Raw genomic sequence first — 115,343 nt, forward strand, 5'->3', positions numbered from 1 at the left:
TGATTGGGCTTGGCGGCGCAATCACCGGTCCGCCCGCATCGTCTGCAACTTGGAAAGGCGCCGGGTAGTCACCTTGCTGTCGGATCGTGAGCCCGCGACCGCCCAAGCCTGGCTCGCTGCTCATCCCACGATCGCAATAGTCGCCCGTGACCGTGGTGGTGGATACGTCGAAGCCTCGGTCAAGGCCCTGCCGCACGCAGCACAAGTCGCCGACCGTTGGCATCTGATGGAGAATGCCAGTCGGGCCTTCCGTACGCATCCGGCGTAGGCCGCAGGCCGGTTGGATCATTCCCGTTGCCAACGCGTGAGCAGCTTGGGGTTTTCTTTGTAGAACCTGACGAGCTCGATCAGGTTTTCGATGCCAAAGTCGGTGAACGCCTCAACACCATCTTCGCCGACGCCATAGACCCAGATCCCAGATCAGGCCGTCCTCGATCTCCATTTCGATGGCAATGTCGCGCAGCCAGTCTTCGTCTTCACCGAGGTCCTTTGCGACCTGGGTGATGGCGGTGACGTGATGAACCTTGTTGACGTGCGTGGTCAATCGACAAACCCGACGATCGATTTGCTCGACCGCATCGCCAAAACGCGGGACGTTCGGTTGTCGGAATTCTTTGTTCGGCCTGCCCAACGTGCGAACGTTCAAGTCATGGTCAAGCTCATCAAACACTGAGCCGTTCCCACCAGACGGCTCGGCGGCGTTGGCCGATCAACCGTGGCCAAGGAATCGATGCATTCCGCCGGTCCACGGCGAACACGTTGACCGCAAAGAGATCTTCGACCTCTACGCCGCGCCCCTTATCCCAAGAAGTCGGGGGATACTTGAAAAAGGCCTGTGAAACTTATCGGAAAGCTTCGCCGGCCTATCCCGGAAGAGCCCAGCCGCCTGGAACGTTACGATTACAAGTACGGTCGCAATGGCACTGTCAAATCTCCTTGTTCCCATCGACGTGCATCGCCCCTGGCGCAAGGTCAACCTCGGCGAATAGCAAGCCACGGAAGGCGACGACTGCGTCTACATCCATTACCCCGAGCCGAGATCATCCGCATCGTCAGGCCACCTTACCGAACAATTCCGCAGGCGACCTGTAACAGGCATTCCACCTGCCGAAGCTAGGCGGATCTTGCGACACCTCGAGTTTCCACTGCTCCGCCGAACACGAATGCTTGCTCAACATGGTCGAGAATCAGGTCGGCGTCCGGTGGGCCCGGTACCTGGATCTCAAGATGATATATCCCAAGCGAATGTGCCGCGAAATCAACATCTGGCAACGATACCGAAATGCCGTCCGCGTCCGCATTAAATCGATGCCCACACTAGAAAAGCGCCCGCGCCAACATCGGCCGCGCCTGTCCCAAAACTCCCAAAGAGTCATAGATCATTGTGCTTTTGCTTTCTAATGCTGAGAGACGACGAAATCGGAGGGCGCCTCGTTCTAGTCGCCACGGCGTTGGGCCTAAATGATGATAGCTCTTCGCGCAATCATGGCCTTTAATTGGGTTTCAGCAGCTCAATCGATAGGGCGTTCCAGTTAGGTGGTATCTGCCCAAGAATATTGCGAACGAAGAAGTCCAGAAGCTTGAGCTCGCTATAATTGCCGGGCACTCCGTGATCTGCGCTGGGTACCACAAGCATGTCGAAGTATTTTCCTGCCTTGATGAGCCGATCAGCCATCTGGAAGGTAGAGGACGGATCGACATTACGGTCCATTTCGCCGACAATGAGCATCAACTTACCCTGTAGTCTGTGGGCGTTGTCGATGGCGGAGGACAGCGAATACTCAATGCCAACCGGCCAACCCATCCACAGTTCATTCCACCATATCTTGTCCATCCGGTTGTCGTAACAGCCGCTGTTAGCCACCGCCACCTTGTAAAAATCAGAATGGAAGAGCAGCGCGCTCACCGCGTTCTGCCCGCCGGCGGACCCACCAAAAATGCCGACGTTCGAGATGTCGTACCACGAATACTTCGCGCTCGCCGCCTTATGCCATAGGATTCGATCGGGAAAGCCGGCGTCCTTTAAATTCTTCCAGGCAATGTCGTGGAACGCGCGCGAACGATTGTTCGTACCCATTCCATCGATCTGAACGACGATAAACCCCATTTGGGTGAGCGGCTCAACCAAGGCCGAGAACGACTTGGGAACGAAAGAACCCGTTGGGCCGGCATAGATGTTTTCCACCACCGGGTATCTCTTGTTTCGATCGAAGTTGAGGGGCTTGTGAATGACCCCCCATATATCGGTCTCGCCGTCCCGGCCCTTGGCATGGAAGCTGAGGGGCGGCTGCCAGCCGGCGGCGATGAGTTCGGAGATATCGGCGCTCTCGACCTGCATCAGCTCGGCATTATCACTGGCGCGATACAGCACCAAGCGCGGCGGGACATCGATGCGTGACCACAAGTCGACATAGTAGCGGCCGTTAGGTGAAAACTCAATGTGATGGTTGGCCGGTTCAGGAGTGAGCGCGGTCAGTCCGTTCCCATCGAAGTCGACACGGTAAGCATGGACAAAATAGGGATCCTCCCCTTTGTCCTTCCCGCTCGCACCAAACCAAATCTGGCGCTTGACCGGATCGACGTAGTAGACCGCGCGAACCACCCAATCTCCTCTAGTGATCTGGTTTTTGAGCTCGCCGGTTCGGCCATCGAAGAGGTACAGATGCTCGTATCCATCGCGCTCGGACGCCCAGATGATCTCCTTTCCGTCCTCAACGTCGTAGCGGAAGATCTTTCCAGTATTCCGCTGGTCCATCACTAGACGCTGGTAGTCGATGAAGGTAATGCTGCGCTCATCAATCAGAGAGCGCACCTTACCCGTATCAGCTTCCACCTCGAGAAGGCGATAGAGTTGGTGCCCGCGCTGATTATACTCGAAGGTGAACCCGCGACCGTCCTTCCACCACTCGATCGGCGAAAGGTCGTAGGGATTTGGAAAGGAAGCATTGTCGATCTCAATCTTGCGCTGCCTGATGATGTCAAACAGCACCGGCTGGAGCAGTGGCAAGACATCACCCGGCTTCTGATACGTCATCGTCGAATATCTAGGTTGAAGCTCGTCCGTCGGAGATGATTCGATGTAATGGATCTGACGTTTGTGGCCTGGACGGATGCGGTAAGCCGCGAGGTGACGCGAATCTGGAGACCATCTTAGCGTCGAGAAAGCATAGTAGTTGCCTTCAGATCCGTCCCAGGTCAAAGGGATGTCCTGCAAGCCGTCCTCGCTGCGCAGGAAGATATTGTATTTTGTAGTATAGGCCAACCATTTGCCGTCAGGCGATATGCTTGTGTTCTCCGGATCGTTCTCCGCGGGTGGCGTGGGGTCATAGCCCATCTGTTGATAGACGTCCGGGTGCATGGCGTTGGCTGTGCAGCCATAGCTTACGAGGTCGCACCTCCACCGGGTATTGTCGATATTGAAGGTGATCATGCGAGCATCGTCGGCCAGCTCGAAACGGGCGAACGGCAGATTGTCGGCCTTATAGTTCTTGAGGCTTGCCCTGGCCAGCGCCGCCGCGAGGCGGGTATGATCAAAAGCCGGCTGCTTTCCGCCCGTTGCAGCATCGACCCGCATGAACTGGTGCTTGCCTTGAGTCGTCCGTCGGTAGACGAACGCTTCGCCCCCTGCGAGCCAGAACGGAACGTCGGGCATATTGACAGTGAGCTGGTTATATTGAGCGCCGATCGTGAGCGCTCGCTCGTAATCGGACGGCACCAGCAGCGGCTTTGCAATGTTGTCGGCCGGAGCCTGCGCGGCAGCCAATCCCTGCTGACCCAGCAGCGCAAGCATGAAAGCGCCAAGCTTGTACATGATCGATCACTTGTCCTTGTTGTGTGGAGATAACGGAGGCTGGGGTTGACCTCACGAAATTGGCGCAGCTGCGTTCAGTGTCGCCTCCAAAGCCCAGCACTGGCCCTTGCGCACAAAGCGTCCTAAACGTTGCACGCAAGTCTTGCGCCAGAATCAGGCTCCGATCTCCCGGACATCTGAGTGGGCGACTGGGCGGCACGGTCTAAAGCTGTGATCACCGCTCTGGCTCCCGGCCAGGGATGCAGGGGTATGAACGATGTCGCCATAGATAGATGGGCCGTAGGGGTCACTGAAGATGTCCGGCCATAGCCGCCACCGCCGTGCACGCCAATATAATTCCCGGTCCAGCTCCAGTGTCGGATGAAACCTTCACCACTGGATCGAGAATCCGCCGAATTAGCGCCACCGCAAACGGCAAGCGTAACTGCTGCCGCGCCCCGTATAAGAACTCCAGGTCGCATATCACCTCACGAACAACATATGTGCGCGCCATCCGCAACGACGCTCGATGTCTTAGCCTCGCTTCTACGCCCGTGGTGGTAAGCAGAATCCATGGCGGCGAAGCGATGCGCATTCCCGACGTTCCGATAGCTATGTCGCTTACGTGACAAGGCTAGCGATTATTGAGGCAAGCCGTATGTCTGACTTCGAACACACCAGAACGTCCTGCCGTAGCGGCCGGTCAGCTTTGCGGGCTGCAGTGTCGGTCTTCGTCGGCCGATGATGCAATCAAGGGCCGAGGAAGAACGTGTGGGCGAAGCGACTAAGACGGGCACCCAACAATCGCCCTAGCTGACTTCAGCACGATACATGACCCGGAGGTGACCGCTGAGGACCGGCCCCTCACGCTGAGACAAGTGTGCGAGCTGATCTTTGCCAACGCGGTCTCGGTGGCAACGCTCAAAGCCGAGAACGTGAGAGGCAATCTCGACCTGTTCAAGGTCGGCAGGCAGTACTTCACAACGCCCCGAAACATTGCGGCGATGATGGAGAAGTGCCGCCTCCCGTCTAAAGCGGGGAGCCACGTCGACCCGAAAGACAGCCGGAGGGACCGCGTTCCTGCACGCGGCACAGGTTGGCCTTCATCTGAAGCGTGCAGGGCGCAAACAGCGAACCGGCGGGACCTAAAAGGTCGAAGGCGTTCTCCTCCGATACTTGCGCGGTAGCGTTGAACTGTGATCTAATCGCAACCCAGCGATCTATGGGGGGACCGGTGGGCGATGAAGGGGCGGCGCTGGAGTTTGGCGGCAGCTTTTGGGGTGTCTTTGCTGTTCACACCTGCAGCTCTTGCAGCCAAGGGGGATGCCAATCCAGTTGACCCAAGGCTTGCGTTCTTTCGCGAGTATATCCGTGAGATTACGGAGTTGCATCAACTGCGCGAACAGGCGGCAAAGGAGCTGGCAGAATCGGCGAGCGCCGATCAAAAGCTTGCAACGATGGTTCGTGTCGGTACTCGATACAAATTTCAAACGTCTATCAACATGAGAATGATCCAAGGCATAGAGTTGGCCGCACCCTGCCAGTCCTTCGCCGATGGTCTTCGCGACGTGAACCAACTTCGATGGTCAAAACATGCAGAGTTGGTCGACGCCGCCAAAGAGCTTCTGAGCGGATCGAAGCCCGGCGTGGATTACGGAACGATAACTGCTCGTGTGCCCGAGATCAGCGCAGAGCTAGAGCAGGTTGATCGGACGACCTTCACGATAGCCCCGGCGACCTTTCTTTGCCTGGTCGACCCGACGAAGGTCAATGCTGAAGGAAAAGTAGATCGCCTCATCGTGGACCGGAGCGAACGCCGGTCACTCGTCAAACTCTTGAACGACTCGTTCGGGGCGTTGCTCAATGTAAACGACGACGCTGACTCGTTCGTCTCTGCCGCCAAAGTCTTGAGGCATGGACTGGAAGGCCCACAGTGGAAGGCGAGCGATGATCGATAGGCGGAGCCGAAGAAAGCGGGGGCGTTTTAAGTGAAAGCAAACGTATTTTTTACTTTGTGCATTTTGATTGGCGGTATCGTTTGGTACGTATCGGATCACGGTAAGCCCTCGTTCAGCAAGGGTGATATCAGCTCAATACGAGAGGACATCCGCACTCAATTCGGCAAGCGAGACGGTGTCCGCGTTACAGATGTCAGCTTGGTGCAGGAAAGCGAGCGCAGGCTACAAGGCTTCGTGAAGCTTCAAATCGATCAAGTCGGAGAGGTAACAAAGGACTGCTCAGCCGCCATGTCGATGGAGGACGGGCGGACTATTTGGGGCTGTCGCTAGGCAAGTCGTTATGGCTCATCTTAGATACCTAGTAAGCCTTGCATGTATACTTCTGAGCGCGCGGGCGTCGGCGCAGTCGGCTTTTGATGCTGCGGAGCAGCGCTTGGCGGATTGCGCATCTCACGCTGATCTGCATCCGCCCTATTCTGACAAGAACGACATAATGGCGGCTTGTCGCAAGGAAGCCGACGCCTACGTCAGTGCCTGCGCTGAGCGGCGTGACAAGCTAGAGTGTGGTTTCGCGGCGTATACCTTAGCGCAGTCGTCGTGGAGGCGAGATCCAATAGACGTGGAGTTCGTTAATTGCCTAAAGCAAAGAGGGCCGGCTGAAGCGTTCCCGATGGAATTGCTAACGTTGTGCCGCTCGGAACGATACGCTTTCGAGGCAAACTGCCGGAAGCGCAAAGCGACTGAGGAATGTCAGAGGGATTCGGCGGACCTGGCCAGCAGTGTGTGCAAGCTTCGCGGCTCCACGCTCTGCGGTGGGCGTTGACGGGTCAGGTCGGCCCGCAATGGAAACAGAACTACGAGCGTGGCTCATTGATACGCTCGATTTTATGATAGAGCAGCTCAATCAAGCCAAACAGCCGAGTGAGCAAGCGATTGCTGTCGACGCGGTCCAAGGGCTCTTGCCTTACCTTCGGGCGAGGCTGAAGGAAGACGCTGTCATGGCTACGCATTTTGCGCTAGCGCTCGGCGATTGGGTTGAGCCCGGTCATTCCAAGCGAGTTTGGCGGGAGCTGGCCAATAAGCCAGCAGATATTTTTGTCGGAGAGGTCGACGACATCATTGAACAGCTAACCGCCTTACGGGATGTCGTTCGAGCTGTTCGATGATTTACCTCACCCCCCTCCTCGCTCTCTTGCTGATCGCGCCCAGCGGTCCCGCGTTCTCTGCCGACCTGATCGGGCAGGCCAGCATCATCGACGGCGACACGCTTGAGATACACGGCACCCGTATTCGGTTGTGGGGCATCGATGCACCTGAAAGCGCGCAGCTCTGCCGTGGTGATGACAGCTTGCCTTATCGGTGCGTAGCGAAGGCAGCGAACGACCTTGACGCCTTCATAGCGCGGCGGCCGGTTAGTTGCGAACCGGTCGACCGTGATGTCTATGGGCGTACAGTCACTCACAACGGATCAAGTCAGACAGTTGAGAGAAGCGGAAGAGAATATGATGGACTGAGGGGCGACGGAGCAAGGTTAGGTGCGCGATGCAAGCGAGTAATTGCTTTGAGTTAGTATTTTGCGGCTCATGGGAGCGCAACGAATGGTAAGCTGGCAAGCGTTTTGGTCCGGGCTTCTGGGAACGACTATTCCGGGGTTGATCGTCACGCTACTCGTCATGCGCATCACTAGCGGCTTCAATCGGTCGTTGGAGCGCTTCAAGGTTGAGCTTCAGCGCGACTCAGTCCGTTTCTCCAAATGGCATGAAAAGCGCGTGGAAGCGTGTGTGGCCGTATATGTGGCGTTTTCGGACTTTCTCGATTTTCTCCGTGCAGAGCTGTACATAGACGGTCGACCTCCGATGAGCCTCGATCCACTGCACAATTTCAGCCGTGAGCTGCAGAAGCAGATGATTTTTCTCGAAGATGGGCTCGCAGAAAAGGTTTTGCAGTACCAGGGTGAGCTACTTGCGTTCCGCAACGATGTCGTCTCACGTCGACAGGCAGGCACGGATTTCACTCAGACAAAGCTGGACCATGAGATTCCAGCCTACCTGCCACGTTTGCGCAGAGATATCAATCTAACCCTCGACCCGACCTATGATCCGAATGGGAGCGAGGCGAAAACCCTCCTTCGCTTCTTAGAAAGCGGCCAAAGACCGTTCGGGGTGAATGCCCGTGGTGTGAGAACCGACATGTCTGAAACGGCCAAGACGAATGCGATCCATCAGAAAGGTTTCGTGAGTTGGCTCGTGCGTGGACTTGCTAAGAAGGCAAGAACGTAAGCATTCTTCAATGCAAAAAGACAGCCCTCCGCTAGACAGCGGAGATCAATTCTCATGTGGGAGATTCGCGATGGCTCGACGGAGCATGACTTCGATGCACCGAGCGCAGATCAGCTCGTGCCGGCCGGTTCCGCTAATATTTGGACGTGCAAAGGGAGTTGTTACCGCGTTGTCACCGCAACGATGACGCGATACAACATGCAAGCCAGCCGGCCTTGTCTCCTCACGGCCTGTTGGTTCGGTGATGGCGTGGCAGTGTTGCTACTCGCGCCTTCTTCGCTCCGGCTCCGAAAGATCGGCCCGCGCCATATTCCCGACGGCGTTTCAGGCGGGAGAATCGTCGGGCGCGGCACGCTTTTGTGCAAATGAGACCAAACCGTCGAACCCTTCGGCCATTTGCCTGTTCGTCAATTCGCGGTCGAAGAGCCCGTGCGCTTCAAACAGACCCAATCCCCAACAGATCACCTGTTCGATTCGGTGCAGGCAGACCGGCGCGAAGGCGCTTACTTCCGGATCGAGGGGCGATAGAGAGCCATGGGCGAGGCGCGACCGCATCACGTAAGCTTCCGCCAGCTCGCTTTCCAGTTCTTCAAACGACTTGGTGTCGGCTGGGCCATACCGGATCGCCGCACCGCGCTGGCTGACCGTCTTTTTGATGTCTTCATGCTCGGAGGTTAGCACCAACCGCTCGAGCGCCGTTACCGCCTTGATGATTTGTGCGGCAGGGGACTCCTCGCGAACCGCATCACCGAACCACGCAGCTGAGTCCAACAAGCGTGATCCAAGCGTCCGCTTGATCGCTGGGTTGACGACCGTTTCCAGTGCTTTGTTGGCGGCGCGAAGTAAGACCGCCATATCCTCGCCTTCGAGAAACTTTACCCAATCATCCCCGAAACCCACCGCCGAAGTCGATGCGCTGGAGCATGAGATATAGAGGCCGTTTTTCGGATCGACTGACATATGCGCCCGGCGGTCAGTTTCGAGGCGCGGTCCACCGATACCCATTCGGCTCGTGTGATACGACCCGAACAGAATATGCACGAGATTGACCGCCCCGGTCACCGCCATCCGGGCACGCTCGAGCGAGGTGCCGCCGTCGCAATTCAGTATGTTGACCTCGCCGACCCAGGTGAAGCCGTCATAGTAATGCCTCGCGATGGCAAGCAATCGCTCATTCGACCCCTTTTCCGAATCCTTTTCGCCGCGCCGTGCGAGGTCTTCGTAATGGGGAGCCATTAGTTCGTTGAAGCGTTCTAGCGTGTAGAACGTAACAGGGCCGATAGCGAAGCTGGGAGGCTCCTTGGTGCGCATTAGTCGACAGGGGAAATAATGTGTTCGGTTCATCCGGGCTTTTTTGGCTTCTTTAACTGCCGAAGAGAGAGCACGTTCCGCCTGCTGTTCATCGAGCGGTCGACGCTCGACCACAAAGCGCTGGACCAGGATCTTGCCGAGCGCCTTGTGCACCGGCGCGATTTCGATGGTGCCCATGGCGTCGCTGTATTTTATCGCTTGTTCGGCCAGCCGCCAAACCCGCTGATCGGCCGCGCGCCCGCACATCAGCGATCCCTTACCTTCCGGATGAGGTAGGTCGCCCCACATGTCCTGTTTCGGAAGGTCCTGCAAACTGACCGCGGCCGAGAACGTCTTTTGAATCCGCTCGCATTCGGCGAACACAAACTCGATATCGGTCACCCATCCGGCATTTCGATTCGTTGCCATGAGACAATTAGATACGAAAAACACGCTCTTATGGCAATTTCGCAAAGCGGACGTCCGTCTCGCCACTGCCGATCTGTCCACCGGCGATGATGCGATCGTTGATACGTATGACGATCACATCGCCTGCTGCCGCGCGAGCCAATCGGGCTTGCGATCGCCCGCGGCCAGGCGCGGCTTTGGTCTAAAGGCCGGCGGGAGGTACCGCAGCCACTGCTCAAGATCAGCGCGCAGGATACGAACGTGGCGGCCGCATTTTTTCGCTGGTAGCTCGCCGGCCTGCATGGCGCGATACAGGTAGGTCCGACCGACGTTCGCGGCCGCGCAGGCGTCCCGGATCGAAAGCGCGAGGGGCTGTTGCTGTGGTGAATCGTCCATGAGATGCATTGCTCCGCCCGACCGAAACCGGGATTGGTCGTGATGGCAATGAACTTCTGGACGACATCGAGATACCGGGAAACGACGGCGGTCGGCAAGTGCCATTTGGCACCCGCTATCCGAGATCACGTCGATCTGGTCTTCACGAGGAAGTGCTCCGGATCTTCGAGATCAGTAATCTAGCTAAGCGTCTTTTTCGTCCGCTTCAGTGGACTTGTGGTCAGTCAGTGCTTCCGCGATGATCGAATTGGTCAACTTGGTCTTTTGCTTTGCTCGCTCAACGAAGCGCTCGTAATCGACCGGAAAATCGCGCACAAATGTGATCTCACATGGTGTCACGGTCTTCGATTTCCATATGGTTCGTCCTTCACTGCTCTGTGGCAGCATCTCGGCCATCGAAGAATGCGCGAGCGTGAGGTTTTCCATCCGAACGAAGTTGACGCACAGGAAGTCCATCTTGTCCGGAACGGCGCGCTCGAGCGGCCAATCGACAACGAAGCCGATTGGGTCCGCATTGGCGGGACTAGAGAATATTTTGTCGAGTTTAACTAGGTCCCGTGCGAGGCTCCCAAAGCCGTCTATACCCACAGCGGGTTCTGGAGCGCCAGCGAGTTTCAATAGCCGCTGAGTTGCCTCGAGAGCCTCTTGCATGCTCTCGTATTCAAGCTGACGAGCAGCATCGGGCAATCTCATGGGAAACGTCACTTCGTGCAGGCGCTCCGGCTTGAGGGTCATCTCAGCGCCGCGGCATAGCGCTATGAGCATCCGAAAGAAATTCCGCCAGTCGTCAATCTTCAGACGTGCCGCGCTGATAGCCTGCTCGTCCGTCGTGAATTGAATCCTGTTGCCGGCTATCAATAGTCGGAACAGTGGATTCTGGACCAACATCTTCAGGTGTTCTTTCGGCAAGCTCGCCAGAGGAGGGAACAGTATATCCGCTAAAAATGTTGCCGGAGGTGACAGCGGCGTCTCCTTGACGGTCACGATGCATGTGTCCGCCGTCGCGGGTTGCACGCGCATGACTGACTTTGCGAAGTTCGGCTCGTTCAGTGACAGCTTGATGCCGAATCGCGTTTCGAACGCTTGACCGGCCGTGACCTCGAGTTCTCTTAAACCCAACAGTCCATCGATCAAACCATCCATGCTTTCGACTTTGAACGTCGTCGTTGCTTGGAATCGTCCTGGCTCAAAGCCGAGCTCTTGAGTTTGCTTGCGCTTCCTATCGATGTATGCGTCAAGATCCGAACCGCAGAAGTCGAAGATGGCTTGCCTGAGTGCCGCTCCGGTCGGTTTGATTTTCCGACCTGACGTCGACGCTTTGAACGAGATGTATTTTTTGTTAATTTGGTGAGACTTCGTGCCCTCGGCTTGCTCCTTCCGAAGGCGTTTGAGAATCGCAGCCAAGTTGGCATCCAGAACGTGGACTAGATGCGCGGATACGAATTCTAGCTTCTCGTTGACTTTGAAGACGTACACGAAAGCCGGCTTCGGCTCCTTGGCCAGTCGCTCAGCGGCGGACAGCCGCATGCGAAATCGATCGTTGCTCGCCCACATCGTCTTGACCTGAACATGGGCCGATAGCGGCGCACGGCGCGTATCAAGAGTCTCGCGGCCGATGGGTGCCTGCTGCTCGAATTCAACGATGTAGTCCCAGCCTGTCCTGTCGTGGTCGATCGAGGGATTACGGACGAGTTTTGTGTCGCTGCATATCTCAGCAAAGCGCGCTTCGCCCTTTTTGCCGAGTTCGTCCGCATTCAGTGGCAAATCGATTTTCTCCCGTTGTGGCCCAAACCGTAGGGGTGGGACAGGCGCTAGGGCATACGGCGGATCAGTAAAAAATTGTTATACATTTCAATGGGATGTTGATGAAGCTGGCGGAAGGGTGGTATTCGACCCAGTACGCTCGCGCGTCGAGCGGCTTCGCGTCTCGTCGAATTGAGCACCTGGGAGAGGCGCTGACTCCAATATCAATTCTCACCTTCCACGCTGCGGGACAGTTCGCGATTAATGCGATCCTTGACCCGACGGACCGCAAGAAGCTGCAATCTGGTTCGGGTCCTGCCGCTGATCGTCTTACCACCAATCTTGAAACTGTAGCGCCATTCGCCTGGCAACGCTTCATGAATGCTGAACTGTACGCCTCTGTGCTGCATAAATTTCTGTTTACCCCGATCGCACACGTTGTCTTTTTCGGCGCCTCGTCGGTTCAGCGCAGATTGATCTATGATTCCTCAATCATGAGAACCTTAACGTAACAAGAGAACCGCCGATCCAATAGGACCGGCGGCCAAGTCAAGGGAGGAAACGCCCGTTAGGGCAGCGGTAGCGAGGCTACCGCAACGTACCGCCAATCGCTTGGCGGATCTCGAATAAGAAGTTCGCGACCAGGCCAGAGGATGATCCGCCAATGCGTCGAATGGAGGCGAGGCGGTGAGCGACGCATTAATGGCTCAGATAGTTCAATTGAGAGGGCACGAAAAGAAAAAGTTGCGTACGCACCGTACCAATTGACCTCTTTCGCGCTTTCTCGTTACCTCTTCAAGAGGTCAGAGCTGTTTCGCGCCACGTTGTGCCGAGCCAAATTCATTTAGTTTGCAGCTTGCAATACGCTCATGCGGATTAGGCTGCCACGTGCGCGATGAAGTCTCTGATCTCCACGCTGGGAAACTCTCTGCCAATTGCAAGAAATTCATAAACAACACGTGACCTTGTTGAGTAAGTACTGATTCCGGGTGGAACTGTACGCCATAGGTTGGGTGATACCGATGTGCCAAAGCCATGATCTCACCTTCATCTGAACGGGCTGTCACCATGAGATGCGGCGGGTCTGATTGATCGAGTTTGACCGCGAGAGAATGGTAGCGTCCAACAGAAAGTGGAGACGGGAGTTCCTTGAACAAGCCTCGACCGTCATGCGTTATGTGCGAGGACCGGCCGTGCATGGGACGACGTGCACGCGCCACGCGTCCGCCGAAGACGCTGCCAATACACTGATGCCCGAGACAGATGCCAAGAATTGGGACACGACCCGAAAGCTTGCTGACGACGGCAGTGGATATACCGGCTTCCATTGGCGTACAGGGACCGGGAGAGATGATGATTGCATGCGGCTTGAGCGCAACGAGGTCGGTAAAGCTGACCGCGTCATTCCGCACCACTGCCGTCTCCGCACCAAGCTTGCGGAAATAGCGAGCTATGTTGAACACGAACGAGTCGTAATTGTCGATAATGAAGATCAAAATGCACCAGATACCTCGGAACCAAAAGCGTCAAAGAGCCGCTGTGCCTTGGCAAGCGTCTCCTCATACTCGGCCTCGGGGTTCGACATCGCCGTTATTCCCCCGCCTGCATGAAACCTAGCAAGGTCGTCGTCGATCGTCACCGTGCGGATCGCAATGTTCGTGTCCATGTGTCCATTGAATCCGATGAAGCCGATCGCTCCGCAATAGACCTCTCGCGCCACTTTCTCGACGTCCGCAATGATTTCCATTGATCGCACCTTTGGAACACCGGTCACGGAGCCGCCCGGAAAGCAGGCGCGAAGCAGACTGACTGCGTCTTGATCTGCAGCAAGTGCGCCTCCGACGATCGAGACGAGGTGGTGTACCGAAGCATAGGATTCGAGGTTACATAGTGCCGTAACCTCGACCGAATTGTCTGTACACACGCGTGACAGGTCGTTGCGCAGCAGGTCGACGATCATAATGTTCTCGGCACGATCCTTTTCGGAGGCAAGAAGGATTTCGGCGCGGCGCCGATCTTCCTCGGAATCAGCGGAGCGCGCGATTGTACCCTTGATGGGGCGCGTTTCGACCTGTCGTCCGTCAAGTTTCAGAAATCGCTCCGGAGAGCTCGATGCAATCGTCAGCTTGTCGTAGCGCAAGAGGGCTGCAAAGGGCGCCGGGTTCAGTGACCGGAGCTGGCAATAGAAGGTGAGCGGATCGAACAGGGGCGACACCCTGGCACTGAAGCATTGCGCGATGTTCGCCTGGAATATCTCCCCAGCCAGAATCAACTCCACGACGCGCTGGACCGTCGCCATGAAGCCTTCACGGCTAAAGTTGGAATGCCATGCGCCTGCCGTGCTCGGGATTACAATCCGCGGCAACTTTGGCCTGGCAAGCAATGCTGCAAACTCGTCGGCGCGACGACGCGCTCGCTCGGTTCGTCGAGCGGGGTCCTGCTCCGGCCATCCGGTCGAGACGATCCAGCACCTGTGGTCCCGGTGATCGAAGCTGACTACCACGTCATAGAAATGTAGAATCGATTGAGGTAATCGGAGACCAGGAATTGACGGGGCCGGCAGCCGCTCCAGTGTCTGGTTCAGATCGTAAGCAAGGAAGCCGGCAGCGCCGCCCTGGAACGGCGGGAGATCGGAACGATGCGCTTCTCGGTATCTGGCGAGGAGGTCGCGAAGAACCGCCCATGGATCGCCCGCAAGCGCCTCTGCATTCCAACTTGCCTGTCCATCGGCGACCAAATAGGTGCCGAACGGTTCGCAGGTCAGATATGAGTAACGCCCGAGCAGCTCATGCCCTGCCGCGCTATCGAGAAAGGTAAGCTGCGGCCGCTGTGCAAGGCATCGCAGCGCCTTGACAGGCTCAATCCACCGTAACTCGCGGACGTGCATAGGGCTATCGGTTGCCGACGACCAGCAGGCTGCGAAGCCGGTTCTGATCGTGGTCCTGTCGCGAGCAAGGGTTATTTCCGTCCGACACGTACAAAGCCTCGAGGCTGATCATCAAGCTAGCCGCGGCCATCTGGTTGGCTGCGTCGAGCAACTTGGTTTAACCCTGCCGTCCCAGCGAAATGTACATCTGTTGATAGCTCGTAGTCAGTGGCAAACCGCAGCTCGCGAAGTGGCCGGACGGACCGGATCGCTTCTCGATACAAATCGTGCGTTTTGTACGCAGCGAGTTCCGTCTCGCTGTCGAACTCACCGTACACCACGACGTCGATCTCATTGCCGAGCTGATCGCTCTTGCGGTTGCGTGCAATCTCGAGCCGGCGTGCATATGGGATTGAGGTGAGAACCGATAGACCTTCGATGATTTGGTCGATGCGGGCCTTATCTTTGGCTGTGAAGAAGACAATGTGACGGATCATGGTGGCCGCAAACGTGACGCCGCAACTTGGGCTGCGTTCTTATATCGGGATCAAGCCCAACGCAATGCTGGTAAGGCGTGGGCAGCAGGAGGAGTGTTCGACGCTTCGTGCGACGCCCCCGGCCTTTGCAGCAGAAGCTTGCAGAATTTCTACTTGAGCTGGATGTCGGAGTTGCCCGTTGCCCCAATGGCCTGAATGTGGCGCACGAACAGGAATGGTGATCGGAAGCGTCGTCAGCCGCTGGTATTCGCTATCGCGAATACCATTGTGTAATTCGCAAGCTGTCGTCGATCTTTGTTCGCAAGCAGCCGCGGCATCGCACAGGTCGCCTAAAGGACGTCCTGTAAGGCAATGCGACGCACGGCTGGCCGCGACCGTCCGGATCATGGCGCCGAAAAGCGTGGCGGGCACTCCCGTCGCTCGGCAGTACATGATCGACGATAGTGCCGCGCTATCTTCGCCGGCGGCTTGCTTCTGACCTGCAAAATTCCCTAAGCCGAACCACCACGCAATGCTGGGCCGGAACGGGATCGGGTCCGCAACCTTGCTCGAGCAAAATGGAGCAGCAAGTGCCCTGTGCACAGACTTCAGGATGGGCGATCCATGCAGGTTACAGTGATGAAGGGAAAAATCCATCGCCCTCGGTGACCCAGGCCGATCTTGATATCGATAGATCGTACGCTGCTGGATGCGGCCGGTTTCCTGATCAACGAACGCGTCGAAATCTACAATATCGAAACGACAGGACGGTTCGCCATCTATGTGATTGAGACCCCGGATGGGTCGGGCACCATCGGTCTAAATGGTGCTGCCGCGCGACTAGCAATGACCGGGGACATCCTTGCATACGCCTCTTTTGACGTGGCGGAAGCCAATGCATTCAAGCCGCGGGTTGTGCTGGTTGATCGGGAAAATCGGATCTCACCTACCTGAAAGGGAAAGCGCCTCGTTATGTCAACGACAGCAAACCAAGCGACCTCAGCCACGAAACGTACAGCTGTCGTTCGAAGCGTACCGTTCTGTATCTAGTGGGATACATCCTGCCGGATATGAATGTCTTCGTCCGATCCGGACAGTATTTGCGGGCCGATAACAATCTTGACCTGTCAAAACCCATGAGACGCAACTCAGAGGGGCGCGATGGCATGCGCGGCAAACTTCTATGGTTCAACGGTATGCGGGGCAGGCCCTTTTTTTGCCAGGGGCGCTGTGGCTGCTAACGTGATGAGTATCTTGCATAAGTGCTGCCGCTGTTCGGCGTTAGGTGAGTGGAAAATTGGTGGTAAGGGCGCTGAGCAGGCGTTGCTCGATCGCCGTGCGCCGATCGTAGGCTGCCGATTGTCCCAAGTGTAAGGCGGTCTCCTCGACTGGCACGCCTTTTGTGAATTCCACGGACACGAATGTCGCGGAGGGTGACGTGCGCACAATGCTGGATACTCTGGTCGAGGAGACAAGAGGTCAAGCTCGATGAGCCAGCAGCGGATTGTGGTGGCCGGTACGGGCACCGGCATCGGAAAGACGGTTTTCTGCGCCGGGCTCGTCAATCTCCTCGGCGCGAATTTTTGGAAACCGATCCAGGTCGGCCTTGAAGGAGAGACCGACACCGAGCGCGTCGCTCGGCTTGGCAGTCTGCCATCCGATCGCATCGTGCCCGAGCGTTACCGACTGCAAACGGCCATTTCGCCCCACTGTTCCGCGGAGATTGCCGAGGTTCGCATCAACACGGATTCGCTCGACGTGCCGGACACCGCAGGACAGCCGCTCGTGATCGAGGGGGCCGGCGGACTGATGGAGCCGCTAAATTGCGGCACGCTTTACATTGACGTCTTCGAGAGATGGCGGCTTCCCGTCGTGCTGTGCGCGAGCTCTGCTCCGGGGACAGTCAATTATTCACTGCTTTCCATAGACGCGCTCCGAAGACGTCAGATCGACATTCTCGGAATCGCCTTCGTTGGCGAAAGGAATTCGGATGCTGTGAGGGCAATTTGCGAGATCGGCCGGGTGCGGTGGTTGGGGCGACTGCCCTGGATTGCTCCTTTGTCGGCAGACACGCTGCAGGCCGCGTTCAAGGCCTCCTTCCGCCGCGATGATTTCAAGCCATGAGGCTAAAGAAGAAATCGTCGACTTGGCTCCGTTCACGCAACACGCGCTTCAAGGACGAGAGCGCAAGCGCCTAGCGAATAGCGGGCTCAGGTGCTTTCGGTAAGGCACGACCAGGCTTGCGTCTCAGTCCGAGGAACGAGCGCCTTCGCCGCCGAGTTGCGCCACGAGCCAATCTGCAAAGGCTCGTACTGCCGATCTCTGTCGGCTGGCGCGCGGGTAGATCAGGCGGTGACCAACGTAGCGGATATCGTTAGCGCGTCCTGCCAGCGGAGCGACCAATCGTCCGCTCGCGAGTTCGCGCTCGGCCAGGAGGGTTGATTCCAGCGCTACGCCCAATCCCTCCGCAGCCGTCGCAATCGCAAGAAAGCTCCGGTCGAATCTCATGCCGTGAAGCGCAGGTGCTTCCAACCCGTTCGCGGTGAACCATTGGTGCCATTGCACCCGCTTCACGTCGGAGCGGATCAGCGTCTGATCGAGGAGATCGGCAGCCTTTCGTATCGATTTTGCGAGGGCGGGGGAGCAGAGCGGCGTGACCGTCTCCTCCGGCAGAGGAATAATTTCGACACCTTCCGCGCGCGGCGGACCGTAGACGATATCGATATCGAAATCATCGTTGCTGAAGCGCGCATAGTCCGTGCTTGCGGCCAGCCGAACCTCGAGCTTCGGGTAAGCAGCGAGAAACTGTGCGAGACGGGGCGCCAGCCATTGCGCGGCAAAGCTGGGGGCGGAATGGACGCGCACCAATTGTGGTCCGCGCGCGGCAACTTCCTCAAGCCCACGGCGGAGCTGATCGAATGCCGCTCCCGTGTGACGCATCAGGTTCTCGCCCGCCGGCGTGAGCCGCACGGATCGTGCGCTGCGCTCGAACAAAACGGTCCGAAGCGTGCCCTCCAGCTTGCGGATTGCGTGACTGACGGCGCTTGGCGTCAGGTGAAGCTCATTCGCTGCATCGCGAAACGAACCGGTGCGGGCGGCCGCTTCAAACGCACGAATTGCCGATATAGGGACATTTGATAGCATCTCATAAGTGAACCAGATTCATCGATCCGTGACAACTGCGCGCTTGTCCGTTGATGCTCGGCGGGTCATTTCTAAGCGCCAAGGAAGAACAATTTGCGGGAGGAATAGATGCTGCTCAGCGGTAAGACGGCCATCATTTCGGGCGCGGCCTCGCCGCGGGGGATCGGGCTTGCGACCGCCCGGCGGTTCGCCGCCGAGGGCGCTCGGGTCGCCATTCTGGATATCGACGCTGGCGCTGCGGCGGATGCTGCGGCATCGCTTGGAAGCTCCCACATCGGGCTAGGGTGCGACGTCGCCGACAAATCGTCCTGCGAGCAGGCGGTCGCCCGCGTGATCGAATTCTTTGGCGGCATCGATGTTTTGATCAACAATGCCGGCATCACCCAGCCAGTGAAGTTCCTGGAGATTTCGGCGGCCGATTGGGATCGCATTCAGGACGTCAATCTCAAGGGCATCCTGTTCCTCTCCCAGGCCGTGATCCCGCATATGCGCGCACGGAAGTCCGGATCGATTGCATGCATGTCGTCGGTCTCGGCCCAGCGCGGCGGTGGAATTTTTGGCGGCCCGCACTACTCGGCTGCGAAAGCCGGCGTGCTTGGTCTCGCCAAGGCGATGGCCCGTGAGTTCGGCCCGGACGGCATCCGCGTCAACTGTGTCACGCCGGGCCTGATCGGCACCGATATCACCGCGGGCAAGCTGACCGACGAGATGACGGCGAAGATCCTGGAAGGCATTCCGCTCAATCGTCTCGGCACGGCGGAAGACGTCGCGGGCATCTACACCTTCCTGGCCTCGGATCTCTCCGCCTACGTGACCGGTGCGGTGATCGACGTCAACGGCGGCATGCTCATCCACTGAGCCAGCAAGACAAGGGCCAGATCGATGGAAACCTCGACCAACGCGCTTACGAATACGCCCAAGCTGGCGGACCGCGCCTACAATATTCGCCGCAATGCGCTACGCATGGGTGAAGTCCAGGGCCAGGGCTATATCGCACAGGCGCTCGACATCTCCGACGTTCTCGCCGCGGCCTATTTCCATGCGATGCGCTACCGGCCGGAGGATTCGTCCTGGGAGGGACGCGACCGCTTCCTTCTCTCAAACGGGCATTATGCCATCGCGCTCTACGCGGCCTTGATCGAGGCGGGGATCGTCCCCGAGGAAGAACTCGAAACCTATGGCAGCGACGAGAGCCGCCTGCCGATGTCGGGCATGGCCTCCTACACACCCGGAATGGAAATGTCGGGCGGTTCGCTCGGGCTTGGGCTCAGCATCGCCGTCGGCATGGGCCTGGGGCTCAAGCGCAAAAAATCCGAGGCGCGGGTGTATACGTTGTTCTCTGATGGCGAGCTTGACGAAGGTTCGGTCTGGGAGGCCATCCAGTCGGCCGCCCACTACAAGCTCGACAATCTGATCGGCATCGTCGACGTCAACAATCAGCAGGCGGACGGTCCTTCGACCCAGGTCATGGCGTTTGAGCCGCTGGTCGACAAGCTTCAGGCCTTCGGCTGGTTCGTGCAGCGCATCAACGGCAACGATCTTGATGCCGTGGTTGCCGCCTTCGACGCCGCCAAGTCCCATCCCGAGCTCAAGCCGCGGATGATCGTCGCCGACACGCTGATGGGGAAGGGTGTTCCTTTCCTCGAGCAGCGCGAGAAGAGCCATTTCATCCGCGTCGAGCAGCACGAATGGCAGCTCGCGCTCGCCGCGCTGGAAGCCGGGAGGCAGGCATGAAGACCGTCAGATCAGCACCGCAGCCGGGCAAGCCGCGCCTGACCACCTCCGCCATGATCGCCTCGATCGCGGCCGAGGGACAGAAGACGAAGCCGGCGCCCTTTGGACACGCGCTCGTCGAGCTCGCACGCAGCCGCCCTGATGTGGTCGGCATGACGGCCGATCTCGGCAAATACACCGATCTGCACATCTTCGCGAAGGAGTTTCCGGACCGTTATTACCAGATGGGCATGGCCGAGCAACTTCTGTTCGGAGCCGCCTCCGGCCTTGCCGCCGAAGGCTTCATGCCATTCGCGACAACCTACGCAGTGTTCGCATCGCGGCGGGCTTACGACTTCATACACCAGACGATCGCGGAGGAAGACCGCAACGTGAAGATCGTCTGCGCGTTGCCCGGCCTGACCTCGGGCTACGGCCCGAGCCACCAGGCCGCGGAGGACCTCGCGCTGTTTCGTGCGATGCCGAACATGACGGTCATCGATCCCTGCGATGCCCACGAGATCGAGCAGTTGGTGCCTGCCATCGCGGCGCATCACGGGCCGGTCTACATGCGTCTGCTGCGCGGCCAGGTGCCGGTCGTGCTGGACGAGTATGACTACAAATTCGAGCTCGGCAAGGCCAAGCTGGTCCGTGACGGGAAGGACGCCTTGGTCATCTCGTCTGGCATCATGACCATGCGTGCGCTCGAGGCCGCGCAAACCTTGAAGGACGACAGCATCGATATTGCGGTGCTGCACGTTCCAACCATCAAGCCGCTCGATACTGAGACGATCTTGCGTGAAGCCGGCAAGTCGGGCCGCCTGGTCGTCGTTGCCGAGAACCATACAACGATTGGCGGTCTCGGCGAGGCCGTTGCCGCCCTTCTGATGCGTTCAGGCGTCCATCCGCCTTTCCGCCAGATCGCATTGCCCGACGAATTTCTTGACGCCGGGGCACTTCCGACCCTGCACGCCCGCTACGGGATTTCGACTGCAGAGGTCGCGCGGCAGATCAAGCAGTGGCTTTAGGGTACCGGCGCTAAGCGCCCATCGAGCCAAGCCCTCGTGAGGAGCTACGCCCGTCGCATGTTGCGGCGGCGAGCGATTGCTCCTGCCTAAATGCCGGTGATCGAGAGCCGGCAAGCGAAAACCCGCAAAGCTGCACGCCGGCGTGCGCTGATGCAGCGGGCAGCAACGTCAATAAAGGACCAGGAGGAAAACATGACTGCATCGAAGCCCGGAAGCATCAGCCGCCGTTCGCTGTTGATGGCGGCCACAACTGTACCTCTCTGCGGGATTCTGACCCGTCCGGTGTCCGCGGCCGAGTTCGTCTACAAGTTCGCGACCGGACAGGATCCGACGCATCCGGTGAATATCCGAGCCCAGGAGGCGATCGACCGCATTCGCGAAGCGACCAGCGGCCGCCTGGAGATCAGGCTGTTTCCGGCCAACCAGCTCGGCTCCGACACCGAGCTTTTGACCCAGGTTCGCAGCGGCGGCGTCGAGTTCTTCAACCAATCGTCCTCAATTCTTGCCACCCTGGTCCCAAGTGCGGGCATCGTGAACACCGGCTTCGCATTCGCCGACTATGACAGCGTTTGGAAGGCGATGGATGGCGATCTCGGCACCTACATCCGGGTGCAGATCGCCAAGACGCCGATCATGGCGGTGTCGAAGGCCTGGGACAATGGCTTTCGTCAGGTGACCTCGTCCGGCCGCGAGGTGCGAACGCCGGATGATCTGAAGAACTTCCAGATCCGCGTTCCACCCGCACCATTGCTGACTTCGCTTTTCAAAGCACTTGGAGCCGGGCCGACTCCGATCAACTTCAACGAGGTCTATTCCGCGCTGCAGACCAAGGTCGTCGACGGGCAGGAGAATCCGTTGCCGATCATCGCGACCGCGCGTCTCTATGAAGTGCAAAGCACGTGCAGCCTGACCGGGCATGTCTGGGACGGTTACTGGATCCTGGGCAACAAGCGCGCCTTTGAGCGCCTGCCCAAGGACCTGCAGGAGATCGTGACGCGCGAGCTCGATCGCTCCGCGGTCGATCAGCGGGCCGACATCGCAAAGCTCAGCCAGTCCCTGCGCGCCGATCTGTCGACCAAAGGGCTCAAGTTCATCGACGTCGATCGTGCCGCTTTCCGCCAGGCGCTCTCCAAGACCAGCTTTTACGCCGACTGGAAAGGCAAGTTTGGCGAGGAGGCATGGTCTCACCTTGAAAAAGCTGCGGGCCAACTATCATGACCAGCGTGATTCATACACCGCATGTCGACGGCAGGTTGACACCCGGCACGTCTCAGGCGACCTCGCGCAGATGGGTGGTGAGGGCCAACACTTTACTTGGCTACGTGGTTGCGATCCCGGCAGCATTGCTCGTGGTGGCCGAGATTGCCGTCCTGTCCGCGGGCATCGTGGGCAGATACGTGTTCCGCTCGCCGATCGTCTGGTCCGACGAGCTCGCCGGCATTCTCTTCCTCTGGCTCGCCATGCTCGGATCCGTGATTGCGTTCCAGCGCGGCGAGCATATGCGGATGACCGCCATCGTTGGTGTTCTCAGTGCGGAGGCTCGCGCGTTCCTGGACGTCGTGGCAGCAGCGGCGTCGCTGGCATTCCTCGTGCTCGTCGTTTGGCCGGCCTATGAATTCGCCGCCGACGAGGCGTTCGTCACGACGCCGGCACTCGAGATCGTCAACAGCTGGCGCGCGGCAGCGCTGCCGATCGGGATCGGGCTGATGCTGATCGCAGCCGTCCTCCGGCTCATTCGCATCTCGAGCCTGCGCAGCTTGCTGGCTTCCCTGGCAATCGTCGCCGGCATCATCGCGACGTTCGTTCTGCTTGCTCCGGTCTTGCAACCACTTGGCAATCTGAATCTACTGATCTTCTTCGTTTTCGTGGTCGGGGCGATGGTCTTTGCGGCCGTGCCGATCGCGTTCGCATTCGGCCTCGCCACGGTCGGCTATCTTGCCCTGACAACCAGCACGCCCGATGTAGTGATGATCGGACGGATGGATGAGGGCATGAGCCACCTGATCCTGCTTGCCGTGCCTCTCTTCGTCTTTCTCGGTCTTCTGATCGAGATGACGGGCATGGCGCGCGCCATGGTCAGCTTCCTGGCAAGCCTTCTGGGCCACGTGCGCGGCGGGCTGCACTACGTGCTGGTCGGGGCAATGTATCTGGTCTCGGGTATTTCCGGGTCCAAGGCGGCGGACATGGCTGCGGTGGCTCCGGTGTTGTTTCCCGAGATGCGGCAGCGGGGGGCCAAGCCCGGCGATCTCGTTGCGCTTCTGGCGGCAACCGGCGCGCAGACCGAGACGATTCCCCCGTCGCTGGTTCTGATCACGATCGGCTCGGTGACCGGCGTGTCGATCTCGGCGCTGTTCACCGGCGGGTTGCTCCCGGGTGTCGTGCTCGCGGTCATGCTCGCAGCCGTGGTGTGGTGGCGATACCGCCGCGAGGACTTGTCCCACATCAATCGGGCGACGGGGCGGGAGATCGGCCGCGCCTTCGTCATCGCGATACCGGCGATCGCCTTGCCATTTGTGATCCGGACCGCCGTCGTCGAGGGCGTTGCGACGGCAACGGAGGTCTCGACCATCGGCATCCTGTACTCGGCCTGCGCGGGCTTGTTCATCTACCGCCAGTTCGACTGGCGCCGCATCTATCCGATGCTGGTCGAGACGGCCTCGCTGTCGGGGGCGATCCTGCTCATCATCGGCGCGGCGACGGGCATGGCCTGGGCGCTGACACAGTCGGGATTTTCTGCCTCTCTTGCAAAGTTCATGACCAGCCTTCCCGGCGGAGTACCCGTCTTCCTGGCCGTGACCATCGTGACCTTCGTGGTCCTGGGCAGCGTGCTGGAAGGGATCCCGGCCATCGTCCTGTTCGGCCCGCTCCTGTTCCCGATCGCACGGCAGGTCGGAGTGCACGACGTCCACTACGCGATGGTGGTCGTTCTCGCCATGGGCATCGGCCTGTTCGCGCCGCCGTTCGGCGTTGGCTACTACGCGGCCTGCGCCATCAGCCGCATCAACCCGGACGAGGGCATGAAGCCGATCGTCGGCTACATGATCGCGCTCTTGATCGGCACACTGATCGTCGCAGCCGTGCCCTGGTTGTCGATCGGATTCCTCTGAGTCTCGGCGGGGTGCCTCGCGGGACAAGACCGCGAGGCATCTGGTCAGGCGAATTTCGGCAGATGCAGCGGCAGCCCTCGCAAGCCATATCGATCTCCTCGACCTGGCCCTTGCCGACTTCGGTGACACGCAGCTTTTTGCCGTCGAGGGTAAAGGCACAATTCGTCGGCTGCGGCGCGTCCAGGATAGACGATCGGCCACCTCACCCTGCCGGTCTAGCACCGTCACGCTCTTCTGGTTATAGACCGTACAATAAAGCCGACCGAAAGCCGACCGTCCGTGCCAAAGGCCATGCCATCCGGCCCTTTGGAGTCGGGATTGGAATCAGGCTGCAGGACGTTGCCGAAGACCACCCGTTTCGGCGAGGCTTCGCCGAGCGCGTCGTATCGGTAGATCTCGCCGGTGAAGGACGCGTTGGCATAGAGGTGATTGTCGGGACCGAAAGCAATGCCGTTGGTGAAGCGGATCTTGCGATCAAGCACGCGTACGACCTTCATGGCCGCCGGATCGATCTCATACACACGGCCGTCCCAATCAAGGTCCATATAGCCGTCGACGAAAGCCTGGCCGTTGATGAAGTCCTCCGCGGCCATGCCAGAGTCGGTCATGTCGAGCAGTCCGTTCGGGCCGAAGCAGAGATCGTTTGGAAACAGGAAGCGGTCCGCACCTTCGCCCTGCATGCGCCGGATCTCGTTTCCACCTTCGTCGATGCAAATCAGCGCCCGGAGGCCTGCTTCCACGATCCAGATCCGGCCGTGGCCCTCGGTCGTCAGTCCGTTCGGACGACCGCCCGTCGTCCGGATCACCCTGCGATTACCGCAAGGGTCAAGCCGCGTAATGTAAAGGGTCGACGCGGACATCTCCGTGACATACATCGATCCATCCGGCAGGCACACCGGACCCTCGGTCGCAGTCGACTCGTCAATTGCTCGCGCGCAGTGCCAGCGCACAGTTAGAGATCGCCGAGCATAAAGATCCGCCCGCTCCCGGCGATCAAGACAGTGCCGACGTACGGGCGTTCGCATTTGTCGCCATTACCAGGTCAGGCGGCCTAAAGCTTCGACAAGGTGCCAAAGCGCGACCTCACCGGTTGGTGCTGGGTCGGCAAACCTCGTTAGGAGAGCGGTCGCGGGCGCGGTGCCATTTCCGAGTCGAGGATCAGTCGTCCATCGAGTCGGCCGTCCAGACGCTTCACGTATTCGGAAGCCTCTTCCATATGCGCCTTCATGAGCGCACGCACGCGCTCGCTGTCTCTCGCGCGAGCGGCTTTCGCGATCTCACCGTGAAACTTGACGTTGGCGCACCCGAATTTCGCGTGTTCTTCCGGCGGGGTCTGCGTGCTGAAGACGACCAGACGGCGGAGCATCTCGTTGATCAACTCGCACGCGAAGCGGAGAAAGGGATTGGGGTTCGCTGCAGCCAGGATGTCGTGAAAATCCAGATCTGCCTGACGTTGCCGAACGAGACGAGATGGTTCGTGAGACGTCGGTTGACAGGTTTCGATGTTGTGTTCCAGAGCATCGAGTTGTTCGTCGGAGAGAAACGGAACCGAGCCGGCGGCCAATTCCGGCTCCAGCAATCGCCGCGCTGCATAGATGTCCTCCATGCTGACCTCTTTGAAGAACAGGTAGTTCTGCAGCAGTTGAAACGTGCGCTCGAGCGGGACCTCGATGATCGTTGCGCCGCCGGTAGGGCCGGTGCTGACCGTGATTAAACCTTGGACCTCAAGCGATTTTAGCGCCTCGCGGATGGTGCTCTTGCTGACCGAAAACAGCCGCTGAAGCTCCTTCTCCATCGGAAGCTTGGCGCCCGGGCGAAGATTTTTCTGTGTGATCAACTGCTTGATCTCTTCGGTAACGAGATCGGCCCGCTTTTGAATTTTCAGCCGCCCGGGCTGCTTCGGCATTTTTTCCAGTTCTATCGCCATCTGAATTCTCCAGATCGATCAATGGGTTCCTTGGCGGTTCCCGGCGGCTCAAGCGCGGGCCCGGCGAAAAAGAACCGACTCGTCGATTGACACTTCTCCCATAACGGGCATATTCATGCAAATCCTGTTTATCATGATAAATAGAATGAACCGGCCAGCGAGCGGGAAACGAGCGTGGTGATCGGGCAAAATATTCCTGAAATCTGGGCAGCGATTCACACGCCTTTCGACAACTCCGGGGCCATCGACGAGGCCGGGGTTCGCCGGAATGTCGGCCACTACATCGCAGCTGGCCTCGCGGGCGTGTTCTGCAATGGACTGATCGGCGAGGTCTGGTCGCTCACGTTGCAGGAGAGGAAGCGCGTTATCGAAGTGATCGCCGATGAGGCCGGAGGCCGTCTCGGAATCTCGGTGGTGATCTCGGGTCCTTCGGTTGAGGAGACCGTCGAGCTTGGCGAGCACGCGCGTCGGCTTGGCGTCAGTCACGCCGTGCTGATGGTCCCGACCTCCGGCCCGCGATCCCCCGCGCAGCAGTTCGCGTATCTGCACCACATCTGCACACGTCTGGAGATGCCGATCGTCATCTTCAACGCCCGAACCGCTGCAGGCAGCCCATTGGATCCTGCCGTTTTCACGCAGCTCTGTTCGCTGCCCAACCTCAAGCTGCTGAAGACCACCGGCACTACAGCTGAGAACGCTGCGCTTCGCCAAGCCGCGCGCAATGGCGTGCTCGTCTCCGATCCTCTGGAAGAGAACTTCTTCGGCAACATGCAGCGCGAAGGCCAGTCGATCCTGTATGCTGACCCCGAGCCCTACCTGTACCAACGCGGGGACTTTCGTCCGATCGCGAACTACGTGGCGCTGCTGGCGTCCGGGCAAACGGAAGAGGCGGCGCGCATTTGCGCGTCACTCGCACCACAACGGGTCGTCTTCAACAAGTGGATCATGGACCCGCTGAAGAGCGGTCATATGCCGAACGCGGCGGTCAAGCACTGGTGCGATCTGATTGGCATTGCCGGTGGCGCCGTGCGCTCGCCCGTCACGCCTCTGTCCGCCGCCGAGCGGAGAGAACTGGAAGCAGACCTCGTCGCATGTGAGGCGCCAGGCCTGCTCTCTGCCGCCGAACGAACCTCGTCGTAACTTGCCGATCATCCAGGGAGAGGAAAATGACCTTGAAGCCCTTCGACCGTCGCTCGTTCCTTCAGATGCTGGCCGCTGCCGGCTCCGCACCATTCGTTCTCGCTATTGCGGCTGCGCACGCGGAAACGCCCCTTACGGTCGGGATCCTCTATTCCGGTTCAAAACAGGATTATGGCTTCAACCAGTCTCATGCGCAGGCCGCAGCCGCGCTGAAGAAGCTACCCGGCATCAAGGTGGTCGAAGAGGAGCGCGTTCCCGAAACAATCGCCGCCCAGCGCAGCATGGAAGGGATGATCCGCCAGGATGGCGCGCAGCTCATCCTGGCGACGTCCTTCGGCTACTTCAAGCCTCACGTTCTGGAGATGGCGGCCAAATATCCGGATGTCACCTTTGCTCACACCGGCGGCGTCTGGACCGCGGGCATGCCCGAAAACATCGGCACGTTCTACGCCTACATTTTCGAGGCGCAGTACATTTCGGGAATCATCGCGGGCCACATGACAAAGAGCAAGAAGCTCGGCCTCGTCGCTGCGAAGCCGACGCCCAATCTTCTGCGAAGCATCAACGCGTTCGCGATCGGCGCCCGTTCGGTCGATCCGGCCATTCAGGTGCAGGTCATCTTCACGGGCGATTGGGTGCTTCCGGTGCGCGAAGCAGAGGCGACCAATACGCTCGTCGATCAGGGCGCCGACGTCATCGCGGCCCAGGTGGACAGCCCGAAGGTGGTGATCGAGACGGCCGAGAAGCGCGGCGTCATGTCGTGCGGCTACCATTCGAGCCAGGCGGATGTCGCTCCCAACGGCTATCTCACGGGAGCCGAATGGAACTGGATCACGCCGTATCTTGTGTATGTCGGCAGCGTCCGGGGCGGCAAAAAGCCCGAGCACTATCTGCGTGCCGGCATCTCCGACCATTTCGTCAAGAACAGTCCTTTCGGAAAGCTCGTCACGCCCGAGGCCCGCGCGGCGGCCGAGAAGGCAAGAGCAGACCTTATCGGCGGCACGCTCGTGGTCTACAGCGGCCCGCTCAAGGACAACAAGGGTAACGTCGTCATCCCTGCCGGCGTCATGCAGAGCAGCAACGACCGCGCGCTCGACGGTATCAACTACCTCGTTGAAGGCATCATCGGCCAAGTCTAGGAGGCGACCTTGTCTTCGATCTTGGGAATCGAGTCCGCGCCGTCGAACCCGCCGGGAACCGCAGCCCAGCTCAGCGTGGCCTTGCCCGTCCTGGCGGTGCTGCTTGCATCGGCGGTCTTTGCGGCCTTCGTCGCTTTATACGGGCAAAACCCTTTCACGGTGTTCGGCCTGATCGTTCAAGGCGGCTTCGGCAGCAGCTTCGCCTGGCAGGATACCTTGTCGCGGGCCGCACCGTTGATCTTGGTAGGCTTGGCCGTTGCCATACCCGCACAGGCAGGCCTGGTGATCATCGGCGGCGAGGGCGCTCTCGTGCTCGGAGGACTTGCAGGGGCCATCGTGACGTTGCCGTTTGCGGGAGCGCACGCACTTCCGATGCAAGTCATCATGTTGGTCGCCGGCGCTCTGGCAGGAGGACTCTGGTTCGGTCTGGCCAGTGTGCTCCGGCAATACCGGGGTGTGAATGAAACGATCTCGAGCCTGCTCCTGTCCTACATTGGGATCGCGATCTTTCACCATCTGACGGAAGGCCTGCTCCGGGATCCGGCGAGCCTCGATAAGCCGTCGACCCATCCGATCGATCCGTCCTACATGTTGCCCATGCTGCCGGGCGTTGGCGTTCATGCCGGGCTTGCGGTCAGCCTGGCGCTGGCCATCATCGCCCACGTCGTGCTGCGCTACACACGATGGGGTTTTGCGCTGCGCGTGGTCGGCGGTAGCGCCAGGGTCGCGAGGATGGTCGGCCTGGCCGTGAATCGCTGGGTCATCGGTGCGACGTTTGTGGCGGGCGGAATGGCGGGAGTTGCCGGCGCGATCGAGGTGGCGGCCGTGCAGGGGACGGCCAACTCCTCACTCATCGTTGGCTATGGCTACAGCGGAATCCTTGTCGCGTTCCTGGCGCGCCACCAGCCGCTCGCGATTGTCGCTGTCGCATTCTTGATCGGCGGCATGCAGGCAAGCGCCAGCCTGCTGCAACGGCGCCTCGAACTTCCTGATGCAACGATGCTGGTGTTTCAAGGCTTGATCTTCGTCTGCGTCCTCGTCGCGGATGCAATTGCACAACAATTGCGAGAAAAGGCACGGAGGTAAGCATGGATCCCACGGCAATCGGTTGGCTCGCACTGCCACTCGCGATCTTGGGCGGAGCGATCCGTGTTTCGACCCCCTTCATCTTCGTCAGCATCGGTGAGCTCATCACCGAAAAATCGGGGCGCATCAATCTGGGTCTCGAGGGCACGCTCATGCTGGGCGCGATGGCGGGATACGGGATCTCGTATCTCTCCGGCTCGCCCTGGCTCGGCGTGCTCGCAGCGGGACTGGCCGGAACCGCCTTCGGGGCGCTGCACGGTCTGCTCTGCAGTGTGAAGCGCGTCAATGATACGGCGACCGGCATCAGCCTCATCGTGCTCGGCACAGGCCTGGCGTTCTTCTTCGGCAAACCCTTGATCGAACCCAAGGCGCCAGCGCTTCCTTCGATAGCTCTCGGATTCTGGTCGAGCGTGCCGCAGGTGCGAGCAGGGTTGGACGTGAACGCGCTGTTCTTTGTCGGAATTGCGTTGGCGTTCGCGGTCTATGTCTTCCTGAACAGGACCGGCTGGGGACTGATGCTGCGCACCGTCGGAGACAGCGAGGATGCGGCGCGCGCGCTTGGTTTCCCGGTATTGCGGGTGCGCATCCTGGCGACGATGACCGGCGGCTTTCTCGCCGGCGTCGGCGGCAGCTTCCTGTCGCTTTCATATCCCGGGAGCTGGAGCGAAGGCCTGTCCAGCGGGCAGGGCATCATGGCGGTGGCGCTCGTCATCTTTGCGCGTTGGCGTTCCATCAACGCCCTCGGCGCATCACTTCTGTTCGGCGGTGCAGGCGCCCTCGGGCCGGCGCTGCAGGGTGTTGGCGTCACCGGCTATTATTACCTGTTCAACGCGGCTCCCTACATCCTGACGCTGGCGATTATGGTGGCCTCGACGTCGCGCGCGGCTCCGTTCGCCGATGCGCCCGGCGAACTCAAGCTGCACCGATGAGAAACGCTGTGACCGGAATACGTCCTTGAGGATCATCCGATGACCGCTCCGCAAGTCGAACTCAAGAACATGACGAAGCGTTTCGGAGCGAATCTCGCTCTGAACAACGTGTCGCTGCTGATCCGGTCGGGCACCGTCCATGCGCTGCTCGGGGAGAATGGCGCCGGAAAGAGCACATTGGTCAAATGCCTCGTGGGTTTCTACCATCCGGATAATGGCCATATCCAGGTCAACGGGCGCGAGCACAGGCTGAACTCGCCGAAGGATGCCGATGCGCTCGGCATCGGTATGGTGTATCAGCATTTCACGCTGGTCCCGTCCATGACGGTCGCGCAGAATCTCGTTGTCAGCGGCGCGAGACTGCCAGCCTACGTCAACTGGCAAAGCGAGCTGAAGCGGCTGGCCGAAGTCACCAAGAAGCTTCCGTTCCACGTCCCGCTCGACGTGCGAGTCTCGCAGCTCTCTGCGGGCGAGAAGCAGAAAGCCGAGATCGTCAAGCAGCTCTATCTCGGGCGCAAGCTTCTCATCCTGGACGAGCCGACGTCCGTACTCACGCCGGCGGAAGCCGATGAGGTGCTCGGCTATGTTCGCAGCCTGACGCGGGCGGGCGAGCTTAGCGCCGTTCTGATCAGCCACAAGTTTCACGAAGTACGCCGATACGCCGACGACGTCACGGTGCTGCGGCGTGGCGCGTCAGTCCGAACCGGAGCGGTCGCGGATCTGTCGGACGATGCCCTGGCCGAAGCAATGATCGGAGAACCCGTCAGCAAGGCCGTGCAGCACGCGTTGAAGTTGCCGCCGAAGAGCAAAATTGTCCTTTCCATCAAGCAGGTCTCCGTGAACGGCGACAACGGACTGCCGGCCGTGAAGGATCTCTCACTGGAGGTTCGCGAAGGTGAAATTGTGGGAATTGCCGGGGTGTCCGGGAACGGACAGTTGGAATTGGTCGAGACCTTGATGGGTCAGCGCGATCGCAGCGGTACCATCGCCGTATCCGGCGCCGCCTTCAACGGTGCGCGAAAGGAAATTGGCCGCCTCGGCGTCTACGGGTTGCCGCAGGAGCCGCTCAAGAACGCCTGCATTGATCGGATGTCGCTGGCGGAGAACCTTGCCCTGCGCAACTTCGATCGGGCGCCGCTCTGTCGAGGTATCGCGATGAACTACCGCGCGCTCGCGGAGCAGGCCGAGAAGCTCGTAAAGCAATTTCGTGTCAAAGCCCCGGGCTTGACGGCGAGCATGAGCGCGCTCTCCGGAGGCAACGTGCAACGAGCGGTTCTTGCGCGAGAACTTACCCAAAACGTCCGATTGCTGATCGCGTCCAATCCAACCTTCGGCCTCGATTTCGTCGCCTGCGAAGAGACATACCGCCGGATCGTCGAGGTGCGGAACGGCGGTGCCGCGGTGCTGCTGATCTCTGAAGACCTCGACGAATTGCTCGGCCTGGTCGACAGGATCCTCGTCATGAGCGGGGGGCGCATTGTCCATGAGGTTGCGGCCGATGGCGCCGACAAGCGCGTGATCGGAAAATACATGGCGGGCATGAAAGCGGCCTGACTTAAGGCGCGTATCGGATCGGAACTTACAGGGAGACTGCTCGTGGTCACGCAGATAAATCATTTCATCAATGGCAAGCGGGTGCCAGGCGGTACGGAGCGAAGGGTGGCTGTCTTCAACCCGGCAACGGGCGAGCAGACGGGTTCGGTCGCGGCCGCCAACGCGACCGTTGTGCCGGACGCCGTGGCTGCGGCCAGCCGGGCAGCGCAGGGCTGGGCGGATACGACGCCCTTGCGACGGGCGCGCGTGTTGTATCGCTTTCTGCGGATCCTTGAAGACCGCGCAGGACAGCTCGCCGAAGTGGATCGTATCGGAGCACGGTAAGGTACATTCCGACGCTTTCGGGGAAGTTCAGCGCGGGATGGAGGTGGTCGAGTTTGCGACAGCTGCCCCGCAGTTGCTCAAGGGCGAGCTCACCGAGAATGTCGGGACCCGCGTCGACAGCTATTCCACGCGCCAGCCGCTCGGGGTGGTCGCCGGAATCACGCCTTTCAATTTTCCGGTCATGGTCCCGATGTGGATGTTTCCGGTCGCACTCGCCTGCGGAAACACCTTCATCCTGAAGCCGTCGGAACGTGACCCGTCCGCCTCGCTGGTCATGGCGGAATGGCTGAAGGAAGCCGGCCTGCCGGATGGCGTCTTCAACGTGGTGCAGGGTGATAAGGAGGCCGTCGACGCGTTGCTGCATCATCCGGACGTCTCGGCGATCAGCTTCGTGGGGTCCACGCCCATCGCGCAGTACATCTATTCGACCGGGAAGCGTTGCCAGGCGCTCGGCGGCGCCAAGAACCACATGATCGTGATGCCCGATGCCGACATGGATCAGGCGGTCGACGCGCTGATGGGCGCCGCTTACGGCTCCGCCGGCGAACGTTGCATGGCGATTTCTGTTGCCGTACCGGTCGGCGAGAAGACCGCGGATAGGCTCATCGCCGCCCTGGAGCCGAAGGTTCGAGGCCTGAAGGTCGGGCCGGGTACCGATCCCGAAGCCGAGATGGGTCCTCTTGTCACCAAGCAGCATCTGGAGAAGGTTCGCAGCTACATCGATGCGGGCATCGCGGACGGGGCGAAGCTGCTCGTGGACGGACGCAAGTTCAGGATGCAGGGCTACGAGGGCGGCTTCTTCCTGGGGCGGGACCCTGTTCGATCACGTCACCCCGAGCATGAAGATCTACAAGGAGGAGATCTTCGGGCCCGTGCTGTCGGTCGTGCGAGCGCCGGATTATGCGACTGCCGCGCGGCTGATCAATGAGCACGAATTCGGCAACGGAACATCGATCTTCACCCGTGATGGCGATGCTGCGCGTGAATTCGCCCATCAGATCAAGGTCGGCATGGTCGGCATCAACGTTCCAATTCCGGCGCCGATGGCCTTTCACTCCTTCGGAGGATGGAAGGCATCGATCTTCGGCGATCACCACATGCACGGACCGGAAGGTGTTCGCTTCAATACACGAATGAAGACGGTCACCAGCCGCTGGCCAACTGGAATACGAGCCGGGGCCGAATTCGTCATGCCGACCATGGCGTGACGGCGCCCGGATACCGGCGTTTGTCTGTTCTCCCAAACTGCGAGGGCCCTCGGCCCTCGTTTTTTTATAGGCCATTCCACTGGCCGCAGCCTTAAGAGAAATGCTCGATGATGCCGCAGACAGTTGTGCAAGCCCAGTGCAGGCCCGACCTCGATTTTTCTCGAGATTTCTGACATCAAATCCATTCTGGAACGATCGAGCGACCCGGCGTCGTCGCCGAGCCGGGCTCGACCCCTTAAGCCCGCGTCAATTGGCTGTTGAGCGGATGCGAAGTCGGCTTTCTCAGGGGCCACATCCGTGGAAGCGGCAGCCGAGGATCAAGTCTCGGCACGCCCTCCGCGGGCGATCTCGGTGACCGACGAGCGCTGGGTTCAAAACCGTTCGCCCGGAATGTATTGGTCAAGCACAGCACCGGGAGAGACAGCACCAAGCCGAGACCGCTGAACATGGCGACCGAGATGACGGCGTCGATGCCGGCGACCGACAAACTCGATCCGCTCGGTCAGAGCCTTGCCTTTTCAGGGGTGCTTCGTGGCGCCGGAAAGATCCCAGCCAGATTCGCCCGGGCGAGGGTGATGAAAGAAAACGTTGATGATGTCGGTGTAGCTCGTACCGCAAGCGCCTCTTTGCGCGGCAAGAATGGTCTCGGCCCCCACCAAGTTTTCGTCTGATCCAGAGGTATGGACGTTGCGAGCGCGGCCATTTGGGGGCGGGCGGTGTCGCCCAGGTGCTCGGTAGTCGTCCCCGGGCAAGGAAAGCCAAGCTCGCATCGAGATGAAGTTGCCACGGGCAGTTTGGGGTCCAAGCCTTGAGGGTGTGCGTCGTTGCCAGATGCGTCAGAGCGCGCCCAAGTCAACTACCAGCTTCGGCAATTGATGCAATTGACGGACACATGGCAATCAGCATCAACGGCCGCGACATCAAGGACTACGGACGCAATATATGAAAAGCTTTGGTGCGATGCCGTGTCGGGAGTGCACGTCAATGGCAGCGGTGGAGTGAAGGGTGGTCAAAGCTAGCGCGACGACAAAGTCGCGGGCTGGAAAGCCGACGCTTTCCGCTCCAGACGATGATCCTTATCTGTGGCTGGAACAGATCGAGGGCGCGCGGGCGCTGAAATTTGTCGAACGGCAGAATGGCAAGACGCTGCAGGCATTTGGGGGCGTGGCATTCGAGCGAGATCGCGACGCGCTGACCTCGATTTATGATCGCCCGGACAATATCCCCTCCATCAGCCGGCGCGGCGGCCATCTCTACAATCTCTGGAAGGACGCCAACAATCCACGCGGCCTCTTGCGACGAACCACCTTGGAAGAATTTCGCACGCCGAAGCCGTCATGGGACGTTCTGCTCGACGTCGATCAGCTCGCGGTCAGCGAAGGCGAAGACTGGCTTTTGAAGGCGACGGTCTCGCTGGCCGGGAATCATAGCAGGACGATTGTGAGCCTGTCGCGCGGCGGCGCTGATGCCGCCACCTTGCGCGAGTTCGACTACGACGCGAAGACCTTTGTCCGCGATGGCTTCATCTTGCCCGAGGCCAAGAGCGCGGTTGAATGGCTCGATCCCGATACGCTTTTGCTCTCGAGCTCTTATGGGCAGGGCATGGCGACGACCTCCGGCTATGCACGTACAGTGAGGCTATGGCGGCGCGGTACGCAGGCGGATCAAGCGCCAGTGATCTTTGACATCGTGCCCGATCATGTCGAAGCCGGCTGCAATGTCGACCAGGCCGTCGTGCCGCCACGGATGTGGTTCGTCGATCATGTGGATACCTTCAACGTTGCCATCTGGCTCGGCGATGTATCCGGCGTTACGACGAAGATCGATCTGCCAAGCAACATCCGGATCCACCCCCATAGCGACTGGCTTGCCATCATACCGCGCGAATCCTGGTCTGTGGCGGGGCAGACCTATGCCGCGGATACGGTGCTCGTCATCTCTTTGGCCGCTTTCCTTGAAGGCAACCGTCGGTTCGAGGTTCTTTTCGAACCAGGCCCACGCCGCGCGCTGCAGGGGCTGTTTTGGAGTGCCGGCAAGCTTGTGCTTTCCATTCTAAACGAACTGCGGCCATTCTTCGAGATCTGCTCGCCATCCAATGAAGGCTGGAGCCGCGCGCAACTGCGCGGGCTTCCCGACATAGGGGTCGTCCACGTCTGGCCCCTTGATAGCGATCCATCCGAAAGCAATGGCGACCTGCTCGTCGACAGCCAGGATCCGCTCACGCCAGCTTCGCTGATGCTCATCGAGAATAACGTCGGCAGTCCGACCGTGCTCAAGCAGGCGCCGATGACCTTTACCCCGGATGGGCTTGTGGTCACGCAACACGAGGCCATTTCGATCGATGGCGAGCGCATTCCCTATGTCCAAACCGGTCCGGCCGGCGAGAGCGGCGATGCGCCGGTCCATATGAGCGGCTATGGCGGCTTTGGGATTTCGATGAGGCCGTTTTACAATTCAGCGCTTGGCAAGCTTTGGCTGGAGCGCGGCGGCACCACGGTCCAGGCCAATCTACGCGGCGGCGGCGAGTTCGGCACCCGCTGGCACGATGCCGGCCGACTTGCCGGCAAGAAATTGTCGCATGACGACTTCGCGGCCGTTGCCGCCGATCTCGTGCGTCGTGGCGTCACGGCGCCGAAGCGGATCGCAGCCCAGGGCGGATCGAACGGCGGTATCCTCATCACCAATATGCTGACGCGCTATCCGGAACGCTTTGGCGCGCTGTTCTGTACGATCCCGCTGATCGACATGCGCCGCTACACCAAGCTTCTGGCAGGCGCAAGCTGGATTGCAGAATATGGGGACCCGGATAAGCTCGAGCACTGGGAATGGCTCAAGACCTATTCCGCGTATCATGCCGCCACGCACGGCCGAAAATACCCGCCGATCCTGATCGCTACTACGCGGCGCGATGATCGTGTTCATCCCGGACACGCGCGCAAGATGGCCGCGAAGCTCCAGGCGATGGGCTACGAGGCCTATTTCTACGAGCCGGCGGCGGGCGGCCATGGTTACGGTCGGGACAACAGGGAGCGGGCCGGCTTCGAGGTGCTGGGCTTTCGCTTCCTGAAGAGCAAGATCGGCTGGCTTGACGGCGAGGCTTTAGGCGGGGCCCGGCGCTTGTGATCCCACAAACTCCAGCGCGATTGTTGCATGAGATTTGAGCGGTAGGAGATTGCAAAGACGCTCGGTTTGACCAGCCCTTTCTGAGCCCCGCGCTATCCTGCGGCATTGGGGGCAGCCTTTCCATTTCTAACGTTTCAATGTTCGCGTGGAAAATATGATTGCGCAGCCGCCAATTTCGAGGCGGCAATCGCAACAACGCGATCATGGCGCGCTGGCTTGTCTGAGCCAGGCGCCCGTTCGCCACACACGAAGGAGACGAGATGAAGCAGCGGGATGTGGCCGAAGTCAATCTTCACGACCTACAGGTATCGGATCCGCTGATTGGGAAATGCCAGCAATTGGTGAGGGACGTGGCGATTCCCCATCAATGGGACGCGCTGAACGACCGCAATCCCGAAGCGACCCCGAGCCACGCGGTAGAAAACTTCCGTATTGCCGCCGGACGTGCGAAGGGGGAGTTCTACGGCACGGTTTTCCAGGACAGTGATGTCGCAAAATGGCTAGAGGCGGTTGCTTGGTCGCTGTGCCAGACACCCAATCCGGACCTGGAGAAGGCCGCCGATGAGCTGGTTGAATTGATTGCGGCATCCCAATGCGGCGACGGCTATCTCAACACTTATTTCATGCTAGAGGCGCCTCAGGAGCGCTGGAGCAACCTAGCGGAGTGTCACGAGCTTTACTGTGCCGGCCACTTGATTGAGGCCGGCGTCGCTTTCTTTCTGGCTACCGGCAAACGACGCCTGCTGGACGTCGTTTGCAGACTTGCTGACCACCTCTGCACAGTTTTCGGCGCGGAGCGCGATCAGCTCCACGGCTATGATGGCCATCCAGAAATTGAACTTGCATTGACGCGCCTCTACGAAGTGACACAGGAGCAGCGATATCTGACGCTAGCCAATTATTTCGTGGAGCAACGCGGGACAGAGCCGCACTTCTATGACATTGAATACGAGAAACGCCAGCAATCATGCCACGTCAGTTCAAATGGCGCGCCCTGGACGGTGAAGAATAAAGCCTATAGCCAGGCGCACCTGCCAATCTCGGAACAGCGGACCGCAACCGGTCATGCCGTTCGGTTTGTATACCTCATGACTGGGCTCGCTCATCTCGCGCGTCTTCGTCAGAACGAGCAGCAACGCCAGGCTTGCCTGCGGCTATGGCAAAACATGGTGCAGCGCCAGATCTATATCACCGGGGGGATCGGCTCGCAAAGCTTCGGCGAAGCGTTCAGCAGCGATTACGATCTGCCGAACGATACTGCGTACGCGGAAAGTTGCGCGTCGATTGGCCTGATGATGTTCGCACGCCGTATGCTGGAGATGGAAGTGGACAGTCGCTATGCCGACGTGATGGAGCGCGCGTTGTACAATACGGTCCTGGGCAGTATCGCTTTCGATGGGCGTCACTATTTCTATGTTAACCCGCTCGAAGTTCATCCCCAAACGCTCAGCTCCAATGGCATCTACCATCATGTCAGGCCGGTGCGGCAACGCTGGTTTGGCTGCGCGTGCTGTCCGCCGAACATTGCGCGCCTTTTCACATCAATTGGCCATTACATCTATACGCCATGCTCCGACGCGCTCTATATCAATCTCTACATTGGCAATAGCGTGACGGTATCGGTGGGCGGGCATACGCTGCGGTTGCTCATGAGCGGCAACTATCCTTGGAAGGACGAGGTGGAAATCGCCGTGGAATCTGCACAGCCGGTCGCCCACACGCTCGCGCTGCGCTTGCCGGAATGGTGCAGCGCGCCGGAGGCGACCCTAAACGGCGAACCTGTCCATTGCGAGTCGCGCAAGGGCTATTTGCATATTCGCCGCACGTGGCGGCAGGGAGATCGGGTCAAACTATCGCTGCTGATGCAAGTGCGCCGCGTATACGGTCATCCGCAACTTCGCAATTTGGCCGGGAAGGTGGCTATCCAGCGCGGTCCTTTGATATATTGTCTGGAAGAAATCGACAATGGGACCGAGTTACACAACCTTTGGCTTCCTGCGGAAAGCCGGTTTTCGCTTATCGAAGGTACTGGTCCCTTTAGCGACAAGATTTTGCTGCAGGCTGATGGGGCGCGGTTGCAACACACGCGCTTTGAAGAAGGGGCCCTTTATCAGTACGACAAAGTGCCTGGACAGCTGCAACCACAGCGGCTGACATTCATTCCGTGGTTCAGCTGGGCCAACCGCGGCGAAGGCGAAATGCGGATTTGGATCAATGAGCGTTGACGCGAACGCCTGAGTGGTGCGTCAAGTTTGGCCGTGATGATGCCGTGTCATCCAGCCTTCCGGCGATCGCCAGCTGATTGAGACGGCGCAGCCAGAAAAGTCGGCGCATGGCTGGCCGAAGGTCGAGACCCTGACGACACGCTTGCGCCTGCCAACTCCACGCATCACTCGCACATGGGCGCAGGCGCGGATATGACGCGGGTTACCCTCGGGAAGGGCCGGGTGCGGGAAAGCCGCCCGCCCGGATCTGTGACCGCAAAGCCGAATGGCCGAGCTACTCGACCACGATCGCATCTACCGGACAAGCACCTGCGCGCGACCGTCGAGCGGCTGTTTGAACAGGCATTCGCGCAGATTGAAGCGACGCCACCACCGACATCGCAGCTCATCCAGGGTCATCCGTTGATCCGCACCTCCGAGGATGCGGCGATCTCTTCAGCCGCGCTGTGCGGCGCAATGCCGCCAATCGGGGCAATTGTCGCGATGGTGGCATATGATCGGCATCCGGCGATGGTGACGACTACTGGATCTAGTAGGTTTGCTGTTCCCCAGCATGAGCTAGTGAGCAGAGCCGTTTTCAGACACGCCTCGCGCACCAAAAGTGCGCGCCGGGACAGGAGAAACTTGATGCAGTTGACCGCGATGCGCCGCACCTCTCTTGCGCTGATCCTGTTTGCCTGTGGGGTGATGGGGAGCGCGCGGGCCGACGATCCGCCGCCGCGTGCCCAGGTCACGACGCCGGCCGGCCAGAAGGGCGGCGCTGGCCAAGCGCCGAGTACGCCGTCGGCGGCCGAGCAGCATCGCCTGCCGCCGGACTGCAGCACCAAGCAAAGGCTTGATCTCCCTGGGCGGACGCTCTCTTTCATCGCGACGGCCGGCTCCATCCGCCTGTTCGACGACAAGGGGGAGCCGGAGGCCGACATCGTCTATACCTCCTATCAGCTTGACGGCACCGATCGCGGCACGCGCCCGGTCACGTTCTTCTTCAACGGCGGACCGGGCTCATCGTCGGCCTGGCTGCAGCTCGGCAATGCCGGACCGTGGCGGCTGCCGATCAATGCTGACGAGGTCACGCCATCGACTTTTCCGGAGGCGAGGCCAAACGCGGAGACTTGGCTCGATTTCACCGATTTGGTGTTTCTCGACCCCGTAGGCACCGGCTATAGCCGTTTCGTGAGGACCGGCGATGATGTGCGCAAGCGGCTCTATTCCGTTGAGGGCGACGTCAACGCGCTCGCGCTGGTGGTCCGCCGCTGGCTCGAAAAGCATGACCGGCTATTGTCGCCGAAATACATCGCGGGTGAAAGCTATGGCGGCATTCGTGGACCAAAGCTTGTCCACCAGTTGCAGATGCGGCAGGGCATAGGCGTCAAGGGCCTGATCATGGTCTCGCCGCTGTTCGACTACAGCCAGCACGGTGGCACGAGCCTGCTGCAATACGTTGCAAGGCTGCCAAGCTATGTCGCGACCCTGCGTGAAGCCGAGGGTCCGGTAAAGCGAGCCGATCTCGCCGACGTGGAAGCTTACGCACGCGGCGAGTTTCTGGTCGACCTCATCAAAGGCCAGGCAGACAAGGAAGCGACCACGCGTCTGGCCGACAAGATCGCGGCGCTGACCGGCATCGACCAGGCGGTGAGTCGCAGGCTCGCGGGCCGCATCGACCGTGCCGAGTTTCGCCGTGAGTTCGATCGTAAGAACGGCAAGTTAATCGGTAATTATGACTCCTCGGTGCGTGGCCTCGATCCCTATCCAGACTCCGATTTCAGCCTTTCCAGCGATCCCTCGGCCGATAGGCTGCTGGCGCCTCTGACCAGCGCCACTGTCGATCTCCTTACGCGCAAGCTAAACTGGCGGCCGGACGGCTCCTATGAGCTAATCAACCACACGGTCGGGCAGGCTTGGGATTTCGGCCGCAGGCCTCCGGAGTCGCTGTCGGAGCTGCGCCAGATTCTCGCAACGGACGCGAAGATGAAATTGCTAGTCGGTCACGGCCTGTTTGACCTCGTCACGCCTTATCTCGGATCCCAGATCGCGCTCGACCAATTGCCGCCATTTGTCTCAGCACCGCGCGTCAAACTTGTAGTCTTTCCGGGGGGCCACATGTTCTATTCACGCGACGCCTCGCGCCAAGCTTTTCGTGCAGAGGTCGAAGCGATGATGAATTAACGCGAACGCCGAACTCGTACCGATCTCAAAATTGAAAGCCGTCGTCGATCGACGATGAAAGCGCGAGCTATCGCTGAAATTGGCGACGGCGGGAATCGGGAAGGCGGCATATCTTGGGGTGCTTGACGCCTCCATTTCTCCACCGAGCGATATGCTCCAAAGATAGCATCATCCGCACAGAAATCTTGCGCAATGGGACGCGTGCTCTGTTGGCCCAGGCGATCGAGGCCGAGGTCGCAGACGTTCTCGGCAAGCATGCCGATTTGAAGACCTCGTTCGGCCACCAGCGCGTCGTGCGCCACGGTCACCCGCCGGAGCGCGAGGTGATGACCGGTATGGGCCCGGTCGCCGTCCGCTAGCCGCATGTACGCGATCGCGATCTGAAGCGGCGCGGGCTCGGCATGCCGCCGCAGCGCTCCATCACCGATGGCGCGCTCGGGTTCTGGAAGGCCGCCGTGAGGTCTGGCCGAAAACGCGCGCGCAGCGCTGCTGGGTGCACAGGACCGGGGCAGATCGTAACGACACTCCTGCCGGAGCATATTGATAGGTCTGAAGCTAACACTTTACACGATAGCGCATCGTGCAACGACGTTGCGAGATTTGACGGCCGGATGGTCGCTCGGCACCATCCGATTCTTGCGACAGAGTTTTTGCTGAATATACGGCGCCGCCGACTTTGCCGCGAAACTTCAGATTTCCGCGACATTCAAGCGCCCGGCGCTGGAGGGCGCTTCATGGTCAAAAGCTCCGTCACATCATGCCGATCATTTGTGGATGAGATCGCAACTGTCAGGAATTTATCGTCCGGGTATGTTTGGGCTCGCGTGCGGCATACAACGCCCAGGTGTTTGAGTTTAAAGCTCTGCGCTTGCGACGGCGTCGGCGTTTCCACCGTAGTTCGCTCCCCGCTAGGTCTTAGTTGGGAAGCTCTGCACGAGCTTGCTCCTGCCGGGTCCGAAGCATACCGGCGGTCCTCGCCCGCCTGAAACGCCCTTGCGCACTTCTCGAACCGCCGAATACCTACTTCACGGAAATTGCGAGCGGAGGAAGTTTGTCGGAGCGCCTGCGTCCAGGATTTGAACCTATGTTGGGACCTTTTCGAGCTGGCGACAAATAGCGCACGAACGGCGGCTTTGGCGGACTATCGGGAACTAACGTTGCGAGTTAGGCTGCTCTCCAATAAGAAAAAAGGGCCTGCGACATAGTGGGTTTCGCGATGTAGCGGACCCCTGACTCGAACCTCCGACGCCTCACAGCGGCTCAGGGGCTCCGACATGTTGGGTCGCAGGCGCGCCGCGCCGCAGCATTCCTTCTTGCAAACTGACCGTCTCCACCTCGCGCCTTTTGACGATCAGGGCTATTCTTTGCTCACTTGATCGTGGTTTAGGCGAACCGCATGAAGCTTGGCTTCGTTGGCGGTTTCCCGCGAGAGATTAGGCGCGCAGCATTCGTTGGTGATCAAATGACGCATGGTGGCCAAAAGGGTTTCGGCATGACCAAGCACGGCCGATCGGGGCACGCGACCCGATCGCTCCGTTTCCGTTTCCTGCAGAAGCTCGAGGCACAGAAGAACGATCGCAAGGATCGCTCCCGGATCAAGGATCCGAAACGGTGCATCGACGAACTATTCCATTCCCGGAAGCCAACGCGAAGCTGACGGGCTAATCGTCAACTGACCATGCCGAGGACGCGCAACAACAAGGCTAGCTCCTTGAACTAGGAGTGGACCCCGACAGCCCCGCCTCGATACGCCGCCTATCCCAGTCCGTCATCACCCAGTTTCCCTGATAGCTCCCTTGGCTGTGGTAGGCCTCTCAATCGAACTTGTAGGAAGCCTGAAAGAACGTACCCCAGCGCTCCATGCTGTACTTCGCAAAACCGGTCGGTACGCAGCCGCTGCTGCTGCAGGCAGACTCGCCACCCCTTTTGGTCCACATGGCCCAATAGCGGCCACCGACGCCGACGCTGATGTTCTTGGTGATGAAGTAGGACAAGACACCTTCAACCTGAACGCCGCCACCATTGCCGTGTTGTTCAGCGAAGGTGGTCTCATCACGCAAGAGATGATGGTCACGCCCCCTGAAATCGCTCCAAGGCAGGTAAGCGACATCCGCGCTCAAACGCCAACGCTCGGTGAGCATGGTTTCGGCGCTTAGGCCGATACGAGGTGCATTCCATTGAGTATCCTGGCTGCCAATGACTTGATCAGGGGCCGCCGGGCATCGATACATGGGGTTGGCAATCTGCATGCACCCGATCGTGTCGGAGCTCTGGGCGTAATAGGTCCAACCCAGGAATCCTCCGACCTTGTAGGTGGCGCCGCGCAGGAAATCGTAACCTAGGTCCGCCGTGTAGTACGTGAACCTTCCGTTTGCTTGGCCTGATACGTTGTTGATGTAGGACAGTCGTTCCTCAATGCCCCAATCTTCATTGTTTATTTTTGCCTTGTTGAAGCGCCCGGTGCCAATATTGCTCTTCAAGAAGGCTCCCCAGGGACTGTCAAGACGGCCGAATAACTCCCCGGAAAATCCGTCAAGTCCGTGATACGTGAGCCTCGAGATGAGAATGCTGGGGTCTGCTAGGCTCTCATAGGGCACTGCGCTGTGGTCCCATTGGAATCTTCCGCGGCTGAGCCAGAGCCGCGAGCCGCCTTCGAACGACCAACCGGGCGTGTAAGCAATCGGCGGCACACTGGCGGGTGCGTTCGCGTACAGCGGCGCGTCGCCCCATTGCGCCGTCCAAGGGTCGGCGCCAAAATGGTAGTTCAACCCGATCTTTCCGATGTGATAGTTGCTAGACAGGCTGGTTGTGTTCGCCGGCAGAATTGCAAACGGTGGAAACTGCACGGTCGGAGGGGTCTCGACCCTCGGGCCGCCGAAATGCAGGTAGTCATACTCAGCTTTGACGGACCATGCAGGCGTAAGCGCCTGCTCGACGCCCAGCCCGACGATGCCACCGACACGACCATAAGCAAAATCGGTTTTCTCCTGTAGCGACCACCGGCCAAACTCATGGTTATTGACGACGTCGCCTTGATTGTTCTGCCAAGCGACGCCTCCCTTGATGTAGGCCAGGGTGTGGCCCTGCGGGCCAAAAGCGTAGCCGACCCGACCGGTACCGCTGGCAAAGATGTTGGGACTTGCCTTGCAGTTCGCGCTCACAACAAAGCCGGAGGCAGCGAGGCAGGTATTCGTGCCGTCGGAGACAGCACCGCTGGCATCCAATTCGAGGCCAAACACCCAGCTATTCTTCTGCCAATTGTAGCCGATCTGCCCACCTGCCAGGAACACAGGGGTATCGACGGCGTCGCCATAGATTGACGAGCCGTAGGAATTACTGAAGGACGTTCGGCCATAGCCACCGCCGAGGTGCCATCCAATATATCCTCCGGACCAGCCCCACACAGTCGGTGGCAGTTGCACTGCTGGCTCAAGGTCCGCCGAATTGGCCGCACCGCATGCGACGAGCGCAATTGTTGTGGCTCCCCAAAAAAGAAGTCCAGATCGCATCAAATACTCTGCTGCGTTTTTCCATCCACAACCGAGCGCCTTCGCGCTGGCATCGGTGATGGTGCCGCGAATGAAGCAAGCGGCATGCCGCTTAAAAGAGGCTCTCCAGGTGCCAGGTACGCGTCAAATTTGCGACATTGGGGTTCAACCCGACAATCGCGCTGTTAGCGTTCGACAGTAATGTTGCGAAACGCGAAGCCGCCATTCTCGCTGTAACACGAGAAGGCGACTCCGTTGGTCTGAACAGAATCGCGAATTGGCTGTCGAGGCTCACGTGAAGCGTTCGAAGCCCAGTGGACATTATCAATACGAGCCGTGCCGGCCTGGACGCTGGATCCTTCTATCTGCCGAGGGAAGACACTTGGTTCGCTGCGCCATTGGAATCCGCCTCGTGCGAAAACATTTGACGAGCGATCATTCGGGCAACGCGGCACGCAGAGGAGACGCTCGTCATCAGCCTCGGCTGGCTTGTCATGATTACCCACGCGACTGGGTCGAACTCGACCGCCAGTTGATGGCGCAATGGATGGGTAAGCTCGGCTTCGAGCTGGAGATCGTGGCCGACTACGTCTTCAGCGAGGTCAAGAAGGCCGAACGGGCTTTTGCCGACGAAACCACCTTGCCGACGCTCGCTCCCGGCTCCGGATCGACGATAACGGCCTACTTATGATGGAGTGGACGCCCCCGCCGGACGGCATCGATGTGCCAAAGTGGGGGTGTTGAGCACCACTTAAGGGAGGCGTCCGTGTCAGAAGTTATCACAATCGGTCTGGATATCGCCAAGCACGTTTTTCACGTTCACGGAGCGGATGAACGGGGTCGAGCGATGTTCTGCAAACGGATCAGCCGAGGAAAGCTGCTGGATTTCTTCGCAGCCCAGCCGAGTTGCACGGTAGCTCTGGAGGCATGTGGCGGAGCCCATCACTGGGCCCGTCAACTCGCCCAGCTTGGCCATGAAGTTCGGCTGATCCCTCCCGCCTACGTAAAGCCGTTTGTGAAGCGGCAAAAGAATGACGCGATCGATGCCGAGGCGATCTGCGAAGCAGCGCAGCGGCCGAGCATGCGGTTCGTGGCCGTGAAGAGCGAACAGCAACAGGCGGCGGGTCTGCTGTTTCGAACCCGTGATCTGTTGGTGCGGCAGCGAACCCAGCTCATCAACGCGATCCGGGGACACCTCACTGAATATGGCTGGATCGCACCGAAAGGCCCGTCGCATGTGGCGATGCTTGCCGACCTGATCGACGAAGACGCGATGGCCAGCTCGCTTCCTGAAGCTGCCCACCCCATGTTCCGATTGATGTTGGACCTGCTCGCTGGCCTCAACAGCAAGATCGCAGATCTCGACCAGGAGATCGCGCGACGCGCTCGCGAGGACGCGGTATCGCGCAGGCTGATGACCGTTCCTGGCATCGGCCCAATCTCTGCCACTGCGATCGCCGCCCTAGCACCGCCAGCCGCGACCTTTACCAAGGGCCGTGACTTTGCCGCCTGGTTGGGCCTCACGCCCCTTCAAAGATCGACGGGTGGCAAACAGAAGCTTGGCGCGACATCCAAAATGGGTGAACGCACGCTCAGGCGCCTACTCATCATCGGCAGTAGCGCCGTCGTGCGACAGGCGAGCAAACGCGGCGCGCCAAAGGGGTCTTGGCTCGAACAGATGCTGGCTCGCAAACCGCGCATGCTGGTAACCGTCGCGCTCGCGAACAAGATGGCGCGGATCGTCTGGGCGCTGCTTATAAAGCAGGAGAACTACAGGGCTCCGGTCGCAGCCAAGGCGTGAGCCTGGCGGGCCTGAGGTCGTCGCAGGTGTAGTCGGTCGAAGGAGGGTATGGCGCAACAGTCGGTGAGACGGGGCCGGAAGAACCAGATGTACCCATCGTGCCCAGAGCACGCACTTATGATTTGGTTCCGGTCCGCGAACTCCCATACGGGCCCGCAGCTCCATCGCTGCATCAGAGGCCGGACAGATGGCAGCATCCGACCACGTGCCAATCTTCTTCAAAAACCGCTTGCATCTGGCGGGGCGTCCACAGATGGGCCTATGCCAGAGATGACCGAACCTTTGGCCGCAGCGGTCCCCGATGGTGGCTTATCGCTTCGAAGACAGCCGCTCCGGCGAATGCGCGGTCCGCCATCTCAATGGTTATCGAAGCATCCCGCAAGTGGATGGCTATGCCGCCTATAACAAGTTGGCGCGCCCCGATCGCGGCAATGATGGCATCACATTGGCTGGCTGCAGGTCACACAGCAGACGCAAGTTCTACGAGCTGCATGTTGCAGGGAGCTCGAAAGCGACAACGACGACTGTCGAGCGGATGGCAAGGCTCTGGCAGATCGAGAAGACCGTGCGCGGGCAAAGCCCCGACGCTCGCGTTGCCCCGCGTCAGCAAGCCTCCGCGGCGGTCGTCGCAGATCTCTTCGACCTCTGGCAGCAGACCTTGCGGCGGACCTCCGGCAAATCAAAACTGGCCGAGGCGATCCGCTATGTCGCCTCGCGCCGTGCCATCTTCGAATGCTTCCTCACCGGCGGCCGCATTGAGCTCGACTCCAACAGTGTCGAGCGCGCCATCAGCCGACAAACAATTGCGAGAAAGAATAGCCTCTTCGCGGGCAGCGACGGCGGCGGACGAACCTGGGCAACCATCGCTACGCTGCTGCAGACAGCGAAAAATGAACAACGTCGATCCATTCGCCTGGCCCCGCCTAACACTTCAGCGTATCGCCAACGGCTGGCCGAGCAGCGAAATCGACGCGCTTATGCCATGGGACCGCGCCGCCTGACGGCCTCAGCTTGCTTTGAATTACCCACATCTGCCGCCTCAAGGCCGACACCGCTTTTGTCATCGAGGTTGTCAGCATCTTGTAAGCTAAGCCCCGCAATCTACCGTAATCAAAGACCCGCTGTGGCGGTTCTCAACGGGAGACGAGGCATGGATTCTATCGATCGAGCTTTGGCTGCACGCACTGTGCCAACAATCAACGAAGAGGGAGAAATCCGGCGTTCGAGTACGGAAGCTACCCCACCAGCCGATCCAACGGACTCTCGCCAGCAGCCAAGCGCGCTGAGAATGGTCGAATCATCCAACGGGGGGGACAATTCGCTGGGCAGTATGTCCGGGGAATTCCGCGCAGTGCTGGCCGGGGTACAGGAACGTCTCCCGTATTCTCGCATGAATCGCCCCTATCGTGAGTCCGCGTTGCGTGACGGTCCTCGCTTTGTGCGCAACCCGTCGCCGGGCCGCGCTGGAGACAGCTCTGAGGGGATTCTCGACCGCAACGCCGTTTTAGACTCCTCGGGCGGTTTTGCCTCAGAGGCTGATATTAACGATTATCGGCAGTGGTGTGCTGAGCGGTTGGCCAGCAGTAGCCTGGGAGCCAATCCACTGGCCTTGTCCGTTGCTTCGGCGGAGCGGTCGCCGCTTGCGTTGCCTAACGATGCTCGCCTTGTGCCGCATGGTGGGGCCCGTGAACCGACCACCCCCCCGGGTCAGCAAACCGTTTCATCGCCTTCCATCGCGCCTGTGCGTCATCACCAGGCCCAGGCCTTGGAGCGTCGAATCGACTCCGTCGACACTTTCGAGAACTACATCGAGAGCCAAGACGACACTAGCGATAGCTTGAATTTCACTGCTTCAGAGGAGAACCTGCGTCGCCAGCGCACCCTCCTCGAGTTGGCTCGACTGGAGCCCTCCCGTGACAGGGTACGCAGCGACGACTCAACGCTGCGCGAATTCGCCCACGCATTCGCGCTTCAGCGCGGCCAGCGAGCTGGGCCGTCTGTCGCGGGTCCGGCCCGCGAGCCCGGCTTTCAGAATCAGGAAGCCGCCGGGCCCTCGTCTTCCGCCGAGCCTTCACGCCATCGCCAGCGACTGGATCGCGCAGCAACAGGACCAATCAATAACTCCGGGCCACCGGATTTCGGGCCTGCTGTCGGCCCGAACTGGGTCCATCGTGATCAACCGGCCCCCGATCTTCTGATTCTTCAGTTAGATCAGCAGGGCTTACTGCCGAGTTCGAGCGAGCCGCAGACGAGCATCGACATCTTTAGCGTGCCCTATACAGTTGTGCGGGGTCCGGGAGGACCTCGGGACATTCGCCTCTTCCGCAACCGGTACGTTCCGCCGCCGCAATCTCGTATCGCCACGCCGTGAGCAGCCCGCGTGCGGGTTCCAATGATCGCGCGCAGTTATTGATCGGGATAGGGGGGAGCCTAGCAGCTCCGCCCCTCGCTGCGCGCCCCGCGTGATGCCCGGGCGGTCGACACAGTGCGTAGCTCACCGGACTTCGCTTAGAGGCGATTGTGGTCGCGGCTGCGAAGCCGGTAGCGGCAAAAAAAGCGCGCGCTGATAGCTTCCCGCGTCGACGGATGTGTTCTGCGGCATACCGGCCGCTGCATATCGTCTGGCAGGCTCGGTGATTTCGGGCTGTCGTGGATGTGGCCCGAGCCGGAGCGCCTCGTCTTCAGAGGGCGAGATAGACTGAACACCGGACGAGCCAATCCCGTCCGGATCTCGTTGATTCGGTCCTCCACTTCCCTTGAAGACTTAATTGAACCCGTCGCATCGGCGATGAGGCCCCCATTGCCGGAGGAGGCCGATGTCAGGTGTACGGTTAGCCAGGTCACAGAAGCCTCCTTCGTCGCCTTTCTCCCGCAGGTGTGAAGCCCATGCTTTCATAGAATGCGACCAACCTCTCCGCGCCGGGGTGGCCGGCCAGGGGAAGAGACACCTCGATCATGGGCCATCCCCGCGCTCGCGCCTCGCGGTCCACGGCGGCCAGAAGCCATCTCCCATGTTGAGCCGAGCGATAGCGCGGATCGACCCAAAGCTCCTGCAGAACGCCATAATGGCCTGAAGCCCTGACCGCGAAGACCTGGGAGACGACGGCAATGCCGATCACTTCGGCTGCGGGCACATTCTCCATTATCAAGGCGAAGCCAAGGCGCGAATCCATGGCCATTTGCCCAGCAACGCCGACCGCGACCTGTAGCTCGAATTGCGGCCCCGGTCCGCCGAGCTCGGTGAGAAGTGCCTGCACACACTTAGCAATAGTGTCCCGATCCTGGAATCTTGCCCTGCGAACACGATGCGCGGAATCGGCTACTATTTTCTCGCCCGCTTCATTATCTGCGCCATGGATCACCAGGGCATGATCCGGGTCGCCTGTTACGGCCTCGGCAATTTCACGGATCGGCTCGCGCGCCATGAGGAGGATCTCGTCGAACTCCGCATTGGGATCGGACAACGCCACGATGGCGCCGCCGCAACCGATGCTCAGGTTTCCTGGTCCCGGCGAGAGAATAATGCGGTCGTGAGGGATTTTGCGAATTTCCTCCACGGTGCAGCGTTATCAAAGACAATGGCTTCTTTACCATTTACCTCGCCAACCATCTGGGCGATGTTGAACGTAAAGGAGTCGAAGTTGTCGATCAGGATCACCGATTGCTCAAAGCTTGTCTCGCTTGCTGCCATCTTCATGCCCTGCTGCGGACGGTCGCGTTTGATCAGCCCACATTCGTCAAGCTGCAGGTGGCATGTTTCCGTCGTTTAAATCGCCTGCTAATTTTGGTAGTTGACTGAACGTATGTTGCTGCATCTCACTACGATGACGAGAAGTGGTCCGAGGACAATCATGGTGGCACATGTCCGTGAGATAAAGGAGTGATGTTAAATTGATCCAGGGAAGTCTGACGACGGCTGGCTCGGCCCTCCCATTTTAGATCCACGACATCCATTTAAAGCGCAAAAATATCCCTCAAGCTCGACGACCGCTCGCTGCTCCCACTCCTCAGCCTGCGTCAGCAACGAGATTCGTTGAACCGGACGGAATGTCGCGGCCTGACGGCACAGCGACGCTATTGCTCGGTAGCGACGCACGTTTTCCATAACAGCCAGTCCGGTCACGTTCGAATCTCCTCTTTCCATGCCGGCTGGAAGTTGTGCCAGAACGATTGTCGATTGGTTAGCGACCAGATCGGTAATCCTGCATGGTTGGTAAATCCTTACAACACGTCCTGTCGAACAGTAGCCAGCGGGATGGCGATGGCAAAAATCAGACCAACGACAAGGACCCACGATGAGACGCTTCTTGTTTCTCTGCTCAAGATTGCGAGAATACGCAGCGGTGTTCGGTCGAAGAACCACGTGCGGCGATTGGCCTTCATGATGTCCGCCGGGAAGCTGCATGTCTTGCGCTGCCATCCCAGGGGTCACGTGCTTGTCGGACACGGAAGGTGAGGCGAAGCTCGGGCCGTTCCCAACCAAATCGAGGACAATCCGCATGCTTCATCCAGCCCGGCCCGCATGCACCGCGCTCGGAGCTGTGTTCGCGTTCTGGCCGCAGACACCTACAGAGCAAGGTTCGCGGCTTCAGCCGGATAAAAGCCCTTGCCGCATTTAGAGTTCGCGGAGCTTCTGAGTGAGGCACAACCGTGCCGGCAGTTCCAATGCGACCAGCCCGTTCGCTTTAGATGATGGCAAAGACAAGCAGGCTCGAGCAAAGTGGCGCGAGGCTCGTCACGGTCAGTGAAGGCTACCGGAGACAGGGTTTGATCGCGCATGCCCCCCGATTGCCGCCGGGGAAGAGAGACCGACAGCTCGCTGCCTTCTTACGCCTTGCAGCTAGATTATTAATCGATCTTGGTCACATCTATCCCACTCCTTCAAGGAGGAGGCAATGACATCTTTTCCGCGTCATGAGGGCATACTTCGTCGAGGTACAGCGCGGCGAAGAGCGAAGCGAGTTTCGAGGATTCCCTAAAAAGATATACGTCGCCCGGGCGTCTGGCGTGAATGTGTCGCCGTCGCGATGGGCGTCGGGTCAGCTTGTCGCACGATGGATCCGCGCCAAACCCACTGATCACTCATCGCTTCTGTCATTTCAAACTGCTTGTGGCTTTTCGGTGCCTGCCGGCAGGCTGTGTTGTCTGATCAACCGGAGCGACCGGCTGCGTACGGACTTTGCCGCTTGGGATCTCCGGCAGCATTTCGGCGGTCGCGTGGTCCGGCGTGTCGTCCTTCCAGCGTACTGAGCCGAATGGCCTCTCCAGCATGCGGCGGACGCGGACCGGCGCGGGACCGATGTGGAAGTGAATTGCTCGCTGCTCCAGTGCACGCTCGGACCGGGTCGGACGGTTGCGCAAGCGCAGGTAGTCGAACCAGGTCGGGCAGTGGTAGCGCTCGGTCCACAATTCCGGATCGGCAATGTCGCGCGCGATCGAGCAGCCATAGGCACCGTTGCGCTGGCGCGACAATTGCACCTCCTGCATGACATTATGAAATGCCCGCGCATTTTCCTGTGCAACCCTATATTCAATCTCGACCACGAGAGGCCCGCTGCGTCCGGTCAAGGCGAGCCGTACCTCGGGATCGGCGAGCAGCTCGGCCTCCTCACCCCGCGCACCGACGCGGGGCATGGGCAGCCAACGGCCGATGAGTGGTGAGGCGACCATCAGGGCGGCCGAAAGCAGCAGCGCAGTTTCAACCCCGGCCGCGTCGGTCAGATGGCCCCAACCCCAGCTGCCGACGGCAACTCCGCCTGAGCCCGCCGCCTGATAGGCCGCGAGCGAACGCCCGGCCACCCATCGCGGCGCGGACAACTGCACGCCAATGCTGAACACCGTCCACGCCATCATCCACACGGCGCCGGCCAGGACCAGCGCCATCGCCGTCAACACCGGTTGGCGGCTGAGCGCGACCGCGGCGATCGCCCCGCCCATTGACAGCGCGCAGGCGCGGATCGCGGCCTCGCCGCTCATCCGCTTGCGCAGTTCGGTGATACTCAACGCACCGACCACCGCACCCAGGCCAAAGGCGCCGAGCATGATGCCGTAGGTCTGGGCGTCGCCATGCAAAAGATCGCGCGCCACCAGCGGCATTAGTGCAACGATCGGGCCGCCGATGAGGCCCGTCACCAGGGTCCGAATGAGCACAATTTTGATCGATGGTGAATTGGTGATGTAACGTACGCCTAACACCATGGCGCGGCTCAGTCGCTCAGGCGGTAGGCGCGAGGGTACACTGATGCGCTTCCAAAGGAATAACGCGACCATCAGCGGCAGATAGAGCAAGGTGTTGAGCGCGAATGCGGCGACTGCGCCCGCGGTCGCCACCACGACTCCGCCGATCGCCGGACCCACGCTGCGCGCGATATTGTAGCTGATGCCGTTCAGCGCGACGGCTGCAGGCAGCAGCGCTTCTGAGGGCACCTGTTCGCTGACCGACGATTGCCAGGCGGGTCCCATCAGCGCCATGCCGCTGCCGACCACGAAGCAGAGCGCAAGCAAGAGGTTCGGTGTGACCAAGCCAAGCCAGGCGATCACCGTCAGTCCGGTTGCGCCGGCGAACGCAATACCAAGCGAGATCAGCGCCACGATGCGACGGTCAAACATATCAGCGATCGCGCCGGCTGGCATCGAGATCAGCATCACCGGCAGTAGCAGCGCCGTCTGCACCAGCGCGACCTTGTCAGCCGAGGACGTCATCTGCGTCATCGCCCAGGCCGCACCAACACCTTGAATCAAGATACCGAGGTTGGAGAGCAGGCTCGCAAGCCAGATGCGTCGGAAGGCCGCGTGCCGCAGCGGAGCCGCGATGCCGTCGGCGCCCCCTGTCTGGACTTTAACTGGATCGGTCATGTCGGAGCGGTACGATCTACCATGATTCGATTCCGAGACGGATCACAAGGATGTTCCCGGCGCGATACAGCGTCCAAGCGCGGTCGCGAAACGCGATGCGTTGATCGCTTTTGATGCAGGCGATGATCATGCTGCTTCCATCCGATGCAGCTCATGGCAGCGTCGCGAAGTAACCAGCGACGTGATAGCTGCGCTTCTTCGACGGCATAGGATGCTCGAATATGCCAGCCAATTTTGCAAGGCTGGCCAGCTGGAGGAGGGGCCAGCGGTTGACCGTTGCGATTTCGACTATCCTGCCAGCACAGGGGCGCTCCCAAGCCTGGCGAACTGACCCTCGCGGGAAACGGCGGCAGTTGCCGCAAATCTGAAAGCATCTGCAGGTGCAAGCTACTATTCGAACTGAACTGCCGAATGGCACGTTCACCACCGGCAGGACGCGGTTCCGACACGGCAAAAAGTCAGATTGGTGCAGGCCGCGTTCTGCTAACACAATAACAGCGGCCACAAAGAGTACAGGAGTCCACGCGTTTCGACTACTCCAAAAACCACTCTCATTGTGAAGCGGCTCGCTTCCCGGCGCGTTTCCTCTCAGGAAGGCGAAGGCTCCTCGATGAGAGTTCTCATACCATAGGTAGCATACCGCTTAATCATGCTAAAAAAGTGCAATCTTCCCAGAGAGCGAGCAGGAATAGTGCTCTGAAGCAGCGCATAGTTGATTTTGCGGTCGAGTACGCTTGTGGATGGCGTGGATTTGTCGGCAAGTCTGTGCGTCGATCAACGTGACTTGCAAGTCGCAGGCGGATTGGCCAGCACCGGACATTCGATGGTACGCTCTCTCGCCGATGAACGAACTGCGGAAGGTCGTGCTGATTCCGCTCGATGTCGCCCACCATTCCGGAATGATCTCGCCCACCGTTCCGATTTGATGTCGCCCACCATTCCGAGATGATCTCGCCCACCATTCCGGGATGATGTCGCCCGGGGTGACGAGGCCTCTTCTGGCTCCGATACGGTCCCGCCTTTCCGGCTTTGCGAAGGGGGACCTGGATGCCGACGGAGAGGTTTGCGATGCGCCATGTGCGCGATGTGATCAGATTGAAGTCGGCCGGGACGCCGACCCGCGAGATTGCGCGGCGGGTCGGCACGGCTCCTTCGACGGTGCGGTTGACGATCCGCCGGTTCGAGGCGGCGGGGCTGACCTGGCCGTTGCCAGACGACGTCACCGACACGGTGCTGGAGGCCCGGCTGTTCGCCAGCGCCGGAGCCGGTCCCGGCACCCGGCGGGGCCATCGGCGGCAGGCGGAGCCGGACTGGGCGGCGGTGCATCGCGAGCTCAAGCGCAAGCACGTGACGCTGTCGATTGTGTGGGAGGAGTACATCGCGGGCGAACCCGGCGGGTATCGCTATTCGCGGTTCTGCGAGCTCTACCGGGCCTGGGAAGGCCGGCTGTCGGTGACGATGCGCCAGTCGCATGCGGCCGGCGACAAGCTGTTCGTCGACTATGCCGGCGACGGCGTGCCGGTGGTGATCGACCGGTTCACCGGCGAACGGCGCACTGCGCAGATCTTCGTCGCGGTGCTCGGCGCATCGAGCTTCACCTACGCGCAGGCGACCTGGACGCAGGGGCTCGCCGATTGGATCAGCGGCCACGTCGGCGCCTTCGAGGCGATCGGCGGCGTGCCGGCACTGCTGGTGCCGGACAACACCAAAGTCGCTGTGATCAAGGCTTGCCTCTACGATCCCAGGATCAATCGCAATTATGCCGACATGGCGGCGCATTACGGCACCGCCATTCTGCCGGCCAGGCCGCGACGGCCGCGGGACAAGGCCAAAGTCGAGCAGGCGGTCCTGATGGTCGAACGCTGGCTGCTCGGACGGCTGCGCCACCGCACCTTCCACAGCCTCGCCGAGGTCAACGCGGCGATCGCCGAGTTGATGATCCGGCTCAACGAGGAGCGACCAATTAGGCGGCTCGGTGTCACCCGCCGCAACTGGAGGAGATCGACCGGCCGGCGCTGAAGGCCCTGCTGCAGATCCCTTACGTGTTCGCCGAGTGGCGGATCTGCCGGGTTAGCATCGACTATCACGTCGAGGTCGAGGCGCATTACTACAGCGTCCCGCATCGCTCGTCCGCACCGAGGTCGAGGTGCGCTTCACCGCCCGCACCGTCGAGATATTCCACAAGGGTGAGCGGATTGCCGCGCATCAGCGCATGAGCGGCAACCACAAACATACGACCGTGCCGGAACACATGGCCTCCAGTCATCGGCGCTGCGCGGCTGGACCATCGAGCGCATCGTCGGCAGGCGGCATCGACACGCGCGTTGTCGTAGCTCCTGGCCAGCGACAGGATACCGAGGCAGGTGCGAAAGCCTTGCTCGGGATGCGGCCGGGCCGCGATGACGGCCTGGAAAAACGCCGCGGCAGAGGGACCGATCTTCTCGCCGGCAGCGATCAATCCTCCCGGCGTCCATTTGCCGTAGCGGCGGTGGGCGCTCGGCATATGATCGGCGATGGTGGTATGGCCACGCCGGTTGGGCGCGCGGGCGTGGCTGGCGATCCTCTGTCCCTTGTGGAAGACCTCGATGGTCTTGTCGGCGATACGGACATCGACGAGTTCACGGATCAGCCGATAAGGGGGTGGAATACCAATGGCCGTCGATCTCGACATGATAGTCGGGCGCGACGCGGCAACGCTTCCAGCGCGCAAAGACGTAGGGCTGGTCCGGCAGTTCTCCCAGCTTGGGACGATCGATCTCGGCGAACAGCTCGGTCCGGCTGGAGCCAAAACCGCGCATCTGGCGGGCGTTGAGTTCGACGACGAGGCCGCGGATGGCCGCATTGAGCTCCGCCAGGGAAAAGAAGCGCTGGTTGCGCAGGCGGGCCAGGATCCAGCGCTGCGCGATCTGGACGGCGACCTCAACCTTGGCCTTGTCCTTTGGCCGCCTCGGCCTCGCCGCCAGGATCGCGGTGCCGTAATGACCGGCCATCTCGGCATAGGTTCGGTTGATCCCGGGATCGTAGCGATCGGGGTTGGTCACGGCGGCCTTGAGATTATCGCAGACCACGAACTTCGGCACGCCGCCGAGATACCTGAACAGGTTGGCATGCACGCCGATCCAGTCGGACAGGCTCTCGCTTGGGCAGGCCTCGGCGTAGGTGTAGTTCGAGGCCCCCATCGCCGCGACGAACAGCTTCATGGCGCGCACTTCGCCGGTGATGGGATCGAAGATGTCGATGGTGTCGCCAGCGAAATCGACGAACACCTTCTCCCCACCGATGTGGGTCTGACGCATGCTCGGCTGCGCCCGCTGCTTCCATGCCTCGAAAGTCGTGCAAAACCAGGTATAGCCAAAGCCGTCCGGATTGGCGGCGCGATACTCTTCCCACAACAGCAGGCGTGTCACGCTGCGCCGGCGTAGCTCCTTCTCCACATAAACCCAGTCGGGGGACGGTCGTCGGTCGCTTTGCGAGGCAGCCTTTGGCGCCGGGAACAGCAGCAGCTCCAGGCCCTCGTCATCCATGCCTCCGGCAGCGGCCAGCTCAGCCCGGCAAGGCGGGCGCGACGCACGTAGCCATGCACGACACCATTGCTCACTCCCAACGTCCGCGCGATGACGCGCTCGGTCAGGCCCTGATGCCTCAAACGTAGAACTTCTCGGATCCGGCGCATCGACAATCTCTGGGTAGGCATCAGGCTTCCTCATTGGTTGAATGAGAAACCCGTAGCCCGGTTGAGTTGTCGGCCGAAGCGTCCGGCACCGCCAAAAGGTGCTCACGATCGCCTGAAATCGCTGCTCACGATCCTCTGAAATCGTTGCTCACGATGCGCTGAAATCCGTGCTCACGATCCCGCGAAACGCGCAGCGTAATCGCGGCTGACGTCTTCTTGAGAACACGAGGATCGGTACGATCGGCGTCAGCAAATCGAAGAGGAGCCGCGCTATGAAGCAGTACGTTGGTCTGGACATCTCGATGGAAGAAACCAGCATTTGCGTTTTGGACCAGGCCGGAGGCGTGACATTCGAAGGTTGTGCGCCGACCAATCCGGAGGCGATCGCTAAGCTCCTACGGCGTCATGCCGGCAGTGCTGAGCGGATCGTTTTTGAAACGGGCTCGCTATCCAATTGGCTCTGGCATCAACTCAGGGCACTGGGCTTTCCGGTGATTTGCCTTGATGCGCGTCACGCCAACGCGGCGCTATCGATGCGCATCAACAAGTCGGATCAGAACGATGCCAAGGGGTTGGCTGAAATGGCCCGCATGGGATGGTACCGGGAAGCTGCCGTGAAGGGGGCGGAGAGCAGGAAAACCCGTTCGATGCTGGCGGCTCGAACCAAGCTGGTAAATCTGGGGCGAGATATTGACAACCAAATGCGCGGTCTGTGCAAGGGGTTGGGAATAGTGCTCGGCAAGGCCGGCTCGACCAACCTGGCTCGCAAAGTCGATGCCGTGCTTGCTGAAGCGCCGGATTTGCAAGATATTTTCGCACCGCTGCTCCTTGCCCAATCCTGTTTGACTGAGCAAATTGAGAAGTTCGATCGACAACTCATGGCATTGGCAAAAGGCGACCAAACTGTTCGGCGAATGATGACCGTTCCCGGTATCGGTCCCCTGACTGCCCTGTCCTTCGTCGTTACCATCGACGACCCCACTCGCTTCAAACATTCCGCCGACGTGGGCGCCTATCTCGGCCTGACACCAAGACGTTATCAATCCGGTGAGATGGATCGTACTGGCCGCATCTCCAAGCGTGGCAACCACCAGATGCGGACTTATTTGTTCGAGGCCGCGAACGTCCTGCTGACCGTTGTCAGGCGAGGTTCTGCGCTCAAGCGCTGGGACAGCAAGCTGGCCAAACGCATCGGCGCAAAGAGGGCCAAGGTGGCCGTCGCTCGCAAAATGGCTGTGATCCTCCATGCCATCTGGACCGATGGCACCGAATTCCAGGCAGAGATGCGCACCGCATGAACAAGTCTTAAACCAACCCAGATCCGCCTCCGGCGGAACAAGCGTCCCTGCCGGGACGAAGGTGTGGGCAATCTCGAAGTCGTCCCTGCGGGCTTCCATGCACCGCGCTCTTCACATCGAGATGCCACACCTCTTGAACGCCATCATGCGGCGCTCCTGCATCGAGACGACCGCGGAAAGAACCATGAACCCGGCAGTGGATCACTTTTGTTTGTCGGGGTTGACACTGTGCCCGCGATTAAAGAACGGACAACTACTTGTCCCATCTCGCCGACTACGCATATCGCAGTTTCCCTCTGCGAGACGTCCAGCCCAACGTATTGCTTCATCATAGATGCTCCGAATCGTTTGATTGCGAGAGCTCGACAATAGCGAGAGTACCTCCCTCCCGAACGTCGACCGCAATTACGTCATCGTTTGCAAATTTGAGCAGTTCCGGATGGCGTTTGACATATCGGGGGACAGCCACCATCATGACCCCTTGCTCGGAGCAGGGCCCCCCGCTTCAAAAGTGAGCTGTTCTGTAATCGAATCTGGACCGACGGCAAATGATGGAGCGGGCTGATTATTCTGCCCTGCCTGGATGTCCTGGCGAAGCTCCTGTTCCAGTCGGAGAAGCCCCTCTGGATCGGCTGGAGAAGGCATGGATTGATCATCCGGATGTTCGAGCACTCGCCGAAGCTCGGCTGGAGACATCTGCTTTGGGTCGAACGCGACGTGCTCTTCCGACGCCCATTTGGGGCTGTGCTGGAAGTCCAGGGGGAGATACATTGATAGATTGGGCAGTGGACCCCGCTCGTGAGCCCACTGATCTGCCGGGCCTGAGTTAGATGCCACTCCCGACGGCGCCGGTTCATCATCGAGTAGTTGCCGAAGCTCCTCCGGTTCAAAAGCGAGCTGTTCTGTATCGAAATCTGGACCGACGGCAAATGATGGAGCGGGCTGATTATTCTGCCCTGCCTGGATGTCCTGGCGAAGCTCCTGTTCCAGTCGGAGAAGCCCCTCTGGATCGGCTGGAGAAGGCATAGATTGATCATCCAGATGTTCGAGCACTCGCCGAAGCTCCGCTGGAGACATCTGCTCTGGGTCGAACGCGACGTGCTCTTCCGACGCCCATTTGGGGCTGTGCTGGAAGTCCAGGGGGAGATACATTGATAGATTAGGCAGTGGCCCCCGCTCGTGAGCCCACTGATCTGTCGGGCCTGAGTTAGATGCCACTCCCGACGGCGCCGGTTCATCATCCAGTAGTTGCCGAAGCTCCTCCGGTTCAAAAGCGAGCTGCCCTGAATCGAAATCTGGACCGACGGCAAATGATGGAGCGGGCTGATTATTCTGCCCTGCCTGGATGTCCTGGCGAAGCTCCTGTTCCAGTCGGAGAAGCCCCTCTGGATCGGCTGGAGAAGGCATAGATTGATCATCCAGATGTTCGAGCACTCGCCGAAGCTTCCCCGGAGACATCTGCTCTGGATCGAACGCGACGTGCTCTTGGACGAAAACCGACGGGGCGGGTTGATCATCCCGTGGTCTTGGAATCTGCTCGGGCCGCCTGCCAGCTTCCTGCCACGCGCTGTGCTGCGCAGCGGCGTTGCCGACGCCTTTCGGCTCCATCCGTACCGCCTTCTCGGAATTGACGCGGGCGACCTTCTGGGGGGGAGGATTGGACTTAGTGTTGCCGCGTCCTATCGGCGCGCCCGTCGACCAGAAGGTCCGGAGATGGTTTAATGCGCGAAAGAAGTTTACGCGACTAGCTGTTCCGGTGAACTCGAACACGTCACCGGCATCGCTCAGCGACTCACTCTTGAGCCGAGCAGCAATGCTCGGCTTGTCTTTTGCGAAGAGCCAACGGCTAAAGCTACGAAGAGGGCCTACATACTGCTCCACCGTGGTGGCGGCCATCCCAGCCTCGATGAGGGCCTCCTCAAGACTCGAGATAACGGGAACATCCTCGGCATAAAGAGGCGGCGTGCCGCGTCCTATCGGCGCGCCCGTCGACCAGAAGGTCCGGAGATGGTTTAATGCGAGAAAGAAGTTTACGCGACTAGCTGTTCCGGTGAACTCGAACACGTCACCGGCATCGCTCAGCGACTCACTCTTGAGCCGAGCAACAATGCTCGGCTTGTCTTTTGCGAAGAGCCAACGGCTAAAGCTACGAAGAGAGCCTACATACGGCTTCACCGTGGTGGCGGCCATCCCAGCCTCGATGAGGGCCTCCTCAAGACTCGAGATAACGGGAACATCCTCGGCATAAAGAGGCGGCGTGTCGCGTCCTATCGGCGCGCCCGTCGACCAGAAGGTCCGGAGATGGTTTAATGCGCGAAAGAAGTTTACGCGACTACCTGTTCCGGTGAACTCGATCACGTCACCGTCATCGCTCAGCGACTTACTCTTGAGCCGAGCAGCAATGCTCGGCTTGTCTTTTGCGAAGAGCCAACGGCTAAAGCTACGAAGAGAGCCTACATACGGCTTCACCGTGGTGGCGGCCATCCCAGCCTCGATGAGAGACTCCTCAAGACTCGAGATAACGGGAACATCCTCGGCATAAAGAGGCGGCGTCTCGCGCCCCGGGTGGATGACGGGCGTGGTTACGCCCGTCGACCGAAATTTCCGGAGATGATTTAACGCCTTAAGGAGTTTATTATTTTTACCCTCTGCGGTGAACTCGCGTACGTCACCGTCATCGCTCAGCGCCTCACTGTCGAGCCGAGCGACAATGCTCGCTCTGTTGTTTGCGAAGAGCCAACGGCTGAAGTTAAGAAGAGAACTTGCATACTGCCTCGCCGGGGTGGCGGTCATGCCGCCCTTGATGAGGGCCGCCTCAAGGCTCAAGATAACGGGACCATCCTCCGAATAAAGAGGCCGCTTGTCCCGCTTTTCCGTTATCACAATTCCCGTTGAGTGAGCCGACTGCAGCGCCAAGGCTGACGGCATTGCTCCACCACCTCCACTTGAATTCGCGATCTCGCCTAGCTGCCGCTCAAGCGGAACGCCTTGCGGATTGTTTCGGATCCTCGGCTTCTTTACCGGTCTCAACTCAGCTGTGCCATGCTCATCGTTGATTACGACCTCCTCGCTTGACAGGAGGTTGCTCCTGGCAAGTGCATCCATCAGCTCATCGCGGGACTGCTGGCCGTCGCTAGACACATTGGGGCGCAGGCTACCGCGCGACCCCCAATCGGGCATCGCCCAATCGGCCAGGCGCGCCGCTGCCATTTGCTGCTCAAAGGCTTCTTGCTCCGCCCGGTCTGCCTGCTGATCATCCATCAGTGCGTGCTGCACCTCTGAGGAGGCCGCTACATTGGAGGGGTCAAAATTGTGCGGGTCCACGCTAGCCTCTCGTCTACAGATCAACTGAGAAGCCTACCCGGGCAAGCTTTCGAGAAGCTGACGAGGCACTCGCCCGTGAAGCCACGCAGCTCCCAAATCACGAAATCGGGATACGGGGAGTCTCGCGACTCCGCCCCTCCCACACCACCGGACACACGGTCCGTATCCGGCGGTTCGGTGGATCATGCGGGCTGCTGCGCCGCGAGGAAGCCAAGCTGAGTGCGTTGAGGAACGCGATTGGCAGTAACCGGCATGAGGCCCCCACCTAGCCACCCCTCGGCTTGCGCGCGATACAGCCTGGCATGAGCTGATCGGTGGAGGTGGAACGATGGCAAATGCCATGCTTGATGCCAGGCAGGAAGATGACTCCTATCGTCGCGTCGAGGTGATCACTGGGGAGCGCCGACGGCGTCGGTGGACGGGCGAGGAGAAGGCCCGGATCGTGGCGGAGAGCTTTGGGGAGAGTGCGAACATCTCCGAGGTTGCGCGGCGCAATGGCGTTTCGCGGGGGCTGCTTACGGTGTGGCGACGCCAAGTTGCGGCGGCGGTGGCGGGCAAGGTTCATCACAGTGATTATGACTCTTTGGCGGTGGCTGGATAGGCGCGGCCGAGTTTGGTGCGGGCTTTTTCTGTTGTGAACATCCATTTGATGCGGGCTCGGGTTTTATTCCGCCTCTTTTGCCATGCTGCGATCTCGTTTCGGAGCCTTTTGGGATCTGCGATGCGGCGGCCGAGACACTGGCGCTGTAGCACGCTGATCTCGCATTCGACCATGTTGAGCCAACTGGCGTGTTTCGGGGTGAAGTGGAATTCGAGGCGGCGCAGGATGCGCCGGGCCTCGGCGGGCGCGAAGGCCTCATACAGCGCCCCAGGCTTATGGATCGACAAATTGTCCTGCACGACACGGATGCAGGCGGCGTCGGGATAATGGACGTCGACGAGATCACGCATGCAGTGGGCGTAGTCCACGGCGGCGCGGCGGTCGGTGACCTTGACGTTGCGCCAGCCCCGATGTGGATCGAAGGTGACGAAGAGATTGGCGGTGCCGTTGCGGCGATACTCGTAATCGTAGCGCTCGCGCTGTCCCGGTTGGGCCGGGACCGGCTGGCGCACCTCGCCGATCAGCTGGATGGGGGTCTCGTCGAAGCAGACCAGCGGCCGGGCGGGATTCTGCGTCTCGGCGTAGAGGTCGAGCACGTCCTCCATGCGGGCAACGTATTCGCCGTCGACATGGGGAATGCACCACATGTCCCTGCGCCACGGCTTGAGGTCGTTCTCGGCCAGCCGGCGACGCACGGTCTCGCCCGACAGGCTGTTGTGATCGGTGAGCTTGACCATCGTGTCGGCCAGCAGCGTCAGCGTCCAGCGTTTGCAGCCAGCGGGCGGCTTGGCGCATGCGGTCGCCACCAGCAGGGCTTCCTCCTTGCCGGTCAGCTTGCGCTCAGCGCCCGGACGCGGCTCCTCGCTCAGGGCCCGCTCCAGATTGCCTTCCACGAAGCGGCGCCTGGTCCGGCCGACGGTGGAGAGGCTGACACTCACGGTCCGGGCAATCTCCTCGTCGCGGCAGCCTCCATCGGCCGCCAGCAAAATCTGCGCCCGCTTAAGCTTGCGGGCGGCGTGCTTGCCGCCGCCGAGCATCGCCGTCAGTTCGTCGCGCTCGGCTTGGCTCAATTCGACCCGATAACGTACATTCATGCTTTGCCTCCTTGTCGGAGGCCGGGACGAATCCAACGATGAGTCAAAAATCAGGCGCGCGCTTCACCGAGAAGCAGGGTTATTACCTGGCCTTCATCCATACCTACGCCCATATGTTCGGACGTCCCCCCGCCGAAGCCGACATCCAGCGCCACTTCCGCGTCAGCCCGCCTTCGGTCCATCAGATGATCGTCACCCTCGAACGAAACGGCTTCATCCGACGTCAACCCGGCGTCCCCAGAAGCATCGAAATCCTCGTGCCACCGGAAAGCTTGCCGATCCTCGAATGGCTCGGTATCAAAACGTCAAAATCACTGTGATGAACCAACGCATGAAACCTCGCCTGCCACCACCCCCATGGTCTGCGTCGTTATCTTCTGTTCCGGCATGAGCGGATACAGGTCAAGCCGGCCGCTGAATACAACAGCGATCCGGCCGCCGTCATCCATGATTTCGATCCCTTTCCAATGACGAGTGGGTGCTGCAAATCGTTGGCCGGTGAGCGGAGATCCTTTCGGGTTTCCGCTCCCCGTCGCCGCCATTTGTCGCTATGCTGTCGGTTGCGCCGTGGTGGTGGTGGTGGTGGAAGGCGCGGGTGCCGGTTGGGAGTGAGCCTACAAGCTTTGGCAGGCGACCAACTCAACGAGTTAAGGTATTCTGGGGAAACTCGGTCTCGCGGATCACCGCGCCAAGCCGGGACACCAACGAGATCAAGGAGATCACTGATGGCCCACAAGAAACTGGTCAATCAGAGCGGGTTGTTGCTTGCAGTGTTACTCATCACGCGTGTTGGCTCGGAGCCCAACCAGCCCGTGACGATGCGCGGCAGCAGCTGGGATACGTGCTAAACACACATGACACGCTGGCCTTCAGAGGAGTGGACGGCCTGAACGTGGTGGGCTCGAATACGTAACCGCGGTCCTCGGCGCTACGACCACCGACTCTCTACGGCCTGAACGCCGCCGGCAGTTTGATAGAAGCTCCCGTCGGCGACTAACGCGTCCCGGAAATCCGACGCTTTGTCGTGCTTGGACATCGTCACCTTAGACAGTGCGTTTAAGCCTGTCGTCAGGCATAGGCACACGCGAATCCCTTTAAAGCGATCGTCAACCACGACTGTTGCAAGGCCCAGAGAAGCCGGAAACGGACCGGCGCTTCCGCACATGATGCTCCGGTCCCTATCCAATTCTGAACCGATGATGACGCCGACCATGCTGCCCAGTTCTCAACAGGCCCGAGATGTGGCCTATCAGCTTCACGCCTATACCAACGCGCGGTCGCACCAACGGGCCGGGCCGCTCATAATTGAACGCGGCGAGGGCCCCTACGTCTTCGACACGGCAGGAAAACGCTACCTCGATGCGATGGCCGGTCTCTGGAGTGCGGGTCTTGGCTTCAGCGAAAAGCGGCTTATCGAAGCTGTGCATCGCCAGATGCAAATCCTGCCATTCTATCATACCTTCGCATCACGATCGAATGGGCCTTCCATCACGCTTGCCGAGAAGCTGGTGAAGATGTCTCCGGTGCCAATGAGTAAGGTGTTCTTCACAAATTTCCGGCTCGGAAGCGAACGATACGGTGTTGAAGCTGATCGCCTATCGATCGAATGCAGCGGGCCAACCTCAGCGTAAGAAGGTCATCAGCCGGCTGCGCGGCTATCACGGCGTCACGATCGGTGCGGCAAGCCTGACCGGATTTTCAGACAACCACCGCTCTTTCGATCTGCCGCTCCCCAACATTATGCACACGGGCTCCCCCCATTTCTACAAAGACAGCCGTGCGGGCGAATCGGAGGAGGCCTTTGCAACGCGTCGGGCCGAGGAGCTCGAGTCGCTGATTCAGCGCGAAGGTGCCGATACCATTGCAGCATTCTTCGGTGAGCCTGTAATGGGCGCGGGCGGCGTCATCGTTCCGCCGCCGACTTACTGGGACAAAATTCAAAGGGTACTAAAAACGCATAGCATCCTTTTGGTCGCTGATGAGGTGATTTGCGGCTTTGGCCGGACCGGAAAAATGTTCGGTTGCGAAACCTACAACATCGCGCCCGATGTAATCGTGGTGTCGAAGCAGCTCACGTCCAGTTATTTTCCGTTATCTGCGATCATAATGAATGACTACATGTTCGAACCAATCGCGGACGAGAGCAATAAAGTTGGACTGCTGGCTCATGGCTTCACGGGCGGTGGTCACCCGGTCGGAGCCGCCGTAGCGCTCGAAAACCTCAAACTCATCGAGGAGCGGGGTCTGATTGCGAACGTTGGCCGCATCGGGGCCTACATGCAGGAACGGCTGCGCACGCTCGTTGACCATCCACTCGTTGGGGAGGTCCGTGGCGTTGGCCTTATTGCGGCAATCGAGCTGGTGCTGGACAAGAAACGGAAAGTCGCCGCTACTACACCGGGCGATGTTGGCAGCATTGCGAGCCGGTTGCTGCACGAGCGAGGGATCATCGTGCGGAATGTAGACGATGCATTGTCGATATGCCCACCTCTGATCGTCAACAAGGATCAAATCGACGAGCTCATCGACGGGATCACGGGCATGCTCCACGATCTTAAGGCGACTGTAGTTAATTGTCGCGAGCCTCACTAGCGTTCACTCAAATCCGCTTAGTGCGCCGCAAGTCCGATTGTCTGGACATCCATCGTTGTCCGTGAACAAGCCTCCAAGCACTTGATTGGGAGTCTGTTTTCCGGTTGCGGCGGCATTTGAGATTGCAGGGGATTGAGGCTTCACAGCCCCCCGTGGGTCGGTCAAAATCCCCCGGGTATGGTCACTTGAAACTCCCCCACCTGATGATCGCCGTCAGCGCCGCTGAACAGCAGTAGCCGGTCAGGCAGGACGTTTATTTTGGTCCCCTTTTATCCAGCAAGGGGACTGAGAGTTGAACGTCTTGAAGGCACATCTGCAAAGCACGGTATTTACATTACTTGATCGCAACGCCAGCCAGCGCGAGATCCACAGGCTGACGGGGGTCGATCGCAAGACGATCCGGCGTTACCGGGCGCTGCGGGCTGGTGCGGAGGCAAATTCCCCCGGGGAAGTGACCACCGGCACGGTGAGCGCGGACGACCAAATTCCCCCACCCCGACCACCGGCTTTTGGGGTGTCGGAAGCGACAGCCGCCTGCAGCCTGGCCCGCTCGGCCTGCGAACCGCATCGGGCATGGATCGAAGAACAGGTCCGGCTGAAGCGGAATGCGCAGGCGATTTACCAGGCTTTCCGTCCAGCTATCAGAGCGTCAAGCGGTTTGTGCGCACGTTGCGACACAGCGATCCCGAGCAGTTTGATCGACTTGAGTTCCTGCCTGGCGAGGAGGCCCAGGTCGACTATGGCGAGGGCGCTCTGACGATTGATCCCAGGAGCGGCCGGTACCGCCGTCCCCGCCTGTTTGTGATGACGCTGCGCTACTCGCGGCGCAGCTTCCGGCGGGGGGTCTGGAAGTCCAGCCAACACGTCTGGGCGCAGCTCCACGAAGAGGCGTTCCGGTATTTTGGCGGGGTCCCCAGCTATGTCGTGCTCGACAATCTGAAGGAAGGCGTCCTCAAGCCGGATTTGTACGAGCCCGAGCTCAACCCGATTTACAGCGCGATGCTGGCTCATTACGCCGTGGTCGCCGATCCCGCGCGGGTGGCCGATCCCAATCGGAAAGGCTGCGTCGAGAGTGCGATTCAACATACCCAGGGCACCGCGCTGGCCGGACGGCGCTTCGAGACACTGGAAGCCCAGAACGAGTTCCTGAGGCACTGGGAGGAGAATTGGGCCTCCAAGCGCATCCACGGCAGCACGCGCCGTCAGGTCGAGGCGATGTTCCAGGAAGAGAAGCCGCACCTGCGGCCGCTGCCTGTCGCTCCCTTCCGCATCTTCACCGAAGTCGTCCGGACTGTCTGCGACGACACCACCGTACGCGTCGACAACAGCTATTACGCCGCGCGGCCCGCGCCGATCGGCAGTCAGGTCGTGGTGCGGATCTACGCCTCCACGATCGAGATCCGTGATCGCCACACCCATGCGCTGCTGCGTGTTCATTCCCGGATGACGCACCCCGGTTCTGTTGTCCTGCCGACCAGCGAACGGCCGTTCAATCCGTCGCGGCAAACCGCCGTGCTGCTGGCGAGCGCCGAGCGCATCGGGCCGCAGACCAGGGCGCTATGCCAGCAAGTGTTCGACACCGAGGGGCGCCCCGGACAGCGCGCGATGTGGGGCATTGTCGGGCTGAGCCGGAAGTATCCAGCACGGCTGGTCGAGCAGGCCTGCGCGCACGCCAGAGCTGGCCCCGGTTGTTTGGACAGCGCCCCGCTGGATTTAAGTGGATTCCTGCCGGGTTGTGCTGAACGCGGGGCTTTACGATTTTGTCGTTGCGTCGGGAGGGCGTAGCCCGACCAGAGCGACGACAAAATCGTCGGCGACGGTCATGCGGCCATCACCATAGCTTGCGTGCCGAAGTAAGCCTCGTCGGGCGTGCGCCCGTCAAGGCTCGAGTGAGGGCGTCCCTGATTGTAGAAGGCCAGATACTTGGCAATTGACGCTCGCGCCTCGGACACGCTGTCGTAGGCGCGGAGTTAAACTTCTTCATATTTGACCGTGCGCCAGAGCCGCTCGACAAACACGTTGTCGCGCCAGGCGCCCTTGCCGTCCATGCTGATGGCGATCTTCGCGTCCAGCAGCACATCGGTGAACTCGAGGCTGGTGAACTGGCTGCCCTGATCCGTGTTGAAAATCTCGGGCCTGCCGTGCTTCGCCAACGCCTCCTGGACCGCTTCGACGCAGAAGGCCGCCTCCATTGTGATCGAGACGCGATGGGCCAGGCCCCGTCGGCTGAACACATCGACGACCGCCGCGAGATAGACGAAGCCACGCCGCATCGGAATGTAGGTGATGTCCATTGCCCACGCATGGTCGGGCCGCTCGATCTTCAATCCGCGCAACAGGTACGGGTAGATCTTGTGACCCGGAGCCAACTTGCTCGTGTTCGGGCGACGATAGACCGCCTCGATCCCCATGCGCTTCATCAGCGTCGCGATGTGGCGGCGACCGGCGTATACCCCCTCCCGCCGCAGCAACGATCGGAGCATACGCGCTCCCGCGAAGGGATAATCGAGATGCAGCTCATCGAGCCGACGCATCAAGGCAAGGTCCTCGGCCGAAACTGGCCGAGGTTCATAGTAGACCGTGCTGCGAGCCAGCTTCAGGACCTTCGCCTGGCGCACGATAGAAAGATCATGACCGCGGTCGATCATCGCTTTGCGCTCAGCAGGCCCGCCTTGGTGAGCGCGCCGGACAAAAAATCGTTTTCCAACGCCAGCTCGCCGATCTTGGCATGTAACGCCTTCAAATCGACCGGCGTCTCGGCCGATGTCTTGTCATGCCCAAACACGCCGGCGGCGCCTTCCAGGAGCTGGTTTTTCCAGATCGTGATCTGGTTCGGATGAACATCAAACAGTTGCGCCAGCTCCGCCAGGGTCTTGTCGCCTTTGACCGCAGCCAAAGCAACCTTCGCCTTGAATGCCGGAGAATGCGTCCGGCGGCTCTTCTTCGTCATCTTCGCTCCTGATTCGCAGCAAGAATCCTCGCCGCTGTCAGGCAGAAAATCCACTCAAGCTACTGTCCGAATTTGCGGGGCCAGCTCTTAGCTTGTCCTCCTTCTTGGATGCGTTCGGAGCTTATCAGGGCGGGGACCGTCCATCTCATTATGTGCGCGACGATCAGCCCTACGGTGGGCCTGCGCCGCCGGCGGCGGTCTATTACGCCTCGAGCGACAGACGGGGCGAGCATCCCCAGAAGCATCTGGCCGCCTTCGCCGGTATCCTGCAGGCGGATTGCTATAGCGGCTTCGAGCCGTTGTTCGACCCGCAAAGGAAAGCGATGCCGATCACGCCGGCATTCTGCTTCGCCCATGCGCGGCGGGGCTTCTTCGAGCTGGCCGACATCGAGAAGAACGCCAGGGAAGGCAGCAAGGGCAAACCGGTCTCTCCGATCGCGCGGGAGGCGGTTATCCGCCGCGAAGCCGCCGCCAATGCCCGCGTGAAGCAGCGCGTGACGAAGCGCATGTCCGAGCTGGCGGCGCAGCTAGCCACCCGTCAGGCGGGCCGGCGGCGGAAGCTGGATGCGCGCGCAGGAAGTGGCGACCGAACATGCTGCGGAGCGCATGGCGCTGCATGCTGCGCATAAATCGGAGTCGGACAAGCCATTCGCCCGCGCGGCGGGCGTGATTTTTGCGCTGCTGGACAGGGTGCCCGAGCTTCGTTCGGTGATTGCACCCCTGCGGCGCAATCCCAAGATCAACCCTGCGGAGCGCCAGCGCACCGAGCGCGACGCGCTGGACCGCCGGCACGGACGGGAAAATTATGCGCTGGACCGACGTTATGCGGCGCTCGGGCGGCTGGACGCCTGGGAGCTTCGTTCCCTTGAGAACAGCGTGCGCCGACAAGTGCACGAAATGGAAGCCGCTCGCGGGCAGAAGGCGGAAACGCTTCAGGAACGGATCGAGGTCAACGAGCTCGATATCACGCTGCCAGCGGACAGCTTGCATGCGGCCGACGTGAAACAGGCAAAAGGCTGGAAAAGGCGAGAGCAAAAAGCCGCCGGACAGAAGACGCAGAAGCGGCCAAAGGGATATCGTTTGCCGCGGGACGATCCGTGATCGTTGCGAACCGACAGAAGCGAAAACGGCCCTGCTGTTCGGCAGGGCTTCTCGCCCGCCTTGGAGCCGCGCTCACTTTCCGCGGCACCGATGTTGTCGAGGTGCTGGAAAGGGTTTGCAACGAAGTGGGCTTCCCGGCGACTATACTATCTCGCCAATCTTCCGGCGACGGCGGATCTGCGCACGCTGGCCGCCACCATCAAGGCACGGTGGATTTGTGAGCAGGCGCATCAACAGTTGAAGGAGGAGCTTGGACTTGATCACTTCGAAGGGCGATCATGGCAAGGTCTGCATCGCCACGCCCTTATGACAATGATTGCCTACGCCTTCCTGCAACATCGTCGCCTCGCATACGCGGGGCGGAAAAAAAAGAATCAACGGGCCTCCGCCTCCGCCTCAACCAACCATGCCCGCCGTACGCCATGCCATCGTCGATCTCATCCTTCGGCCGCCGCCTCAGCAATGCCCATATTGCCGAAAGCAAGTCCTTGAAAAACAGCGGCGCAAACACATTCTGCCAAAGTCGTGTTAGCACTTCTGTGGTTGCCGCCCGTTATGCAAGAAGTTTCTGACCGATTGAACGTGTGATCGAGTGCGGTCTTCTGTCAGGCCTTTGATTGCGGCATTCCAAAGACCGCTGGCCGGTATGGTGATCTGCGGATCGGGCTCCAAAAATCTACTTTCCGAGCTGCTACGCTCTTAGTGCTAAACTGGCTTTCCTGATCCGGATCGGTTCGATCATGCGCCCATTCAGGTCATCGACTTCTCACACCTCTTTTACCGGTGTGTCAGCGCATTCAGCTCAGTATAAATCATACGACCCCCCATCAACGCTTGCTCCCGGTAATCCTCTTGTTTCGTCACCATTGCCCAGATTCTTCGCGCCATCTTGTTTGCCAGCGCGACCGCCACGAGCATTTTCGGCTTCCTCGCCAGCATCCGGGCCAGCCATGAACCCGGCGCGGGCGGTTTGCGGCTTGCCGCTCTCACATGCGACATCGCACCGATGATCAGAAGTCGGCGTATGTCAGCCTGGCCTGCCTTCGATACGCGTCCAAGCCGCTCTTTGCCTCCGGAAGAGAACTGCCGTGGCACGAGCCCAAGCCACGCCGCAAAATCACGCCCGCAACGGAAGGTCCCCATAGCAGGTGCGAAGGCTTCAATTGCCAGGGCAATCATTGGTCCGACACCCGGCACGGTCTGAAGGCGCCGTGCCGTGACGTTGGTTCTGGAAAGCTCGGCGAGCTGTTTCGTCTTCGCCTCGATACGGTTTGTCTTCGCGCACAATTTGTGCGAGTAGATCCCGGCACTCTTCTCGCACGAGATCTGGCAAGTCGATTGCGTCATCCGTAATGACCGCCTCAAGTCTCTTGATATGGACAATGCCCTGCGGAACGGTCTGCCCAAATTCATAAAGCACGGCCCGCAGGGCATTCACCAGCTCCGTCCGCTGACGAACGACGCGTTCCCGCGCCCGGAAGAGAACCGCCTTCGCTTGCTGGTCTGGCGTCTTGGGCTCCACGAAGCGCATTTCCGGCTGACGTGCAGCAATGGCGATCGCTTCGGCATCAGCGGCATCATTCTTTTGCCGCTTGACAAAGGGGCGGACGTATTGCGGCGCGATCAGCTTGACTTCATGGCCGTATGCCATCAACTCGCGCGACCAATAGTGAGCACTGCCGCATGCTTCCAAAACAAAGACAGCGGCCGGTTGACGTTGCATGAACTGAATGAATTGTCCACGTGACAGCTTCTTGCGAAATCTCATTTCGCCCGTCAGCGAGGTTCCATGAAGCACAATGACATTCTTTGCCAGGTCGACGCCGATCATTGTATCCTTCATTTGCCGCTCTCTCCGTTTCGTGGCTCGCGGTTGACGTTGTCGATCTTGATCGTGGTCGACGGCGGCTGGCCTTCCTTATGCTCCGGATAGCCAGCCTGGAACGGACGGGCGATGAATGTCACCGTCTGGCCGGCGTCCCGCGGCGCGCCCGCCTCGAGCCCAAAGGCCATATCGTCGCCGACATTGGCGACAACCCGCGCCGGCTGGTCGAACGACGACTGCCAGAGCTCGAGCGTGTAGTAAACGCCGTCCTGCTGCTGAAATCGATCTGCGGGCTCACCTTGGCCCGCGCCAGGGCGTCGGCAGCAGCAGCCGCGCGATCGCGCAGCTCGGCGAACTTGGCGGCCTGCGCCGCCGTTTCCTTGCCGTTATTGCCCTGCACTGCGGACGTCTCGGCGGCCGTTGCGCGGAACGACGCGAGCGCGGCATCGCCGAGCCCGACCGCCTTGGTATCGGCCTCCTGCGTCTCCGTATGCTTCGGCAGCGAGCGAAGAAAGTGGGCGTCGTCTCGACGTCCAACAATTTCGCCAAAAACTTGTTCTCGGTGTGACATTCAGGGGATCGAGGTCGGTCAAGCCGGTGCCGGCCTCAGCCCAAAACCGCCGCCGCCTGACCGGCTCGGCCGTCACCAAAATTTGGCGATAGCTCCGCTTAGACGCGCGAGGGCTGAGCAGTTTGATAGCTTGTAAAATTCGCGGGATCCGCATAGCCGACCTCAGCCCCTCAGTCGGTTTTGCAGTGCTTGCCGATCGGGGACGAGTTCGTCGAGGTTCAGCTGGTCCGGCTGCTCTCCTTGCGCCAATTGACTAACCAGCTCCCGCGTGGCGTCGACGACAAAGACGCCGCAATCATAGGTGTTGTCCTGCCGAGGCGCGCGGGGCCACTCCAGACGGGCGCCTAGCCGGCCTGCGAGCTGTCTTGCAGGTGTTGCATTGTAGCGTCCGGCGGAGTCGTAGTGATAGGCGACCGGCTCTTGACGATCGCGTCGGTCAACGAGCAACAGTGACCAATGGCTGCCGCGGAAATCAGGAGGATGGGCATCGTTCACTGGCACGAACAGAAAGTCGGCTCTATCGGGACCTTGCCAATTGACGATGCTTTGGAAGGCACTTTGCGTATCGCCCCAGGCCAGCTGCTGATTGGCTACGATGGGGTCCACGAACTGCGTCCGGCCGGCGAGAATCGGATCGATGTTCCGCAAATCCTCCTCCAGGAGCTCATAATCCCTGAGAATATGGTTATCGGTGAGCCACTCCCTATCGCCGAGCATCAGCCCGCTCCGGCTGGAGACGGTCGGATCCAAAGTCACGATCTGAGCATTGAAGCTGGTTGGCCCCCGCCACGCAGAATCAGCCTCATCGCTGAATTCGGACAGCGTAGGTGCAGTCAGGTCAACCAATGGGAGACCTGAGGAGAGGTTTGAGCCAGCCCTGGCGACGTGCACCGGCGCAAAGCTCGTATTGTCACCCAATTCGAAGGCTGCAGGTGGATTCGGATTAACGGAACTGCGGTAAATGTCTGACAGCCTAGCCGATGGATCCTCAGACCACATCTGCTCGGTCAGCCAAGCTAATTCTTCCCCGCCCGGGATTGGGGCAAGCTCCTGCGGCGCTTCGAGCTGTCGAGCGCCACGGTGATGCCCTAGTCCTGGCCCTGCAAACGGCGGCGGAACGTCAAGCGGCGGCCCCCAAGTGTCATGCGGCTCGAAGGCTGCGAGCGAATTCGAATTAAACGATACTTCAAGACCATCGTCAGCGTCTGAGTGAGTCCTGACAGCAAAGCGCGCTGGCGCTGTTTCCAAGGTCGGCCACATACTCCAATCAAAGTCGGACGGCATCTGCGGCGACCAGGTTGAGGCGGACCAGCCAGATTCCTGCCCTTCAGCTTGAACTATGTCCTGCTCCTGCTGAGGAGGAATCCCGGGCCACCGCGGGCCGTCTTCCACCATCAAATGCAGACCCTGAACGTAATCTTCCGGGACGACCAATGGCCAACGGACAGCCTGCGGCACGCTGGGCTGCGCAGCGGCGGCGTCAAGGTCAGTCGCGACCGCATGCTGCACCGCGGCGTCTTCGTAGCCGCTCTCTGGCACTATCGGCTGTGCCTGCCAAGGCGATGGACCCAGCTGATCGGCGGAGGCCGGCGTCAGCAGGCGGCCGCCCGAATTGCCGACCGCGCTCAACTGCTGCCCGCTGCCAACGCCTTGCAAAGGGTCTAGGGTTCTCGGCCTCTTCGCTGGCCTCAAATCAGCTGGGTCATGCGCACCGCTGATGGGCAGATGGCCGGCCTGCTCCGCCTCCAGCCAAATGCGGTTGCGATCGCCAGCTTGCAATGGCCAAGGAACGGCTGCGCCAGGCTGATCGACACTGTCCGCTGGCGAATGGCGAGGTGAAGCAAGCGCCTCCAGAAGCTCCGCCAAATTTTCGCTCGGCAGCTGCTCAAACGGGTCTTCACTGTCTTGAAGCTCCGCCGCATTGTAGATCGGCTGCGAGGACATCGGCTCGTCATCCAGTAGCCGTCGAAGCTCCTCTGGGTCAACGTTTAAGAGCGGCGACCAGGCCAGATCATCCTCCGCCTGCCAAGGGCCTTGCCCGGGGTCAGCGCGCTCCACCATGCGGTGATCAGGGATGATAAGGTCCCCCTCGCTTGGCAGATCACTCCTGGCACGCGCGCCTATCGGCTCGTCCGGCGATTGCCCGCCGTCTTGGCGAAAGGTCAAGGGACGGACCGACGCTCCGGGGTCGGGTGCCCCGTCATGGCGCGCGGCCGGCTCGACAGATAACACAGCGCCGGGTTCATCCATCAGCCCCAAAAGCGAATCCCGATCGTGGCATTCCGCCGGAAGCTCCTTTGGCCCGCCGCCGACTTCCTGCGGCGCGCTGTGCTGCGCAGCGGCGGCGCCGACCTGCCTCGGCTCCTTCAGGGCTGCGTCTTCGGGATCAATATGGCGCTCAAGCTCCATCGCCTTAGCGCCCGCCTGGGATTTGCGGAGATGAGCGAGCGCGGATAGGGTCCTCCGATCACCACCGTGGTGCGCTTTGAAAGTCTTGGCATCTTCATACAACGACGTTTCGGAAAGCCGAGCAGCTAAACTCGGCCGGTTGTTTCGACGAAGATAGTCACTGAAGCGGACAAGATAAGGGGCATAGTTATTGGTGGTTCGGGTCGGTGTTTCGCTCTTGTACTCTTTGATGAGAGTCACGTCCTCGAAGTGAGGATTTGGGCGTCTGACCTGCGCGACACCGCCCATCAACTGCGAGTCCCGAAGATGACGTATTGCCCCAATGATACCCCTGTAATTCCCCTCTGCGATGAACTGACGCGCATCAGCGATTAGTGACTCATGGCTCAGCCGGGTACCGATCGACTTTTTGTTGTTTGCTAAGAGCCAGTGGCCGAAGGTGATTAGGCGACACACATTGGACTTGGCGGTGCTTTCGGTGGCCCCGCCCTTGATGAGGGCGTCCTGAAGCCCACAAATAAGCGAAGCATCCTCGGGATAAAGAGGCTGCGGGCTGCGCCTTATTGCAACCGCTGTTGGCTGAGCCGGCTGCTCCGGCATTGCTTCACCGCTTCCAAAAACGATCTCGGTCAGGTGCCGCTCAAATATCTCCGCTCCTGGGGACGGAACCGCGGCCGACCTCTGCTGCGGGCCTGCGCTGTCCGATTGTTCACGCACCCACTGGGTCGAGGGGAAATCCATCCGTTCTCACTTTCAAAGATATAGCACTGTTTGAAGCTGGCCTGAATCTGACGTCCCGGGGTTTGCGAACAAAGATCGAGGCCGATTATCTAAGAGTCCACTTCTCGACGTGGCCCTCACACCACAACACCCCCACGAGTATGCCTACACCGTGAGCATCGTGCGATGTGTTCCAGTCCGATCAGCGCCAAGTGTTTAGCCGGGGAAAGCTGTCGGTAACCTGACGATGACCACGTGCAGGGCCGAGAGAGAAGACTGCAACGCGTCCAGCCCTTCTGCGATAGAGCACAAACGCTGGGAGCCTGAGCTTGATCGTCTCCCACGGGACCATCGCAACTGAAATGGCCCTGATTTTGGGACCACGTGCTTGTTGAACGGGCTGCTCCGTTTGATAGACGGAACGCATGATGACGACGAAGACGAGACGCAAGGTCGACGCGGCACTGAAGGCAAAGATCGCGCTAGGTAGTGGTTCACCACAGTGATTTTGACGTTTTGATGCCGAGCCATTCGAGGATCGGCAAGCTTTCCGGCGGCACGAGGATTTCGATGCGTCTGGGGACGCCGGGTTGACGTCGGATGAAGCCGTTTCGTTCGAGGGTGACAATCATCTGGTGGACCGAAGGCGGGCTGACGCGGAAGTGGCGCTGGATGTCGGCTTCGGCGGGTGGGCGTCCGAACATGTAGGCGTAGGTACCCGTCTTGAGCCCGACCTCGAAGACCTGCTCTGGTCGACGGTGAACGTCTTCCACCGCGCCAGCGACAGGATCGAACGAGAGCTCGACGGCAATGAACTGGCCCAGCAGCGCTCCCAGCGCGAACAGGACGGCAGCGAGGTGAAATCCGTCGAATTGGAGCGCCTGACGGCGGAAGGTCAAACACTGATCGAGCGACGCAACGCCTTCGAGCTGATGCGCGACCAGGCCGCCGACGAGTTCGAACGCCACACTCATTCCGCCTGGCGGCCGCGCAACGGGTCAAAGGTCAACCACCGCAATCTGACCTCCGCGATGATCGACAGCCGCGATTTCCTCGCCGCGAAGAAGCGCGCCGACAATCAGGTGCTCCTGCCACCCGGCCCGAAAGTCGCGCTGACTGGTGGTCTCGACTTCAACGATCATCGTTTGATCTGGGCCAAGCTTGACCAGGTGCACGCCAAGCATGCCGACATGGTGCTGCTGCACGGCGGATCGCCCAAGGGGGCTGAGCTGATCGCTGCCAAATGGGCCGACAACCGCAAGGTCCCGCAGATCGCTTTCAAGCCCGACTGGACGAAGCATGCCAAGGCCGCTCCCTTCAAACGCAACGATGCGATGCTGGAGACATTACCGATCGGTGTGATGCACTTCCCCGGCACCGGGATCCAGGACAATCTCGCCGACAAGGCCAAGAAGCTAGGTATTCCGGTCTGGAAATTCGGCGGCGCGTGAGCGCCGCAAATTTCTATTACCCGACTTGAACGACGCGATCGTGCAACTTTCGCTCCGCTTCCTCCGCCGCCTTCTCTACGGCACGAAAGATCGTGGTCCACACTTCAACCAACTCCGGAAACTCCATTCGCGCCTCGGCCGGGTTTGAACAATTCGCCACGCCGCGGAGGAACGTAGCCTCTACCTCTGCTTTTCCCTCGATCTCGCCTTGATAGGCATCGGCGGCGGCATTGTAGCCGCTCCAACGTACCCGCCGTAGCGCGCGATCCTTCGTCAAAGCCGCTCGGCCGAGGTAAAGCTCGATACTTGCGGCTTTGCCGTTGACGTCGACGACATGCTCTCCTTGAGGGCCGAAAGTCGGGTACTGACGCGCAAGCTCTGTGTCCGGGAGCACGACCACGATCATGTTGTCCGGCAGCCCCAAGGCGCTGGCCTGCAGATACGCCTGACGTCCGGTTGTGTCGTTGTCGAACACGACGACGAGGCGCAACGGTGCCCGCGCTGCCGCAAATGCCTTCAGAAATTTCACAAGATACGCGGCGCCGCCATCCACGCTCAGCTCAGCATGGTTGAAGAACGAGAAGTAATCTTTCCGCTCTGGAAACAGCGCTGTGAGCGAGCGCTGTAATATCCGGATGTCCGTACTACCCTCGGCAAGGATGACCGTCGTTGCCAGCGGACGGGGGTCAAGGGGAGCAGAAGCCCTCTTGTCGTCGCAAATGCTGGCAGCCGACTCGATCCAACCACCGCCGATCAGCGCCGTGATGTCGAGAGAGACGTACCGCACGTCAACGCAGGCATCCAACAAAGCCCGGAGGCTCATCAGGGATCCATAGCCATCGAACCAAAGCCAGCCCTCGCCGTCGCGATCACGCATCCGGCGATCGATCTCGTCCGTCGCCTCCTCGCGCGTGTACATGGTCGCGAATCCTCGACAGAGAATGAGCGCAGTGCGGCGGCCGTTTCCTCTGCCCAACCGCCATCGGCGCAGTATTCCTCCCACGTCTCGCGCGTTGTTGCGTGCCAAGCCTCCAGTCGTTCACGCGCCGTAGCGGCTGTGCAGCCCAAGAGATCCAGGCGGGACAAGACGACCGCTCGGAGCGCCTCGTAGACCAAGTCAGAACTTTCCTCTTCATCGACCGACGGCCTGACGGCTCGGTCGCTTTCCTGGAATAGCGCGCAGAAAATGATCGGGAACGACGGACTTTGCGCCACAGATCTCGGTCCTATCGAAATAGATTCCGCAGTAACTTCCCATCCATCGCTCCTACAGGCCAATCTCCAGCATGGTGGCGTGATCCAGCGAGCGGTTGGCGCGCCCTTTGAACTCCGCCAGGTCGACCTCCCCAACCGCACATCGACTCACAACCCATTCTAGCCGATCACCCCCGCACCGTGACGGCAACGATGTTCCAGCTGAGAGCCACGCAGCCCCGACAACCAGGCTCCTGTCCGGCGAACACCGCCCCGCTGCATCGGCGCTGATCCTTGATCCGGGCGCAGGCCTGACGCCATCAACCCGCAAGGGGTCGGCTCACGCTGAAGCGAGCCGTCGCTTCGTCTTCGCCTGCGCGGTGATTGCGGCCTACTGCCGGATTCATCGGGCGCCTGTCGCGCGGGGATGGTCCCCGCCTCAGAACAGGAGCCGGACCGATGTCTCAAACCCTTGCCTTCGCCAACGCATGGAACCTCGCCACCACCCTCATGGTCTGCGTCGTTATCTTCCGTACCGGCATGGGCGGATACGGCGTGATGCCGGCCACCGAATACGATGGCCGATCCGGCTGCCGTCATCCACGAATTCGATCCATTCCAATGACGAAGGGGCGCTGCAGATCGCTGGCCGGTGAGCGGAGGTCTTTACGGATTTCCGCTCCCCGTCGTCGCCGTTTTTGGCTATGCTGTCGATTGCGCCGTGGTGGTGGTGGAAGGCGCGACCGTCAGACCTTTATCTCACGGAGACCACCACTATGATCATCTTTGGACCACTGCTTGTCCTCGTTGGCATCGGCTTCTTCTGCTGGCTGCTGTTCACGCTCGCTGTTTTCGCACTGCCTTTCTTCGTTGGCCTGACGATCGGCACCTGGGCCTTCCACACCGGCGCCGGAGTGCTCGGTGGCGCAGCAGCAGGGCTCATGGCGGGCGGTGTGACCATTGGCATTGGCCACCTCGCGCTCGCCTTCGTGCCATGGACCTGGCTTAGACTCTTGATCATCCTCCTCTACGTCGCGCCCGCTACCGTCGCCGGTTACGGCGCGACGCATGGAATTGCCCAGATGACGATGTCTTCACCCGCCTGGCAGACGGTTTTCGCGGTCGTCGGGTCCGTTGCGGTCAGCATCACCGCCCTGGTTCGCTTCACCGGAATGGCCGCAGACGGACTAGCTAGCCAACGCAGTGGTATGCACAATCCCGCTCAAGCCCGCACCGCTCAAATCCCGCTTGCCGCCGACATGCGCGTCGAGCTGCATCAACTCGTGTCGGCCTGGCGCTCGGATGCAGCTCCTAACCTCATCAAGCGTGAAATCGTAGCCGTGGCTCTTTCCGACCGCTACAATCGGTGCAAGACCTGTAGCACTCTGCTTAAGGTTTTCGAGCAGACTACCCTCTTTCCCCAGATTCTTGACAAACCGTTCTACCTCAGCCTGCGACATGGCCGGGCCTCTGCTAAATGTTTCTACCTAGCCGTCGCCTTGGAAGCGATGGTGATGACGCCTTAACAAAGCAATCCGCATACCAAACTGAAATTGCTGCTTTTGCGCTTTGTCCGACCGTGCATGTCGTCAACTTGCCGACATTGGTCTCGAACCTAACAAGCGCTCAGTAGAGCGGAGCTCGTTGTCGGTAGCTATCCCAGCCGCGCAACTCGGCGTCAAATGGCCGGAGCTGATGGGACTGGACAGGATTTCCTTCATCAAGCTGAAAACCGACCGGCAATTCGTCGCCGGCTGCGGCAATGATCGGCTGAAACGCACGCTGTGCCGGCACGTCGTCGAACTGGCGCAGGGCTACGGCGCGTGCCGTAGCGGAAGGCGTCGAGAGCGGGGCCGATCTGGTGGCGTGAGCGAGCTCGGCTTCGACGTTGTCCAGGGCTATCTGTTCGGCAAGCGGATGCCGCTGAAGAAGTTTGCTAGACGCGCTTTGACACCGGCTGTGACGGGGCAGGAGTGAAGGCGCGAAGCCTCACATAGTGCAGCGCGGAGAACACGCAGACGACCAACAGCGCTGCCGCTGACTCCAGGCAACCGGCCCTGCCATCCGCTGTGTGCAAAAGTATGCGATTGGCCGATGCTTGCACGCATCTGCGCCGAAGGCTTGTAAACATCGGTGTGTGCCATTGCCAAAATTGGACGAGTACGCGCCTTGGACACTGCGATGATTGCACACCTCGGCACTCAAACGCGCGACTTGTCGCAGCTGTGACCAGTCTGGTCGGCAATCCGACGTGGCCATGGAAGAAAACATCTAATACGTACTGTTCCAGGTGGCACGGTTTCTGCAGACTGCTACCGTCGTGGTAGCGATGCCAAACGACGACCGTTCGGGCCACGTCGCAAATGGCGCGCATGTTATTGTGAGGTGATATGCGAACTGGAGTTCTTGTTTGCGGCGCAGTAGTTTCGCTTGCAACATGCAGTCTGGCTAACCCAGCGGAGCTAACCCCGGCGGCGAGTGTCTCGTCGACATTGTGGAGCTGGACTGGAGGATATGTTGGCTTTCACGGCGGTGGCGGTTATGGCCGTACGTCCTTCACTGATCCCTACGGGCCGTCAATCTATGGCGACATCGTCAACACCCCAATATTCCTGGCCGGCGGTCAGATCGGCTACAATTGGCAAAGTGACGGATGGGTTCTTGGCGCCGAGTTGGATGTAAGCCATGCTGTGTCCGACGGCACAAATAGCTGTCTTGCCTTCTCCGGTAACGTTGTGATCGCCACCTGCAAGGCAAGTCCGAACGTCTTTGTCACAGGCACCGCTCGGGTCGGTTACACTTTTGGTGCCCAGGGTCGCACGCTCACCTATGTCAAAGCCGGCGCAGCCTGGCAGAACAGTCGCGGGAGCATCGCTAACAACAATGAATTTCACGACGAGGAGTCTTCTGGATTTCCGCAGCACACTACGCAATTTGACTACGGTCGTTTCGGATGGACAGTCGGATTCGGTGTGGAGCAAGCCTTGACGGCCGCTTGGTCCCTCAAATTCGAATACGACTATATGAGGTTTGCTGGACCGCACCTGGCGACGCCCCCGACCATGCAGTCTCCGCCGCCCGCTGTCATCCCCGCCAGCGCAAGCGATTTATCGAGCAGTTATCAAGTTGGAAAGGTCGGCTTGAATTATCATTTCGGAAGCGGCCCGAGTCAGCCGAAATGGTCCCATGGATCGCTGTTCTCCGACAGAGCGTGGGCCGGTCATCGTGCATATCCCGATGATTGGTCGGTTGAAGGCGGCTCACGGGTCTGGCTCAGCAGGGGAACATTCCAATGGGACTACAATCTTCCACCTCCGATGCCTGGCGATGGCGTCATACCAAGTTCGAGGCTCACCTATCACGGGCTAGACGGCATTTCCGGCGAGCTTTTCGCACGTCTTGATAGCCCCTGGGGAATATTCATGAAGGGCAATGTTGGCCTCGGACGCTTCGAGAAGGGAAAGATGAACGACGAGGATTCGAGTGTCTACGGCATCGGCTATAGCAACACCTTATCAGACCAGGCGAATGGGAAATTCATGTACTATACGGTCGACGCCGGATATGACTTTTTGCGCGATAAGGCCTACAAATTAGGCGCCTTTGCCGGATGGGCCTATTACGGCCAAAAATCGGATTCCATGGGATGCGCGCAGATCGCCTCGCCGGTGGTGGGGCCGTGCGCGGTCCCGGTCTCGAAACGGCTCATCGGCAGTCAAGACACCAATTGGAATGCGCCGCGCATCGGCATGAGCGCAGAAGCTATGCTGCTCGAGCGCTGGCGCGTGAGCGCCGACGTTGCTTACCTGCCGCGGACCGACTTTACTGGTCGCGACAACCATCTCCTACGCGATGCAACAGCTTTCTACGATCAGCGCGGGCGAAGTGGTGCGGGCGTTCAGGTGGAAGGAACATTGTCTTACTTTCTCAGCAAAAACTTCAGCATTGGTGTTGGGGCCCGGTATTGGGCGATGTGGACCGGCGGTGACAGCGATGTCTCCTTTAATTACGGCGCACGCACCCCTGCGAAGTACAGTATGGAACGTTGGGGCACGTTCTTTCAGACGTCTTACAAGTTTTGACTGGATCGGGCAGCAAACCCGGGCGGGCCAAATGTTTTTGTGGCCGGCCTGTACTGGTCCGGTATCTGCAAGAAAGCACAGGGACGGCAGCGCTATATATATCCGCTGCTGCGGCTCCCGAGCTCGATGGAAATTTGAATCGGTGTCTCAGTTTGAAGTTTCGAACGATTGCCGCCCAGGGACCGTGCAGCCCCGGCCATTCGGGTGTCAATTAGCGCCCCCGCATCTTCGAACTTCAAGGGCTTCGCCACAGGCGGCTTCCACCGCGGGCAGATTGTCAGTCAGCACGGAGTTGAGGATGTCGACCATCTGCCGATTGCCGTCGTCGGTGCTGGCAAGCCTGCGCCGGATCGCTGAAGTGAGGCCGGCATCACACAGTCCTTGAAGGGAGCACCATTGCGCAAAGCGCCGGGTTTGCGAGCCAGCACCGGCATATAGTGCCAGGGATCGGAGATCGTCTCGCCGCGTCCGAAGGATCGTGGATGCTCCGCAAGGATTCCTCCATCCTGGCGGATCACGATCCGATCGGTATAGCCTGGACCTCGATGGGGCCTCCGACTGCGCTGCCTGCGACTGAGTACTTGTTGTTGTCGAAGCGCACCAGGCTGGTCTTCGAGACCGATGCCGTCACCGCATGGATCGAAGCGGCCGGCATAAGGAACGAGCTTGGGCCGTTCGGTTTCGAACACACGCCCAGATCGTCTGATCGGCCAGCTCCGGATGGCGATGAGCCTTGGCGTACGCGATGCATTTGTCGAGCAGCCAGGCGTTTAGCTCATCCAGGTTTTTGAACCGCCACCGGGGCGGGAAGAAGCGCTCTCGGACCAGCCCGACCTAGTTGTCGACCTAGCCCTTCTCCCAGCCCGACGCCGGCGTGCAGGCAACCGGGTCGATCCGGATAGTAGCTGCACATCCGAAGAAAGCGGCGATTGTAGCGACGATGCTTGCCGACAAAGCGTCTCCACCGCGGTCTTCATGTTGTCGTGGATGCCGCGGCTGCAGGTGCCTTTCAACAGGGCGAAGGCCCGGTCGTGGGCATCGAACACCATCTCCTGCGTCTCCCGCGGACAGGCCCGCACGAATAGCATACGGCTGTGACAGAGCCGGACATGGGAAGCATTCACCATCACCGTGGTGCCGCTCAGCAGAACCACCTCGTGGCTTCAGTCGAACTGGTAGGCTTCGCCGGGTGCAAAGCTCAGCGGGACATAAGCAGCCGCGGTCGATTGCCCGCGCTCCTTACTCCACCGGCAGGCGTAACGCCGCACCGCATAACCGCCGTCACAGCCGCGGCCGCGCAGGTCTTCGAAGATCCGGATCAACGTCAGCTGTTCACGCGCCGGTTTGGCAGCGTTGATTGTGTCCCGTGGCGTGGTGTAGGTGAGTGCGGGTCACTACGTTCGCCGGCATGGGCCGGATCGGTCAGGTGGCGATTGCCGGGAAGCTGACGGCGGGATCATCGCCGAACGGGGTGATTGTTTCCAGTGTCATGTAGCGACCGCGCTGGACGGCCCACTCGTCGTTCTGTTCGAGCAGGATAGCGCCGACCAGGCGGGTGATGGCGTCCTCATTGGGAAAGATGCCGACCACTTCGGTTCGGCGCTTGATCTCGCCGTTGACGCGTTCGAGCGGATTGGTAACCGGTATGAGATGTCTCGGTGCCAACGTTCCCGCTGCGGTGTTCTACATCGTGGCGTATGGTGCGACCATCGGGACAGAGGCACCGGGAGCACGAAGTGCGGGCAGGCCGAAGCCGAGAGCTCGAGTTAGTAGCTGGCCGCCTCTGCGACTCGCCCGGTTGCGCTGGCAGGACGGCTTGGCCTGCCGCAGTCCGGCTATCTCTGGGGTACTTACGAGAATGCCACCAATTTCGGGGACGGCTATGCGATGGCCTATCACGCTGGGGCGGGATTGGCGAACCTCGAATGTTACCAGAACAATCCACTGATCAAGGACTACAATGGCCTCCCCCCTGCGCCTACGTGGCCGGTCCGTTCGGGGGTTATACCACCAACAGCGAGGGCAACCGCTTCATCGAATGCGACTACTGGTCCGGCCAAATGATGCAGGAGTTCTACAACGAGCTGCAATCCGGCAAGGGCCCGGTTTTCCTGAAACTCAATCATCTGCACAGCGAGACAATCGGCAAGATCGAGGAAATCTTGCATCATGTGGAGCGGCCGTCGCGCAGGCGTTTCCACGAAATCGTGGCACGAACTACCGGGAGCGCATGATCGAGATGCACATCCGAGATAGGATGCTGCTCGGGGCACAGCGCATCCGGCGTCTATGTTGACGAGTTTGCTCGCACCACGGTGTCGGGCCTGTATGCTGCCGGCGATATGGCAAGTGTGCCGCATAACTACATGCTCGGAGCCTTTACCAACGGCGCCGTGGCCGGTGAGCACGCCGCCGAATTCGCTGCCGAAAACGATCTTCCCGACTATGACCCTAGCGATGTCGCGCGGGAGCGCGACCGTGTACTGGCGCCGACGAAGCGGGAGGATGGGATTCCGCCGAACCAGCTCGAATACAAGACGCGGCGCTTTGTGAACGACCATCTTCAGCCGCCAAAAGTCACGGCGAAGATGCAGCTTGGGCAGGCGCGCTTTGCCGAAATCCGCGAAGATATGGAAAGCGCCATGGTGGCGCGCGATGCGCACGAGTTGATGCGCTGCTGCTTCCCGCGGAGCTCCGACGTCGGCTAAAGCTACTCGTCAGGAAGACCCGGCCGTGCGCAAAGCGCATTATGTACAAGGGCGTCTGGATCGAGCCGAAGCAGCTGGCGGACATCGAGTATCTGGCCAAGTCAGCCGAAGGGCGGGTTCGGCACCCGTTCTCAAACGGCCGAGAGAGGAGCTTGAGCTTAACGCCGGTCGTTAGCTACTGCCTTAGCGATGTCCGAGTCGAGCTTGGCCTCTTTGATCCGAATCTCGTCGATTGTAAGTTCTAGGACAGTCTGCGCTTCGTTCATGTCGTCGATCAATTGCTGATAAAGAACGTGCGCGTCCTTCGGTAGCTGCGGCTCCCCCTTATTGTTGGTCGGATAGCGAAAAGCATCGGCGCCCTTATCGATCGCATCAAACTCCTTGACGATGCCGTCAATGGACGACAGCAAATCGGCACCGACGAAGGTGGTCAGCACCTTCTTTCCTTCCGACCGCAACTTTGGGAGGTCATGCCGGAATTTCTCTTCGGACTGATTGAGATCGAATGCCTTCGAAAAATGAAGAGCATCTTTGATCGCAAGTTCGAGATATTGCCTGTACAAGAAAAGCACGGGCATCGCGGATCGGTTGTCGCCTTTGCGGCTTTTCAGTGCCACCGCTGCTTCTTTCGCGCAGATGAAATATCATTCTCGGTACTTTTTCCTAGCCTGATTTCCATCGACCAAGGGCGCCCCGAGATCTGCCGTCGTGTCTTCGTACCGGATGAACGTCATCTATGGCATCCCGAGCTATAACTCCCGTGCATAGCCACCGCCTACATTGGCGTGCGCGCCAACAAACCAGCGCTGCTCCGCCTCAGCAAGCGAACGGGGGAGGCCTAGGTTGATCCGCTTTCGGGTCTTTAGGGAGCGTCTTCCATACACTGACCGAGCTCGTTCGTCGTCGCAACCACAGGACCCGCGCCGATGCCCAGCGCATTATCTTCATCGCGCTTCTACAACCCGAACCCGGCTCCATTCCGCAATCGATATATCGCCCGATCGGGATGGAGCCAAAAGCCGCTTAAACCCCTCCAGTTTTTCGGGACAGATCCGACGGCCCTGGATTTAGAGCCGAGTCCCCTGGATCGACGGAGACTGGCGACGGTATGGATTGATCATCAAGCAATCGCCAAAGCTCCCCTGGAGAGAATTGCTCTAGATCGAAATTAAACTTGTCTGGATCGGCGGAGAGCGACGGGCCAGGGTGTCCGTGCAGCTCGTCATGCAAGTCCTTTTCCAGTCGCTGAAGCTCCCCTGAGGGGACGGAGACTGGCGACGGTATGGATTGATCTTCAAGCCATCGCCGAAGCTCCTCTGGAGAGAATTGCTCTCGATTGAGCTGCTGCCGGTTTGATGGACACCCGGTTAAGCTAATCCCACCTTGCGCTCGAACTCAACCGGGCTGAGATAGCCGATGGTCGAGTGCCTGCGGGTCGTGTTGTAAAATCGTTCGATGTAGTCGAACACATCGGCGCGTGCCTCGTCTCTGGTTCGATAAATCTTGTTGGCCGTACGCTCGGTCTTGAGCGAGGAGAAGAAGCTCTCCATCGCCGCGTTGTCCCAGACGTTGCCGGAGCGGCTCATGCTGCAAACGATGCCGTGGTCGGCCATCAGGCGCTGGAACTGCTCGCTGGTGTACTGGCTGCCCTGGTCGGAGTGATGCAACAGCGCATCCGGCTTGCCGCGTCGCCAGACGGCCATTAACAATGCGTCCGTCACGAGCTGTGCCGTCATGGCGGCACTCATCGACCAGCCCACCACGCGACGTGAGAACAGGTCGATCACCGCTGCGACATAGAGCCAGCCTTCGGCCGTCCAGAGATAGGTGAAGTCGGCGATCCATTTCTGGTTGGGACGCTCGGCGGCGAACTGCCGGTCAAGGAGGTTCGCCGGTGCGGTCTCGAGCTGTCGATCGCCGTCATCCTTCGGCAAGCGCCGGCGTCGCGGCCGCGCCCGCAAGCCTTGCAGGCGCATCAGCCGCTCAATCCGGTGCAGGCCGCAATCCGCCCCGTCGGCGAGCAGGTCACGCCACACCCGGCGTGCGCCATAGGTGCGGTCGCTGGCGACGAAGCTGGCCTTGACCTTGCCGCCGAGCTCCTCGTCGCTGCGGGATCTGGCGCTGGGAGAGCGGTTCAGCCAGGCATGGAAGCCCGACCGCGACACTCCCAGCGCATCGCATAGCCATGCCACCGGCCAGATCGTCCGGTGCTTCGCGACGAAGGCGAACTTCATGTCGCTTCCTTCGCGAAGTAGGCTGCGGCCTTCCTAAGAAACAGCCACCTCAGGGCCGCAGGGAACAGCTTGCAAAACGAAGCCCAGCGATTTGGCGCGCCGCTTCAGATTGGCGAGGACGCGGCTACGATATTGTTCCTCATAGTGGTCGGCACCCGGATCTTTGTAGGATATGCCGTGCCGGAGGGTGTTGTAGAACAGGACTGCTCCGCTCGATGTCGCCCACCATTCCGGAATGATCTCGCCCACCATTCCGATTTGATGTCGCCCACCATTCCGAGATGATCTCGCCCACCATTCTGGGATGATGTCGCCCGGGGTGACGAGGCCTCTTCTCAGATCTTCGTCGCGGTGCTTGGTGCATCGAGCTTCACCTACGCGCAGGCGACCTGGACGCAGGGGCTCGCCGACTGGATCAGCGGCCACGTCGGCGCCTTCGAGGCGATCGGCGGCGTGCCGGCGCTGCTGGTGCCGGACAACACCAAGGTCGCGGTGATCAAGGCCTGCCTGTACGATCCGCAGATCAACCGCAGCTACGCCGATATGGCGGCGCATTACGGCACCGCCATTCTGCCGGCCAGGCCACGGCGGCCACGCGACAAGGCCAAGGCGAGCAGGCGGTCCTCATGGTCGAGCGCTGGCTGCTCGGGCGGCTGCGCCACCGGATCTTCCACAGCCTCGCCGAGGTCAACGCGGCGATCGCTGAGTTAATGACCCGGCTCAACGAGGAGCGGCCGATCCGGCGGCTCGGCGTCACCCGCCGCAAGCTATTGGAGGAGATCGACCGGCCGGCGCTCAAGGCCTTGCCGGAGAGCCCTTACGTGTTCGCCGAGTGGCGGATCTGCCGGGTCAGCATCGACTATCACGTCGAGGTCGAGGCGCATTACTACAGCGTTCCGCATCGCTTCGTTCGCGCCGAGGTCGAGGTGCGCTTCACCGCGCGCACCGTCGAGATTTTCCACAAGGGCGAGCGGATCGCCGCGCATCAACGCATGAGCGGCAACCACAAGCACACGACCGTGCCGGAGCACATGGCCTCCAGTCATCGGCGCTACGCCGGCTGGACCATCGAGCGCATCCGCAAGGATGCAGCCATCATCGGACCTGCCACCGCGGCGCTGTGCGATCTGATCCTCGATGAGCGCTCGCATCCGGAACAGGGCTTCCGCGCCTGTCTCGGCATCATCCGACTGGCCCGCTCCTACGGCCGCAAGCGGCTCGATGCCGCTGCCCTGCGGGCGATCGACATCGGCGCGCGCACTTACGGCTCGGTCAAATCGATCCTCGCCAACAATCTTGATCGGCGTCCTTCACCCAAGCGCTCCGCGGACGACGCGCTGATCCTTCATCCCAACATCCGCGGGCCGCGCTACTATAATTAGGAGATCACGCCTTGCTCACCCATCCGACCCTCGATCAACTCCATCAGCTCGGCCTTCACGGCATGGCCAAGGCCTTCGCCGACATCGAAGCCGGCGGCGAGGCCGCAAGCCTCGGCCACGCCGAATGGCTTGCGCTGCTGCTCGAACGTGAAGCGTCGCTACGACGCGACAAGCGACTGTCGAAGCGGCTTCAATATGCCAAGCTGCGCCAGCAGGCCTGCGTCGAGGACATCGACTATCGCACCCCGCGCGGCCTCGACCGCAGCCTCTTGACGATGCTGGTCGAAGGCCAATGGATCGACGACCACACCAATCTTTTGATCTGTGGCCCGTCCGGCGTCGGCAAGAGCTGGCTCGCCTCGGCGCTCGGCAACAAAGCCTGCCGCGACAATCGCTCCGTGCTCTATCAGCGCGTCCCGCGACTGTTCAGCGATCTGGCCTTGGCGCGCGGTGACGGCCGCCACCCGCGCCTGCTGCGCGCGCTCGGCCGCGTCGATCTCCTCATCCTTGATGGTGTGGACGGCCTCACCTCAACGGCATCATAGTGCCAAGGCGTGGTCGCCAGAGCGCCACAAAGAAGGGAGACCGTCCGAGATGAAGTTTATCAGAATAGGCGTTGATCTCGCCAAGAACTATTTTCAGATTCATGCGCTGTCTAGTGAGGATGCACCAGCCGTAAAGCGCAAGCTGACGCGCCGGACGATGCGCGAGTTCTTCTCGAAGATCGAGCCGTGCCGCGTTGGCATGGAGGCTTGCGGCTCAGCGCACTATTGGGCGCGCGAACTGAAGGCCATGGGACACGATGTGTCTCTGATGCCGCCGGCCTACACAAAGCCCTATGTCAAACGAGGTAAGAACGATGCCGTATACGCAGTGGCAGGTCACTCGACGAAGATGTGGTGGACGGCTCCCAGGTGCGCGCAGTGCCGCGTGCCGCCCCGCCCGGTGGCCAGCAGGTCGAGATCGGGATCACGCGACACGCAAAATGGTCAGGCGGCGAGCCGACCTTGTTGCGATGCTGTTGCGGAGACCCGGCGTCGCTGCGACCGGGTGGCCGAGTGTTTATCGCTATTCATAAGGTCTGAGAACTTCAGAGCCACGTGATGCCTTGTTATGGCAAGTGGACCCGAAACGGCATGGACGACCGTCTGTCATGATGCGAGCCGCCGAGGGCATGAATGTGTCCACCAGCAAACTGTTGGGACGGTGTGCCGGCGGTCGATTTCCGCAGCTCAATAGATGAACCCGGATTGCGCGTTCTTCTGTCCAAAAGTAAACGCGACTCCACGATTGCAACCCGACAACCTGTCGTGATTGCGACTTGTGGCTCGGAAAAGGTAAGGCAATGGCGAGCATCTGAGTGGCCCAACTCCTGCAATGGCTCTCTGTGGCAGCACGGCTCGACCGAGGCTGCTGAGTGCGGCGAACGGGTCCGAAGGTGTGAGTCATGCGGATTATCGTCATTGGGTTCGAACGCTTGCGTATGCGTTTCTAGCTCCGCTTCGTCGCGCGATCATTCCAATCGCAATTAGTGAGAGGTGCAATCATGTCATCCCAGTCGGGACAGCGCGAGTCGATCAAGGTCGTCGCCCCAGAGGACCGCCCTAGGGTCATTGCCATTCTGACAGTAGCTTTTGCGATGTGTCCGTTACTGAGGTGGTTATACCCAGAGCCGGATCGCTTTCTACGTCATTTCGCAGGCTTTCTCGACTTTTATGCCGGCGATCCGTACGCTGATCGAAGCGGAGCGTATTTTGATGGCGGCGATAAAGGGGCGCTTCTGTGGTTAACCGACAAGGCGCCTCGCGATGATGCAGCAATGATGAGGTTCCTGCTTGGCAGTGTGCCGGATTACAGACGAACGGAAACGGAAAAGATATTCGAGAAATTCGGCAAGTATCATCCTAAGGAGTCGCACTGGTACTTCACTATGTTGGGCATCGATCCGATACACCAGCGATCGGGCTTAGGAGGCCTTCTCTATCGCCATGGTCTCGCCATCCTGGACGAGGCGAAAGGACTGGCATTTACAGAAGCCACCAGCCTTAAGGCGGCGCGTCTGTATGAGCGCCTGGGATGGCAGATCGTGGGTGAAGTGCAGATCGGCAGTTCGCCGCCGTTTTTCCCAATGCTCCGCCCCTCTCTTGAGCGAGGCGCCAGCGAGTGGGTCTAGACAGCATGGTCTGCCCGCTCGTGAATCAGAATCTGAAGCCAAGTCTGTCGACGTTGACCGCAGTGAGGCACTCGTGACGCTAGGATCCCAGAATCTCACACGACTTGATCAACTATTTTACTCCATGCGGGATGCGAATGCATGCTTTCTGGGCTACCCGTTTGCTAAGGACTTCAACTATGAGCCGTTGTGGCGCTTCCTGAAGTTCACCGGAAACAACCTCGGAGATCCGTTCGAACCAGGGACTTATCGTGTCAACTCGCATGCCTTCGAGTGCGAAGTGGTTGAGTTTTTCGCTCAGCTATTCCGGGCGCCTGATGACGGTTTCTGGGGCTACATCACAAACGGCGGAACCGAGGGAAATATTTATGGGCTGTATCTCGGTCGAGAACTTTATCCAGATGGCGTCGCGTATTTCTCGCGGGACTCGCACTATAGTGTGAGTAAAGCGGCTCGTCTGCTCCGGCTGGAGCACGCCGTTGTGGATTCGCAATCACACGGAGAAATTAACTATGACGATCTGGCGCGAAAGGCGAGCAATGAACGAAATCGGCCGGCTCTGATAGTCGCAAACATCGGCACCACAATGAAGGAAGGTAGGGACGACACGTCAAAAATTCGTGCGGTCCTGCGGGATGTCGGAGTTCGTGAGAGCTATGTTCATGCCGACGCGGCATTGTGCGGGCCATACGCTCCATTTCTAAACCCGAAGCCGTCCTTCGATTTCGAGGATGGAGCGGACTCGGTCACGATCAGTGGGCACAAATTTCTTGGGGCGCCGATGCCGTGCGGTGTTGTTCTCGCGCGTAAGTCAAACGTGCGGCGGGTCATGCGCGCGATCGACTATATCGGCAGTTTGGATACGACGCTGAGCGGATCTCGAAATGCGTATAGCCCGATTGTCCTCTGGTACGCGATCCGCTGTCTGGGGATCGCGGGGATCAAGCGCATGTTCGATCAATGCGAGCAACTGGCTGCCTATACCGCCGATGAGCTTAACGACCGCGGTGTCGACGCGTGGCGTAATCCCCATGCGCTAACTGTTGTCTTGCCGCCTGTCGAAGAGGGTGTCAAAGCGAAGTGGCAGATAGCCACTCAAGACGTTAGTCATGTAGTGGTGACGCCGGGGACGACCAAGCAACAACTCGATGCGCTGATCGAGGCGATCGCGAACAGTGGCAGGTGAAGCGCCGGCAGCGTGTTGTGCATTGTGGGCGGGTCGTCGGCTTCAGCAATAATGTTCTTGATGACCGTGAGGGCGTTCGCCCTGCATGTTGCGTTGTAACGACGCAGTTGAGCCGTCTTAGTGCGCGCTGTCGGATCCATGATGTTCAAGCGCGGGCGTGCCGTCCTGCGCTCACATCGACACAGCCAACAAAGGGCAGTGGTCGCTCGCTCGAAAAGGCATGCGCCGCCTGTTTTACTGGAACCAACGTAGAAATGCCTTCGCGGCCGAATCCACATCGCCCAGGTCTAGGCGCAAAAAAGGCCTCCCAGTCCGATCCCAGTGCGGCGGCAGATCCGGAATTGCGCAAGTCCCGGCGAGCAGATCCGAAGCGCAGCGAGAATGTCGACCCGGGCGGCTTGATTGAACGGCTCTCGTCCGTCGCCCAGAGCAGGCCGAAATTGTCGATCGGTGAGAGAGTGGGGGGTACCATTCGGAATATCCGGCTCGAGCGTGGGCTCAGGCTTGGCGAGGTCGCATCGGCAGCAGGCATTTCAGTCTCAATGCTCAGTCGTTTCGAAACGGGACGATCTGCGGCCAGCCTGGTGCTGCTCGAACGCATATGCACGGCGCTAGGCATCGACCTTTCGAACTTGTTCAGCGAGATCGAGCGATCCAGGGGAGAGGCTCAACTCATCAAGGCCACCGAGCTGTTGGAGGTCGTTCGCCCGGGTACCAAGTATGGGTACACCTATCGATTGCTGTCCTATCGGACACGAAAGTCGTTCGAGCCCTTTCTCATCGAAGTGAATAAGAGGAGTAAGAGTTATCCCCGCTTTCAGCACCGGGGGACGCAGTTCATTTATGTGCTAAACGGGACAATGCATTATCGATTGGACGACAAGACCTTACTTCTCGAGCCTGGAGACGCAATCACGTTCCCCGGGGACGTCCCGCATGGCCCGGAAAAGCTCTTAAGCAATTCCATTCAGTTGATCACGATGATCATATATGCGCGATAATTGTATGGGCCCGCTAGCCTTGCGGCAGCCAGTGCATAGTGAGCTTGGCGGCGGGGCCGATTTTGCAGCGGTGGTTAGTGCGCGTCTGGGGCGCGAGTATCTCATTGGCGGCGCACAGGCGCCGATCGTCTGTGATCACGTGGGTCGACTGCTGTGCTTGGCCTCGACAAGAGAAGTCGTCTCTGCCTGCTGGATAGCTGCGACGATATTTGCACGCGCAGGCGGAACGGCGAAAGCCCATGGAGATTTCGAGAGGTTCAGTGCATGGAATCTCGGGCATTGCAGCCCGTTGCCCGTCGGAGAGGATTCCAAAAAAAGGCCCGGAGCCTGTTAAAGCTCCGGGCAGTGGAGGGAGGAGCACCCAGATAGGGCACCCGCCGTCATTTGCTGGGCGCGCACCCAGCTCGCTGACGGCTCGCGAATCGCAGATCTAGCCGAAGGGAGCGCCGCTAGTCAGGAGGAGTACCATCGGGATCGGTGGGTTCATGGATCTCTCTCAAGAGCTTTCGAGGCTTAGCAATCTATCCGACCAACGCATACGCCTCGATTTCGACGAGTTGCCATTCGCGCAACATAGAAGTGACCTGAACAAGCGTCGAAGCCGGTCGGATCGCGTCGAATGTTTCCTGGTGAGCTCTTGCAACGTCATCGGCGTCAGCAATGTTGCGGACGTAGACTACAGTGCGGACCACATCCGCGAGCTCGGCACCCGCTACTCCAAGCGCCATCGAAATTGTCCTTAAAGCCGCTTTTGCCTGGTCGTATGCTCCACGGCCCTCGAAGTCAGCCGGAGCACACGTGCCTGACACGTGAATCTGACCATGCTTGGCGACAGCTCGGGAATAGCCAAAGATATTCTCGTAGGCTCCCCCTGAGGATATATTTTGTCGGCCTTGTTGTGCTCTCGCGCCCTTTGCCATTTCATCTCCTCCAATTCTGCGACGTTCATCGGCCGTAGCCGCTCCAAGAACGTTGCCTGATCGTCGTTGCATTCTGGTATCTCGTCGATCTCGCTCGCGTTGCAAGTAGAGAACTGTGAAGTGCAAATGAATTCTGGCGATCTTCGCTCTTCTACCGTCCCGTGACGTCGCGGACGCGGTACCATCCTTCGACAGCTGGTACGGCTGATTTTGCGAACGCGTGAAAAATGTGGCTCGGAAAATTTAATTCATCAAACGCCGACCGACCCTCCGCCTTTCCGAGCATTTTGAGCGCTATCTTTCGACCAAAATGGGTGGAGCGCGAAACGCCCGTTCCGCAATATCCCATTGCGTAGTGGATCCCATCGGGCGTTCGTCCCAAATGCGGAAACTCATCGAATGTGTAACCGATCAGGCCGCTCCATGCGTAGGATACCTTCACGTCTTGCAAAATAGGAAAGGTACGCAGTACATCGCGCGCCAGATGCGCGTAGGCGGCGAGCGCCGAATCGCTTGCAAAATGGTTCGCTCGCCCACCCCAAATCAGCCGGTTCTCGTCCGGCGCCGGACGAAAATAGAAGAACACGCGGTTGGTGTTGCCGTACACGCGCTTCCTCGGCATCAACTGATCAAAGATCTGCGCCGGTAGGATCTCGGTCGTCAGTTGCGCCGAGCGGACTGGAACGATCCGCTTTTGAAAGAAAGAACCTACATTTTTTGTGTAGCCGTTCGTGGCAACGAGGACGTCTCTGGCCCGAAGTTGAAAGTTATCGAAGTGTAATGTGTGCTCAGCCCGCCCACTCGTGATCCCGAGCACCGCTGCTTGACCATGCACGGCAGCGCCCGCCTTTATAACGCTGTTCAGGAGGCCCGCGTGGTACTTGCCCGGATGGAGGCTCGCATCGTGCGGTAGCAGTGATCCGCCATAAAACAGGTCCGAGCCAATCTCCTGGCGCTGCTCGGCTTTGCTGATCATGCAAGATTCGACGCCAACGTAACGCTTCAGATCGTCCAGGTCGCGAGCCATGCTATCATAATGCTCTCGCCGCATCGCGCCGCGGAAGCGCCCGCAGCGCGTAAATGAGCAATCGATGTTCTCCTGCTGGATGAGAGTTTCGATACCATCCAGCATTTCGATTCCTTCACGAAGCAGCTGAACCGCCTTCCGCTCGCCTTTCATTTGGATGAGCGTCTTCACCCGAAACTTCTGATTACCGCTGCCGACCTGACCGCCGTTACGAGTGCTCGCACCAAAGCCAGGTGCGCCCGCGTCAACGACAACAACGTGCCGTCCCGCACGAGCGAGGACCAGGGCAGCAGAAAGCCCTGTAAACCCTGCTCCGATAACGACCACATCCGCTTTGTCGGCCGGAATTGGCCAAGGCCCGGAGCTCGGCGCCGCCGCGCGCCACCAGAATGGGATCGCCGGCGCGGACCAGTACTTTGCCCAGCCGTCGGCAAGCTCCGAGAGGGGAATTCCTATGGGTTCATTTTCGGCGTTCGCAGTCTCGACGGAGCTTGACACTTGCTATCCCCGATCGCGTAGTTTGCATATAATAAAAACAAGTTGCATGAAATGCAATAGTGATATACGTACATCTCCGCCGGCATGGGCAACTCGCCAGACTTGGTGCAAAGTGACGAGGAGCCAATCAAAGGAGAAGTCCGAATGCATCTCCCGAACACGTGGACTGGCGCATTGTCACCGGGAAGTCTTTTGACCCCTAAGGGGGTGGATCTGGCCGGGGCTCAGGCTTTCCTGAAGCAGGCGGGTGTCCGCTACCTGCTCGCGCAATTTGTCGATCTGCATGGAGTGGCGAAGAGCAAGGCCGTTCCGGTGCAGCATCTTGAAGATGTTTTGACCGATGGGGCCGGTTTCGCGGGCGGTGGCGCATGGGGCCTTGGCCTTCTTCCCCATGAGGCCGAATACATGGTGGTCTGTGAACTCAATACGTTGACGGTCACGCCGTGGGCGCCGGGATACGCGCGCATGATGGGTGCAGGGACCGTGAAGGGGGCGCCGCATCCGATCGATACGCGTAACGTCCTCAAGAAGCAGGTCGCGCGACTTGCCGACCGTGGTTGGACGCTCAATACGGGGTTGGAGCCTGAGTTCATTCTGCTGCGGCGTGAGCCGGATGGAAAGCTTTCGCCGTTCGATGGCACGGATACGCTGGCCAAGCCCGCCTATGATTATCGTGGCCTCATGCGTGGCCGGAGCTTCCTTGAGCGCGTGACGGAATCCCTGCAGGCCGTCGGGATCGATGTCTATCAGATCGATCATGAAGACGCGAACGGGCAGTATGAAATCAACTTTAAATACGCCGACGCGCTGAAGACGGCGGACCAGATCGTCTTCTTTAAGATGGCGGCCTCCGAGATCGCGCACGAGTTCGGCGCGATTTGCTCCTTCATGCCCAAGCCGCGCAGCAATTCGACAGGCAATGGCATGCATATCCACTGCTCGATCGCCGATGAGGGCGGGCGAAACCTCTTTCACGATGACGCGGACCCGAATGGAATGGGCTTGAGCAAGCTCGCCTATCATTTCCTTGGTGGCGTGCTGGCGCATGCAAGGGCGCTGACGGCGCTTCTGGCGCCCACGGTGAACTCCTACAAGCGCCTTGTTGTCGGTCGTACGGTGTCCGGAGCGACATGGGCTCCTGCCTTCATCGCCTACGGCGACAACAACCGAACCGCGATGGTGCGGATTCCCTACGGCAGGCTTGAGATTCGCACGGGCGACAGCAGCATGAATCCGTACCTCGCCACTGCGGCACTCATCGCTGCCGGTCTCGATGGCATTGAGCGCAAACTCGATCCGGGTGTGCCCAGGAACGTCAACTTCTACGGTCTCTCGCTCGAGGCCATCAATGAGATGGGCGTGGATCTGCTTCCGCAGACGCTCACCGATGCGCTTGATGCGCTTGAATCCGATCAGCTATTCGCCGGCACTCTCGGGGAGCCGGTTATAAAGGAATTCGTGTCGCTGAAGAGATCGGAGTGGCTGGAATATCACCGCCATGTGTCCGACTGGGAAGTTGAAAGATATCTCAGCTTCTTCTGACCCTACCTATGCCGGAGAGCAAGATGTGTGGAATTGCAGGCCTGTTTATCAAAGAAACTCGACTTCAGCCGCGCCTCGGCGAGCTGCTTGCTTCGATGACGTCGACGCTATGTAGCCGGGGGCCCGATTCGGCCGGCTTTGCGCTGTATACGGCGGAGGAGTCAGGAAAAACGAAACTTACGCTGACGTCTGTGGATGCGAGGGCCGACTACGACGCGCTTGGAGATATGCTCTCGCGATCCCTAGGCGCTTCGGTCTCGCTGACGAGCCGTTACACACACGCTGTTTTGAGCGTGCCAACTTCTCTCGCGCAATCTTGCCGCGACTGGCTCCTGGAGAATGCCCGGGATATTCGAATATTGAGCGAGGGCCTCAATCTCGAAATCTACAAGGAGGTCGGTTATCCCGACGAGGTGGCTCGTTCGTTCAACATCGGGTCCATCCCTGGAACCCACGGCATCGCCCATACCCGAATGGCGACTGAGTCCGCAGTGACGACCACTGGTGCTCATCCGTTTTCGACCGGTCCCGACCAATGTCTGGTCCACAACGGATCTCTCTCCAACCATGCATCGCTTCGGCGTGAGCTTAGGCGCGACGGGATTGTCGTCCAAACCGAGAACGATACTGAGGTCGCCGCGGGGTACCTGGCCCGTGAGTTAAAGCGCGGAAGAACGCTCGGAGAGGCTCTCAAATCAAGCGTGGACGATCTGGACGGATTCTTCACTTTTGTGGTCGGGACCAAGAACGGATTTGGTGTGCTGCGTGATCCGATCGCGTGCAAGCCTGCGGTCATGGCCGAAACCGACGAATATGTGGCGTTTGCTTCCGAGTACAGGAGTCTGACTTGTCTGCCGGGGATCAAAAGCGCGCGGGTGTTCGAGCCAAAGCCCGCAACACCTTACTTCTGGGAGCACTAGCCATGAATCAGGTCGAGAGGGCTCAATGGTCGCACCGCGATCTGAAACAGTCCCAGTCATCGAAACAAGCTCGAGAGATCGATCTTCTCACGACGCCGTTGCGTGATCTGAACTCTATGTTGCAGGCGTTTGACAGTGGCACCAAGACCAACGAGGCGTCCTTTCGGGTCCTGAATCCCAACGGCGCACACGCGATTTCCGTGGGCATCAATGCGCCTCTCGATGTCGAGATCGCGGGCCACGTCGGTTACTATTGTGGAGGCATGAACAAGTGGGCCAGCATCATCATTGACGGCAATGCCGGGCAGGGAGTCGGTGAAAACATGATGTCCGGTCTGATCCACGTGAAGGGCGATGCCAGCCAGTGTGCTGGCGCCACCGCACATGGCGGCCTCCTTTTGATCGAGGGGAATGCGAGTGCCCGTTGCGGTATCTCCATGAAAGGAGCGGACATTGTCGTGAAGGGCGGTATTGGCCACTTATCAGGCTTTATGGCTCAGACCGGCCGTCTCGTTTCATTCGGCGATGCCGGGGAAGCACTGGGCGACTCGATTTACGAGGGCCGCATCTATGTTCGCGGTAAGGTCGAGAGTCTCGGCGCCGACTGTATCGAAAAGGAGTTGACGGACGAGCATCGCGCTGAGCTGTTTGCGCTACTCAAACGGGCTGGCGAGGCTCACAATGTAGATGTGTCGGAGTTCCGTCGCTATGGGTCTGCCCGCAAGCTTTACAACTTCCACATCGACAATGCCGGGGCCTATTGATGAACGCGATCGAGAAGACGTGGGGCTATATTCCGCCGCGCCGCTCTGCCACCTTTGACGAACATGCGATCGCCGAAATCCGGCGCGCGGCCGCGACCGGCATTTACGATATCCGTGGTGGCGGCACCAAGCGGAAGGTGCCGCATTTCGATGACCTTTTATTCCTGGGCGCATCAATGTCGCGCTATCCCCTGGAGGGCTATCGAGAACGCTGCGAAACGAGCGTGATCCTTGGTACACGCTTTGCCAAGAAGCCAATTGAGCTCGCAATCCCAGTGACGATCGCTGGTATGAGCTTTGGTGCGCTATCGGCGCAGGCCAAAGAAGCGCTCGGCAGGGGAGCCAGTCTGGCGGGAACGTCGACCACTACTGGCGACGGCGGCATGACGCCAGAAGAGCGAGGCCAGTCGAAGACACTCGTTTATCAATATCTGCCGTCAAGATACGGCATGAACCCGGACGATCTGCGCAAGGCGGACGCGATCGAGATCGTCATTGGGCAGGGCGCCAAGCCGGGCGGCGGTGGCATGCTGCTCGGTCAGAAGATTTCTGATCGCGTTGCAAAGATGCGATCGCTTCCCAAGGGAATAGACCAAAGGTCTGCTTGCCGGCATCCGGACTGGACGGGGGCGGACGATCTGGAAATCAAGATACTTGAGCTGCGCGAACTGACAAGCTGGGAAAAGCCGATCTATCTGAAAATCGGTGCAAGCCGTCCCTATTACGATGTTGCTCTCGCGGTGAAAGCCGGGGCAGACGTCGTGGTCCTCGACGGCATGCAGGGCGGTACCGCTGCGACGCAGGACGTCTTCATCGAGCACGTCGGTATTCCGATTCTTTCGGCGATCCGAAGCGCGGTGCAGTGTTTGCAGGATCTTGGCATGCATCGAAAGGTGCAATTGATTGTGTCTGGCGGGATTCGCAGTGGTGCCGACGTGGCTAAGGCTCTTGCTCTGGGAGCGGATGCGGTCGCGATCGGGACCGCCGCGTTGATCGCACTCGGTGACAATGATCCCTGCTATGAGCGCGAATACCGTATGTTGGGAACGACCGCGGGCTGTTATGACGACTGGCACGAGGGCAAAGATCCGGCGGGCATCACCACCCAAGATCCCGCTCTGTCGGCGCGGCTTGATCCGGTCCTGGCTGGGCGCAGGCTTGCGAACTACCTCAAGGTTATCACGCTCGAGGCCCAAACGATTGCGCGCGCCTGCGGCAAGAGTCGCCTGCGCAACCTGGAGCCAGAGGATCTTGTCGCCCTGACGGTCGAGGCAGCCGCCATGACACGGCTTCCGCTGGCGGGGACAGATTGGATACCAGGATCCTAGCGGGGTGAGCTCGCAGTCTACCAGACATCGAGGCCGCGAGCGCGCTTGCCAGGAGTCTGGGCAAGCAGCAGACCCTCCGACATGGCTCTCGCCGCGAGTTGTGCACGTGAGACACACTCCATCTTCGCGAGAATGTGCTCGATATGGGTTGATACGGTGCGCGGCGAAACGAACAGATGCTCGGCAATCTGCGGATTGGATGCGCCGGTCGCAACCAGTTGCAAAACCTGTATCTCTCTTAGTGAGAGATCGTATGGCCATGGAATGGTCTCTTCAGTTACCAGGACCATGTTGTGCTGGCACGGGATAATTGAAACGCGGTGGCATTGGCCGGCGTCATCGCTCCACAGGAAGCGCCGTGGCGTCCAGGGCCGGAGCAATTTCAACAGCAGTTGGCGCAACTCGCCTCCTTCGCCGAGATGGGGGCCCGGCGCGCGTGCCAGCAAGTTAAAGGCCGCACCGCTCGAGGAAATGACGAGTGCAAAGGAAGTCGGAGCTACTCCTTCGGCGATCAGGCGCGGTGTGCGGAGCCGGTCGCACAACTCGGCCAGAATGGGGCGAAATCGCTGAGTAATTTCTCTGCGCTCATCCGTTGCGGCAGACGAAGCGGTCCAGTTCATATGGATGGCGCCGACGTAGCGTCCATCTGGTAACCGCAAGCACATAGTCGAGCCCTCGTGGAAACCTGACGGGATGAGATACTCGCGGGCGATCAGAGTATCGGGAAACCAAAGATCCCAGTCCCGCTCACAGTCCTGCCACCTTAGCGAGCGCGGATCGTCTCGATGCGCGATGGCGAAGGCAGGATTATCTTTCACGAAATCATCGTTGATGTGCTCGAGTAGTTTCTCATGATAGCCGTCACTTGCAAGTGTCTGATGAAGGTGGGTCTGAGACAGAGGATCCCAGGCGCTCAACGTGAAAGCAGGGCACCTCACCAGGTCGCGGATAAGCCGCGTGACCTCAGCCGTCCTGTCGATCAGTTGCGCGCGTGGGTCGACCGATGCCGCGTCCCACGGGACAATCACCGAGCTATCCAAGTGCGTCCTCACTGCTTCCCCTGGGATGTTGTTTCCGGAAGGGGCCAGCCGGTAGCGTTCGGTCTGATGCTAACTTCTTTTTGCGGGGCTGTCGTGCCGCCTTAATGGCTGTTTGGGCGGTCTCCAACCCTGCTCATTTGTTGGCTAGTCTACGACAGGTCAGAAGTGTTGGCACCGGCAAATTACCGGTCCGAGGCACGCTGACTTTAACAAGCCGGCGCTTCATCATCGGCACCAGCGGCTGCTCATGGGTGCATGGAAATGGGCGGCGCCTTGGGACCAGCCGCCGACAGTTTTCCGGAACTAACCAGTCCTGAGCCGATCCCGCTGCTGTCCACAAAATCGGTCAAGTGACGTATTGAAGCAAGGTTTTGCGCGTCCGAAGCTGCGGCAATCGCAGCGTTGGATTTGAGCAATATCAAGGAGGCGCTGGGCGAGAAGGAGCCTTGGTAGCCACCTATAACATGCTCATCAGCGCGACAATGAAGGGATGATCGGCCAATAGCTGCGATCAAACCAAGCGGAGACGACTATGCGCCAATCCTCGGAAAGTCTCGAAAATCGCAGAGCCAAGCGATGCGCCGTCTGCAATGGCAGGTTTGGTCTTATCCGGTACTACTCATGGCGGATCCCCCTCTGCTCCAAGAAGTGCCTTGATCGTTTCAGATCCCGCCGAGAGGCTGACGGCGCCTGGCTAGGCAAACTCATCGCCGGAAGACCGACAAAGCGATCGACGATTCAAGCAGAGACCGCGTGATTTTTCTGCGGCATCGGGCGGTCTGATCCGCAGCGAAGGTGGAGCTTTGGGAGGCGCCGCCTGTACCGGCTGCGTCGAGGCAGAACATTTTCGCGTCGCGTCAGTTGCATGAAGTAAAAATGACTTGCATAAAATGCAAACCAGGGATACGGTTTTTTCATCGGTGGCGCAGCCGGGTCCATCCGACCGATCTCAATAAGCGCAGGAGGAGGATGCTGAAATGACTTCAAAGCTGACCAGACGGACAGTGACAGCGGGCCTTGGTGCAGGCTTGGCGATGCCGTGGATTGTGCGGTCACATGCGGCAGGCGGGAAGCCCATCGTGATTGGAATTCCAGCCGCGCAGACGTCGGCCGCGGGGGTGGCTGATCACTTGGATTTTGTCCAGGGTACAACGCTCGCGGTTGAGGAAATCAATGCCGCCGGCGGCGTGCTCGGCCGTGAGCTGAAGATATTCACAGTCGACATCGATGTTCTCTCGCCGGAAAGCAGCAAGCAGGCGGTTGCCGCGTGCGTTGACGCGAAAGTCGATGCCATCTCCTTTGCATTTACCCTCGTTCCGGTGCCGGCGATGGACGCATCCGTCAAATACAAGTGTCCCTGGATTCACGGTAGCGCGCAACGTGCGGGAAGCGAGGCCGTCAAGAACAATCCCGAAAAGTATAGCCACGTCTTCCAGACACCACCCTCGGAGGTCGACTACGGTTGGACCTATCCGATCTGGCTTGAACATGAAGAGAAGAGGGGTGTCTGGAAGCCAAAGAACCGAAAGGTCCACATCGTCCAGGAGCAGGTCGCCTACTGCCAAACGATTTCTAAGGCGGCGCAAGAAGCATTCAAGAAGCGCGGCAACTTTGAGGTGGCGCGCATCACCGACATTCAGTTTCCGGTCCAGGACTGGGCGCCCGTCATTCGCGAGATGAAGGAAGTCGGTGCGGCAGCCATCATGGTCGATCATTGGGTGGCGGCTGAATATGCCGCCTTCTGCAAGCAGTTCGTCGCCGATCCTGTGCCGGATTCTCTGGTTTATCTCCAGTATGGCCCGTCGCAACCGGAGTTTCTGCAACTGGCGGGCAACTCTGCCAATGGCTTTGTCTGGTCAACGACGATGGGCCTCTATGCAGATGAGCAGGGCCGCGAGTTCGCGCGCAAGTACAAGAAACGCTTCCCGGGGATCATGGGATTTGCCTATCCCAGCATCTCGTATGATCAGACCTACTACCTGAAGAAAGCATGGGAGGCGGTGGGCGATCCCCGGAAGTTCAAGGAGGTCTGCGACTGGATTCGAGCCAACCCCCAGCGCGGCGTCAGTGGGTTCATGAACATGAACAACGCCTATCAGGAAAGCTTCCACTTCCCGAACAATGGCGGTGACACGCTCCAGGTGTCGGAGATCGATAAGGGGGTGTCTCAGCTCTACTTCCAGGTTCAGAACGTGGAGCACAAGCTGATCTTCCCGAACGAAGTTGCTGAGTCGAAGCTTCAAAAAGCCCCCTGGTGGTCCTGATGTTGAAGAGCTCGCACGAGAACCGATCGTGGGACAACAATCCGTCTCAGCCGCTGTTCTCGTGCAGCGGCATCCATCTCGATCTCGGCGGACGGGAGATCCTTCGGGATATCAACGTTAACGTCGGGGTCGGGGAGGTGCTTGGCGTTATTGGCCCGAACGGTGCCGGCAAGACCAGCCTCTTCGAGGTGCTGTCGGGACGAATGGCGCCGAAAAGCGGCAAAGTCACCTTCAAGGGCGAGGACGTCACCTCGCTGCCGCTGCACAAGAGGGCCAGGCTCGGGATCGGTCGCACATATCAGACACCCGTCATTCCGGAAGAGTTGACGGTCGGCGAAACATTCAAAGCGGCGCGACAAGCATTTCCGCCATATCTGACAAAGTTCGACGCGGAGTACGGCGCGGAACTCGTCAACTTGAAAGTCGACGAGGACGTGCCGACGGCTCAGCTTGAAACGCTGAACCGCCGAAAGCTTCTGCTCGCCTGCCTCTTGATGCGCAGGCCCTCGCTCTTGCTCATGGATGAGCCGGCAGCCGGTCTGATCAACTCCGAAGTAGAGGAGATCGATTTTCTTCTTCGGCTGCTATCAAAGGAGATGAACATCGCGATCATCATCGTCGAACACCGAATTGAGCTTTTGGGGACGATTGCCGATCGCGTCATGGTGATGGACGCAGGCGAGGTGATCTCGGAAGGCTCCATGGCGAAGGTGCTCTCTGATCCAAAGGTCCACGCGGCTTATTTTGAAAACGTAGACGAGGCAGCCTGACATGAACGTCATGCAGCAGGATTTCGGCCGGGCGGCGCATCCGCAAGTTCACCGACGTGAGGTGCTCAACGTGTCCGGCCTGTCGGCCGGATATGGGCCGATGAGAGTCATCCATGACCTCGACCTGATCGTCAGCTCCGGAGAGCGGATCGGCATTGTGGGTCTTAACGGCCACGGGAAGTCGACGTTGTTCTACGCAATCGCCGGACTGACAGGATGGCAACGAGGATCGATAAAGTTGAACGGCGTTGAGGTTGGCCGTACGCGCAGCCAGGGTCCGGGACGCTACACGCATCAGATCGTGCGCACAGGCCTCGCCCTCATACCGCAGGGAGACGAGATTTTTCACGGTCTGTCCGTCGAAGAACATCTTGATTCCGGCGCGTTCACCCCGCGCTCCTGGCGCGAGCGCAAAGAACGCAAAGAGCGCATTCTGCAGATATTTCCGCCTCTGAAAAAGCTGATGAGCGTTCCGGTTGGACGACTGTCGGGTGGCGAGCGTCGGATGGTGTCGATCGGCCGGGGCCTGATGGGAGAAGCGTCGCTCTTCCTTATCGATGAACCTTCACTCGGGCTCGCGCCAAAAATCGGAAAAAACGTGATCGACGCGCTGATGGCGCTCGATCTCGGTGGGGCAGCGATGGTGATCGCCGAGCAGAACGTGTCCCTCTTGGAGGGGCGTGTTGACCGTATCATCGGGATGCATGTGGGCAAGCTGAAAGGCGAAGCCTCGGCTGCGCTGATGCTGCATGACCACGGAAAGGCGTGAGCGATGGATATCTGGTTCGTCGTCAGCAATACGATCGTCCTGGCGTGCATTTATGGCACGCTTGCGATCGGCGTATCCATCACCTGGTCAAGCCTGGGGCTGCTAAACCTCGCTTATGGGTTCATCTTTGCCTTTGCGGGTTATGGAGCTTGGCTATTTGCCCAGCACGTATCGAGTTGGGGTCCTGCCGTTCTCGCAAGCGGCGTTCTGTCGGGGGCTCTGGGCGGGCTCTTTGTATGCGCCTTGGCCTTCATTCCCATCCACGACAAGCCGAACTTTACGATCCGGGGACTGATTGCGACGCTCGCGATAAACTTGATCGGGACACAGTCTCTGCTCTGGTGGTTTGGTCCGCGCTCCAAAAGCTTGCCCGAGATATTCGGGACCTGGAAGTTCTCCCTGTCCGGAATGACATTGACGGCTGACAAGGTCGGGAACGTTATCACTTCGGTTGTCATGCTTCTGCTTGTGCTCAGATGGATGCGATCGAGCCGGCGCGGACTTGAGATCAGGGCCATGATGATGAATCCGCATGCCGCCTCGATTGTCGGCATCGGCGTGAGGCGGACATCGTTCTACGTGATGGCGCTCACAGGGGCCTTGGCGGGCTTGGCTGCGGTCCTTCTATCCCAGACCTATTACATTTCGCCCTTCGGCGGCCTTACGGCGATGATCAAGGCCGTCAGTATTGCGCTATGCGGCGGACTTGGAAGCGTGCAGGGCGCAGTCATTGCAGCGGTGGTGCTTGGTCTAAATGAGGCGCTCACAACAGTCTCCATAGGCGGCCGCTACGTTCTGATCACGCAATTCCTGATGATCATTCTAATCCTGCTGGTGCGCCCGAGAGGGATCGCTGGAATTCTTGACCGGGCGAGAGAGGCTTAAAGCATGACCGAGCGTAGCCAAGCTCAGAGAACCTGGCGAAATCCGCTGTTCGTGTGGGACAGCGGACAGGAAGTGGAACAGCTTCCGACCGCCTCTTTTGTCAGCCATCAGGAGATCTGGGATACAACCCGGGCCTCAAGCACGAAGCTGTTTCCGGTCGGGCGGCTCCGCTACTACCATAAATGGGCGGGCCATGGCGAAAGCCTCTGGCGGCGCCATCGCTACTGGCCGACCCGCCGCCGGGTACTGCGTATTCGCGGCGAGTACAACGAGAAGAGCCTGCGCCGAGAAAAGACGATTGTCGACAAGCGTCCCATCTGGTGGGTCATGGGGCTGATCGCGTTGGCACTTATTCCCCTCATCACGCCGGCCAGTCTCGAGAACACGCTGCTCACGGCAGGCGTTACGTTCGGGATCTACGCTGCCATCAACCTATGTTGGATGCTGGTCATCGGGACCGCGAGCATCTTCTCGCTGGCCACCTACGCGATCGTCGGAACCGCGGCGTTTGTCACCGCATACTCGTCGGCGACGCTCGGACTACCATGGTGGGCGCTGCCGCCGCTCGGCGCGGTAGTCGGCTTGATCTTTGGAGGCATTATCGCGCTGCCGGCGACCAGGCTTGACGGGTTCTACTATGCTTTGCTGACGCTCGGGCTCAATGAGCTATGCCGCGTCTACTTCGTCACGTCTAAGGAATTCGGCTCGGCCACGGGCGGACTCTATGGTGCTGCCACCTATATACCCCAGGACTGGTCCTCCTCGGGCCAGCTGCAGCTTGCCTATTATGCATGCTTTACGCTGATGTTGCTTGCGCTGCTCCTCTACCGCTTCGTCAACGGACGGCGATTGGGGCGGATCTTGCGGATGGCGCCGGAGAAGCGAGAGGCGTTCGCGGAGGCCACCGGCGTCAACTACCGCCAGGCGCGTGTCCGGGTGTTTTTGATCTCGTCCATTGCGCTGGGCTTTGTCGGAGGATTCTATTCCGCAAACTACGGCGGTGTGGCCTTCTCAATCTTCAGTTTCGATACTGTATTGCTCGGACTTGCCATGCTCGTGATCGGGGGCGTCGGACGGTCTGAAGGCGCGGTGGTCGGCACCCTGATCGTGGTCTTTTTTGATAAAGTCCTGATCACGCTGGGGCCGATGCGCCTGATTATCATCGGGCTGATCATGCTGTTTGTTGTGCTCTATCTTCGCAACGGCCTGTTCGGCATCAAGCAGCAGTTCCGCAGCTGGAGAAACAAGAAGAAGAGCGAACGCCGCTCTACCCGCGCGGAAAAGGGCGGGGAAATGCTGCCCGAGGAAGCGACTGAAGCCAGCAGCGTGGATGACGTCTACCGTCGCCGCTATGACAAGATGCAACGAGAATTTCTCAAGAGGCTCCTGACGCCCGAAGTGATTGATGAGCATCGACGCGCGCCGCAGGGGCAGCATAGCGAGGCATTGGAGCGGCTACTGATCTACTTCAGGAATCAGCCGCAGCCGGACAAATACGCGATCACCGCGCTTCAATCGATCGAGGGCTACCGCATAGTCGCGCTTTCAGGCCATCGGGGTGTCGCGCCCCGCGTGGTCGAGGACAAGATCTACAGGTCACCCTCTGAAGCCTATCACGGTGTGTTTCTACGCCGGGTCCAAGATCTTCTCGAATCCTAGGCCGCGAGTTGAGACGCGGAACATAGATGTGAGTGGGGAGTCACTAGATGGCGCAAGTTAAGCTCTTTGGCTATTCGGACAAGATTTCGGTCAAGCCGGGAGATGTCATCCAATTTCATGTCAATGCCGACGGGACAGATGTCGCGGAGGCGCAGCTGGTGCGCCTGATCCACGGTGACCAACATCCGGCAGGTCCAGGATTCGTGGAAGAGGAGATCGACTGTTCCGTCAACGGAGATTGGCGCGTCGAGAAGCAATACACGCAAGTGGGTTCTTTTCTCGAGGTCGCGGACCCAGAGCGGCGGTTGGCTCTCGAGGGCAGCCTCACGGTATTTGCGTTCATCCATCCGCTATGGCCCCAAGTTGGCATGCGGCAGTGCTTGATCGGACGTTGGGACAACGACAAAAACCGTGGCTTTGGCCTCGGCATCAAGCAGAACGGGCTCTTGGAGTTCTGGGTAGGTGAGGGTGACGAAGTCGATTACCTGGAGGCCGAGGTGCCGCTCCAGGCTAACATGTGGTACTTCGTGGCGGCGAGCTTGGACGCGAAAACCGGTCGCGCCACGCTTTATCAAGAGGGCGTGGTCAATCGCTATAACAGCGTTCTCGGCAAGGTCGCCCCTCTTGATCTCAGATCGCATGTCTCGGAACTCTTCCGCTTCCGTCCCAAGCATTTGGCGGACACGCCGTTCTTGATGGCGGGGTCGCGGGACTGGCACGAGAAGCGGGGGCATTTCGTCTCTCAACTTTACTGCGGAAAAATCGACCGACCCGGATTGTTTGATCGTGTGCTGGGCCGCGATGAGCTCGATCTCATCCGAAGCGGGTACGTTGCGCCATCCAAAGGCATGGTGGCTTATTGGGACACGACCCATGGGTACACCGATCAAGGAGTCGGCGATGTCGTGACCGACGTCGGTCCGTTCAAGTTGCACGCCAAGGGTTACAATCGGCCAGTTCGTGGGCAGACCGGGTGGAACTGGAGCGGACGCAACGACTGCTTCCGACTGGCACCGAATGAATACGGCGGGGTCGAATTCCACTCCGATGCCCTCATCGATTGCAATTGGAAGGTTACCAAGGCACTGAAGCTGCCCGATGAGCTGCGCAGCGGCGCTTACGCCATGCGTTTGCGCGCGGGCCCGGGCACCGGCTTGGGAGAGGAATATATCCCCTTCTTTGTTCGCCCGAAAGTGCCGACCGGTCGCATTGCCTTCCTCGTGCCTACGGCAAGTTATTTAGCCTACGCCAATGAGCATTTGAGCTTCGATGCGCCGATCGTTCAGGGCATGACGGGGATGACCCCGATCCTGACCGACATCGATGTCGAGATGTACAAGAACCCCGAGTTCGGGCACGGTTGCTATGATTCATGGGCCGACGGCCAAGGGGTTTGCTACAGCTCCTATCGTCGTCCAGTGGTCAACATGCGGCCGAAGTACCGCATTTCGAGCATGGACATCACCTGGCAGTATCCTGCCGATCTGTCAGTGATCGCCTGGCTTGAACACCATAAATACGACTACGACGTCTTGACTGATGAAGATCTCGATCTCGAAGGCGTTGCAGCGCTCAAGCCATACCGCTGCGTGATCAGCGGGACGCATCCGGAATATTACTCCGAGCGGATGATGGATGCGACCGAGGATTACATCGAGGACGGCGGCCGTTACATCTACCTCGGAGCCAATGGATACTACTGCAATGTGGCCATCCGCGAGGATGAGCCTTGGGTGCTCGAGTGCCGCAAGTTCGGTGACACGTGGAAGGCGTGGGAGGCGCGCCCTGGTGAGCACTACATGGCGACCACGGGGCAGAAAGGTGGACCGTGGAAATGCCTGGGCCGGCCACCTCAGAAGATCATGGGTGTTGGCTTTGTGTCGGAGGGTTTTGGCAGGAGCGAACCGTTTTTCCGCATGCCGGATAGTTATGAACCGACACTGTCTTGGATAACTGAAGGTATCGAGGGCGAGATCATTGGCGATTTCGGCCTTGCCTATAATGGAGCTGCCGGCGTCGAGTTGGACCGCTACGATCTGACGCTCGGTACGCCGCCGAACGCCAAGGTAATTGCTTCGTCTGGCGGCCATACCGACAACTACATTACACACGTGCAGGTTCAATTGCATCAGCATCCGGGGATCACCGGCAGCTACGATTATCGTGTGCGTGGGGACATCACCTACTTCGCCACTCCCAATGATGGCGCGGTCTTGTCCTGCAGTTCGATCGCTTTCGGCCAGGCGCTGCCGGTAAATGGTTTCGAGAACAACGTTTCTCGGCTTCTGGCCAATGTCGTCAACGCCTTCGTCAAACCTGGGCCGCTGCCGGACACAGCACCCGTGGAAGCCGTGCCAAAGCCCGAGTCTGTTGCTTCGTAAGTTGCGGGATACTGACAAGGAGACAGATGATGCAGGACGCGGCGCAAGTTGACGACAGGGACGAAGTCTTCAGGCGTGTATTCGAGACAAGGCAGCGAGAGTTCCTGCGAACGCTCGTCACGCCAGAAGTGATCGAAGAGCATCGTCTCTCTCCGTTGGGACAGCACACCGAGCCTCTGGATCGGTTGCTCGTCTATTTCAACCGCCGGCCATTAGCTCAGCGGTACGCGATCGTAACTGTCCGACCATTCGAGGCCTATCGGGTCGTGATCCTTTCAGGACAGCGAGGCGTGCCGCCGAAGGAGGTGGACGAGAAGATCTACACGTCTCACACGGAAGCGCAGCACGCAGTCTTCATGCGCAACGTGCAGGACTTGCTGGAGGCCTGACGTATGAGTTTCGCGTTCAGTCGATCCTGTTCCGCCGAACTGAAGCCGGAAAATTTTGGAGTTCGTAAATGACCAAGCCTAAGCTCTTCGGCTATTCGGACAAGCTGTCGGTAAAGCCGGGTGACCTTCTCCAATTCTACGTCAATGGCGAAGGCACAGACCGCGCCGAAGCAAAGTTGGTGCGGCTGATCCATGGCGATCAACATCCGTCCGGGCCAGGATTCATGGAGGAAGAGATCGATTGTCACGCCAACGGGACGTGGCAGGTCGAAAGGCAGTACACACAGCTCGGCTCATTCCTGCAAGTGGCGGATAGCTCGAGCCGCTTGGCTCTGGAGGGTAGCCTGACGGTTTTTGCCTTCATCTGCCCGACGCGACCACAACTTGAATGCCGTCAAACCCTGATTGGCCGATGGGACAACAGGGAGGGCTGCGGGTTCTACCTCGGCATCTCCCAGAATGGCCGGCTTGAGTTCACAGTAGGACAGGGTGCCGAGGTTGATCGCCTGGAGGCTGATGTCCCTATGCAGGCCAACACCTGGTACTTCGTCGCGGCGGCTTTCGAAGCCAAGACAGGTCGGGCGAGCTTGTTCCAGGAAGGCGTACTCAATCGCTACAATAGCCTTTTGAGCAGGGTGGCGCTGGTCCAGCACAGCGCTCATGTCTCTGCAACCTTTCGATCACGACAGAAGAATCTCCCAGCCACTCCGTTTTTGATCGGGGGCGCGCACGATTGGCAGGACGGCCGGGGGCAGTTCGTCTCGCAACTCTATTGTGGTAAAATCGATCGACCTGGCCTTTTCGACCGCGCGCTGTCCCGCGAGGAATCGGAGCAGATCGGATTTGGCCAAAAGCCATCCCCGCAGGGGTTGGTGGCCTATTGGGATACAGCCGCAGGTTACACCGACGCGGGGATCGGGGATGTCGTCACCGACATAGGGCCGTTTAGGCTGCATGCCGAGGGACACAATCGACCGGTCCGCGGTCAAACAGGCTGGAATTGGAGCGGCCGCAATGACTCCTTTCGCCTGGCGCCACAGGAATATGGCGGCATCGAATTCCATGCCGATGCGCTGACGGACTGCGACTGGAAAGTGACGAAGGCGGTCAAGCTGCCTCAGACTTTGCGAAGCGGAGCCTACGCCATCCGCTTGCGGGCAGGTGAGGGGACTGGCCTCGGTGAAGAATATATCCCGTTCTTCGTCCGTCCTACCAAGCCGACCAGCCGGATAGCGTTTTTGTTTCCGACTGCAAGCTATATCGCTTACGCCAATGAACGGCAGAGCTTCGAAGCGCCGATCACCCAGCCGGTCACAGGCATGCCGGCCATCTTGTCTGATATCGATATTGAGCTTGGTAAGCGCGATGAGTTGGGTCTTTCAGCCTGCGATCACTGGGCCGACGGTCAGGGCGTCTGCTACAGCTCCTACCATCGTCCGATCGTCAATATGCGGCCGAAATACCGTTCCTCCAGCGCGAATGTTGCTTGGCAATTTCCGGCTGATCTGTCGGTCATCGCCTGGCTCGAACACCGGGGCTACGACTACGACGTGCTGACCGACGAGGATTTGGAACGCGAAGGTATCGAGGCGCTCAAGCCGTATACCTGCATCATCAGTGGCACTCATCCGGAGTATTATTCCGAACGGATGCTCGATGCGACGGAAGACTATATCGCTGGCGGTGGGCGCTACATATATCTGGGCGGCAACGGTTTCCATTGGAGTGTAGCGTTCCGCCCAGACGAGCCATGGGTTGTTGAGTGCCGCAAATTCGGGCCAGCATGGAAGACTTGGGATGCGCGTCCCGGCGAATATTACATGGCCAGCAATGGCCAAAAAGGTGGTGCATGGCGTGCACAGGGACGGCCGGCACAAAAGGTCGTGGGTGTTGGCTTCATCTCAGAAGGTTACGGAAAAAGTCAATTCTACCGACGGATGCCTGACAGCTATCACCGTACAGTGTCCTGGCTGACCAAGGGTATTGAGGGAGAGATCATCGGAGACTTCGGTCTGGCCTATGGTGGCGCTGCCGGTGTCGCTCTTGATCGCTGCGATCCCAGCCTTGGCACGCCACCCCATGTAAAGCTTATCGCCTCCTCTGGCGGTCACACGGACAGCTATCTCGTAAACCCGGAGGTCATCCACTATGCCTTCGAAGGCCTGTCGGGATCTTACGATTACCGAGTCCGCGCCGATATGGCTTTCTTCACGGCTCCCAATCATGGTGCAGTCTTCTCAGCAGGCTCTGTTGCGTTTGGGCAGGCTCTGCCGGTCAAGAGCTTCGACAACAACGTATCCCGGCTTCTGGCGAACGTCGTTGAAGCGTTCGTAAAGCCCGGCGCGCTGCCAGGATCATGGTGGATTAGCGAGGAGAAGCAGTGGCGATAAAGGGCTGTCGCTAAGCACAAAAACGCTTTAGACGTCGTATCCTGCAAAGATTGCCGGAGACGTTGAGTTGAGCAAAGTCAAACAAGCGAATCAGAAGCGCCGGAGTAAGTCCAGGAGATCTCACGCTCCGGAGCAGATTGCTCCTCCCCTTGATACGGCCGTCGCAAAGCCGCCTATCGATGAGAGAATGGGCGCCGCTATGCGGCGAGCCCGGCTGGAGCGCGGGCTTACGCTCAGCGATGTTGGTTCGGCGGCTGGCATTTCGGTCCCGATGATCAGTCGTTTTGAGAATGGTCAGTCGACCGCCAGCCTCGCGCTGCTTGAGCGGATCTGCGCTGCGTTGGGAACGGACCTGTCGACCTTGTTTAGGGAGGTGGAGCAACCAACGGGCGAGGCTCAACTTATCAAAGCCGCTGACCAGATGGAGGTTGTCCGCTCAGGTACCAAGCACGGGCACACCTATCGGCTATTATCGTATCACAAAGGCCCGCGGAAAGCCTTTGAACCGTTCCTTATCAACATGGACAAGGAAAGCGAGAGCTATCCTCGATTCCAACATCCTGGAACGGAATTCATTTACATGCTGAGCGGCCGTATGCAGTACCGATTTGGCGACAGAACCTTTCTCGTTGAACCCGGTGACGCATTCACCTTTTCGGGCGGCGTTCTTCATGGTCCCGAAAAGCTTTTGGATGATCAGATCCAGTTCATCACAATCATCATATACGCGGAATAGCCGGTGGCTCGCAACATCAGCTCGGCTGAACGATCAGTTCACGGGCGACATGGCCTACCAGCTGAGCCGGGTCTGTGCCATTGCTTGATGTGCTTTCCGGCCGAGCAGTTGTCGTGGTCGTGATAGACGTTGCGGCGAGATGGCGGCCCATATCGACACGTGGTCGAAACCGTCGTTCAGATCAATAAGCTCAATCCAGAACTTGTGCGTGGGGCAATAGACAGCCTCATCATAAGGGACGGCTATAAAGCTGTCGCCGCAAAAGCTCTCGATTGCGCAATTCTTGGGTTGGAGGCTGGGGTTTTGGCAAATCCCTAATTGTGGCGGTTGAGTGGTAGTTCTCGATACGATCTTTCGGCAATCTCCGCTTGGTGGCTTACACCCGGATCTGAGACGATCTTCAGAGGGAATTGACCGACCGGCCTTGCGAATTCCATCGCAACATTTCCGCCTGCTTTAGCTACCAACGCCTTCAATCGATCGAACTCGCCGCACCAGATCGTCTCCATGTCGCGGTCACGAATCTCATCGCGAATTTCGGCCGAGCTGCCGATACCCACGGCCCGCACCTGCAGGAGATCCGATCTCGATCCGCCCAAGAGCTCTACTCCGTAGCCAGGATTGGCTGCCTTGCGCAGCACGATCTGGCCGTTATCGACCCAGGCGGTCGCCATTCCTTCGGACACCTCGTAGCCCAGGCTGGCAAGACCCTCCAGCACGGCACGCCTGCGCTCCTCGGCGGCCATCGCCTTGAATTCCTCCTCGATGAGAAAATCTGCGCGCTTGACGAGTTCTTGGCCGTTGCTGGCCGACGGCGAGGAAAGGGTCTCCTCAATTTCGCTGCGCAGCGAGGCCGCTTCCGTTGACTTCATCACAGACAGTTCGGCGCGTCGTTGCCGAAGCTCGTTGGCTAGTCGCGCCCGGGCGCGGCCATCCTTCACGGCCGCTGCCAAGTCCAACAGAAGGCTATCCGCGACAAGCGATCTTCGAGCCGGGGATTCTGCCTCCAGGAGTGCGACACGGCCCGAGAACGGGGACGAATCGATGCCAAGCCCGCGTAGCTCGCCAAGGACGGCATCGACGCGCGCCAGGGCCGGATCCTCCATTTCCTGATGTTGTCGCGAAAGCCATTCTTGCAGCGTCTCACGGCGTTCGCCGGCGCCAAGCCGGTCGGCAAGCGCGCGTTGGCGATCCGTCGAGGTATCGAGCGCCTGAGAAGGAACTAGCAGGAACGCCCTTGCCATAGTGGCTTCCAAGCGCTCGGAAGATCCGGTCGAGCCACTGAGCTCGCTTCGAATGTCGGCAGGAATCTCGACTTTCAGCGCTTGCAGTCTCTGCAGCAGCGCCTCGGCTGCCGCTTTCGAGCGCCTCAAATCACGCTTCGAGCGTGCCGCTATTTCGGCAGCCCTTTCGACGCGGCGCTCGGAATCCACTTGAAGGAAGCCGATCTCGGCTGCAACCTGCTTCTGTAGTTCGACGAAACGATCGGCGTTGAGCAGGCGTTGAAGCTCGTCTCGCCGGGCTATGACCTTTTCGATGTCCTTCTGCTCAATCGTACCGTTGCGTCTGCCGGCTGTGGTCCAGCTTTCGATCGCGGCGTCGAGCCGCGCCAGGTTGCGATGACAGATGGCGATGATCTCGGCTCGGGTAACGATCCTGAATGCTTTGGGCCCGCTCATTGCAATCCTCCCCCGCGGAGCGCGTGTTCTACAGCGTTCTTGAGCCGCAGGCGTTCGGCGTCTCCGGCATGCGCCCAAGCATACGACGAAACTCTGTGGACGTAAGGGACGGCTCTTTCCAACGCCTTCGGGCGCCAGATCTCGCGAGCGCGCGCTCTTTCCAGCAATCGATGTCGTGGCGCGTCGCATTCCACGCCGATAGCGTAGAGGCCGGTCCGGGGATCGGTCACGGCGAAATCGAGGCTGAATGCGCCGCCATCGCGAGCCCGACTGGGCTTGTAGCCATTGGTCTCCAGGAAGGCTGCGACGGACTTGGTGAAGCCGTCCTCCTCATGATTTGCAGTTTCGTTGTGGGGACGCTGTTCGGTGACCATCCGGTCCAACAGGGTCTTTCCGGAGCCTGCGAGGCCATCGGATACCGTCCTGGCATATTCAAGGTAGCCTTGCAGATAGTCGCGCGGCACCCGGGGACCGCTCCGTCTCGTCAGCAGGTCCGATATCTCCGATATCGGCATGGATGTGGCGATGACCACCTTCTCTCTCGCGCGTGTCACCGCGACGTTCAGGCGGCGCTCGCCCCCGGCGTGCCCCAGGGCGCCGAAGCTCTTGCGGAAGACGCCGTGCTCGTTGCGGCCGAAGGTCGTCGAGAA

The 115,343-nt window shown here is 59.7% G+C and carries 74 protein-coding genes and 27 pseudogenes (2 of these 101 only partly in view); 63 read left to right on the top strand and 38 right to left on the bottom strand.

The window, feature by feature from the left end:
* Window positions 1–250, top strand: a pseudogene (locus AAFG13_RS35785) (transposase); its annotated part reaches 62 nt to the left of the window's first position; the annotation flags it as partial.
* 35 nt (window positions 251–285) lie between these two features.
* Here the strand turns inward: AAFG13_RS35785 and AAFG13_RS35790 are convergent.
* Together AAFG13_RS35790 and AAFG13_RS35795 are read right to left on the bottom strand one after the other, a co-directional pair.
* Window positions 286–544 (bottom strand): annotated as a pseudogene (locus tag AAFG13_RS35790) (hypothetical protein).
* Between the two features lie 948 nt (window positions 545–1,492).
* A complete protein-coding gene (locus tag AAFG13_RS35795) occupies window positions 1,493–3,811 on the bottom strand; it encodes a DPP IV N-terminal domain-containing protein (RefSeq protein WP_342709771.1) in 2,319 nt (772 codons plus the stop codon).
* A gap of 1,220 nt (window positions 3,812–5,031) precedes the next feature.
* On the opposite strand from AAFG13_RS35795, the gene AAFG13_RS35800 reads away from it, so the two are divergent.
* The 4 genes and pseudogenes from AAFG13_RS35800 to AAFG13_RS35815 all read left to right on the top strand — a co-directional run bounded on the left by AAFG13_RS35800 (window position 5,032) and on the right by AAFG13_RS35815 (window position 8,027).
* Window positions 5,032–5,748 (top strand): hypothetical protein, encoded by a 717-nt coding sequence (locus AAFG13_RS35800; RefSeq protein ID WP_342709772.1) that lies wholly within the window; start codon window positions 5,032–5,034, stop codon window positions 5,746–5,748.
* Between the two features lie 842 nt (window positions 5,749–6,590).
* Entirely contained in the window at window positions 6,591–6,914 is a 324-nt protein-coding gene (locus tag AAFG13_RS35805; RefSeq protein ID WP_342709773.1) for a hypothetical protein, read from the top strand.
* Window positions 6,911–7,204, top strand: a pseudogene (locus tag AAFG13_RS35810) (thermonuclease family protein); the annotation flags it as partial. The gene AAFG13_RS35805 and the pseudogene AAFG13_RS35810, both read left to right, overlap by 4 nt.
* Before the next feature lie 142 nt (window positions 7,205–7,346).
* The gene (locus tag AAFG13_RS35815) at window positions 7,347–8,027 is read left to right on the top strand and encodes a hypothetical protein (RefSeq protein WP_342709774.1); all 681 of its coding nucleotides are present in this window, start codon (window positions 7,347–7,349) and stop codon (window positions 8,025–8,027) included.
* A 324-nt stretch (window positions 8,028–8,351) separates the two neighbouring features.
* Here the strand turns inward: AAFG13_RS35815 and AAFG13_RS35820 are convergent, their stop codons facing one another.
* From AAFG13_RS35820 to AAFG13_RS35830, 3 genes are all read right to left on the bottom strand, one after another.
* Complete coding sequence (locus AAFG13_RS35820) at window positions 8,352–9,719, bottom strand: hypothetical protein (protein WP_342709775.1); 1,368 nt, start codon at window positions 9,717–9,719, stop codon at window positions 8,352–8,354.
* 141 nt (window positions 9,720–9,860) lie between these two features.
* Entirely contained in the window at window positions 9,861–10,121 is a 261-nt protein-coding gene (locus AAFG13_RS35825) for an excisionase family DNA-binding protein (RefSeq protein WP_342709776.1), read from the bottom strand.
* Between the two features lie 183 nt (window positions 10,122–10,304).
* Window positions 10,305–11,885: a hypothetical protein gene (locus tag AAFG13_RS35830; protein WP_342709777.1), complete on the bottom strand. Its 1,581-nt coding sequence runs from the start codon at window positions 11,883–11,885 to the stop codon at window positions 10,305–10,307.
* 101 nt (window positions 11,886–11,986) lie between these two features.
* Between AAFG13_RS35830 and AAFG13_RS35835 the strand changes: the two genes are divergently transcribed.
* Entirely contained in the window at window positions 11,987–12,376 is a 390-nt protein-coding gene (locus AAFG13_RS35835) for a hypothetical protein (RefSeq protein WP_342709778.1), read from the top strand.
* A 414-nt stretch (window positions 12,377–12,790) separates the two neighbouring features.
* Here the strand turns inward: AAFG13_RS35835 and AAFG13_RS35840 are convergent.
* The 3 genes and pseudogenes from AAFG13_RS35840 to AAFG13_RS35850 form a co-directional block, all read right to left on the bottom strand.
* A pseudogene (locus tag AAFG13_RS35840) lies at window positions 12,791–13,360 on the bottom strand (aminodeoxychorismate/anthranilate synthase component II); the annotation flags it as partial.
* On the bottom strand, window positions 13,357–14,751 hold the full coding sequence (gene pabB, locus AAFG13_RS35845; protein ID WP_342709779.1) for an aminodeoxychorismate synthase component I: 1,395 nt from the start codon (window positions 14,749–14,751) through the stop codon (window positions 13,357–13,359). The pseudogene AAFG13_RS35840 and the gene pabB, both read right to left, overlap by 4 nt.
* Window positions 14,752–14,867: 116 nt before the next feature.
* Window positions 14,868–15,227, bottom strand: coding sequence for a Dabb family protein (locus AAFG13_RS35850; RefSeq protein WP_342709780.1), 360 nt, complete (start codon window positions 15,225–15,227; stop codon window positions 14,868–14,870).
* A 657-nt stretch (window positions 15,228–15,884) separates the two neighbouring features.
* On the opposite strand from AAFG13_RS35850, the gene AAFG13_RS35855 reads away from it, so the two are divergent.
* Complete coding sequence (locus AAFG13_RS35855; protein ID WP_342713462.1) at window positions 15,885–16,160, top strand: aspartate 1-decarboxylase; 276 nt, start codon at window positions 15,885–15,887, stop codon at window positions 16,158–16,160.
* 534 nt (window positions 16,161–16,694) lie between these two features.
* On the top strand, window positions 16,695–17,330 hold the full coding sequence (locus AAFG13_RS35860) for a dethiobiotin synthase (protein WP_342709781.1): 636 nt from the start codon (window positions 16,695–16,697) through the stop codon (window positions 17,328–17,330).
* A gap of 123 nt (window positions 17,331–17,453) precedes the next feature.
* Here the strand turns inward: AAFG13_RS35860 and AAFG13_RS35865 are convergent, their stop codons facing one another.
* A complete protein-coding gene (locus tag AAFG13_RS35865) occupies window positions 17,454–18,350 on the bottom strand; it encodes a LysR substrate-binding domain-containing protein (RefSeq protein WP_342709782.1) in 897 nt (298 codons plus the stop codon).
* A 108-nt stretch (window positions 18,351–18,458) separates the two neighbouring features.
* Here AAFG13_RS35865 and AAFG13_RS35870 point away from each other — a divergent pair, with 108 nt between their 5' ends.
* The 5 genes from AAFG13_RS35870 to AAFG13_RS35890 all read left to right on the top strand — a co-directional run bounded on the left by AAFG13_RS35870 (window position 18,459) and on the right by AAFG13_RS35890 (window position 24,198).
* A complete protein-coding gene (locus AAFG13_RS35870; RefSeq protein WP_342709783.1) occupies window positions 18,459–19,208 on the top strand; it encodes a glucose 1-dehydrogenase in 750 nt (249 codons plus the stop codon).
* Between the two features lie 24 nt (window positions 19,209–19,232).
* Window positions 19,233–20,084, top strand: a complete 852-nt coding sequence (locus tag AAFG13_RS35875; RefSeq protein WP_342709784.1) for a transketolase — start codon at window positions 19,233–19,235, stop codon at window positions 20,082–20,084.
* Complete coding sequence (locus tag AAFG13_RS35880) at window positions 20,081–21,091, top strand: transketolase family protein (protein ID WP_342709785.1); 1,011 nt, start codon at window positions 20,081–20,083, stop codon at window positions 21,089–21,091. The genes AAFG13_RS35875 and AAFG13_RS35880 overlap by 4 nt, the downstream gene beginning before the upstream one ends.
* Before the next feature lie 192 nt (window positions 21,092–21,283).
* Window positions 21,284–22,309, top strand: coding sequence for a TRAP transporter substrate-binding protein (locus AAFG13_RS35885; protein WP_342709786.1), 1,026 nt, complete (start codon window positions 21,284–21,286; stop codon window positions 22,307–22,309).
* On the top strand, window positions 22,306–24,198 hold the full coding sequence (locus AAFG13_RS35890) for a TRAP transporter large permease subunit (RefSeq protein ID WP_342709787.1): 1,893 nt from the start codon (window positions 22,306–22,308) through the stop codon (window positions 24,196–24,198). The genes AAFG13_RS35885 and AAFG13_RS35890 overlap by 4 nt, the downstream gene beginning before the upstream one ends.
* 224 nt (window positions 24,199–24,422) lie before the next feature.
* Here the strand turns inward: AAFG13_RS35890 and AAFG13_RS35895 are convergent, their stop codons facing one another.
* A complete protein-coding gene (locus AAFG13_RS35895; protein WP_342709788.1) occupies window positions 24,423–25,073 on the bottom strand; it encodes an SMP-30/gluconolactonase/LRE family protein in 651 nt (216 codons plus the stop codon).
* A 239-nt stretch (window positions 25,074–25,312) separates the two neighbouring features.
* A complete protein-coding gene (locus tag AAFG13_RS35900) occupies window positions 25,313–26,125 on the bottom strand; it encodes an FCD domain-containing protein (protein ID WP_342709789.1) in 813 nt (270 codons plus the stop codon).
* 174 nt (window positions 26,126–26,299) lie between these two features.
* Between AAFG13_RS35900 and AAFG13_RS35905 the strand changes: the two genes are divergently transcribed.
* The 12 genes and pseudogenes from AAFG13_RS35905 to AAFG13_RS35960 all read left to right on the top strand — a co-directional run.
* Window positions 26,300–27,265, top strand: coding sequence for a dihydrodipicolinate synthase family protein (locus AAFG13_RS35905; RefSeq protein ID WP_342709790.1), 966 nt, complete (start codon window positions 26,300–26,302; stop codon window positions 27,263–27,265).
* A gap of 26 nt (window positions 27,266–27,291) precedes the next feature.
* Window positions 27,292–28,404 (top strand): BMP family ABC transporter substrate-binding protein, encoded by a 1,113-nt coding sequence (locus AAFG13_RS35910; protein WP_342709791.1) that lies wholly within the window; start codon window positions 27,292–27,294, stop codon window positions 28,402–28,404.
* Window positions 28,405–28,413: 9 nt separating this feature from the next.
* Window positions 28,414–29,490: an ABC transporter permease gene (locus tag AAFG13_RS35915; protein WP_342709792.1), complete on the top strand. Its 1,077-nt coding sequence runs from the start codon at window positions 28,414–28,416 to the stop codon at window positions 29,488–29,490.
* 2 nt (window positions 29,491–29,492) lie between these two features.
* Entirely contained in the window at window positions 29,493–30,419 is a 927-nt protein-coding gene (locus AAFG13_RS35920; protein WP_342709793.1) for an ABC transporter permease, read from the top strand.
* A 39-nt stretch (window positions 30,420–30,458) separates the two neighbouring features.
* Window positions 30,459–31,973, top strand: a complete 1,515-nt coding sequence (locus AAFG13_RS35925) for an ABC transporter ATP-binding protein (protein ID WP_342709794.1) — start codon at window positions 30,459–30,461, stop codon at window positions 31,971–31,973.
* 42 nt (window positions 31,974–32,015) lie between these two features.
* Window positions 32,016–33,505: pseudogene (locus tag AAFG13_RS35930) on the top strand (CoA-acylating methylmalonate-semialdehyde dehydrogenase).
* 446 nt (window positions 33,506–33,951) lie between these two features.
* Window positions 33,952–34,176 carry a hypothetical protein gene (locus AAFG13_RS35935; protein ID WP_342709795.1) on the top strand — a complete coding sequence of 75 codons (225 nt, stop codon included), beginning with the start codon at window positions 33,952–33,954 and terminating at the stop codon, window positions 34,174–34,176.
* Between the two features lie 334 nt (window positions 34,177–34,510).
* On the top strand, window positions 34,511–36,628 hold the full coding sequence (locus tag AAFG13_RS35940; RefSeq protein WP_342709796.1) for a prolyl oligopeptidase family serine peptidase: 2,118 nt from the start codon (window positions 34,511–34,513) through the stop codon (window positions 36,626–36,628).
* A gap of 260 nt (window positions 36,629–36,888) precedes the next feature.
* The gene (locus AAFG13_RS35945) at window positions 36,889–38,853 is read left to right on the top strand and encodes a beta-L-arabinofuranosidase domain-containing protein (RefSeq protein WP_342709797.1); all 1,965 of its coding nucleotides are present in this window, start codon (window positions 36,889–36,891) and stop codon (window positions 38,851–38,853) included.
* Between the two features lie 303 nt (window positions 38,854–39,156).
* A pseudogene (locus tag AAFG13_RS35950) lies at window positions 39,157–39,326 on the top strand (IS21 family transposase); the annotation flags it as partial.
* Between the two features lie 169 nt (window positions 39,327–39,495).
* The gene (locus AAFG13_RS35955; RefSeq protein ID WP_342713463.1) at window positions 39,496–41,019 is read left to right on the top strand and encodes a peptidase S10; all 1,524 of its coding nucleotides are present in this window, start codon (window positions 39,496–39,498) and stop codon (window positions 41,017–41,019) included.
* A 122-nt stretch (window positions 41,020–41,141) separates the two neighbouring features.
* Window positions 41,142–41,524, top strand: a pseudogene (locus tag AAFG13_RS35960) (hypothetical protein); the annotation flags it as partial.
* Between the two features lie 1,309 nt (window positions 41,525–42,833).
* Here AAFG13_RS35960 and AAFG13_RS35965 read toward each other — a convergent pair.
* The gene (locus AAFG13_RS35965) at window positions 42,834–44,528 is read right to left on the bottom strand and encodes an outer membrane beta-barrel protein (RefSeq protein WP_342709798.1); all 1,695 of its coding nucleotides are present in this window, start codon (window positions 44,526–44,528) and stop codon (window positions 42,834–42,836) included.
* A gap of 484 nt (window positions 44,529–45,012) precedes the next feature.
* Between AAFG13_RS35965 and AAFG13_RS35970 the strand changes: the two are divergent.
* The 4 genes and pseudogenes from AAFG13_RS35970 to AAFG13_RS35985 form a co-directional block, all read left to right on the top strand.
* A pseudogene (locus AAFG13_RS35970) lies at window positions 45,013–45,195 on the top strand (transposase); the annotation flags it as partial.
* Window positions 45,196–45,273: 78 nt separating this feature from the next.
* Window positions 45,274–46,308, top strand: a complete 1,035-nt coding sequence (locus tag AAFG13_RS35975; RefSeq protein ID WP_342709799.1) for an IS110 family transposase — start codon at window positions 45,274–45,276, stop codon at window positions 46,306–46,308.
* 254 nt (window positions 46,309–46,562) lie between these two features.
* Window positions 46,563–47,309 (top strand): annotated as a pseudogene (locus AAFG13_RS35980) (IS66 family transposase); the annotation flags it as partial.
* Window positions 47,310–47,458: 149 nt separating this feature from the next.
* Window positions 47,459–48,679 (top strand): hypothetical protein, encoded by a 1,221-nt coding sequence (locus tag AAFG13_RS35985; protein WP_342709800.1) that lies wholly within the window; start codon window positions 47,459–47,461, stop codon window positions 48,677–48,679.
* 469 nt (window positions 48,680–49,148) lie between these two features.
* On the opposite strand, the gene AAFG13_RS35990 is transcribed toward AAFG13_RS35985, so the two are convergent.
* From AAFG13_RS35990 to AAFG13_RS36005, 4 genes are all read right to left on the bottom strand, one after another.
* A complete protein-coding gene (locus AAFG13_RS35990) occupies window positions 49,149–49,778 on the bottom strand; it encodes a GNAT family N-acetyltransferase (RefSeq protein WP_342709801.1) in 630 nt (209 codons plus the stop codon).
* A gap of 23 nt (window positions 49,779–49,801) precedes the next feature.
* Window positions 49,802–50,005: a hypothetical protein gene (locus AAFG13_RS35995; protein WP_342709802.1), complete on the bottom strand. Its 204-nt coding sequence runs from the start codon at window positions 50,003–50,005 to the stop codon at window positions 49,802–49,804.
* A gap of 189 nt (window positions 50,006–50,194) precedes the next feature.
* Entirely contained in the window at window positions 50,195–50,413 is a 219-nt protein-coding gene (locus tag AAFG13_RS36000) for a hypothetical protein (RefSeq protein WP_342713464.1), read from the bottom strand.
* 989 nt (window positions 50,414–51,402) lie between these two features.
* Window positions 51,403–53,163, bottom strand: coding sequence for an MFS transporter (locus tag AAFG13_RS36005; protein WP_342709803.1), 1,761 nt, complete (start codon window positions 53,161–53,163; stop codon window positions 51,403–51,405).
* A gap of 1,068 nt (window positions 53,164–54,231) precedes the next feature.
* Here AAFG13_RS36005 and istA (AAFG13_RS36010) point away from each other — a divergent pair.
* Window positions 54,232–55,441, top strand: a pseudogene (istA, locus tag AAFG13_RS36010) (IS21 family transposase); the annotation flags it as partial.
* An 18-nt stretch (window positions 55,442–55,459) separates the two neighbouring features.
* Here istA (AAFG13_RS36010) and istA (AAFG13_RS36015) read toward each other — a convergent pair.
* A pseudogene (istA, locus tag AAFG13_RS36015) lies at window positions 55,460–56,857 on the bottom strand (IS21 family transposase); the annotation flags it as partial.
* A 251-nt stretch (window positions 56,858–57,108) separates the two neighbouring features.
* Between istA (AAFG13_RS36015) and AAFG13_RS36020 the strand changes: the two are divergent.
* Window positions 57,109–58,134, top strand: a complete 1,026-nt coding sequence (locus AAFG13_RS36020; protein ID WP_342709804.1) for an IS110 family transposase — start codon at window positions 57,109–57,111, stop codon at window positions 58,132–58,134.
* Window positions 58,135–58,605: 471 nt separating this feature from the next.
* Here the strand turns inward: AAFG13_RS36020 and AAFG13_RS36025 are convergent, their stop codons facing one another.
* Window positions 58,606–61,458: a hypothetical protein gene (locus tag AAFG13_RS36025; RefSeq protein WP_342709805.1), complete on the bottom strand. Its 2,853-nt coding sequence runs from the start codon at window positions 61,456–61,458 to the stop codon at window positions 58,606–58,608.
* Window positions 61,459–61,786: 328 nt separating this feature from the next.
* Between AAFG13_RS36025 and AAFG13_RS36030 the strand changes: the two are divergent.
* Window positions 61,787–61,990: pseudogene (locus AAFG13_RS36030) on the top strand (transposase); the annotation flags it as partial.
* 41 nt (window positions 61,991–62,031) lie between these two features.
* Here AAFG13_RS36030 and AAFG13_RS36035 read toward each other — a convergent pair.
* Window positions 62,032–63,153, bottom strand: coding sequence for an IS630 family transposase (locus AAFG13_RS36035; RefSeq protein WP_342713465.1), 1,122 nt, complete (start codon window positions 63,151–63,153; stop codon window positions 62,032–62,034).
* 38 nt (window positions 63,154–63,191) lie between these two features.
* On the opposite strand from AAFG13_RS36035, the gene AAFG13_RS36040 reads away from it, so the two are divergent.
* Window positions 63,192–63,473, top strand: a complete 282-nt coding sequence (locus AAFG13_RS36040; RefSeq protein WP_126262178.1) for a helix-turn-helix domain-containing protein — start codon at window positions 63,192–63,194, stop codon at window positions 63,471–63,473.
* Here the strand turns inward: AAFG13_RS36040 and AAFG13_RS36045 are convergent.
* A complete protein-coding gene (locus AAFG13_RS36045) occupies window positions 63,465–63,602 on the bottom strand; it encodes a hypothetical protein (protein WP_342709807.1) in 138 nt (45 codons plus the stop codon). The genes AAFG13_RS36040 and AAFG13_RS36045 overlap by 9 nt on opposite strands.
* Window positions 63,603–63,878: 276 nt before the next feature.
* Between AAFG13_RS36045 and AAFG13_RS36050 the strand changes: the two genes are divergently transcribed.
* From AAFG13_RS36050 to istA (AAFG13_RS36060), 3 genes and pseudogenes are all read left to right on the top strand, one after another.
* Window positions 63,879–64,001, top strand: a complete 123-nt coding sequence (locus AAFG13_RS36050; protein ID WP_256380380.1) for a hypothetical protein — start codon at window positions 63,879–63,881, stop codon at window positions 63,999–64,001.
* Window positions 64,002–64,352: 351 nt separating this feature from the next.
* Window positions 64,353–65,745, top strand: a pseudogene (locus AAFG13_RS36055) (aspartate aminotransferase family protein).
* A gap of 292 nt (window positions 65,746–66,037) precedes the next feature.
* A pseudogene (gene istA / locus AAFG13_RS36060) lies at window positions 66,038–67,419 on the top strand (IS21 family transposase); the annotation flags it as partial.
* A gap of 146 nt (window positions 67,420–67,565) precedes the next feature.
* Here the strand turns inward: istA (AAFG13_RS36060) and AAFG13_RS36065 are convergent.
* Window positions 67,566–68,695 (bottom strand): annotated as a pseudogene (locus AAFG13_RS36065) (IS3-like element ISRj2 family transposase).
* 149 nt (window positions 68,696–68,844) lie between these two features.
* Here AAFG13_RS36065 and AAFG13_RS36070 point away from each other — a divergent pair.
* The 3 genes and pseudogenes from AAFG13_RS36070 to AAFG13_RS36080 all read left to right on the top strand — a co-directional run.
* Window positions 68,845–69,237 (top strand): annotated as a pseudogene (locus AAFG13_RS36070) (transposase); the annotation flags it as partial.
* A 22-nt stretch (window positions 69,238–69,259) separates the two neighbouring features.
* Window positions 69,260–69,796, top strand: coding sequence for a hypothetical protein (locus AAFG13_RS36075; RefSeq protein WP_342709808.1), 537 nt, complete (start codon window positions 69,260–69,262; stop codon window positions 69,794–69,796).
* Between the two features lie 144 nt (window positions 69,797–69,940).
* Window positions 69,941–70,288: pseudogene (locus AAFG13_RS36080) on the top strand (transposase); the annotation flags it as partial.
* Window positions 70,289–70,573: 285 nt separating this feature from the next.
* Here the strand turns inward: AAFG13_RS36080 and AAFG13_RS36085 are convergent.
* The 5 genes and pseudogenes from AAFG13_RS36085 to AAFG13_RS36105 all read right to left on the bottom strand — a co-directional run bounded on the left by AAFG13_RS36085 (window position 70,574) and on the right by AAFG13_RS36105 (window position 76,094).
* Window positions 70,574–71,639 (bottom strand): annotated as a pseudogene (locus AAFG13_RS36085) (IS110 family transposase).
* Window positions 71,636–71,824, bottom strand: a pseudogene (locus tag AAFG13_RS36090) (hypothetical protein); the annotation flags it as partial. The pseudogenes AAFG13_RS36090 and AAFG13_RS36085, both read right to left, overlap by 4 nt.
* Entirely contained in the window at window positions 71,758–72,192 is a 435-nt protein-coding gene (locus AAFG13_RS36095) for a hypothetical protein (protein WP_342709809.1), read from the bottom strand. The pseudogene AAFG13_RS36090 and the gene AAFG13_RS36095, both read right to left, overlap by 67 nt.
* A 162-nt stretch (window positions 72,193–72,354) precedes the next feature.
* Window positions 72,355–75,342, bottom strand: coding sequence for a Ulp1 family isopeptidase (locus AAFG13_RS36100; RefSeq protein WP_342709810.1), 2,988 nt, complete (start codon window positions 75,340–75,342; stop codon window positions 72,355–72,357).
* 473 nt (window positions 75,343–75,815) lie between these two features.
* Window positions 75,816–76,094 carry a helix-turn-helix domain-containing protein gene (locus AAFG13_RS36105; protein ID WP_342709811.1) on the bottom strand — a complete coding sequence of 93 codons (279 nt, stop codon included), beginning with the start codon at window positions 76,092–76,094 and terminating at the stop codon, window positions 75,816–75,818.
* Here AAFG13_RS36105 and AAFG13_RS36110 point away from each other — a divergent pair.
* A pseudogene (locus AAFG13_RS36110) lies at window positions 76,038–76,772 on the top strand (DUF2493 domain-containing protein); the annotation flags it as partial. The gene AAFG13_RS36105 and the pseudogene AAFG13_RS36110 overlap by 57 nt on opposite strands.
* Window positions 76,773–76,788: 16 nt before the next feature.
* Here the strand turns inward: AAFG13_RS36110 and AAFG13_RS36115 are convergent.
* Window positions 76,789–77,691: a hypothetical protein gene (locus AAFG13_RS36115; RefSeq protein WP_342709812.1), complete on the bottom strand. Its 903-nt coding sequence runs from the start codon at window positions 77,689–77,691 to the stop codon at window positions 76,789–76,791.
* Between the two features lie 1,051 nt (window positions 77,692–78,742).
* Here AAFG13_RS36115 and AAFG13_RS36120 point away from each other — a divergent pair.
* Window positions 78,743–79,153, top strand: a pseudogene (locus AAFG13_RS36120) (hypothetical protein); the annotation flags it as partial.
* Here AAFG13_RS36120 and AAFG13_RS36125 read toward each other — a convergent pair.
* Window positions 79,154–79,426 carry a Nif11-like leader peptide family natural product precursor gene (locus AAFG13_RS36125; protein ID WP_342713466.1) on the bottom strand — a complete coding sequence of 91 codons (273 nt, stop codon included), beginning with the start codon at window positions 79,424–79,426 and terminating at the stop codon, window positions 79,154–79,156. It abuts the pseudogene before it with no gap.
* A 235-nt stretch (window positions 79,427–79,661) separates the two neighbouring features.
* On the opposite strand from AAFG13_RS36125, the gene AAFG13_RS36130 reads away from it, so the two are divergent.
* A complete protein-coding gene (locus AAFG13_RS36130; RefSeq protein ID WP_342709813.1) occupies window positions 79,662–79,943 on the top strand; it encodes a hypothetical protein in 282 nt (93 codons plus the stop codon).
* 515 nt (window positions 79,944–80,458) lie between these two features.
* The gene (locus tag AAFG13_RS36135; protein ID WP_342709814.1) at window positions 80,459–82,048 is read left to right on the top strand and encodes an outer membrane beta-barrel protein; all 1,590 of its coding nucleotides are present in this window, start codon (window positions 80,459–80,461) and stop codon (window positions 82,046–82,048) included.
* Here the strand turns inward: AAFG13_RS36135 and istA (AAFG13_RS36140) are convergent.
* Window positions 81,969–83,403 (bottom strand): annotated as a pseudogene (gene istA, locus AAFG13_RS36140) (IS21 family transposase); the annotation flags it as partial. The gene AAFG13_RS36135 and the pseudogene istA (AAFG13_RS36140) sit on opposite strands and share 80 nt — an antisense overlap.
* A gap of 67 nt (window positions 83,404–83,470) precedes the next feature.
* Window positions 83,471–83,713: a transposase gene (locus AAFG13_RS36145; protein ID WP_342709815.1), complete on the bottom strand. Its 243-nt coding sequence runs from the start codon at window positions 83,711–83,713 to the stop codon at window positions 83,471–83,473.
* Window positions 83,714–83,854: 141 nt separating this feature from the next.
* Here AAFG13_RS36145 and AAFG13_RS36150 point away from each other — a divergent pair.
* Both AAFG13_RS36150 and AAFG13_RS36155 read left to right on the top strand, forming a co-directional pair.
* Window positions 83,855–84,723 (top strand): annotated as a pseudogene (locus tag AAFG13_RS36150) (FAD-binding protein); the annotation flags it as partial.
* Between the two features lie 11 nt (window positions 84,724–84,734).
* Window positions 84,735–84,887, top strand: a pseudogene (locus AAFG13_RS36155) (DNA ligase); the annotation flags it as partial.
* A gap of 27 nt (window positions 84,888–84,914) precedes the next feature.
* Here AAFG13_RS36155 and AAFG13_RS36160 read toward each other — a convergent pair.
* The 3 genes and pseudogenes from AAFG13_RS36160 to AAFG13_RS36170 all read right to left on the bottom strand — a co-directional run bounded on the left by AAFG13_RS36160 (window position 84,915) and on the right by AAFG13_RS36170 (window position 87,242).
* Complete coding sequence (locus AAFG13_RS36160) at window positions 84,915–85,373, bottom strand: hypothetical protein (protein ID WP_342709816.1); 459 nt, start codon at window positions 85,371–85,373, stop codon at window positions 84,915–84,917.
* Window positions 85,374–86,123: 750 nt separating this feature from the next.
* A pseudogene (locus AAFG13_RS36165) lies at window positions 86,124–87,023 on the bottom strand (IS3 family transposase); the annotation flags it as partial.
* Complete coding sequence (locus tag AAFG13_RS36170; RefSeq protein WP_342709817.1) at window positions 87,024–87,242, bottom strand: hypothetical protein; 219 nt, start codon at window positions 87,240–87,242, stop codon at window positions 87,024–87,026.
* 81 nt (window positions 87,243–87,323) lie between these two features.
* Here AAFG13_RS36170 and istA (AAFG13_RS36175) point away from each other — a divergent pair.
* The 5 genes and pseudogenes from istA (AAFG13_RS36175) to AAFG13_RS36195 form a co-directional block, all read left to right on the top strand.
* Window positions 87,324–88,372: pseudogene (istA, locus tag AAFG13_RS36175) on the top strand (IS21 family transposase); the annotation flags it as partial.
* A gap of 11 nt (window positions 88,373–88,383) precedes the next feature.
* Window positions 88,384–88,884 (top strand): annotated as a pseudogene (locus AAFG13_RS36180) (ATP-binding protein); the annotation flags it as partial.
* Window positions 88,885–89,918: 1,034 nt separating this feature from the next.
* Window positions 89,919–90,545 (top strand): GNAT family N-acetyltransferase, encoded by a 627-nt coding sequence (locus tag AAFG13_RS36185; RefSeq protein WP_342709818.1) that lies wholly within the window; start codon window positions 89,919–89,921, stop codon window positions 90,543–90,545.
* Window positions 90,546–90,618: 73 nt separating this feature from the next.
* Complete coding sequence (locus tag AAFG13_RS36190; protein ID WP_342709820.1) at window positions 90,619–91,731, top strand: histidine decarboxylase; 1,113 nt, start codon at window positions 90,619–90,621, stop codon at window positions 91,729–91,731.
* Window positions 91,732–92,072: 341 nt separating this feature from the next.
* Complete coding sequence (locus tag AAFG13_RS36195) at window positions 92,073–92,732, top strand: XRE family transcriptional regulator (protein ID WP_342709821.1); 660 nt, start codon at window positions 92,073–92,075, stop codon at window positions 92,730–92,732.
* Window positions 92,733–93,253: 521 nt separating this feature from the next.
* Here the strand turns inward: AAFG13_RS36195 and AAFG13_RS36200 are convergent.
* A complete protein-coding gene (locus AAFG13_RS36200) occupies window positions 93,254–93,652 on the bottom strand; it encodes a Rid family hydrolase (RefSeq protein ID WP_342709822.1) in 399 nt (132 codons plus the stop codon).
* A 151-nt stretch (window positions 93,653–93,803) separates the two neighbouring features.
* Window positions 93,804–95,177 carry an FAD-dependent oxidoreductase gene (locus tag AAFG13_RS36205; protein WP_342709823.1) on the bottom strand — a complete coding sequence of 458 codons (1,374 nt, stop codon included), beginning with the start codon at window positions 95,175–95,177 and terminating at the stop codon, window positions 93,804–93,806.
* A gap of 144 nt (window positions 95,178–95,321) precedes the next feature.
* Between AAFG13_RS36205 and glnT the strand changes: the two genes are divergently transcribed.
* The 4 genes from glnT to AAFG13_RS36225 all read left to right on the top strand — a co-directional run bounded on the left by glnT (window position 95,322) and on the right by AAFG13_RS36225 (window position 99,731).
* Entirely contained in the window at window positions 95,322–96,719 is a 1,398-nt protein-coding gene (gene glnT / locus AAFG13_RS36210; protein WP_342709824.1) for a type III glutamate--ammonia ligase, read from the top strand.
* A 23-nt stretch (window positions 96,720–96,742) separates the two neighbouring features.
* A complete protein-coding gene (locus AAFG13_RS36215) occupies window positions 96,743–97,639 on the top strand; it encodes a glutamine amidotransferase family protein (RefSeq protein ID WP_342709825.1) in 897 nt (298 codons plus the stop codon).
* Between the two features lie 116 nt (window positions 97,640–97,755).
* On the top strand, window positions 97,756–98,403 hold the full coding sequence (locus AAFG13_RS36220) for a protein glxC (protein WP_342713467.1): 648 nt from the start codon (window positions 97,756–97,758) through the stop codon (window positions 98,401–98,403).
* Complete coding sequence (locus AAFG13_RS36225) at window positions 98,403–99,731, top strand: FMN-binding glutamate synthase family protein (protein ID WP_342709826.1); 1,329 nt, start codon at window positions 98,403–98,405, stop codon at window positions 99,729–99,731. Before AAFG13_RS36220 ends, AAFG13_RS36225 begins: the two co-directional genes overlap by 1 nt.
* 17 nt (window positions 99,732–99,748) lie before the next feature.
* On the opposite strand, the gene AAFG13_RS36230 is transcribed toward AAFG13_RS36225, so the two are convergent.
* Entirely contained in the window at window positions 99,749–100,771 is a 1,023-nt protein-coding gene (locus tag AAFG13_RS36230) for a helix-turn-helix transcriptional regulator (protein ID WP_342709827.1), read from the bottom strand.
* A gap of 977 nt (window positions 100,772–101,748) precedes the next feature.
* Between AAFG13_RS36230 and AAFG13_RS36235 the strand changes: the two genes are divergently transcribed.
* The 9 genes from AAFG13_RS36235 to AAFG13_RS36275 all read left to right on the top strand — a co-directional run bounded on the left by AAFG13_RS36235 (window position 101,749) and on the right by AAFG13_RS36275 (window position 113,014).
* A complete protein-coding gene (locus AAFG13_RS36235) occupies window positions 101,749–103,035 on the top strand; it encodes an ABC transporter substrate-binding protein (protein ID WP_342709828.1) in 1,287 nt (428 codons plus the stop codon).
* Window positions 103,035–103,805, top strand: a complete 771-nt coding sequence (locus AAFG13_RS36240) for an ATP-binding cassette domain-containing protein (protein ID WP_342709829.1) — start codon at window positions 103,035–103,037, stop codon at window positions 103,803–103,805. The genes AAFG13_RS36235 and AAFG13_RS36240 overlap by 1 nt, the downstream gene beginning before the upstream one ends.
* A gap of 1 nt (window position 103,806) precedes the next feature.
* Complete coding sequence (locus tag AAFG13_RS36245; protein WP_342709830.1) at window positions 103,807–104,574, top strand: ATP-binding cassette domain-containing protein; 768 nt, start codon at window positions 103,807–103,809, stop codon at window positions 104,572–104,574.
* Window positions 104,575–104,577: 3 nt separating this feature from the next.
* Window positions 104,578–105,459: a branched-chain amino acid ABC transporter permease gene (locus AAFG13_RS36250; protein WP_342709831.1), complete on the top strand. Its 882-nt coding sequence runs from the start codon at window positions 104,578–104,580 to the stop codon at window positions 105,457–105,459.
* 3 nt (window positions 105,460–105,462) lie between these two features.
* Complete coding sequence (locus AAFG13_RS36255) at window positions 105,463–107,118, top strand: branched-chain amino acid ABC transporter permease (protein WP_342709832.1); 1,656 nt, start codon at window positions 105,463–105,465, stop codon at window positions 107,116–107,118.
* Between the two features lie 47 nt (window positions 107,119–107,165).
* Complete coding sequence (locus tag AAFG13_RS36260) at window positions 107,166–109,499, top strand: N,N-dimethylformamidase beta subunit family domain-containing protein (RefSeq protein WP_342709833.1); 2,334 nt, start codon at window positions 107,166–107,168, stop codon at window positions 109,497–109,499.
* 29 nt (window positions 109,500–109,528) lie between these two features.
* Window positions 109,529–109,888 (top strand): hypothetical protein, encoded by a 360-nt coding sequence (locus AAFG13_RS36265; protein ID WP_342709834.1) that lies wholly within the window; start codon window positions 109,529–109,531, stop codon window positions 109,886–109,888.
* A gap of 68 nt (window positions 109,889–109,956) precedes the next feature.
* Window positions 109,957–112,278, top strand: coding sequence for a N,N-dimethylformamidase beta subunit family domain-containing protein (locus AAFG13_RS36270; protein ID WP_342709835.1), 2,322 nt, complete (start codon window positions 109,957–109,959; stop codon window positions 112,276–112,278).
* A gap of 67 nt (window positions 112,279–112,345) precedes the next feature.
* On the top strand, window positions 112,346–113,014 hold the full coding sequence (locus tag AAFG13_RS36275; protein WP_342709836.1) for an XRE family transcriptional regulator: 669 nt from the start codon (window positions 112,346–112,348) through the stop codon (window positions 113,012–113,014).
* 314 nt (window positions 113,015–113,328) lie between these two features.
* Here AAFG13_RS36275 and AAFG13_RS36280 read toward each other — a convergent pair whose 3' ends face one another.
* Together AAFG13_RS36280 and AAFG13_RS36285 are read right to left on the bottom strand one after the other, a co-directional pair.
* Entirely contained in the window at window positions 113,329–114,693 is a 1,365-nt protein-coding gene (locus AAFG13_RS36280; RefSeq protein WP_342709837.1) for a hypothetical protein, read from the bottom strand.
* Window positions 114,690–115,343, bottom strand: the end of a protein-coding gene (locus AAFG13_RS36285) for an AAA domain-containing protein (protein WP_342709838.1). The gene runs 5,601 nt beyond the window's last position; 654 of the gene's 6,255 nt are visible here — the last part of the coding sequence; its start codon lies beyond the right edge, outside the window; its stop codon occupies window positions 114,690–114,692. Before AAFG13_RS36285 ends, AAFG13_RS36280 begins: the two co-directional genes overlap by 4 nt.

Origin of the sequence: Bradyrhizobium sp. B124 (assembly GCF_038967635.1) — a bacterium.
GTDB lineage: Bacteria > Pseudomonadota > Alphaproteobacteria > Rhizobiales > Xanthobacteraceae > Bradyrhizobium.

What these genes read in the sequence shown, in the direction of transcription:
- AAFG13_RS36225 (WP_342709826.1), top strand. Translation starts at nt 98,403, where the DNA reads ATGAACGCGATCGAGAAGACGTGGGGCTATATTCCGCCGCGCCGCTCT.
- AAFG13_RS35795 (WP_342709771.1), bottom strand. Translation starts at nt 3,811, where the DNA reads ATGTACAAGCTTGGCGCTTTCATGCTTGCGCTGCTGGGTCAGCAGGGA.
- AAFG13_RS36000 (WP_342713464.1), bottom strand. Translation starts at nt 50,413, where the DNA reads ATGGAAAACGTGCGTCGCTACCGAGCAATAGCGTCGCTGTGCCGTCAG.
- AAFG13_RS36125 (WP_342713466.1), bottom strand. Translation starts at nt 79,426, where the DNA reads ATGTCGCAGGCTGAGGTAGAACGGTTTGTCAAGAATCTGGGGAAAGAG.
- AAFG13_RS35925 (WP_342709794.1), top strand. Translation starts at nt 30,459, where the DNA reads ATGACCGCTCCGCAAGTCGAACTCAAGAACATGACGAAGCGTTTCGGA.
- AAFG13_RS36075 (WP_342709808.1), top strand. Translation starts at nt 69,260, where the DNA reads ATGCGCGCGCAGGAAGTGGCGACCGAACATGCTGCGGAGCGCATGGCG.
- AAFG13_RS35875 (WP_342709784.1), top strand. Translation starts at nt 19,233, where the DNA reads ATGGAAACCTCGACCAACGCGCTTACGAATACGCCCAAGCTGGCGGAC.
- AAFG13_RS36130 (WP_342709813.1), top strand. Translation starts at nt 79,662, where the DNA reads ATGGGACTGGACAGGATTTCCTTCATCAAGCTGAAAACCGACCGGCAA.
- AAFG13_RS35955 (WP_342713463.1), top strand. Translation starts at nt 39,496, where the DNA reads ATGCGCCGCACCTCTCTTGCGCTGATCCTGTTTGCCTGTGGGGTGATG.
- AAFG13_RS36255 (WP_342709832.1), top strand. Translation starts at nt 105,463, where the DNA reads ATGACCGAGCGTAGCCAAGCTCAGAGAACCTGGCGAAATCCGCTGTTC.
- AAFG13_RS35985 (WP_342709800.1), top strand. Translation starts at nt 47,459, where the DNA reads ATGGATTCTATCGATCGAGCTTTGGCTGCACGCACTGTGCCAACAATC.
- AAFG13_RS36245 (WP_342709830.1), top strand. Translation starts at nt 103,807, where the DNA reads ATGAACGTCATGCAGCAGGATTTCGGCCGGGCGGCGCATCCGCAAGTT.
- AAFG13_RS36240 (WP_342709829.1), top strand. Translation starts at nt 103,035, where the DNA reads ATGTTGAAGAGCTCGCACGAGAACCGATCGTGGGACAACAATCCGTCT.
- AAFG13_RS36020 (WP_342709804.1), top strand. Translation starts at nt 57,109, where the DNA reads ATGAAGCAGTACGTTGGTCTGGACATCTCGATGGAAGAAACCAGCATT.
- AAFG13_RS36005 (WP_342709803.1), bottom strand. Translation starts at nt 53,163, where the DNA reads ATGACCGATCCAGTTAAAGTCCAGACAGGGGGCGCCGACGGCATCGCG.
- AAFG13_RS36265 (WP_342709834.1), top strand. Translation starts at nt 109,529, where the DNA reads ATGCAGGACGCGGCGCAAGTTGACGACAGGGACGAAGTCTTCAGGCGT.
- AAFG13_RS36035 (WP_342713465.1), bottom strand. Translation starts at nt 63,153, where the DNA reads ATGAATGTACGTTATCGGGTCGAATTGAGCCAAGCCGAGCGCGACGAA.
- AAFG13_RS35835 (WP_342709778.1), top strand. Translation starts at nt 11,987, where the DNA reads ATGAAGCTGGCGGAAGGGTGGTATTCGACCCAGTACGCTCGCGCGTCG.
- AAFG13_RS35850 (WP_342709780.1), bottom strand. Translation starts at nt 15,227, where the DNA reads ATGATCCGTCACATTGTCTTCTTCACAGCCAAAGATAAGGCCCGCATC.
- AAFG13_RS36260 (WP_342709833.1), top strand. Translation starts at nt 107,166, where the DNA reads ATGGCGCAAGTTAAGCTCTTTGGCTATTCGGACAAGATTTCGGTCAAG.
- AAFG13_RS35815 (WP_342709774.1), top strand. Translation starts at nt 7,347, where the DNA reads ATGGTAAGCTGGCAAGCGTTTTGGTCCGGGCTTCTGGGAACGACTATT.
- AAFG13_RS35800 (WP_342709772.1), top strand. Translation starts at nt 5,032, where the DNA reads ATGAAGGGGCGGCGCTGGAGTTTGGCGGCAGCTTTTGGGGTGTCTTTG.
- AAFG13_RS36280 (WP_342709837.1), bottom strand. Translation starts at nt 114,693, where the DNA reads ATGAGCGGGCCCAAAGCATTCAGGATCGTTACCCGAGCCGAGATCATC.
- AAFG13_RS35825 (WP_342709776.1), bottom strand. Translation starts at nt 10,121, where the DNA reads ATGGACGATTCACCACAGCAACAGCCCCTCGCGCTTTCGATCCGGGAC.
- AAFG13_RS35895 (WP_342709788.1), bottom strand. Translation starts at nt 25,073, where the DNA reads ATGTATGTCACGGAGATGTCCGCGTCGACCCTTTACATTACGCGGCTT.
- AAFG13_RS35885 (WP_342709786.1), top strand. Translation starts at nt 21,284, where the DNA reads ATGACTGCATCGAAGCCCGGAAGCATCAGCCGCCGTTCGCTGTTGATG.
- AAFG13_RS35890 (WP_342709787.1), top strand. Translation starts at nt 22,306, where the DNA reads ATGACCAGCGTGATTCATACACCGCATGTCGACGGCAGGTTGACACCC.
- AAFG13_RS36250 (WP_342709831.1), top strand. Translation starts at nt 104,578, where the DNA reads ATGGATATCTGGTTCGTCGTCAGCAATACGATCGTCCTGGCGTGCATT.
- AAFG13_RS36095 (WP_342709809.1), bottom strand. Translation starts at nt 72,192, where the DNA reads ATGTCACACCGAGAACAAGTTTTTGGCGAAATTGTTGGACGTCGAGAC.
- pabB (WP_342709779.1), bottom strand. Translation starts at nt 14,751, where the DNA reads ATGCACGTCCGCGAGTTACGGTGGATTGAGCCTGTCAAGGCGCTGCGA.
- AAFG13_RS36040 (WP_126262178.1), top strand. Translation starts at nt 63,192, where the DNA reads ATGAGTCAAAAATCAGGCGCGCGCTTCACCGAGAAGCAGGGTTATTAC.
- AAFG13_RS35920 (WP_342709793.1), top strand. Translation starts at nt 29,493, where the DNA reads ATGGATCCCACGGCAATCGGTTGGCTCGCACTGCCACTCGCGATCTTG.
- AAFG13_RS36220 (WP_342713467.1), top strand. Translation starts at nt 97,756, where the DNA reads ATGTTGCAGGCGTTTGACAGTGGCACCAAGACCAACGAGGCGTCCTTT.
- AAFG13_RS35945 (WP_342709797.1), top strand. Translation starts at nt 36,889, where the DNA reads ATGAAGCAGCGGGATGTGGCCGAAGTCAATCTTCACGACCTACAGGTA.
- glnT (WP_342709824.1), top strand. Translation starts at nt 95,322, where the DNA reads ATGCATCTCCCGAACACGTGGACTGGCGCATTGTCACCGGGAAGTCTT.
- AAFG13_RS36115 (WP_342709812.1), bottom strand. Translation starts at nt 77,691, where the DNA reads ATGTACACGCGCGAGGAGGCGACGGACGAGATCGATCGCCGGATGCGT.
- AAFG13_RS36045 (WP_342709807.1), bottom strand. Translation starts at nt 63,602, where the DNA reads ATGGATGACGGCGGCCGGATCGCTGTTGTATTCAGCGGCCGGCTTGAC.
- AAFG13_RS35900 (WP_342709789.1), bottom strand. Translation starts at nt 26,125, where the DNA reads ATGGCGATAGAACTGGAAAAAATGCCGAAGCAGCCCGGGCGGCTGAAA.
- AAFG13_RS36270 (WP_342709835.1), top strand. Translation starts at nt 109,957, where the DNA reads ATGACCAAGCCTAAGCTCTTCGGCTATTCGGACAAGCTGTCGGTAAAG.
- AAFG13_RS35965 (WP_342709798.1), bottom strand. Translation starts at nt 44,528, where the DNA reads ATGCGATCTGGACTTCTTTTTTGGGGAGCCACAACAATTGCGCTCGTC.
- AAFG13_RS35935 (WP_342709795.1), top strand. Translation starts at nt 33,952, where the DNA reads ATGGCGACCGAGATGACGGCGTCGATGCCGGCGACCGACAAACTCGAT.
- AAFG13_RS36235 (WP_342709828.1), top strand. Translation starts at nt 101,749, where the DNA reads ATGACTTCAAAGCTGACCAGACGGACAGTGACAGCGGGCCTTGGTGCA.
- AAFG13_RS35860 (WP_342709781.1), top strand. Translation starts at nt 16,695, where the DNA reads ATGAGCCAGCAGCGGATTGTGGTGGCCGGTACGGGCACCGGCATCGGA.
- AAFG13_RS36185 (WP_342709818.1), top strand. Translation starts at nt 89,919, where the DNA reads ATGTCATCCCAGTCGGGACAGCGCGAGTCGATCAAGGTCGTCGCCCCA.
- AAFG13_RS36215 (WP_342709825.1), top strand. Translation starts at nt 96,743, where the DNA reads ATGTGTGGAATTGCAGGCCTGTTTATCAAAGAAACTCGACTTCAGCCG.
- AAFG13_RS35865 (WP_342709782.1), bottom strand. Translation starts at nt 18,350, where the DNA reads ATGCTATCAAATGTCCCTATATCGGCAATTCGTGCGTTTGAAGCGGCC.
- AAFG13_RS35805 (WP_342709773.1), top strand. Translation starts at nt 6,591, where the DNA reads ATGGAAACAGAACTACGAGCGTGGCTCATTGATACGCTCGATTTTATG.
- AAFG13_RS36050 (WP_256380380.1), top strand. Translation starts at nt 63,879, where the DNA reads ATGGCCCACAAGAAACTGGTCAATCAGAGCGGGTTGTTGCTTGCAGTG.
- AAFG13_RS35995 (WP_342709802.1), bottom strand. Translation starts at nt 50,005, where the DNA reads ATGAAGATGGCAGCAAGCGAGACAAGCTTTGAGCAATCGGTGATCCTG.
- AAFG13_RS36170 (WP_342709817.1), bottom strand. Translation starts at nt 87,242, where the DNA reads ATGGTGGGCGAGATCATTCCGGAATGGTGGGCGACATCGAGCGGAGCA.
- AAFG13_RS36100 (WP_342709810.1), bottom strand. Translation starts at nt 75,342, where the DNA reads ATGGATTTCCCCTCGACCCAGTGGGTGCGTGAACAATCGGACAGCGCA.
- AAFG13_RS35870 (WP_342709783.1), top strand. Translation starts at nt 18,459, where the DNA reads ATGCTGCTCAGCGGTAAGACGGCCATCATTTCGGGCGCGGCCTCGCCG.
- AAFG13_RS35910 (WP_342709791.1), top strand. Translation starts at nt 27,292, where the DNA reads ATGACCTTGAAGCCCTTCGACCGTCGCTCGTTCCTTCAGATGCTGGCC.
- AAFG13_RS36200 (WP_342709822.1), bottom strand. Translation starts at nt 93,652, where the DNA reads ATGGCAAAGGGCGCGAGAGCACAACAAGGCCGACAAAATATATCCTCA.
- AAFG13_RS35880 (WP_342709785.1), top strand. Translation starts at nt 20,081, where the DNA reads ATGAAGACCGTCAGATCAGCACCGCAGCCGGGCAAGCCGCGCCTGACC.